Below are 113,563 nucleotides of genomic sequence, written 5' to 3' on the forward strand. Positions count from 1 at the left end.
ATCAGCGCATCGATCACCACGCGGCGGATGCCGGAGAAACCACGGCTCAGGCTGTTGACCTTGAGCACCATGATCAAACGCACCAGCTCATCGCTGATCGGCTGACCAACGCCAGCGGCATGGGACAGCACCAGCGAGCGCTGGAGGTTTTCCAGGTCTTCGCTGGCGATGCGGGTCGAGGCCAGCAGGCCAAAACCGGTGTTGATGCCGTAGGCAGTGCGGTTCTCGGCGAGGATCTGCTCGACGCAGGCGACGCTGGCTTCGATCTGCGCCGAGGCGCTGTTGTCGAGGGTCAGCTTGACCGGGTTCTGGTAGACGTCACGCAGTTGGGCCAGGCTCAGTTGGCCGGGGATCAGGTTCAGCGCAGTCATTTAAATGCTCCTTTTGAGAGTTTGTTATGAACTACCAGTCGCTCCGGAGCATTCCGTTATCCGTCGCCTCTCGTCTTTTGGACGATCCGCGCCTTGGCACGCTGGTATGGGCAGTTGTCAGTGCAAATTCGGCAGTACGTTGTGCAGCAAATCCGAGTCCTTCAACACGCTCGCGGCAGCGGCGATATCCGGCGCCAGCCAGCGGTCCTGATCGTAGGCCGGGACTTTCTCGCGCAGCAGTCGCCACGCCACATCGGTGCCGGCGCCGAAGCGTTGTTCCTTGAGGAATTCAAACGCCTGAGCCGCCAGCAGGTACTCGATGGCGAGGATCTGCGTGCAGTTTTCCAGTGCGCGGTGCAGCTTCAGCGCGGCGTTGGTACCCATGCTCAGGTGGTCTTCCTGCAGGCCCGAAGTGACGTAGTTGTCGAGCACCGCCGGTTGCGCCAACTGGCGGTTTTCCGCGCACAGCGATGCGGCGACGTATTGCACGATCATCATCCCGGAGTTCACCCCCGGATTGGCCACCAGGAAGGCCGGCAGACCGCTGACGTGCGGGTTGATCAGACGATCCAGACGCCGCTCGGCAATCGAGCCGATTTCGGCCATCGCGATGGCCAGCAAGTCCGCCGCCAGCGCGACCGATTGACCGTGCGGGTTGGCCTGGGACATTACCCGGAAGTTGTCCGGTGTGCCCAGCAGCAACGGGTTGTCGGTGCAGCCGTTGAGCTCGGTTTCGATCTGTTTGATCGCGTGTTCCAGTTGATCGCGCGCGGCGCCATGCACCTGCGGGATCGAACGGATGCTCAGCGCATCCTGGGTGCGAATGCCTTTGCTCGTCGCAATCACTTCGCTGCCATCGAGCAACGCACGCAGATTGACGCCGACCTGTTGCATGCCCGGGTGCGGCTTGAGCGCGATGATCTCGGCGTCGAACGCGGCGATCTGGCCGCGCTGCGCTTCGAAACTCATGGCACCGACCACGTCCGCCCATTGCACCAGACGCGTGGCATCGGCGATGGCCAGGCAGCCGAGACCGGTCATGCACGGCGTGCCGTTGACCAGGCACAAACCGTCCTTCGCGCCGAGTTGCACCGGTTGCAGGCCTTCTTCGGCCAGCGCTTGCTGCGCAGAGACAACCTGCCCGCGATAGCTGACATTGCCGACGCCCAGCAGCGCGATACCGATGTGCGCCATGTGGGTCAGGTAACCCACCGAACCCTGCGACGGCACTTGCGGGGTGATGCCTCGATTGAGCAGCGCCAGCAGCGCTTCGACCACTTGCCGATGAATCCCGGATTTGCCGTGGCTGTAATTGCGGATCGCAGCGCACATGATGGCGCGGGTCTGCTCGTCGGCCAGCACCGGGCCGACGCCGCAGGCATGGCTGAGCAAGGTGTTGCGCGACAACTGACTGAGCTGCTCGCCCTGCAGCGAGACGTTGGACAAACCGCCCAGCCCGGTATTGACGCCATAAGCACGTTCGCCGCTGGCAACGATGCGCTGGACGATGCCCTGAGCATTTTCGATGCGCGCCCAGGTCTGGGCCGACAGCTCGAGCTGCGCGCCGTGACGGGCTACCGCGACCACATCCTGCCAACGCATCGGGGCGTCGGCGATAACGATTTTTTCAGCCTGGGACATCTAAAACCTCTTTAACCTGATCGTCACGGAATGCATTCCCACGCAGACGGTTCGACGCCTCGACGCGGGAACGAACCTCAAACCACCGCCGCCCGCCGCTGCACGAAGCGGTCGACATACTCGTCCGCCGGCGAGTGCAGGATCTCTTTCGGCGTACCGACCTGGATCAGGCGGCCGTCCTTGAGGATCGCGATGCGGTTGCCGATGCGCACAGCCTCGTCGAGGTCGTGGGTGATGAAGACGATGGTCTTGTGCAGGGTCTTTTGCAGCTCCAGCAACTGATCCTGCATCTCGGCGCGGATCAGCGGATCGAGGGCACTGAACGCTTCGTCCATCAGGATGATGTCGGTGTCCGCCGCCAGGGCGCGGGCCAGGCCGACACGCTGGCGCATGCCACCGGAGAGCTGGTGCGGGTATTTGTTTTCGTAGCCTTTGAGGCCCACGGTGTTGATCCAGTGCAGTGCACGTTCGGCGCACAGCTGCTTGGTCTCGCCGCGCACTTTCAGGCCGTAGGCGACGTTGTCGAGCACGGTCTTGTGCGGCAGCAGGCCGAAGCTCTGGAACACCATGCTGATCTTGTGCCGGCGAAATTCGCGCAGGGCTTCCATGTCGTATTGCAGGATGTCCACGCCGTCCACCAGGATCGCGCCGCTGGTCGGGTCGATCAGGCGATTGAAGTGGCGCACCAGCGTGGATTTGCCGGAGCCGGACAGGCCCATGATCACGAAGATCTCGCCGGTGCCGATGCTCAGGGACAAGTCGTTGACCCCGACCACGCAACCGGTTTCGTTCAGCACCTGATCCTTGGTCTTGCCCTGGCCGACCATCGCCAGGGCGTCCTTGGCGCGGTTGCCGAAAATCTTGAAGACGTTTTTGACTTCGATCTTGCTCACGGTTGCGTTGTTCATTTGCTCACCTCATGCCGTGGCCGACCATACGCCTGGGTAATGCGGTCAATGACCACTGCGAGAATCACGATCGCCAGACCGGCTTCAAGACCACGTCCGACGTTGAGGGTCTGAATGCCCACCAGCACATCTTCACCCAGGCCACGGGCGCCGATCATCGAGGCAATCACCACCATCGACAGGGCCATCATGGTGGTCTGGTTGATCCCGGCCATGATGCTCGGCAGGGCCAGCGGCAGTTGCACGCCGAACAGCTGCTGCCAGCGGTTGGCGCCGAAGGCGTTGATGGCTTCCATCACTTCACCGTCGACCTGGCGGATGCCCAGATCGGTCAGGCGGATCAGCGGTGGTGCGGCGTAGATCACGGTGGCGAAAATCGCCGGCACCTTGCCCAGGCCGAACAGCATCAGCACCGGAATCAGGTACACGAAGCTGGGCATGGTCTGCATGATGTCGAGCAGCGGCATCAGGATCGAACGCAGGCGATTGCTGCGCGCCGAGAGAATCCCCAGCGGCACACCGATCAGCACCGAGATGACCGTGGCGACCATCATCAGCGCCAGCGTTTGCATCAGTTTGTCCCACAGGCCGACGGCGCCGACCAGGAACAGCAAACCGACGATCACGGCGGTGGTCACGACTTTGCGCGTGGCGTGCCAGGCAACGCCCGCGACGATGGCCAGCATCAACCACCACGGTGCTGCGCGCAGCAGGCCTTCAAGGTTGACGATGGCCCACAGCAGGGTGTCGGAGATATGGCGGAACACGTCGCCGTAGTTGGTGACCAGCGCATCGACCCAACCGTTGACCCAGTCGGCGATGGAAAACGTAAAGCGTTCGGGAAACATAAGAGACTCTCAATCAAGGGGTTGCGATCAAGCGTCCGACTGCCGTTGCCGGCAGCCGGTGAAGCTCGACCTACAAGGCCGCGTCGATTTTCTTGGCTGCGTCGTCGCTCACCCATGCGTGCCAGACTTCAGGATGTTCCTTCAGGAAGATCTTGGCCAGTTTTGGCGACTCGATCCGCTCCTTGGTCATGCGACCCAGGTTCTGGTTCAGCAGGTCGATCGGCAGGTTGACCTTTTCCAGCACGGCCACCAGCTCAGGCGCTTGCTCGTGGAAGGTCTTGGACAGGCCGACCTTGATGGTCACGGTCTTGTCGACGCCCGGTTTCTCTTCCAGTTTGACCGCGTCGATCTGGCCCATCAGCGGGGTTGGCGACCAGTAGTAGAACAGAATCGGCTCGCCACGCTTGTAGCTCGACAGCACCGCCGCATCCAGCGCCGGGCCGGTGCCCGGGCGGAAGTTGGTGTAGGTGCTTTCCAGGCCGTAGCTTTTCAGCATTTCGCTGTTGTCCAGCTCGCAGGTCCAGCCGGCCGGGCAGTTGTAGAAACGGCCCTTGGACGGCTCTTCGGCATCCTTGAAGATTGCCGAGTATTTGCCCAGGTCAGCGATGTTTTTCAGGTCCGGAGCCTTGGCTTCGATCTTGCGCTTGGCATCGCCTTCGATCACGTAGCGCGGCACGTACCAGCCTTCAATCGCACCGACGACCGGCGCGCCGACACCGACGACCTTGCCGGCCTTCTCGGCCTTGTTCCAGACCTCGCTGCGGCCGACCCACTCTTCGGCGAACACTTGAATATCGTTGCTGCTCAGGGCGTTTTCCATGGTGATGGAGTTGCCCGGCAGGCTGTCGGTCTTGCAGTCGTAACCTTTCTCCAACACGACTTGCAGCACGTCGGTCAGCAACATCGCGCTTTCCCAGTTCAGGCCGGCGAATTTCACCGGTTTGCCGGATTCGCACCAGCCGGCAGCCTGAGTGGCGCCGGCACTGGCCAGCAGGCCCATGGACAGCAGTGTGGTCAGCAGGGTCTTGTTCGATTTCATTGTTGTGACGCTCCTAATCATGAGTTGGCTTACGGCAGTCAAGAGGCATCCAGCCCTGTCCACGTCCAAATCAGGCCTGCGCCGCAGCGCGACCGGCCCCGCTTGCTTTAGGTTGTACAACGCTGTTCTGCTCGACCGGCAGAATCAGTTGATCGGGCACGCTGCCGTGCCATTTCTTTGCGCACACGTAGTACAGCGCGGCAGGCAACACCAGGCCGATGATCCACGAGATATCCACATCACCCAGCGCGGCCACCAGCGGACCGGTGTAGAACTTGGTGGAAATGAACGGCAGCTGCACCAGCACACCGAACACGTAGACGCTGATACCGAGGAGGTTCCAGCGGCCGTAGCGACCGTTCGGATCGGCCAGCGCCGGTACGTCATAGCGCTCGCGGGTGATGCAGTAGTAGTCCACCAGATTGATCGCGCTCCACGGCGTGAAGAACGCCAGCAGGAACAGGATGAAAGACTTGAACGCCCCGAGGAACGAGTGCTGGCCGAGCAGCGCCATCAGCGTCGCCGCACCCACGATGACCAGCACGAACACCAGACGCTGCATGCGCGTTACTTTCAGGTCACCACGGAAACCGCTGATGATGGTCGCAATGCACATGAAGCTGCCGTAGGAGTTCAGGGTGGAGATGGTCACCTTGCCGAACGCGATGCTGAAATACAGCAGCGCAGCGGTGGCACCGGTCCCGCCCAGGCCGACGATGTAAGCCACTTCATGACCGGCGAACTGGCCGTTGGCCGAAGCCGCCGCGAACACGCCGAGGATCATCGCCACCTGCGCGCCAATCACCGAACCGGCACCGGCAGCGAAAAAGGTTTTCACCGAGGAAACCTTGCTCGGCAGGTAGCGCGAGTAGTCCGCCACGTAAGGGCCGAAGGCGATCTGCCAGGACGCTGCCAGCGACACCGCCAGCAGGAAACTGCTCCAGCTGAAGTGGCGGATTTCCAGAAGTGCACCGACGTCCACCTGACTCAGCAGACGGCTGAACAGATAAACAAAAGCAATCACGCCAATGGCACTGGCAATACGGCCGATCCAGTGGATCACCCGATAGCCGAGCACCGTGACCACGACGATGACGCTGGCGAAAAGAAGGATGCCGACAGTGTCACTGACACCAAACAACTGGCCCAGCGCCTGACCCGACAGCACGGTGCCGGTCGCGGTGAAGCCCAGGTACATCAGGCACACCAGCACGATCGGAATCGCCGCGCCATAAACCCCGAACTGCACACGGCTGGAGATCATCTGCGGCAGGCCCAGCTTCGGACCTTGTGCCGCGTGCAGCGCCATGACACCGCCGCCCAGCAGTTGACCGATCAACAGACCGATCAGCGACCAGAACACATCACCGCCCAGCACCACGGCCAAGGCCCCGGTGACGATTGCGGTGATTTGCAGGTTGGCACCCATCCACAGGGTGAACTGACTGAATAGACGACCGTGTCTTTCCGCTTCCGGGATGTAGTCGATCGAACGCTTTTCGATCAACGGTTTGTTGCTTGCACGATCGGTGTTGCCAGCCATGATTCAACCTCTGTGGATTGTTCTGGATTTTGTTGTTGTATTGGCTTGAGCGGGAGCGAGCATGCTCGCTCCCGCCGGTTTTTTATTTACCGGTGATCATCGGCAGGTTCAGCCCTTGCTCCTTGGCGCAGTCGATGGCGATCTGGTAACCAGCGTCGGCATGGCGCATCACACCGGTGCCCGGGTCGTTGTGCAGCACACGAGCGATACGCTCGGCCGCTTCGTCTGTACCGTCGCAGACAATCACCATGCCCGAGTGCTGCGAGAAGCCCATGCCGACGCCGCCACCGTGGTGCAACGACACCCAGGTCGCGCCGCTCGCGGTGTTCAGCAGGGCGTTGAGCAGTGGCCAGTCGGAGACGGCATCGGAGCCATCCTGCATCGATTCGGTTTCACGGTTCGGGCTGGAGACCGAGCCGGAGTCGAGGTGGTCGCGACCGATCACGATCGGCGCCGACAGCTCGCCGCGACGGACCATTTCGTTGAACGCCAGGCCGAGCTTGGCGCGTTGGCCCAGGCCGACCCAGCAGATACGCGCCGGCAGACCCTGGAAGCTGATGCGCTCGCGGGCCATGTCCAGCCAGTTGTGCAGGTGCGCGTCGTCCGGGATCAGCTCTTTGACCTTGGCGTCGGTCTTGTAGATGTCCTGCGGATCACCCGACAGCGCCGCCCAGCGGAACGGGCCGATGCCACGGCAGAACAGCGGACGGATATAGGCCGGTACGAAACCCGGGAAGTCGAAGGCGTTTTCCACGCCCTCTTCCTGAGCCATCTGACGGATGTTGTTGCCGTAGTCGAAGGTCGGGATGCCTTGCTTCTGGAAGTCCAGCATGGCTTTGACGTGGACGGCCATCGATTGCTTGGCGGCTTTGATTACAGCGGCCGGTTCGGTCTTGGCGCGGGCGCGGTATTCGTCCCAGGTCCAGCCGGCCGGCAGGTAACCGTTCAATGGATCGTGGGCGCTGGTCTGGTCGGTGACCATGTCCGGGCGCACGCCGCGACGGACCAGTTCCGGGAGGATTTCCGCAGCGTTGCCCAGCAGCGCGATGGAGATCGCCTTGCCTTCTTTGGTGTATTTGGTGATGCGCGCCAGGGCGTCGTCGAGGTCTTTGGCTTGCTCGTCGACGTAGCGGCTTTTCAGGCGGAAATCGATGCTCACCTGCTGGCATTCAATGTTCAGCGAGCAGGCACCGGCCAGGGTCGCGGCCAGCGGCTGAGCGCCACCCATGCCGCCGAGGCCGGCGGTCAGGACCCAGCGGCCCTTGAGGTTGGAGTTGTAATGCTGGCGACCGGCTTCGACGAAGGTTTCGTAGGTGCCCTGGACGATGCCCTGGCTGCCGATGTAGATCCAGCTGCCGGCGGTCATCTGGCCGTACATGGCCAGGCCCTTGGCGTCCAGTTCGTTGAAGTGTTCCCAGGTCGCCCAGTGCGGCACCAGGTTGGAGTTGGCGATCAGTACGCGCGGCGCATTGCTGTGGGTCTTGAACACGCCGACCGGCTTGCCGGATTGCACCAGCAGGGTCTCGTCGTCGTTCAGGTTGGTCAGGCTTTCGACGATCTTGTCGTAGCACTCCCAGTTACGCGCGGCGCGGCCGATGCCACCGTAGACCACCAGCTCTTTCGGGTTCTCGGCCACTTCCGGGTCGAGGTTGTTCATCAGCATGCGCAGCGGCGCTTCGGTCAGCCAGCTCTTGGCGGTCAGCTTGTTGCCGCGCGATGCACGGATTTCGACGTCACGATATTTTGTAGGCTTATTGTCAGTCACGAAAAAGACTCCTCAGCGATCAATTCAAACCAACCCTGGCGATGGGCAAGCGGCTTGTGCGCTTCAATGCGCGACAAGCGAATCAGGGACGCTGCGGAGAACCTCTAACGACTCATACGCATACGTCTTTACTTGTACATACAAGCATATGCAATCGAGCGGCCAACTTGTTGGAGGACTGTTCAACAAAATGCCGGGCACGGCTGGAGGACGCCTGAATCAAGGGTTGTGGCGTGTATGAATTTTTTCGCCGGGTTGGTTTGAGCAAGCGGGAGGCGGGTTCATGAGCGTGGTTTTGCGCCACGCTGGGGCGTTCGGTAACAAGTTGGTGCGCGTTCGGGAACGTCGGGATGAAAAAAACCGCCGCTCTCAACAGCCCTTCCAGGCATTGTTCAAAGCGGCGGTTTTTAAGGGGCCGATCAGTGTGCAGTCAGTTCGATCACACAGCAGCCCGCGTTGACGGCGATTTCCACCAGACCGGTGTTACCGTCCAGTTGCAGGCAATCATGCCGGCCGAGTTGCGAAGCGCTGTCACCGACCGTCACTTCCAGCAACTCGCTGACGCTGAAGACGAGAACGGTGCCGGCGGAGCTGAAGAACCGTTGCTCGCCATCCAGCCACTGCAAACGCGCGCTGTAACGCTGCGGTGCGTAGATCAGGTTGAAATCGCGGATCGCGCCGCCGAGCAAGGTGCAGGACACCTGGCTTTCGCCGCTGAAGGCAAACGGGTCGAGGGGTAACAGCGGCCGAGTGTCGTCACCGTCGACACACAAGGTCATGCCGTCGCCCTGCAACACCGTGATCACCCGCTGATAACCGGTGAACGTCGAGAAGCCGCCGGATTCGGCGATGTCGGCAATCGACAGACGCCAGCCGAAACCGTCGAGACCGGCACCGGCGTCACGGGTGATTTCCTCGGTGCTGCCGCCGCCGTTTTTCCACGGCATGCGCGGGTAGCCTTCGGCGCGTAGAACCTTCAACTCGCTCATTTATGCTCTCTATTTATGCTTTTTATTTATGAAACCGACCTTCCAGACGATGACGGGAACCGGGGTGGATCAGACGCGCCGCCGTCACTGGCTGACGGCCCGACCACGTACGGCGACGAATCAGCAGGCACGGCTCGCCTTTTTCGATCTGCAGCAATTTGCATTCGGTCGGCTCGGCGAGGATCGCTTCGACCACATGCTCGCCTTCGGTCAGCGGCGCAACCTGGTTGAGGTAGGCGTAAGGCGTTTGCAGGGTGAAATCCTGCTTGAGGTATTCCGGAGCGACCAGCGCGTTGACGAAGCGGTCTTCGATCTGCACCGGAATATCGTTTTCGTAATGCACGATCAGCGAGTGGAACACCTTCTGCCCTTCGCGCATGTCCAGCGCCAGGGCGCGCTCGGAACCGGCGGCCTCTTCTTCCAGGGTGATCACCTGGCAGGTGTGGCGATGGCCACGGGAGGCGATTTCGTCGGCGATGTTGTGCACCTCGAACAGCGCGGACTGGCTCTTCGGTTCGGCGACGAACGTGCCGACGCCCTGCATGCGCACCAAGAGGCCGTCGGCGGTCATTTCCCGCAGCGCTCGGTTGATGGTCATGCGGCTGAAGCCCAACTGGCTGACCAGCTCGCTTTCCGACGGCACGCGGTAATGCGGCGGCCAGTTACCACTGTCGATCTGCTGGGTGATCATCTGTTTGACGCGGGCGTACAAGGGCGCCGGACTGTCGCCCATGTTCGCGGCCAACGGAGAGACTGGAGGCGGAGTCGGCACGGTGGATCCCTGTTCATTGGATAAGGTTGCTAGCTTGCCGGAGTTTACCGGGCAGGCAAACGTCTGTATATGTATATACAAATAACACACGATGGGGTGCTGAACCATGTCCGCCTTCTTTGCCGAACGCGCGCTGCTGCCTAACGGATGGGCCAACAATGTACGTCTCGAGGTCAGCGCCGAAGGCGTATTGACCCGAATCCAGGCCGATTCCACCGCAGAAGGCGCCGAACGGCTGAGCGGTCCGCTGCTGCCGGGGATGCCGAATCTGCACTCCCACGCGTTCCAGCGAGCGATGGCCGGGCTGGCAGAAGTGGCCGGCAATCCCAACGACAGTTTCTGGACCTGGCGCGATCTGATGTACCGGCTCGTCGGAAAAATCAGCCCGGACCAACTCGGCGTGATCGCCCGCCAGCTGTATATCGAAATGCTCAAGGCCGGTTACACCTCGGTCGCCGAATTCCATTACGTCCATCACGATCACAACGGTCAGCCGTATGCCGATCCGGCCGAGCTGGCGTTGCGTATCAGCCAGGCCGCCAGCTCCGCCGGCATCGGCCTGACGCTGTTGCCGGTGCTCTACAGCCACAGCGGTTTCGGTGGCCAGACGCCAAACGAAGGTCAGCGTCGCTTCATCAACAGCACCGAAAACTACCTGAAACTGCAATCGCGCCTGCAACCGCTGCTGGCTCAAGAAAAGGCTCAGTCGCTGGGATTGTGTTTCCACTCGTTGCGCGCGGTCACCCCACAGCAGATCAGCGAAGTGCTGGCGGCCAGCGACAAGCAATGCCCGGTGCACATCCACATCGCCGAACAGCAGAAGGAAGTCGACGACTGCCTGAGCTGGAGCGGTCGCCGCCCGCTGCAATGGCTGTACGAAAACACCGAAGTCGATCAGCGCTGGTGCCTGGTGCACGCGACCCACGCCAATCCGGAAGAAGTCACGCTGATGGCCAAGAGCCGCGCCATCGCCGGTCTGTGTCTGACCACCGAAGCCAACCTTGGCGACGGGATTTTCCCGGCGGTGGATTTCCTCGCTCAGGGCGGACGCATGGGTATCGGCTCCGACAGCCATGTGTCGTTGAGCGTGGTGGAAGAATTGCGCTGGCTGGAATACGGCCAGCGTCTGCGCGATCAGCGTCGCAACCGTTTGTACGGCGCGGATCAACCGATGGTCGGCCGCACCTTGTATGACGCGGCGCTGGACGGTGGTGCTCAGGCGCTGGGCCAGCCGATCGGTGCACTGGAAGTCGGCAAACGCGCCGACTGGATTGTGCTCGATGGCAGCGATCCGTATCTGACCACGGCCAGCGGTGACGGGATCCTCAACCGCTGGCTGTTTGCCGGTGGCGACCGTCAGGTGCGTGACGTGCTGGTCAACGGTCAGTGGGTCGTTCGTGACGGGCGACATGCCGGGGAGGAGGACAGCAATCGCGCCTTCACCCAGGTCCTGCGAGACCTTTTGGGCTGACACAAAAAAACCTGTGGAGGGCAACCTCCACAGGTTTTTTGTTGCGCGTCAGTTGGACGTCTTGGCCATCTGTTGATCCGATGCGCGCCAGATCAACCGCGTGGTGTCATAACCCTGCTGACGCGCCTTGCTCAGCAGTTCTTCGCGCACCACACCGTTGACGGTCGGCGTGCGGGACAACAGCCACAGGTAACGTCGGCTCGGGTCGCCAACAATGGCGGTCTTGTAGTCGTCACTGACGTACAGCACCCAGTATTGACCCTTCGCCGAACCCGGAATCAGCCGCGAGAACCAGGTATCAAACTCGACCCACAACTTGTCGGTCTTGCCCGGCACCTGTGGATAAGCCGTGCCCTTGACCTCTTCCCACTGCCAGTCCTTGGTCAGGCAACGGTTGAACACGCCGAGGTTGCCGTCAGGCTGGAGGCTGTAGCGGGCTTCGGATTGCGCACAGTTGCGCTGGAAATACATCGGCAGCCGCGCCAACTCGTACCAGGTGCCCTGGTAACGCTTGAGATTGACGCTGTGGACTGTCTTGGGCGCCAGCGGATCTTCACCGGTCGTGGCGCAGCCGGCCAATACCAGGCCGGCAAAAAGGACAAGCAATAACCGCTTCATTGTTTTTCTCCCGTGGGCGCGTAGCCCCGGTTTACTTCAGGCCTTGGCCGGAAAACATCAACACTTTGTCACCGGCGTACTGCACGCTGATAAAGCTGTTCTTGTCGCCCCAGGTGCAACTGGACATGCCGAGCGCGCCCGAGCAATCGGTGGGCTTGCCGAGCAGCGTCTCCACTTCGGCCTTGGCCATCCCGGCCGAGAGCTTCGAGTAGTTTTCCTGATTGACCTTGCTGCATGCGGCCAACAGCACGCAAAACGACAGAAGGGCGATAGATCGCAGCGACATGGTGTAACTCCTGGAACGGAAGGGGGATGGCATGGCGCCAACCAGAAGCTTAGAAGAGAAAACCCCTGTCTGGTTCCCTGGGCACATGGCTATTTGTTAGCCCGCTCGTCCGGCTTTCATCAGCAAATCAGACACTTTGTAGGGCTATTGAGCATTTCGTCGCCTTTCGCAAAAGTCGCCTAATCTTTGGCGCGCCGCGGTCGAAATAAGAGCAGCGCAAAGCCCCAGAGTGTGGCAAATTGCCGCCCCCTTCTTGACCAGCCCCTTCGCGGTAGCTCACTTAATGACCAGAAACATGAAATTCAGCCACAAGATCTTGTTGGCTGCCGCCCTCGTGGTGGCCGTTGCGTTCGCCTGTTTCATTTTGTTCAACGACTATCGACAACGCGAAGCCCTGCAAACCAGCACCGAAGCGTCAATGCAGGAACTGGGCAGCCTGACCACCAGCAACATCCAGACCTGGCTGGAAAGCCGCATTCAATTGCTGCAATCGATGTCGCAGCAGGTTGTCGCCGACGGCAATGCCCCCGCCAGCCTTAAGCGCATCATCGACCTGCCCGCCTACACCGGCAATTTCCAGCTCAGCTATTTCGGCGGTGCCGACGGCGTGATGTTCTCGGTCCCGGCCGGCAACCGCGCACCGGATTACGACCCGCGCGCCCGTGGCTGGTACAAGGCCGCGAACAGCGCACAGCAGACCATCGTCACCGAACCGTACATCGCCGCCTCGTCGGGCAAACTGGTGATTACCGTTGCCACCCCGGTGCAGCGCCAGGGCCAGATGATCGGTGTGGCCGGGGCCGACATCGACTTGACCAGCATCAGCGCAATCATCAACTCGCTGAACTTCGGCGGCCATGGCCACGCGTTCATCGTCAGTGCCGACGGCAAGATCCTGATCCACCCCGACAGCAAACTGGTGCTCAAGACCCTGGCCGAGGCCTATCCCAACGGCGCACCAAAAGTCAGCCCGGGCCTGAAAGAAGTCGAGTTCAACGGCAAGACCCAACTGATCTCCTTCACCCGCGTCAACGGCGTGCCGTCGGCCGACTGGTACGTGGCGCTGGTGCTGGACAAGGACACCGCATTCTCGATGCTCAGCGAGTTCCGCACCTCGGCGCTGATCGCCATGATCATCGCCGTGGTGATCATCATCGCCTTGCTCGGCATGCTGATCCGCGTCCTGATGCAACCGCTGCTGACCATGGGCCGCGCCATGCATGACATCGCCGAAGGCGAAGGCGACCTGACCAAACGCCTGACCATCCACGGCCACGACGAATTCGGCGCGCTGGGCTTGTCGTTCAACCGCTTCGTCGAACGTATCCATACCTCGATCCGCGAAGTGTCTTCTGCCACTGGCCAGGTCAACGAAGTTGCCCTGCGCGTGGTCGCGGCGTCCAACTCGTCGATGTACAACTCTGACCAGCAGGCCTCGCGTACCAACAGCGTGGCCGCCGCGATCAATCAACTCGGCGCCGCCGCCCAGGAAATCGCCCAGAACGCCGCCCTCGCCTCGCAACACTCCAGCGACGCGCGCAGCCTGGCCGAAGACGGCCAGCAAGTTGTGGATAAAACCATCCACGCGATGCAACAACTGTCGGCGAAGATCAGCGATTCCTGCGGCAACATCGAAACGCTGAACAGCAACACCGTGAACATCGGGCAGATTCTGGAAGTGATCACCAGCATCTCCCAACAGACCAACCTGCTGGCCCTCAACGCCGCCATCGAAGCAGCCCGTGCCGGTGAGGCCGGTCGTGGTTTCGCCGTGGTGGCCGACGAAGTGCGCAACCTGGCGCACCGCACCCAGGATTCGGCGCAGCAAGTGCAGAAAATGATCGAAGAGCTGCAGGTCGGCGCGCGTCAGGCGGTCGGCATCATGACCGAAAGCCAGCGTGAGAGCGAAAGCAGCGTCGGCATCGCCAACCAGGCCGGCGAACGCCTGGGCAGCGTGACCCAGCGCATCGGCGAGATCGACGGCATGAACCAGTCGGTGGCGACGGCAACGGAAGAGCAGACGGCCGTGGTCGAGTCGATCAACGTCGACATCAACGAGATCAACACGCTGAACCAGGAAGGTGTGGAGAACTTGCAGGCGACGTTGCGCGCTTGTGCGGATCTTGAGCAGCAGGCGGCGCGGTTGAAGCAGTTGGTAGGCAGCTTCAGGATATAAGGCGCTCTCACTGATCTCTTCGCGGGCCTTTCTGCGAAGAGGTCAGTCGTCTTGATGCTGATTCAGAAACTCGACCCCGGCTGCGAAAGAAACGCCAACTCCTCCGCCGTAGACACCCGCCCCAACACCGCATTGCGATGCGGAAACCGCCCAAACCGCGCAATCACCCGCTGATGCCGCTCGGCATAATCCAGGTTGTCGGCAAACACCCCGCGCTCCGCCTCCGGCTGTTCGGCCACCAGTTCGATGAATCGCGAGACCGCTTCATTCTGCACCGCGAGGTTTTCGCAGTGTTCGAAGACGAGGTAGATGAAGAGTCGCTGGATCGGCTTCAACTGCCGATCGAAATCCGCCGCGATGCCTTGGGCAACCAGCTTCTGTGCCCGTAGATCACCAGAGAAAGCTTTGGGAGTATCGCGAAAGATCATTCGCGGGAGTTGATCGAGCAGCAGCACCACCGCCAGCCAACCTTCGGGACGTTGCGTCCACTCGGTCAATTCGCCAGCGAGGGCCTGATCGACAAAGACCCCGAAACGCTCACGCGCTTCGAGGTCCTGGCTGTCTTTCTTGCCGAACCACAACTTGCCCTGTTGCGCCGTCACTTCAGTGGCCGATTCGGAATGACCGAACCACCAATCGAGCAACGGCTGCCAGGGCGCGATCATGGTTTATTCCTTGTGGTAAGCCGTGGCGCGAGCGACTTCTTCTTTCGAGCCGAGGAACACCGCTACGCGCTGGTGCAGGCCTTCAGGCTGAATGTCGAGGATGCGCTGGTGACCGTCGGTGGAAGCGCCGCCCGCCTGTTCCACCAGGAACGACATCGGGTTGGCTTCGTACATCAGGCGCAGTTTGCCCGGTTTGGACGGCTCGCGGCTATCGCGCGGGTACATGAACAGACCGCCACGGGTCAGGATGCGGTGCACGTCGGCAACCATCGCCGCGACCCAGCGCATGTTGTAGTTCTTTTTCAGCGGGCCTTCTTCACCGGCCAGCAGTTCCGAAACGTAGCGCTGTACCGGGGCTTCCCAGTGACGCTGGTTGGACATGTTGATGGCGAATTCCTGGGTGCTTTCAGGAATGGTGATGTCTTCGTGGGTCAGGACGAAGCTGCCCATTTCGCGGTCCAGGGTAAAGCCTTTCACGCCGTGGCCCAGGGTCAGCACCAGCATGGTTTGCGGACCGTAGATGGCATAACCGGCGGCCACTTGCTGAGTGCCTGGCTGCAGGAAGGCCTTTTCATTCAAAGGCTCGTTCTGGCTCAGGTATTCGTTCGGGCAACGCAGTACCGAGAAGATGGTGCCGACCGGCGCGTTGATGTCGATGTTCGACGAACCGTCCAGCGGGTCGAATACCAGCAGGTAGGCACCTTTCGGGTATTTGCCCGGGATCTGGTAGGCGTTGTCCATTTCCTCGGACGCCATGCCGGCCAGGTGACCGCCCCATTCGTTGGCTTCGAGCAGAATTTCGTTCGACAGCACGTCGAGCTTCTTCTGCACTTCACCTTGCACGTTTTCAGTGCCCATGCTGCCCAGAACGCCGCCCAGGGCGCCTTTGGACACGGCGTGGCTGATCTCCTTGCAGGCACGCGCCACCACTTCGATCAGGAAGCGCAGATCGGCAGGAGTGTTGTTGCTGCGGGTCTGCTCAATCAAATAGCGACTCAGGGTAACGCGGGACATGGACGGCTCCGGTGGAATGGGGGGCTAAAAACCCGCGCAGTTTACAGGGAGTCTGAAACCGTAGCGAGCAATGACGCCCGGTAACGTGCGTCGGGTGCAATTCCTGCTATCAGACGTGATCGAACCGAGAGAGTTCATGCACCGGATTCAGCGTAGTTGGAAACCCGACGGGTGTAGAGGCCACACCCGTCATATTCAGGACTTGGCCGGCGGCTTGCGCAGCAGACTGAAGGCCATCGCGGCCAGAAACAGCACACTGAGCAGCAACACCGCCCACAGGCCGAATTTCTTCCAGTTGGTGTCGGTTGTGGCTGCCGAGGTGGCCGTCGAAGTCTGGCTCGCCACCGCCTCACCCTGCACCGTCGCCTTGCCAAGTGTGGCCAGTTTCTCCGGTTTGAAGTCGGGGATCAGGGTCGAGAGCGGCAAGTTCGCCGTTCTCACCGTCGGATTGCCCAGCGCCAGGCTGTACGGCCCGTCGCCGCGGGCGAGGAAGATCACCTGGGTGGCGCGCACCGCGTACTTGACGCTCGGCGCCTGCTCGCCGAGACCGCCGCCGCGTTCGTCGACCGTCAGTTTCAACTGCTGGACGGTCTGCCCGTAGAGCTGCAATTCGTTCTGCACCACGTCCTGGCCATTCTGGGTCAGGCGATAGAGCAAGCCGCTGCTCAACGGCTGCCACGGCAGACTGGTTTCGCGGCGCCCCGAGAGCGTCACCGGCGCCAGGCTGTTGGGTTGCTTCAGCTCGACCTGGACCCGCTCGATATTCAGCCCCATCGGCAACTGCCAGGTGTACTCCCCGGCCTTGGTGCTGCTGCCGGCCAGCGCTGGCGACCAGACGAGCGGCAGCGGCAGGTTTTGCGGGTCGCTGCTTTTCAACTGCGCCGACGTCAGGGTCGGGGCCGCATTGGGCGAATCCCACAACAGACGCAGATAGCGCGCCGATTGCCCCGGCAACGCGACTTCGTGCTGCTCGATGCGCTCATCGGAAAAGGTCAGGCGCGCGACCTGGCCTTCGCCCCAGGCTTGCCAGTGCTGCAAGTCGTCGCTGGCCTCGATGCTGAAACGCTGGAAGCCGTCGCGCTCGCTGGTCCAGTCGAGGATCAGTTGCTGCAACGGCGCCTTGATCGCGCTGGCATCGAGCAGCCAGCCGCGCAGCACCTCTTCCCCCGCTTCCAGTTGGCTGGATGGCTGCACTTCCACCAGCGTGCCGGTAGTCGTGGACTGCACCCGCACACTCGGCGCGCGCTCAGTGGCATCCGCCGAGTTGTACAGCGGGAACCACTTCACCGTGTTCAACTGGCCGTCGTCGCGGGTCTGCGCTGATTCCCGGGCCAGCGCATACGCCTGGGGCTCTCCGGCGGCGTTGAACACCCGCAGGTCGCTGAGATCGGTCTGACGCGCCTGCAACTGCACGCTCAGCGGCAGTTCGAGGCGATACCACGGGCCTGCGCCACTGACCGACAACGGCACCTGTGCGGCGAAGTCCGCCGGTTTTTCCTGGGCGCCGGCCGTCATGGCCACGCCCAGCAACAGCCACCCCAGATTAAGCTTGCGACTCAAGACGACACTCCTTCGGTTTCCGGGGCCGGTTTGTCCGCCTCCGGTGCAGCTTCGACGCGTTTGGGCGGCAGCGGCGCGAAGTAGCCCACCACCAGCAGCAACACGCCGACGCCGATAAACGAGACGATCCGGGCCAGCCCGCCACGGTTGCTCAGTTCGACAAAAATCAATTTGGCCACCACCAGCGCAATCAGCGCCGCACCGATCAGCCACACTTCGCGGCGATGACGCAGATGCCCGCCGATCATCAGCCCAAGCGCCATCAGCGTCCAGACGATGGACAACCCGGCCTGCACCAGCATCGACTCAAGCAACAGGTCCAGCTCGAACGGAATCCCCGCCCAATGGTGCGCGGCGCGGGTCACCATCGCGGTGCAGAACGCGAACAGCGAAACACCGGCAATCAATTGCGAGGCGTGAGCGGCGTAATCCTTGCGGATCGACAGCTCGGTGACCGCGCTGCGTGACCAGACATAGACGCTGAACAACGCGATCAACAGGCCCAGCTCCAATGGGTTGATCAGCGGCACGTAAGGCAGTGGTTCGGCGTTGCCGTCACTCACTCCGTTCGCCAGCCAGAACCAGACAAGCATCAACACCGCCAGCGGCGCCGCCGCGTACAAGCGGTACTCGCGAGGGAACGCTGCCACCGGCCACGGCCAGTTGCGCGGCGCGGCCATCAGCAACAGATAGACACTCGGCAGAATCGCCCAGCCCAGCCAGCGCCAAGCGTTGTATTGCTCGGACAACAACAGCAGACCGTAGCGCAGCTCCAGCGCCAGCACGCCGATCAGCAGCCAGCAACCGAGCACATGCGCCGTGCTCAAGGCCCGCGCCGGCAACATCGGCGCCAGACGCCGCAGGCTGAAGAAATGCACCGCAAACACTGCTGCCCACGCCAGCCAGCCGAAGTTGGCCGCCGGGTGATAACGCGAGTGCCACGCAGCGAGCAACACCAGCCCGGCTGCCGGTATCAGCAAGGTGCAGAGCAAACCAAGCGAAGGCCATTTCAAACGCATTGCCAACAGCGCCCACAATGCGATGCTCAGCGCGGCGACCAGCAGCAACAGCGTTGCCTGCAGATTCAGCGGCGCAAAGCGCAGCACTTCGCTGACCCACGCCAACGCCCACCAACCGGCGCCCCACACCAGCAACACTTCGGACAGTCGCTGCAAACTCAGCACATCGAACGCGGAAGCGTGATTGCCCAGTTGCAGGCGCCACGCCCCGATCATCGCCGCCAGACCCAGCACCAGCGGCGTCCAGAACCCGCCATGGGCCAGCGGTCGCAGACCTTCGCTGGACAGCGGCCCGAGCAGCTCGGGACCGGCCAGCAAAAACGCCGCGCCGCCGATCAGTTGCAACAGCAGACCGAAGACAAAACTCACGCGCTGCTTGAGGTACAGACTGAGCCAGATGATCAGCAACCCACTGGCCGCCCACACGGCGCTCGCGGTTTGCCACGGCAGGACGAACAACACCGCCAGATTGATCAGCACCAACCCCGCCAGCAGCACCACCGACAAACCGCGCAACAGACGAACATCGTTGCGCACCATCTCGTCGCGCGCCGCCAGCAGCATGCCGGCGATCAACGCCAGACCGATCAGCGAGGCGCTGAGCAAACCGCTCCAGCCGGCGCTGAACACGGCCGCCGAATCCTCGCCCGCCCCTTGCAGGCGCAACAGGAACAACGCACCACCCAGCAACTGCACGGCAAACGCGGTGAACAGGAACGTGCGCGATTGCAGGCGCAAACCGACGAACAAGGTCACCAGCCCGGCCAGCGCCCAACTGATCGCCGTACCGTGGGTGAAGAAAAACAGCGGCGCCAGCAGATAGAGGAACGTCAGACCGAGACTCGCCAATACCGGCAAGCCCTGCCGCTCCCAAGCCGAGGTGTATTCCGCCGGGGCTTTGCGCAACTGATAGAAACTGAACAGCAGCGCGATGCCGAGCATCAGCGCGCCCAGCGGTGCACCGTCGAGCAGGCTGCTTTCGCCGACACGCAACTGGCTGAGAAACGCCAGCGCCGAACCGAGTTGCAGCAGCAATGCGAAGGCCCGGGCAAACGGCCGGTGCTGACGCAGGCCGAGCCAGAAAATCCCCGCGCCCTCCACTGCCCAGGCAGCAGATGTCCAGCGCGCATCCAGCCCCAGTGGAATCGCCAGGCTGGCGAAAATCACCCCCAGCGCCAGGCAAGTCTCGCCCAGCAACAACGCCCGGCCGCCCATCAGCACCCGAGCGAGCGTCATGTAAATCATGCCCAGTGCCAACGCGCTGAACGCGGCGGCGAACTCCAGATGCTGCACCAGCGCGAATTGCAGACCGAAACCCACCAGCGGCGGGCCGAACAGCATCGTGCCGTCGACGTAGTCACCCTTGCGCGCCGACCAATTCAGCAGCGCCTCGCGATCGTTCTCTGCCGGGGCGTCCGGCATGTCCAGCAACTTGCGTCGGGCGAACAGCAGGCCGATGGCCAGGTACATCAGGAAGAACAGAATCAGGAACGGCTCGGTACTCCACAGCAGTTCCGGCGCATACGAACGCAGCCCCCAGGCGAAACCGATGCCGAAGGTGCCGGCGAAACCGATCAGGTTGAGCAGGCGCCAGGCCTTGAACCAGGCGATGGCCAGGATGCCGGCGTTGAGCAGCGCGAAATAACTGAACAACGCGACATGATTACCGGCGCCGGTGGAGGTCAGGATCGGCGCGGCAAAACCGCCCAAGGCCGCAACGCAGGCCAGGGCGAGGGAGTCCTGGGTGATGGCCAGAATGGCCGAGAACACCGTCACCGCTACCAGCAATCCCAGTGCAGCGGACGGATCGAGCAGCGGGTGCAGACGCATCGCCGCAAACACCGTCAGGTACAACACCGCGATCCCGGTGCCTTGCAGCATCAAGGCGTAGCTGCTGTTGCGATGGCGCAACCACCAGCCCAGCGCCAGCAACCCCAGTGCTGCTGCCGCGACTCCGGCATAGCGCATTTCGATCGGCACCACCATGCCTTCAGTGGCGTAGCGCAGCAGGAAGGCCAGACCGAAAAACAACAGCACCACGCCGACCCGCAACACGGTGTTGCCACCGAACAGCCAGTTGCGCGCAGCGCTGATGCCGCGCTCGATAAGGTTCGGGCCACGGGGTTCAGCGGGTTGCTGCGGCTCGGGAAGGTCGGCAGTAACGGCGTCGAGACGCCAGACATCGGCCGGCAGCGGCTGACTGGTTTCGCTGGCGACGGCAGAGAGAGGTTCGAGTTCGGGCGGCAGCTCCCAGACCAGTTCGGGGGCCGGCGCTTCTTCGACGATATCGACGGGCCCGACCAAAGGCTCGGGGGCTGGCTCTACGCCTGGCGCCGGCACCGCGTGAGAAGGCGAACCCTCCAGCAGATACAGACGCTGCGCGACACCCTGCAAAGCCACCTTCGCCTGTTCAAGTTGCTGCTGTTGCTCCGCCACCTGCGAGCCGAGCCGCATGATGCGGATCGTCTGCCCGATCGCCAGGCCCAACAACGCGCCCAATAGCGCAGAACTGAACGATTCGTCGAGCAGCCAACCGAGCAGCAGCCCGATCAACATGAACATCCATTGCATGGTCGATATCCCTGAGCAGCCCCGAAGCGGGGCCGAACCAGGGCTCAGTATATCGGCCCGGCCCAACAAGCGTGGGGGCCGGGCGCACATTTGTCGCTAAAAGTTACTCCAGCGCCTTCCAGATATCCGTGGCGTACTCGCGAATCGTCCGGTCGGAGGAGAACCAGCCCATCCGCGACGTGTTCAACACCGCCGAGCGCCACCACTTGTTGGAATCGTGCCAGAGCGCATCGACGCGCATTTGCGCCTCCCAGTAAGAGTCGAAATCGGCGCAGACCAGGAAGCGGTCGTAATCCACCAGCGAATCGATCAGCCCGGTGTAGCGCGACGTGTCGTCCGGTGAAAACACACCGCCGCGAATCGCCTGCAATACATCGTTCAAACGATGGGAGGCGGCGATATCCGGCACCGCGCTGAACTCGTGGTTCTGCTTGCGCGCTTCGACCTGCTGGGCGCTCAGGCCGAAAATGAACATGTGCTCGGCGCCAATGCGCTCGCACATTTCCACGTTGGCGCCGTCGAGGGTGCCGATGGTCAGCGCGCCATTGAGGCCGAACTTCATGTTGCTGGTGCCCGAGGCTTCGAAACCGGCGGTGGAGATCTGCTCCGACAAGTCCGCCGCCGGAATGATGCTTTCCGCCAGACTGACGTTGTAGTTGGGCAGGAACACCACTTTCAGCAGGCCGCGCACGGTCGGGTCGTTGTTCACCACGCGGGCGATATCGTTGGTCAGTTTGATGATCAGCTTGGCCTGGTGATAACTCGCCGCCGCTTTGCCGGCGAAGATTTTCACTCGCGGCACCCAGTCGATTTCCGGCTCGGCGCGGATCGCCTGATACAGCGCGACGGTGTGCATCAGGTTGAGCAACTGACGTTTGTATTCGTGAATCCGCTTGACCTGCACGTCGAACATCGCCGCCGGGTTGACCGCGATCCCCAGTCGTTCGTGAATCAAATAGGCAAGGGCCTTTTTGCTGTGCAGCCGTTGTTCGGCGAAGGCTTTGCGGAAGGCGGGTTTCTCGGCGAAAGGCTCGAGATCGAGCAGACGCTGTTCGGGGTTATCCAAAACGTCCGGGCCGAGGGAATCGACCAGCATCGACGTCAGCTCCGGGTTGGCCTGGTACAGCCAGCGGCGGAAGGTGATGCCGTTGGTCTTGTTGTTGATCCGCTCCGGGTAGAGTTTGTGCAGTTCGGCGAACACGGTTTTGCGCATCAGTTGCGTGTGCAGCCCCGACACGCCGTTGACGCTGTGGGAGCCAAGGAACGCAAGGTTACCCATGCGCACCCGGCGGCCATTGTCTTCTTCAATCAGCGACACCGCGCGCAACACGTCGAAATCATGGATGCCCTTGGCCCGTAGTGAATCGATGTGCTGGGCGTTGATCAGGTAAATGATCTGCATGTGCCGGGGCAACATTCGTTCCATCAGGCCCACCGGCCAGGTTTCAAGGGCTTCGGGCAGCAGCGTGTGGTTGGTGTACGACAGCGTGTCGACGGTGACTTGCCACGCCGCGTCCCAGGCCACGTCGTAGACGTCCACCAGTTGGCGCATCAGTTCGGCGACGGCGATCGAGGGGTGAGTGTCGTTGAGCTGGATCGCCGCGTGATCACCCAGGGTCAGCACCGAGGTGTGCATGTTGCGATGACGGCGCAGCAGGTCCTGAAGCGAGGCGGCGACGAAGAAGTATTCCTGACGCAGGCGCAATTCCTGGCCGGCCTCAGTGCTGTCCGCCGGATAAAGGACGCGGGAGATGCTTTCGGCCCGGGCCACTTCGGCGACGGCGCCCAGGTGGTCACCCGCGTTGAAGCGTTCCAGGTGCAAATCTTCCATGGCCCGGGCCCGCCACAGGCGCAAGGTGTTGACGCTCGCCCCGCGCCAGCCGACCACCGGGGTGTCGTAGGCAATCGCCCGGACGGTTTCTGCCGGGTGCCAGACCTGTTTGCTCTTGCCGCTGACATCGGTGACAGTCTCGACGCTGCCGCCAAACCCGATGGAGTACACGACCTCCGGCCGTTCGAATTCCCACGGGTTGCCGAAATCCAGCCAGTGCTCGGTCTGTTCCTGCTGCCAGCCATCGACAATGGCCTGACGGAACAACCCGTGTTCGTATCGGATGCCGTAACCATGACCGGCGATGCCGAGGGTCGACATGCTTTCCATGAAGCACGCTGCCAGCCGTCCGAGGCCACCGTTGCCCAGTGCAGCGTCGGGTTCCAGCAGGCGGATGCGCTCCAGATCCACGCCCAGTTCGGTCAATGCTTCACGGGCGACGTCGAGCAGACCGAGATTGCTCAAACTGTCGTACAGCAAACGACCGATGAGGAATTCCAGCGAAAGGTAATACACCCGCTTCTGACCTTTTCGGTAGATCTGCCGGGTGTGGTCCATCCAGTGCTCGACCATGTGATCGCGCGCCGCCAGGGCGATGGCTTCGAACCAGTCATGGTCAAAGGCGTGATCCGGGTCTTTGCCCACCGCGTAGGTGAGTTTGGTCAGGACGGCGTCGCGGAATGCGGCCACCTCTGCTTCGCGAACTAGTGGTTCTTGAGTCATCGATAGGACCTCGAGCGAGCGGGGAATTGTCAGAGCCTAGACGGTCTGACCGACGGTGTTGGCTCTGGTTCGGCAGTTTTTCCTGAGAGTGAGCGTTCGTCCGGCACTACCCTGGCGAATGCCTGAATGAATGCAGGGGCCGTGCCGAATTGTCAGTCCTGGTGGCGGCAGGAAGAAAAAATCTGGCGAAAGGTTGTTCAAAAATCCACCAGTCCCGGTATGATCGCGCGCCCTGATGCACATGCCTGGTAAACCCCGATGATGAAGCCCAACCTGATCGCCGCAGCCGAGATCGACCGTCTCGATACCTGGGCCAAATATTCGGCCCCGATGTGCGGATCGTGCATGTCCAGCTGCTGCACGCTGCCGGTCGAGGTCAAGATCAAGGATCTGGTGCGTATCGGTGTGGTCGACGAGTTCGAACTGGGCGACCCGCCGAAGAACATCGCCAAGCGCCTGCAAAAGGAAGGCCTGGTGGAACGCTTCAACCAGAAGTCGGGGATCTTCACCCTGCAACGCATGAGCAACAACGATTGCTACTACCTGGATCGTAAGAGCCGGCTGTGCACCATTTATGACAAGCGCCCGGACACCTGCCGCAACCACCCGAAAATCGGCCCGCGTCCGGGGTATTGCGCGTACAAGCCGAAGGAAGTGGAGCGGGTGCAGAATTTCCGGGCGATTGAGAAGTTCTAAAAGCCGACCCTCACCCCAGCCCTCTCCCGGAGGGAGAGGGAGCCGACCGTGGTGTCTTGCGTCATACATCGACCTGAAAAATCGAGTCGATTATGGATTCGGTAACGCCAGATCAGGTCGGTGTAAATCTTAAGCATCCCCCAATCGGTTCCCTCTCCCCCCGGGAGAGGGCTAGGGTGAGGGGCTCTTGATCTTCAAGGCCCATTCACATTTCCCCGGACAAACAAAAACGCCCCCGGTCTCTCGACCGGGGGCGTTTTTTTAAGCCTGGGCTAAATTACGCCTTGGCTTTCTTGGCAGCGCGGGTACGCTCGCTTTCGTCCAGGATCTTCTTGCGAAGACGGATGGACTTAGGAGTGACTTCGCACAGCTCGTCTTCCTGGATGTATTCCAGAGCCTGTTCCAGGGTGAAGCGAACAGGTGGAACCAGAGCGATGGTTTCGTCTTTACCCGAAGCACGCATGTTGTCGAGCTTCTTGCCTTTGGTTGGGTTTACACCCAGGTCGTTGTCGCGGGAGTTCTGACCAACGATCTGACCGTTGTAGATCTCCTGGCCGTGTTCTACGAACAGCTTGCCACGAGCCTGCAGGGTTTCCAGGGAGTAGGTCAGCGCCTTGCCGGTTTCAACCGAAACCAGAACGCCGTTCTGACGGCCGGACATGTGGCCCGACTTCACTGGAGCGTAACGATCGAAGATCGAGGTCAGGATGCCAGCACCGTTGGTCAGGGTCAGGAACTGGTTACGGAAACCGATCAGACCGCGAGCAGGGATGTTGTATTCCAGACGAACACGGCCCTTGCCATCCGGCACCATGTTGCTCAGGTCGCCTTTACGCAGACCCATCTCTTCCATGACCTTGCCCTGCGATTCTTCAGGGATGTCGATGGTTACGTTTTCGAACGGTTCCTGCTTCACGCCGTCAACTTCACGGATGATCACTTCAGGACGGCCCAGGGCCAGCTCGAAGCCTTCGCGACGCATGGTTTCGATCAGTACCGAGAGGTGCAGCTCACCACGGCCGGAAACCTTGAACTTGTCAGCCGAGTCGCCTTCTTCAACGCGCAGTGCAACGTTGTACAGCAGCTCTTTGTCCAGACGATCCTTGATGTTACGGGAGGTCACGAACTTGCCTTCTTTACCGCAGAATGGCGAGTCGTTTACCTGGAAGGTCATGGAAACGGTTGGCTCGTCAACGGTCAGAGGCTTCATCGCCTCGACGGTGTTGATGTCGCACAGGGTGTCGGAGATGAACAGCTCGTCGAAACCGCTGATGCAGACGATGTCGCCGGCAGCTGCTTCTTCAACGTCGATGCGGTGCAGACCGTGGTGACCCATCAGCTTCAGGATACGGCCGTTGCGGCGCTTGCCGTTGGCGTCGATAGCGACAACCGGAGTGTTCGGCTTGACGCGACCACGAGCGATACGGCCAACACCGATAACACCCAGGAAGCTGTTGTAGTCCAGAGCGGAGATCTGCATCTGGAACGGGCCGTCACGGTCAACAGCAGGAGCTGGAACGTGGTCGACTACCGCTTGGTACAGCGGGGTCATGTCTTCCGCCATGGCGGTGTGGTCCAGACCGGCGATGCCGTTCAGGGCCGAAGCGTAAACAACCTGGAAGTCCAGTTGTTCTTCGGTAGCGCCCAGGTTGTCGAACAGATCGAAGATCTGGTCCAGAACCCAGTCAGGACGCGCGCCCGGACGGTCAACCTTGTTGATGACCACGATTGGACGCAGGCCGGCTTCGAAAGCCTTCTTGGTCACGAAACGGGTTTGCGGCATAGGGCCGTCTTGAGCGTCAACCAGCAGCAGCACGGAGTCAACCATGGACATTACGCGCTCAACTTCGCCGCCGAAGTCGGCGTGGCCCGGGGTGTCCACGATGTTGATGTGGTAGCCGTTCCAGTTGATGGCGGTGTTTTTCGCCAGAATGGTAATGCCGCGCTCTTTTTCCTGGTCGTTGGAGTCCATCACGCGCTCGTCGTTGAGCTCGTTGCGCTCCAGAGTGCCGGATTGACGCAGGAGTTTGTCTACCAGGGTGGTTTTACCATGGTCAACGTGGGCAATGATGGCGATGTTGCGTAGATTTTCGATCACTTGTGTATCTCGATCAGAGGATTCGGTTTGCTGACAAGTCTTGGCAGCGATTAGCAGTAGTGTCCGGCATGGCCGTTACAGCTTGACGGCGGTGTCGGGGGGCCGGTGACGCAGGCCACAGGCAAACAGCCCCGGGCACTTAGCTCGGTCGATAAACGCGCACATTGGCATGCCCCTCACTGAGCAAATGGTGAGCATGCAGGCGACTCATCACGCCTTTGTCGCAATACAGCAGGTACTGGCGAGTCGGATCCAGCTCCTTGAAACGAGCGTTCACTGCGTAGAACGGCATCGTCTGTACTTCTATGCCCTCGAGCTCCAGCGGCTCATCCTCGGCGGCATCCGGGTGACGGATGTCGATGACGATCTGGCCGGCCAGTGCTTCGCTGACTTCTTCGATTTGCAAATCCTGGCCCAATTCGTCGATCACCCGATCGATCGGCACCAGTCTGGCGTTTGCGAGCGCACGCTCAAGCACCGCCATGTCGAATTCCTGCTCTTCGTGCTCAACGCGACCAAGCTTGGCGGCGGTCTTCGGATTGACCGAAATGACCCCGCAGTACTCCGGCATGTGCCGGGCGAAATCGGCGGTGCCGATCTCGTTGGCCGTGTCGATGATGTCCTGCTTGTGGGCGACGATCAGCGGACGCAGGACCAGTTTGTCGGTCACGCAGTCGATCACCGACAGGTTCGGCAGCGTCTGGCTCGACACCTGGGAGATCGCCTCGCCGGTGACCAGCGCATCAATGTGCAGACGCTCGGCGATGGCCGAGGACGCGCGCAACATCATACGCTTCAATACGACGCCCATATGACTGTTATCGACTTTGCCGAGAATTTCGCCCAACACTTCTTCGAACGGAACACTGACAAATAGCACGCGTTGCGAGCTGCCGTACTTCTTCCAGATGAAATGCGCGACTTCCATCACGCCCAATTCGTGGGCACGACCGCCCAGATTGAAGAAGCAGAAGTGCGCCATCAGGCCGCGACGCATGATCTGGTAGGCGGCAACCGTCGAGTCAAAGCCGCCGGACATCAATACCAGCGTCTGCTCCAGCGCACCGAGCGGGTAGCCGCCGATGCCATTGTGCTGGCTGTGGATCACAAACAACCGTTTGTCGCGAACTTCGATGCGGACTTCGATTTCCGGCTGTTTCAAGTCGATTCCGGCAGCACCGCACTCACGGCGCAGCTTGCTGCCGACGTATTTTTCGACGTCCATCGAGCTGAACGCATGCTTGCCCGCACGTTTGCAGCGCACCGAGAAAATCTTCCCGGCCAGTGCATCGCCGTAGTGCTCTTTGCACTTCTCGGTGATGTCGTCGAAGTCGCCCAGCGGGTACTCGTCGATCTGCAGAAAGTGCGCGATGCCCGGCATGCAGGTCAGGCGCTCGCCCATCTCTTTCAGGGCCTTGGGGTCGGTAACGCGGGTTTCCAGCTCGAGATTGTCCCACACACCGTTCACCACCACGGCCGGGTCCAGGTCGCGGAGCACGGTGCGGATGTTCTTGGCCAGCTGGCGGATGAATTTCGTCCGGACAGGTCGGCTTTTGATGGTGATCTCGGGGAAGACTTTTACGATTAGTTTCATGAAAACAGCGCGCGCAGGGCCAGCCGAAAAAGGGGGGCGCGGATTATAGCGGAAATTGCTCAAGGTTTAACCAGTTAATGTGCAGAAGGTTTTGCATGCACCAAAACGGGTCATTTTCGACTTAAAGCGCTACATTAAAGGGCGAGATTTTCACCCTTTATGCACTTCGCACCTTTATTAGCGTGAATTTGGGGCAAAAAACCCATGCTGGGGCACTGGCATGCAATTTGCTCCCTTGTGAGGCAGGTTGCCTTGGCAGAGTATTCGCGCCGGCATCACCAACATTTAAGGGCATCCACTACCAGCCCTAAGCCACCCGGAGGACACTATGTCGAAGTCGGTTCAACTCATCAAAGATCATGACGTCAAGTGGATTGATCTGCGCTTCACGGACACCAAAGGCACTCAGCACCACGTGACCATGCCGGCTCGCGATGCGCTGGAAGACGACTTCTTCGAAGTTGGCAAGATGTTCGACGGTTCCTCCATCGCTGGCTGGAAAGGCATCGAAGCCTCCGACATGATCCTGCTGCCGGACGACGAAACCGCCGTTCTCGACCCGTTCACCGAAGAGCCGACCCTGATCCTGGTCTGCGACATCATCGAACCGTCGACCATGCAAGGCTACGATCGCGACCCGCGCGCCATCGCCCACCGTGCCGAGGAATATCTGAAGACCACCGGTATCGGTGACACCGTTTTCGCCGGCCCGGAGCCTGAGTTCTTCATCTTCGACGAAGTGAAGTTCAAGTCCGACATCTCCGGCTCGATGTTCAAGATCTACTCCGAGCAAGGCTCGTGGATGTCCGACCAGGACGTGGAAGGCGGCAACAAGGGCCACCGTCCAGGCGTGAAAGGCGGCTACTTCCCGGTTCCGCCGTTCGACCACGACCACGAAATCCGTACCGCCATGTGCAACGCACTGGAAGAGATGGGTCAGACCGTTGAAGTTCACCACCACGAAGTGGCAACTGCCGGTCAAAACGAAATTGGTGTCAAGTTCAACACCCTGGTGAAGAAAGCTGACGAAGTTCAGACTCTGAAATACGTTGTACACAACGTGGCCGATGCCTATGGCCGCACCGCGACCTTCATGCCGAAGCCTCTGTACGGCGATAACGGTTCGGGTATGCACGTTCACATGTCCATCGCCAAAGATGGCAAGAACACCTTCGCTGGCGAAGGCTATGCCGGCCTGTCCGAAACCGCCCTGTACTTCATCGGCGGTATCATCAAGCACGGTAAGGCCCTGAACGGCTTCACCAACCCGGCCACCAACTCCTACAAGCGTCTGGTGCCAGGTTTCGAAGCTCCGGTGATGCTGGCCTACTCGGCTCGCAACCGTTCCGCCTCGATCCGTATTCCTTACGTCAACAGCCCACGTGGCCGTCGTATCGAAGCACGTTTCCCGGATCCGGCTGCCAACCCGTACCTGGCTTTCGCAGCACTGCTGATGGCTGGTCTGGACGGTATCCAGAACAAGATCCACCCAGGCGATGCGGCTGACAAAAACCTGTACGACCTGCCGCCTGAAGAGGCGAAAGAGATCCCGCAAGTTTGCGGCAGCCTGAAAGAAGCCCTGGAAGAGCTGGACAAGGGCCGCGCGTTCCTGACCAAGGGCGGCGTGTTCTCCGACGACTTCATCGATGCCTACATCGCGCTGAAATCCGAAGAAGAAATCAAGGTTCGCACCTTCGTACACCCACTGGAATATGAGCTGTACTACAGCTGCTGATCCGGTAGCGCTGCACTACGCGGCGTGACAAAAGAGAGGCCTCCTTCGGGAGGCCTTTTTTGTGCCCGCTCATCCATGGATAATCCGCCGCTTTCGCGCCATGACCGGCGCCTTGACGAAGGGATTCGCATGAAGTGGTTACGGGCTATCGCCCTGATGGCCGGCCTCGCCTGCTCGACAGCCGGCGCTGCCGAGTTCTATGAAGACAAGCCGCTGGCTCACCCGCTGATCCAGGGCTTGCAAGAAAGCTCGACGACCCTTGCGTTCATCAAGGAAGCGAACGGCGTCAAAGGCTATTACTGCCGTTGCGAGACACCGGGCGAACGTCCGCAATTGCTTGATGACTTCGGCCAGGCGAGTATCGAGTCGGTTTTTCTCATGTCGCTCGACAGTGAGGACCCCACTCGTTTCGTGCTTTTTCGGCAAAGCGACGGCTACAGGATCTACGCCTACAAGTACAACGACAACGATCACCTCTATAGCCGTGTAACGCGACTGCAGCCAGCGCTGGACCGTATCACTCAAGGCCGCAAGCAGCTCGACGCCCTGACCATCAAGAAGGCGCTGAGCCAGATCACCCCGCTCAACTACAGCCTCCTCCTTGAAGAGTCCGGTGTGCCGGAATTCGACCAGCTCGATCTCAGCCAAGGGAAACTGGTGAGCTATTACAGCCAGTACTACGACCCACTGAGCAACCCGACGCCAGATGACGAGCCGTACTTTTTCAAGAAGACCTACCAGGAAAAAGACGGCCGGTTTCTCACCGTGACCTTCTGGCGCTGGCTCGACAAGACCCTCGTCGAGGGTAACCGCACGCTCTACAACTATCGGGTCAGGCGTATTGCCTGGGAAACCGAACCGACGAGATTCACTGGCGGCGAAGACGGCCAATCGGTGTCTTATGATTCCGTATCGATCTCGGCCCAAGGGGCCTACAAGCAAGGCGTGCGTATCGGTCCGTGGTCGTCTTCCAAAGACGAAAAATATTCGGAGTCCGGTAATTTCGTAGAGGGCAAACGAGAGGGGCAATGGACGCTGTACCAGGATGGGCAAACACTGGAGGGCGAATTCCACAATGATTTGCGCGAGGGTCGTTGGCAGCTTCTCAACCACGACGACATGGAATGGGTCGCCACCGGATTCCAGACCTATGCCCACGGTCAACTCAACGGCCTCAGCGAATTGACTGTCCGCGGCGCTACCGAGCGCGGTGAATACCGCGATGACAAACGCCAAGGCCTCTGGGTGACCAAGGCGGACAATGGCCACACCCGGAGTGTCCACTTCGCTGACGACAAAAAGGAAGGCGAGTTGCGTGAAGTCGACGCCAATGGTGTGCTGCTCTTCATCGAGCACTACAAGGCCGATGTCCTGTCCGGCGCCCGCGAAAGTGCGGTTACGCCTAGCATCTCACAATAATTCCGGGGCGCTTGTGTGAGCGGATGTTGTCCCGGTTGGGCTAACCGCCGCCCCTGGCCTATGCTGCAACCCATCGTTTTCGTTTCCGGTCGATTTCATGGGTCGCACCTTTCTCTACATCCTGCTGCTGATCGCACTGCCCGCCAGCGCGCAGATCTACAAATACACCGACGCCAGCGGCAACACGGTGTACAGCGATCATGCGCCGGACGGCGTGAAGGCGCAGCCGGTGGCGTTGCCGCCGCTCAACAGCGTCCAGCCTCAGGCACCGAGCGCGCCGTCGTCGGACACGACCAGCCGGGCGCCTGCGCGCAATGCCTATGACGTGCTGGAACTGACCGGCCTGCCCACCGAAGAGGCCCTGCGCGCCAACAACGGCACGTTCACCGTCAGCGTGCTGATCAAGCCGCGCCTGCAACCGCCACATCAATTGCGCCTGCTGCTGGACGACGCGCCTTATGGCCAGCCGAGCAACGTGCCGATCCTGCAGCTGGTGAACATTGACCGGGGCGAGCATCGGCTGGCGGTTCATGTGATCAATGGCGAGGCGATCATTCAACAGAGTCCGGCAGTGGTCTTCACTGTGCAGCGGGTGCACAAGCCATGACTCGCGGGTTGATTGCCGTATGTCTGGTTCTGTTCGCGCTTGGCGCATCCGCCGAGGTCTTCACGTATGTCGATTCGCAAGGCAATCGGGTCTACACCGATCAACCGCGCGGCAATGCCAAGCGTGTGCCGCTGGCCACCAGCAATCGCATGGCCTCCAACCCGACCGGGGCGGCGCCCATTACCAAAGCTAAAAAATCACCGGAGCAACCGCTGTTCCGCTACAACATGCTGCGGGTGCTGGTTCCCGAACCGGACGCGACCATTCGCAGCAGCGCCGGCGAATTGATCGTCAGCATCACCAGCGAGCCGGGGCTGCAAAAAGGTCATCGCTATCGCCTGCTGCTGGACGGCCAGGCCACCGGCGAGCCCGGCCTTAGCCCGGTGTTCCCGCTGAGCAATATCGATCGCGGCAGCCATAACCTGTCGGTGGAGATTCTCGACGCGCAGGATCGCATCGTCGAGCGCACCGCCAATCAGCCGTTCCACATGCAGCGCATTTCGCTGGCACAGAAACGCCAGGTCAAACCCTGCACCACCGAAGACTACGGCGTTCGCCCGGAATGCCCGCTGAAAGACAAACCCGTCGAACCGAAAAATCCCTTCCTGCGTTTCTTCTAACGCCGTTCAGCTTTGCGCACTATATTGGTGCAACAGTCTGCACCGTACCCACATTGCAACCCATTTTGGTTCGAAAGTACCCGCCAGGGCCGGCGGATCGCCACGCAAACGAGCGTCAAACGCCCGTTTCAGGGGTCGAACGCTTCTTTTCGGAGCCTTGGTTTGGTTTTTGCATTTTCCACACATCGGCGCCTAGTTCTCGCGCACGCCTTGCTCCAAAAGAGGTCCTGATGACCATAAGCGACGCACTCCACCGTTTGCTGCTCGACAACCTGACCACCGCCACCATCCTGCTCGATGCCGAATTGCGCCTCGAGTACATGAACCCGGCGGCGGAGATGCTGCTGGCCATCAGCGGTCAGCGCAGCCATGGCCAGTTCATCAGTGAGCTGTTCACCGAGTCCACCGAGGCGCTCAATTCGTTGCGCCAGGCGGTGGAACAGGCGCACCCGTTCACCAAGCGCGAAGCAATGCTCACCGCCCTCACCGGCCAGACCCTGACCGTGGACTACGCGGTGACACCGATCCTCAGCAACGGCGCGACCCTGCTGTTGCTGGAGGTTCACCCTCGCGACCGCCTGTTGCGGATCACCAAGGAAGAGGCGCAGCTGTCCAAGCAGGAAACCAGCAAGATGCTGGTGCGCGGCCTCGCCCACGAGATCAAGAACCCGCTGGGCGGCATCCGTGGCGCCGCGCAGTTGCTGGCCCGGGAGCTGCCGGAAGACAGCCTGCGTGACTACACCAACGTGATCATTGAAGAGGCCGACCGCCTGCGCAATCTGGTCGACCGCATGCTCGGCTCGAACAAATTGCCGTCGCTGGCCCTGTGCAACGTCCACGAAGTGCTGGAGCGCGTTTGCCAGTTGGTCGAGGCCGAAAGCCAGGGCTGCATCACGCTGGTGCGCGATTACGACCCGAGCATTCCCGACGTCCTGATCGACCGCGAGCAGATGATTCAGGCCGTGCTGAACATCGTGCGCAATGCGATGCAGGCGATCAGCAGCCAGAACGAGTTGCGCCTGGGCCGTATCAGCCTGCGCACCCGCGCCATGCGCCAGTTCACCATCGGCCACATCCGCCATCGCCTGGTGACCAAGATCGAGATCATCGACAACGGCCCGGGGATTCCGGCGGAACTCCAGGAAACCATTTTCTTTCCCATGGTCAGCGGCCGTCCGGACGGTACCGGGCTGGGCCTGGCCATCACCCAGAACATCATCAGCCAGCACCAGGGCCTGATCGAGTGTGACAGCCATCCAGGCCACACCACGTTCTCGATCTTTCTGCCACTGGAACAAGGAGCCACATCGACATGAGCCGTAGTGAAACCGTGTGGATCGTCGATGACGACCGTTCTATCCGTTGGGTCCTGGAAAAAGCCCTGCAACAGGAAGGCATGACCACCCAGAGCTTCGACAGTGCCGATGGCGTGATGAGTCGCCTGGCGCGCCAGCAGCCGGACGTGATCATCTCCGACATCCGCATGCCGGGTGCCAGCGGTCTGGACCTTCTGGCGCGGATTCGCGAGCAACACCCACGACTGCCGGTCATCATCATGACCGCTCACTCCGATCTGGACAGCGCTGTCGCCTCCTATCAGGGCGGTGCCTTCGAGTACCTGCCCAAACCGTTCGATGTCGACGAAGCGGTGTCGCTGGTCAAACGCGCCAATCAGCACGCCCAGGAACAACAGGGCCTGGAAGTCGCGCCGACCCTGACCCGCACCCCGGAAATCATCGGCGAAGCGCCGGCGATGCAGGAAGTGTTTCGCGCCATCGGGCGCTTGAGCCACTCCAACATCACCGTGCTGATCAACGGTGAGTCGGGCACCGGTAAAGAACTGGTGGCTCACGCCCTGCACCGCCACAGCCCGCGTGCGGCCTCGCCGTTCATCGCGCTGAACATGGCGGCGATCCCGAAGGATCTGATGGAATCCGAGCTGTTCGGCCACGAGAAAGGCGCCTTCACCGGCGCGGCCAACCTGCGTCGCGGGCGTTTCGAGCAGGCTGACGGCGGCACGCTGTTCCTCGATGAAATCGGCGACATGCCGGCGGATACCCAGACCCGACTGCTGCGGGTACTGGCCGACGGCGAGTTCTACCGCGTCGGCGGGCATGTGCCGGTCAAGGTCGATGTACGGATCATTGCCGCGACCCACCAGAATCTGGAAACCCTGGTCCACGCCGGGAAATTCCGTGAGGACTTGTTCCACCGCCTCAACGTGATCCGCATCCACATTCCGCGCCTGTCGGACCGTCGCGAAGACATCCCGACCCTGGCCAAGCACTTCCTCAGCCGCGCAGCACAAGAACTGGCGGTAGAGCCAAAACTGCTGAAAAGCGAGACCGAGGAATACCTGAAAAACCTGCCATGGCCGGGCAACGTGCGTCAGCTGGAAAACACCTGCCGCTGGATCACGGTGATGGCGTCCGGGCGCGAGGTGCACATCAGCGACCTGCCACCGGAACTGCTGAGCCTGCCGCAAGACTCGGCGCCCGTGACCAACTGGGAGCAAGCACTGCGTCAGTGGGCCGATCAGGCCCTGGCGCGCGGCCAGTCGAGCCTGCTCGACAGCGCGGTGCCGGCGTTCGAGCGGATCATGATCGAGACGGCGCTGAAGCACACCGCGGGGCGTCGTCGTGACGCTGCCGTGTTGCTGGGCTGGGGCCGGAACACCTTGACCCGCAAGATCAAGGAACTGGGAATGAAGGTCGATGGCGGGGATGACGACGAAGGCGAAGAAGGCTGACCCTCAGCGCCCGCCTGCACCGCCGCAAGGCACCGTGACCCGTAATCGGGCACGGTCGCTGGCTCATTCCTGCACCGCAACCCGCTGAAAAAACCATCCGATGAAAAGACGAAGGCCCCGTATTACGGGGCCTTCGTCGTTGTATCGGGCTTTTTTGTTTCAAAACGATAAAAACTGGCACGCCCCCTGCAATAACCCAGTCAGGTGATTCGATTCACCAACCCTTTCGGGGGCCTTGGTACAGGCAGGCCGGGGATTCCCCTCTTTACACCGGACTCGATGAGTCCACCCTTTTGGGGCCCTTGATACAGGCAGGTCAGGGGTTCCTTCTTTACACCGGCTCAGTACGCGATGCGATGAGCCCGCCCGTTTCGGGAACCTTGGTACAGGCAGGCCGGGGATTCCCTCTTTTATTGCTCCCGGAGATGGATCTCCAGCCGCCAGCGGTCATCGACCTTGCTGCCGGCCCACTCCCCTTGCAGCGGTCGCGCTGCTACCAACGTCAGCAACAGGCCCCCATCACTCAATCGCGTCCGCCAGTTCACGTCCTTGCCGTTGAGCTTGAGCTGGCCCTTCTGCGCCTTGCCTTCGGCCTCGAACAACAGCGCAACGCTGCCATCGACGATCTCGCCGTGCAGCTTCGGCTCGTTGTTGAACCAGACCGTCAGACCGCCATCAGCCACCTCGACCTGTTGCAAGACGCTCGGGTCAGGCGTGGTCAAACGGCCGATCATCATCCCGACCATCACACCGACGATCGCCAGCGACGCCATCACCCGCGGGAATAGTTTCGAACGCGGGTCGGCTTGCGGCGTAGAATGCGCGTCATCTTTACCTTCGGAGCCGTGCATGTTTCACGTCATCCTTTTTCAACCGGAAATTCCACCGAACACCGGTAACGTTATCAGGCTGTGCGCCAACAGCGGCTGCCACCTGCATTTGATCGAACCGCTGGGCTTCGAGATGGACGACAAGCGTCTGCGCCGCGCCGGTCTCGACTATCACGAGTATGCCACTCTGCAACGCCACGCCGACCTGGCCAGTTGCATGGAAAGCCTCGGTAACCCTCGGTTGTTCGCCTTCACCACCAAGGGTTCGCGACCGTTTCACGATGCGGCGTTCGTCCCCGGCGATGCGTTCATCTTCGGCCCGGAAAGCCGTGGCCTGCCGCCGGAAGTGCTGGATGCCCTGCCCGCCGAACAGCGCCTGCGCCTGCCAATGCGTGAAGGTTGCCGCAGCCTGAACCTGTCGAACACCGTGGCAGTGGCCGTGTACGAAGCGTGGCGGCAGAACGACTTCAAGTAACACCATACGATCGCCCAAGAAAAAAGCGCCTGTAACGGCGCTTTTTTCGTTGTTGCATCGACCGCTTACTGAACGGTCGGGGTCTCGCCGGCTTCCTGCATGCGCTGCAGCTCTTGCGCGTACAGGGCGTCGAAGTTCACCGGGGCCAACATCAGGGCCGGGAACGAACCGCGGGTCACCAGGCTGTCCAGGGTTTCGCGAGCGTACGGGAACAGGATGTTCGGGCAGAACGCACCCAGAGTGTGGCTCATCGAAGCCGCGTCCAGGTTCTTGATCAGGAAGATACCGGCCTGTTGCACTTCAGCGATGAAGGCGACTTCTTCACCGTTTTTCACGGTGACGGACAGGGTCAGCACGACTTCGTAGAAATCGCCTTCCAGCGCCTTCTGACGGGTGTTCAGATCCAGACCGACCGCCGGGTCCCACTGCTGGCGAAAGATCGCCGGGCTTTTCGGGGCTTCGAAGGACAGGTCGCGTACGTAGATGCGCTGCAAGGAGAATTGCGGTGCGGTTTCTTCTTCGCTGGCTGCAGTGTTCTGTTGGTCAGTCATCTCAGATCCTTTCTGATCTTGGGTCTTTTAGGGTTCTTGGTTTGCAGGTGCAGCAGTTCAGGCCTTGAGCAGCGCGTCGAGCTTGCCGGCGCGCTCCAGGGCAAACAAATCGTCACATCCGCCGACGTGGGTGTCGCCGATCCAGATCTGTGGCACGGACGTGCGTCCGGCCTTCTGGGCCATGGCGGCGCGCACTTGCGGCTTGCCATCGACCTTGATCTCTTCGAAGGCCACGCCTTTGTTCGCGAGCAGGTACTTGGCGCGCGAGCAGTAAGGGCAGTAATCGCTGGAATAGACGATGACTTCGCTCATGTCACTTCACCAGCGGCAGGTTGTCGCCTTTCCAGCTGGAAATCCCGCCGGACAGCTTGGCGGCGGTGAAGCCGGATTTCATCAGCTCGCGGGCGTGGGTGCCGGCGGTCTGGCCCAGGGCGTCGACCAGAATGATGGTCTTGGCCTTGTGTTTTTCCAGCTCGCCGATGCGGGCGGCCAGTTTGTCCTGGGGAATGTTCACCGCGCCAACGATGTGACCGGCGGCGTAATCCTTGCTCGGACGGATGTCCACCACCACGCCGGCTTCCTTGTTGACCAGTGCGGTCAGCTCGCCCGTGCTCAGGCTTTTACCGCCGCCCTGCACTGTGTGCGCCAGCAGCAATGCCAGCAGTACGACGAAGATACCGACAAGAATGTAGTGGTTAGTGGCAAATTCAATCAGGTGAGCAACCATCGAAGGAGGTTCCAGGGCGTTAAAATGTCGGCCAGTATACACAGCCACTATGGTCGGCCAAACCCCGTCCGGCGGTGACGCGGTCGGAACTTCGCTTTAAACTCCAACTCCCTTTTCCATCGCCCTCTTCTTTATTAGCCACGAGTGGATTCCATGACTACCACGCCTAAACCTTTGGTCCTGATGATTCTCGACGGCTTCGGTCACAGCGACAGCCCCGAATCCAACGCCGTCTTCGCGGCCAAAAAGCCTGTGCTGGATCGCCTGTGGGCCACCGTGCCGAACGGCCTGATCTCGGGCAGCGGCATGGACGTCGGCCTGCCGGACGGCCAGATGGGCAACTCTGAAGTCGGTCACATGAACCTCGGCGCCGGCCGCGTGGTGTATCAGGACTTCACGCGCGTGACCAAAGCGATCCGCGACGGCGAGTTCTTCGAGAACCCGACCATCTGCGCCGCCGTGGACAAAGCCGTGGCCGCCGGCAAGGCCGTGCATTTCATGGGGCTGCTGTCGGACGGCGGCGTTCACAGCCACCAGGATCATCTGATCGCCATGGCCGAACTGGCCTTCAAGCGTGGCGCCGAAAAAATCTACCTGCACGCCTTCCTCGATGGCCGTGACACGCCGCCGAAAAGCGCCGCGTCGTCGATCGAACTGCTCGACGCGACCTTCCAGGCGCTCGGTAAGGGCCGCATCGCCAGCATCATCGGCCGCTACTTCGCCATGGATCGCGACAACCGCTGGGATCGCGTTTCCCAGGCCTACAACCTGATCGTCGACGGCAAGGGTGAATTCAACGCCGCCACCGCCCAGGAAGGCCTGGAAGCCGCCTACGCCCGTGGCGAGAGCGACGAATTCGTCAAAGCCACCAGCATCGGTGAGCCGGTAAAAGTCGAAGACGGCGACGCCGTGGTGTTCATGAACTTCCGCGCCGACCGTGCCCGCGAGCTGAGCCGCGTGTTTGTCGAAGACGGTTTCAAGGAATTCGAGCGCGCACGCCAGCCAAAAGTGCAGTACGTGGGCCTCACCCAATACGCCGCCAGCATCCCGGCCCCCGCAGCCTTTGCGCCGGGCAGCCTGGAAAATGTTCTCGGCGACTATCTGGCGAAAAACGGCAAGACCCAACTGCGCATCGCCGAAACCGAAAAGTACGCCCACGTGACCTTCTTCTTCTCCGGCGGTCGCGAAGAACCGTTCCCGGGCGAAGAGCGCATCCTGATCCCGTCGCCGAAAGTCGCCACTTATGACCTTCAGCCGGAAATGAGCGCACCGGAAGTCACCGACCGCATCGTCGATGCCATCGAGAATCAGCGCTACGACGTGATCGTTGTCAACTACGCCAACGGCGACATGGTCGGCCACAGCGGTGTGTTCGAGGCGGCGGTAAAAGCCGTGGAATGCCTGGACACCTGCGTCGGCCGCATCGTCGAGGCGCTGGAAAAGGTCGGCGGCGAAGCGCTGATCACCGCCGACCACGGTAACGTCGAACAAATGGCCGACGAAGCCACCGGCCAGGCGCACACCGCTCACACCACCGAACCGGTGCCGTTCATCTATGTCGGCAAACGCGACCTCAAGGTCCGTGAAGGCGGCGTGCTGGCGGACGTGGCGCCGACCATGCTCAAACTGCTGGGGCTGGAAAAACCGGTGGAAATGACTGGCACTTCGATTCTGGTCTGATATCAAAAACGCCCTGTAATCAGCCTGAAACGGCTTTTTATGACGAACGCCTCAAAGCAGTTGGCTTTGAGGCGTTTTTTTTGCCGCGTGGGGCGGGCATACTAGGCCGTCCCTTACCCTGGTGCCGCCCGCCTCTATGCTTCGCGTCCTGATCGCCCTCGCTCTGACATGCCTGCTCCAACCGGCCTTCGCTGACGAGCGCGCGCAAACCCAACAACAGTTGGACGCCACGCGTCAGGATATCGCCGAGCTGAAAAAGCTGCTGGGCAAGCTCCAGGAAGAAAAATCCGGCGTTCAGAAAGAGCTCAAGGGCACTGAAACCGAGATGGGCAATCTCGAAAAACAGGTCGACGCCCTGCAAAAAGAGCTGAAAAAGAGCGAGTCCGAGCTGCAGCGGCTCGATGCGGAGAAAAAAAAACTCCAGAGCGCGCGCACTGAACAGCAACGACTGATCGCCATCCAGGCCCGCGCGGCCTATCAGAACGGCCGGCAGGAATATCTCAAGCTGCTGCTCAACCAGCAGAATCCCGAGAAATTCGCCCGCACCCTCACCTATTACGACTACCTGAGCCAGGCCCGCCTGGAGCAGCTGAAGAACTTCAACGAAACCCTGCGCCAGCTGGCCAATGTCGAAAAAGACATCTCGGCCCAACAAGCCCAGTTGCTGGTGCAGAAAAGCGACCTCGACACCCAGCGCGACGCACTCGACAAGGTCCGCAAGGAGCGCCAGCAGGTGCTGGCCAAGCTCAACGACGACGTGAAGGCGCGCGATCAGAAACTGGCCTCCCGCGAGCAGGATCAGGCAGACCTGTCTAAAGTCCTTAAAACCATTGAAGAAACCCTGGCCCGCCAGGCCCGTGAGGCAGAAGAAGCGCGGCAGAAAGCGCTCATCGCCCAGCAGGAAGCCGAAAAAAAGCGTTTGCGTGAGGCCCAGGCCCGCGCCGATGCGGACTCGGACACCAGCGACGCCCCACGCAAACAAGCCAGACCCACACCTGGCGCGCTGGTTTCCAGCAGCGGCGAGACGTTCGGCGGCCCTTTTGCCGCCACCCGGGGAAAACTTCCATGGCCGGTTGATGGTCGACTGCTGGCACGCTTCGGTGAAACCCGTGGCGACGATGCCCGCACCAAGTGGGATGGCGTGATGATCAGCGCCTCCGCCGGCAGCCAGGTGCACGCCGTACACGGCGGGCGCGTGGTGTTTGCCGACTGGTTGCGCGGTGCCGGGCTGCTGGTGATCCTTGATCACGGCAACGGTTTTCTGAGCCTTTACGGTCATAACCAGACGCTGCTGAAGTCGGCTGGTGACGTGGTAAAAGCCGGTGAGTCCATCTCCACTGTCGGTAGCAGTGGCGGGCAGGACACACCAGCGCTGTATTTCGCAATTCGTCAGCAGGGTCACCCGAGTGATCCGGCGCAATGGTGCCGCGCGCAAGGATAGGCGTTGAGTCACCAACTTTAGGAGTTCGTTCGACATGCTGCATTTGTCCCGTCTTACCTCGCTGGCCCTGACGATCGCCCTGGTGATCGGCGCGCCTCTGGCGTTCGCCGCTCAACCGGCTCCGGCTGTCGCTCCGGCAGGCACTGCCGCGACTTCCAAGGCCCCGTTGCCGCTGGAAGAGTTGCGCACCTTTGCCGAGGTCATGGACCGGATCAAGGCCGCCTATGTCGAACCGGTGGACGACAAGACCCTGCTGGAAAACGCCATCAAGGGCATGCTCAGCAACCTCGACCCGCACTCGGCCTACCTCGGCCCGGAAGATTTCACCGAGCTGCAGGAAAGCACCAGCGGTGAGTTCGGCGGCCTGGGCATCGAAGTCGGCTCGGAAGACGGTTTCATCAAGGTTGTGTCGCCAATCGACGATACGCCAGCGTCGAAGGCCGGCATCCAGGCCGGTGACTTTATCGTCAAGATCAACGGCGCGCCGACTCGTGGCCAGACCATGACCGAAGCCGTGGACAAGATGCGCGGCAAGATCGGCCAGAAAATCACCCTGACCCTGGTGCGCGACGGCGGTACGCCGTTCGACGTGACCCTGGCCCGTGCGGTGATCCAGGTGAAGAGCGTCAAGGCGCAACTGCTGGAATCGGGTTACGGCCTGATCCGCATCACCCAGTTCCAGGTCAAGACCGGCGAGGAAGTCTCCAAGGCCCTGGCCAAGCTGCGCAAGGACAACGGCAAGAAGCTCAACGGCATCATCCTCGACCTGCGCAACAACCCGGGCGGCGTGCTGCAGGCAGCGGTGGAAGTGGTCGACCACTTCATCACCAAAGGCCTGATCGTCTACACCAAGGGCCGGATCGCCAACTCCGAACTGCGCTTCTCCGCCACCGGCAAGGACGAAAGCGAAGCCGTGCCAATGGTCGTGCTGATCAACGGTGGCAGTGCCTCGGCCTCGGAAATCGTCGCCGGCGCCCTGCAAGACCAGAAACGCGCCGTGGTCATGGGCACCACCAGTTTCGGCAAAGGCTCGGTGCAAACCGTGCTGCCGCTGAACAACGACCGTGCGTTGAAGATCACCACCGCGCTGTACTTCACGCCGAACGGCCGCTCGATCCAGGCCCAGGGCATCGTCCCGGACATCGAAGTGCGCAAGGCCAAGATCACCAACGAAGCGGACGGCGAATACTTCAAGGAAGCCGACCTGCAGGGTCACCTGGGCAACGGCAACGGCGGCGCAGACAAACCGACCGGCTCCGGCGCGAAACCGAAAGCCATGCCGCAGGATGACGATTACCAGTTGGCCCAGGCCCTGAGCCTGCTCAAAGGCCTGAGCATCACGTCCGGCCGTTGAGGATGTCTTTGCGTTTTGTCTTTGTCCTGCTGTGCTGTCTGGCGGGTGCTGCTCACGCAGAGCCTGCCAGACCGACACCACAAAAAGCCTACCTGACACTGATCATCGACGACCTGGGGCAGAACCTGCCCCGGGATCGCCGCGTGCTGGCCCTCCCCGGGCCGGTCACCACGGCAATCATGCCCGACACCCCGCACGCCACCGAATTTGCCCGCGAAGCCCATCGCGCCGGCAAGATCGTGATCCTGCACATGCCGATGGACCCGGCCACCGGGCCGTTTGCCTGGCATCCCGAACTGCCCATCGAAGAGCTTGAGAAACGGCTGAACGCCGCGTTCAAAATGGTCCCCTACACCGCCGGCATCAACAACCACATGGGCAGCCGAATGACGGCTCAACCGGTGGCGATGGCCTGGTTGATGGGTGAGTTGCAGCGCCGTCACAAGTTCTTCGTCGACAGCCGCACCAGCGCCCAGACCGTCGCTGCTCAACAGGCACAGAAGATCGATCTGGCAAGTGTTTCGCGGGATGTATTTCTCGATGACGAGCGCACCGAAGCGGCGATCTACACCCAGTTGCAGACGGCAATCAACCTGGCGCGCAAACAGGGTTCAGCGGTGATGATCGGCCATCCTTATCCACAGACCCTGGCGGTGCTGGAACGGGAACTGCCGAAGTTGAAAGCTCAAGGCATCGAGTGGATCGACATCAAGCAGATGATCAGTGTGCGCAGCAATCGCGCCACGGCCGCTCATGGCAAAGACGGCGTCTACCGGTAACAAGCTGTCACGAAGCTATAGATAGATACCGCAGCCAGCCCCCTCCATACCCGGATATTGAGACCCGTCGCGGCGACACCAAGCCGCTTTCTTTATTCGGGATCAATCATGAACACCCAAACTTCTCTCAACTCATCTGTTCGGCAGATGGAGCCCATTGCAGTTGAAAACCTGCTGATCAATTTCACCACCGAGTTTCACCGGATCTGGGACAACACAGGCTCGAATTCAAAACCCGACAGCTTCTGGCGCCCGACACCGGCTCCCGACCTGCTGCCCGGCTATTTTCCGCTGGGCGATCTCGTTGTCTCCGGACGGGACAATATCAACGACAGGCAGGTGATGGCGGTTGTCCGCGAGGGCGATCCGCAGAATGCCGAAGCCGGCAAGGGACCGGCACTGAGCAGGCCTGATGATTACCAACGGGTATGGAGCGATTCAGGTTCGCGCGCCAACGGTGACTGCTCCGTATGGCGGCCGATTCCTCCCGAAGGCTATGTGGCACTCGGAATGGTATGTTCCAACGACCGCAACAAGCCGTCCTTCAACGCCGTTCGTTGTGTACGTGCAGATCTGGTGGTCGCCGCAAGCGCCAACGCACTGATCTGGAGCGACAAGGGTAGCGGAGCCGACCGCGATTTCAGCACCTGGAGCGTCAAGCCTCCGACCGCACCTGCCGGGGAGATATTCTTTGCACCCGGCACGTTTATCGGTGCCAACGGCTACAGCAAACCTGCTGCATCCATCACGGCCTATGCCTTACGGATGCCTATTGCGCTTCAGGTCGATACGCCTCCGGCGGCCCCTGTACTGACCGGACATGATGCCTCCGCCATCCTGACGCCACCCAAGATTACACAGGTCGTCCGATTGCCGTGGTTCACGGTCAGCGACCCGGCGATGACAAGCCTTGTACAGCTACGCACTTCACCGTTTTATCGTATGGAAAGAACTGATCGCTACTTGCTCGTCGGCCAAGACCAGAACAGCACAGACATGCATCGCCCTTTCAGGTGGAGAGCCGGCCGAGCCCAATCCTTCGAAATGGTGCGCACGTTCACGCGCAAAACCGGAATCGACATCGGCAGCCAATGGCCGTCGGCATTGTCTGCGCCTGAGTCGGCCATCACCTGCTCAGCCAGGTTGGGCGACAGTTTCTGCAACACCGAATCGGCACCCTATGAATGGGTGAACTCCGAACAGGCAGAAGTTATTGCGCTGGTTGCGAAAAACCGGTTCGCAGCGATTTATCTTATGCAGAGCGACTACCGATTGCTGCGCGAAGACGGTTCACAAGTGGAAGGCCATCTCAGCTATACCGATATGAATAGCCTGCATCTGACTGACTACCCGGCCGAGCCGGAACCGTCAAAGGATACGAAGAAAGAACTTGAGAAACCGACTGCCATCGAGCCAGAGAAGGAACCTGAAAAGCTGCCGGCTGCGGAGCCCGTGGCAGATCCGCAATCAACGAAAGAATCAGCGACAGTTACAGATACCGCCCCATGATCTCGTCGACCACGCCGTCCTTGCGCATCTGATCAAGCGCTGCCTGAAGCTTGGCAACGGCTTCGTCCGGCACGTCCTTGTTCAGCGCCAGATACAGTTCGGCGCTGTTGAAGCGAAGTACGGTTTTCAACCCGGTCACGCCATCCTGTCGCGCCAGATACCGCCCGGCAGGATCGCCGGTGGCCCACAGGTCGATCTGACCGCTGACGAGCTTTTTGGCGTTGTCCTGATCGCGCAACACCACCACCGGTTTCAGGCCCTGCTTGGCCAGGGTCTCGGCAATCGCATCGCCCTTGTAGGCGCCGATCTTGTACTTGCGCGCATCGTTCAGGGTTTCGAGGGTGATCTTGCTGTCGGCTTTGGCCAGCATGACCCAGTCATCCGGGCCGATGGGGCCGACCCACTTGAACAGCGTCTCGCGATCCGGCAGGCGTGCCATGACGAAAGCACCGTAACCGGGGTTCTCCAGCGCCAGCTTGTAGACCCGTTCCCAGGGGAAGCGCAGGGTCAGGCTGTAAGTGATGCCGGCACGCTTGAACATCTCGCGCACAATGTCTGTGGCGATGCCGTTGATGTTTTCGTCTTGAGCGAAATTCTTGCCGTTCTTCGCCATGTTGTACGGCGGGAAGTTTTCAGTGAGGAGCACCAGATCGGTGTCGGGACTTTCTTCGGCGTGGCCAGTGTTGATCAACAACACGGAGGCACTGGCGAGGGCGAGAAGCAGGCGTTTGATCATGTCGGGCTACCGAAATCCATGGCGTGCCCAAGAGTGCCTTGGGTACGCCATGCTGTCCACTGGCCTGTATGGATGTTTAACGCATTACGATGCCGCGGTGCGCCATATAAGCCTTGGCTTCCTGAACGGTGTATTCACCGAAGTGGAAAATACTTGCCGCCAGTACAGCGCTGGCGTGACCTTCGAGGATGCCATCGGCCAGATGCTGCAGGTTGCCGACGCCACCGGAAGCGATCACCGGGATCCCCAGCGCATCGCTGATGGCGCGGGTCACACCCAGGTCGAAACCGTTTTTCATGCCGTCCTGATCCATGCTGGTCAGGAGGATTTCACCGGCACCCAGGCCTTCCATTTTCTTCGCCCACTCGACCGCGTCGAGACCGGTCGGCTTGCGACCGCCGTGGGTGAAGATTTCCCAGCGCGGGGTTTCGCCCGGGCCCGAGACCTTCTTCGCGTCGATGGCGACGACGATGCATTGCGAGCCGAAATGCTGCGCCGCTTCGCCGACGAATTCCGGGTTGAACACGGCAGCGGTGTTGATCGACACCTTGTCCGCACCGGCATTGAGCAGATTGCGAATGTCCTGCACGGTCCGCACGCCGCCGCCGACGGTCAGCGGAATGAACACCTGGCTGGCCATGCGCTCGACGGTATGCAGCGTGGTGTCGCGACCATCGACACTGGCGGTGATGTCGAGAAAGGTAATCTCGTCGGCACCCTGCTCGTCGTAGCGACGGGCGATTTCCACCGGGTCGCCGGCGTCACGGATGTTCTCGAACTTCACACCTTTGACGACCCGGCCGTTGTCCACGTCCAGGCAAGGGATGATGCGTTTGGCCAGCGCCATGGTCAGTCCTCAGCCTTGGTACGAGTCGCAGAAAGCTTGCGCTTCGGCGACGTCGAGAGTGCCTTCGTAGATCGCCCGGCCGGTGATGGCGCCGATGATGCCTGGCGCCTTGGCGTCGAGCAGCGACTTGATGTCACCCAGGTTGTGAATGCCGCCGGACGCGATCACCGGGATCTTGGTGGCAGAAGCCAGCGCAGCGGTGAACGGTACGTTGCAGCCCTGCATCATGCCGTCTTTGGCGATGTCGGTATAAACGATCGAGGACACGCCGTCGGCTTCAAACTGTTTGGCCAGGTCGATGACCTGCACGGTGCTGATTTCAGCCCAGCCATCGGTGGCGACAAAACCGTCTTTGGCATCCAGACCGACGATGATCTTGCCCGGGAACGCACGGCAGGCTTCCGCGACGAACGCCGGATCCTTCACCGCTTTGGTGCCGATGATCACGTAGCTCACGCCGGCCTTGACGTAGTGTTCGATGGTTTCCAGCGAACGGATGCCGCCGCCGATCTGGATCGGCAGGGTCGGGTAGCGCTTGGCGATCGCGGTCACCACTTCGCCGTTGACCGGTTGGCCTTCGAAAGCGCCGTTCAGGTCGACCAGATGCAGACGACGGCAACCGCCCTCCACCCACTTGGCAGCCATGCTCACCGGGTCATCGGAGAACACTGTGGAATCTTCCATGCGGCCCTGGCGCAGACGTACGCAGGCACCGTCTTTGAGATCGATAGCGGGAATAATCAGCATCTGGCAAACCTTCAAATTTGAATGTTCAGCTTGGCTCGGAAATCAGTTTTTCTCGAGCGCCCACAGGTCGCTTTCGATGCTTTCAAACCGCTCCTTGAGGTGGGTCTGCACATCGAAAATCGCCCTGTTGTAATAGTGCGGAGCAATTTCGCGGGTAAACAGCTCAAGAATTTCCGCCGCCTCGAACGAACCCAGGTCCAGTTCGAAACGATCCTCCATGAACCGCTGGATCTTGCGATTGGCGTCGCTTTCCTGCTCGGGCGTGAGGGTCAGGATCGGCGGCTTGGATTTCTTGACGGCCATTTACCAGCGACCATCCCACGCAGCGAAGTTCTGCAGCAATTGCAGGCCATGGGTATGGCTCTTCTCCGGGTGGAACTGCACGGCGAAACGCGAACCTTCGGCCAGCGCCGCGGCGAAATCGACACCGTAATGACCGCTGCCGACCACCTGCCGCGGGTTACCGGCGGCGATGTAGTAGCTGTGCACGAAGTAGAAACGCGCCAGGTCCGGAATGTTGTGCCACAGCGGGTGATCCACCGACTGCTTCACTTCGTTCCAGCCCATGTGCGGGACTTTCAGGTGCTCGCCGTCTTCATGCAGGTCTTTGCCGAAGAACTTCACCGCGCCCGGGAACAAGCCGATGCAGTCGACGCCGTCGTTCTCTTCGCTGGTGTCGAGCAAGGCTTGCATGCCGACGCAGATGCCGAGGAACGGGCGATCCTGGCTGACTTCACGTACCAGCGAATCGAAACCGAGGCGACGGATCTCCGCCATGCAATCGCGAATCGCGCCGACGCCGGGGAACACCACGCGGTCGGCTTCGCGGATCACGTCCGCATCGCTGGTGATCAGCACCTTGCCGGCGCCAACGTGCTCGAGGGCCTTGGCCACCGAGTGCAGGTTGCCCATGCCGTAGTCGATTACCGCAACCGTCTGCATTACAGCACGCCCTTGGTTGAAGGCATCTGGCCGGCCATGCGGTCGTCCAGCTCGACGGCCATGCGCAGCGCGCGGCCGAAAGCCTTGAACACGGTTTCGATCTGGTGGTGAGTGTTGGTGCCACGCAGGTTGTCGATGTGCAGGCTGACCAGCGCGTGGTTGACGAAGCCCTGGAAGAATTCCTGGAACAGGTCGACGTCGAAGCCGCCGACGGTGGCGCGGGTGTACGGCACGTGCATCTGCAGGCCCGGACGGCCGGAGAAGTCGATCACTACGCGCGACAGCGCTTCATCGAGCGGCACGTAGGCATGGCCGTAGCGACGGATGCCTTTCTTGTCGCCGATGGCTTGTGCGAAGGCCTGGCCGAGAGTGATACCGACGTCTTCCACGGTATGGTGGTCGTCGATATGCAGATCGCCCTTGCATTGGATATCCAGGTCGATCAACCCGTGACGGGCGATCTGATCCAGCATGTGCTCAAGAAAAGGAACACCGATATCGAATCGGGCCTTTCCGGTGCCATCAAGGTTGATCGAGGCTTTGATCTGGGTTTCCAGAGTGTCGCGCTCGACAGACGCCTTACGTTCGGCCATCACCAGCTCCGCAAAATCATTGGGCGAAAAAGGCAGCCATTATAGGGGCGCGGGGCCGAAACAGAAACACGAGACGTGATATGGCAGACGGATAGAAGCCCGTACTGTCGGGGATAGACATGTCCATACAAGCCATTTCGGACAGCCCAAAACAACTGTGGGAGCGAGCTTGCTCGCGATGAGGGCCGCACATTCAACATCACTGTCGACTGTCAGACCGCTATCGCGAGCAGGCTCGCTCCCACAGGGTTACGACGTTTTACTTAGTGGAACAGCACCGCAGTCTTCTGCAGGGTCACCCACACACCCCACGCCAACGGAATCCCGACCGCCAGCCACGCAGCAACCGCCAACGGCTTGCTGCCCGGCGCGGCTTTCCACTCAAGCACGGTGCTGCTGTCAGCACCCTTGTCGTGGCCCAGCGCCTGCTCGGCAGCCAGTTCGGCGTCGGTCATGAAGTACTTGTCTGCCACCGGACGTACCAGCAGGTTGCACAGGAAACCCAGCACCAGCAGGCCGGCGAGGATGTACAGGGTGATGTCGTAAGCCGCCGCGCGTTCAACGCCGATGCTCAGTTGATACTCACGCAGGTAGTTCACCAGCACCGGACCCAGCACGCCAGCAGCAGCCCATGCTGTCAGCAGACGACCGTGGATCGCACCGACCATCTGCGTGCCGAACAGGTCGGCCAGATAGGCCGGAACGGTTGCGAAGCCACCGCCGTACATCGACAGGATGATGCAGAACGCCGCCACGAACAGCGCAACGTTGCCCAGATGGCCGAGGTTCGGAATCAGCGCGTACAGCGCAAAGCCCAGCGCGAAGAACACGAAGTAGGTGTTCTTGCGACCCAGGTAGTCCGAGAACGACGCCCAGAAGAACCGGCCGCCGATGTTGAACAGGCTCAGCAGACCAGTGAAACCGGCCGCAATCGCTGCGATCGACGCCAGTTGCCCGGCATCCAGCTGACCGAACGGCAGATCATTGCCCAGCAGCTTGCCGCCGAACACTTCCTGCAACAGTGGCGAAGCCATGCCGAGGATGCCGATACCGGCGGACACGTTCAGGCACAGCACCAGCCACACCAGACGGAATTGCGGGGTTTTCCACGCCACATTCACGTGTACGTGACGGTGGGTGATCATCGCATTCGACGCTTTCTTCGCTGGCGCGGTCCAGCCTTCAGGCTTCCAGCCGGTCGGCGGGACGCGGTACGACAGCGCACCACCGATCATGAACACGAAGTAGATCGCGGCCATGGCCACAAAGCTCTGCCACACGCCCACGCCAGCCGGCGAAGCGAAATGGCTCATCAGAGCGGTCGCCAGTGGCGCACCGACCATCGCGCCACCACCGAAGCCCATGATCGCCATGCCGGTGGCCATGCCGCGCTTGTCCGGGAACCATTTGATCAGGGTCGACACCGGCGAGATGTAGCCCAGGCCCAGACCGATACCGCCGATCACGCCGGAGCCGATCCACATCAGCCAGATCTGGTGGGTATAAATACCCAACGCCGAGATCAGCAGACCGCCACACCAGCACAGTGCCGAGACGACACCGGCCTTGCGCGGGCCGGCGTGTTCGAGCCAGCCACCCCAGATCGCTGCCGAGCAGCCGAGGAAGATGAAGAACAGGGTGTAGATCCAGCCGAGCATGGAGATCGGCCAGTCGCATTGCGACGAGAAAACTTGTGCGATGAAGCTCATGTCCGGCGCGCAAGCCACCGGAGCGGTGATGCCCAGCGCCTTGGACAACGGCAGCCAGAACACGGAAAAACCGTAGGCCATGCCGATGCACAGGTGAATGGCCAGAGCGGCCGGTGGTACCAGCCAGCGGTTGAAACCGGGCTTGGCGATGATGCGTTCCTTGGACAGGAACGCAGGCTGGGCGGCGCTGAGGCCGTCCGCCGTAATGCTCGTGCTCATTGTGTATCCCCCAATTATTAGTATGGTTCGCCAGCCACTGCTCACCCCCGGCCTTTATGCACGCAGGCATGACCGTGTTGGTGGGTGAAGCTCCTTGAGGCGCGACCAAAAGTCGCAGAAGGGCGGACGAACGGGCGAAGGTTACCATCTGCACGTGACAGAAAAACCAAACTGATATCACCTTTTTTGAGTCATCTGATCTCCTGTGACCGGGGAACCCTCCTGCCGACCGTTGTCGAAGCGCTGCACGTCGCGGATCAACAGGTTCCTCAGGACGCCGCACCAGCGCGGGGTTATGCAGCGCTATACTCCCCGGCTAAATTACGAATTCGACTAACTACAAGGACTCGCCCATGAAAGCGTTCGGCAAAATCCTGGGTCTGGTACTTCTCGGGCTGTTGCTGATCATTGTGGCGGCGGGCTTCGCCCTGACCCACCTCTTCGATCCCAACGACTACAAAGACGAGATCCGCCAGATAGCCCGCGACAAGGCCCACATCGAGCTGACGCTCAATGGCGATATCGGCTGGAGCCTGTTCCCGTGGCTCGGCCTGGAATTGCACGAGGCCAGCGTCGCCACCCTGATCAAGCCCGCCGAACCGTTTGCCGATCTGCAGATGCTCGGCCTGTCCGTGCGCGTGCTGCCACTGTTGCGCCGCGAAGTGCAGATGAGCGATGTGCGTGTCGAAGGCCTGAACCTGCGCCTGAACCGTGACAAGAACGGTCACGGCAACTGGGAAGACATCGGCAAGCTGCCTGCCGCAGCGCCTGCGCCGGGCAGCACCCCGCCGGTTGCCGCTGGCGAGCCGGTTGCCGAAACGCCTGCCCAGCCGGAAAAACCGCCGCAACCGATCCGCCTCGACATCGACAGCCTGACCGTCAACAACGCCCGCGTTGAATACAACGACGAGCAGACCGGCAAGCAGTTCAGTGCCGAAAGCATCCAGCTGAGCACCGGCGCTGTACACGATTCAACCAACATTCCGCTGAAAGCCACGGCGTTCCTCAGCACCAATCAGCCCGTGTTGCGAGTACGCACCGAGCTCAATGGCGAGTTGCGCATCGAGCGCGCCCTGCAACGCTACAAGTTCGAAGACTTGAAGCTGTCCGGCGAACTGACCGGCGATCCACTGCAAGGCAAGGCCATGACGTTCTCCGCCCAGGGGCAGATGCTGCTGGACAAGGCTGCGAACGTCGCCGAATGGACCGGGATCAAGATCTCCGCCAACCAGTTGCGCGCCTTGGGTGAGCTGAAGGCCAACGATCTCGACAAGACCCCGCAGATCACCGGCGGGATTTCCATCGCCCAGTTCGATCTGGCGAAATTTGTCGACAGCATCGGCCAGACCCTGCCGGCCATGGCCGAAGGTAGCCTGAGCAAGGTCGAGCTGGTCAGCCGCGTGTCTGCCACGCCCACCAGCGTGGCGCTGGACAACATCAATCTGAAACTCGACGACAGCAGCTTCAGCGGCCGCATCGCCGTCGAAGACTTCGCCAAGCAATCGCTGCGGGCGATCCTCAAGGCCGACACTTTCAACGTCGACCGCTACCTGCCGCCAAAATCGGAAAAAGCCACCAGCGCCACCCAGGCGCGTCAGACCGAAGTTGCCAGCACCGAAGCCGATGCCATGGCCGGCGCCGGCAGCACCCCGCTGCCGGACAAACCGAGCAAAAGTGCCTGGAGTACCGAGCGACTGTTTCCGGTGGAGCGCCTGAGCAAACTGGACGTGAACGCCGACCTGACCTTCGGCCAGTTGACCCTCGATAAGTTGCCGATCCAGAACGCTGCACTGAAAGCCACCGGCCAGGGCGGCCTGCTGACCCTGGAGAATCTGCGCGGCGAGCTGTACAACGGCGACTTCGAAGCCAAGGGCACGCTGGATGTACGCCAGACCGCGCCAGTGCTGAATCTGCAAACCCGGATCAACCGGGTGCCGGTGGAAAAAATCCTCGAAAGCCAGGGCAAGAATCCACCGGTCAAAGGTCTGGTGAACCTCACCAGCACTGTCACCGGTAGCGGCAACAGCCAACAGGCGCTGATCGACACCCTCAACGGCAACGCCAGTTTCGTGATCAACAACGGCGTGCTGCTCAATGCCAACCTTGAACAGCAACTGTGCAAAGGCATCGCCACGCTCAACCGCAAATCCCTGAGCGGCGAGCCACGCGGCAAGGACACGCCGTTTCAGGAGCTCAAGGGCAACCTGACCTTCCGCAACGGCGTCGCCAACAACCCGGACCTGAAAGTGCGGATCCCGGGCATGACCGTCAACGGTGACGGCGACATCGACCTGAAAGTGCTGGGCATGGACTATCGCGTCGGCATCATCGTCGAAGGCGACACCAGCGCCATGCCGGACCCGGCCTGTCAGGTCGGCGACAAATTCGTCGGCATCGAGTGGCCGCTGCGCTGCCGTGGCCCGCTGGAGCTCGGTGCCAAGGCTTGCCGTGTGGATAACGAGCGGCTCGGCCAGGTCGCGACCAAAATGGCCGGCGACAAACTCAGCGAAAAAATCGAAGAGAAACTGGGCGACAAAGTCAGCCCTGAACTGAAAAACGCATTGAAGGGGCTGTTCAAGCGATGAGAGCGGAGCAGTTTTCCACGGCGGTGCTGGAATGGTTCGACCGCCACGGCCGCCATGATTTGCCTTGGCAACAGAACATCAACCCATACCGGGTGTGGGTGTCCGAGATCATGTTGCAGCAAACCCAGGTCAGCACCGTGCTCAATTACTTCGACCGGTTCATGGCTGCGTTGCCGACGGTCGAAGCCCTGGCCGAAGCGCCGGAGGACGAAGTGCTGCACCTGTGGACGGGCCTGGGTTACTACACCCGCGCGCGCAATTTGCAGAAGACCGCGAAGATCGTCGTCAGCCAGTACGGCGGCGAGTTTCCCCGTGATGTCGAGAAGCTCACGGATTTGCCGGGCATCGGCCTGTCCACCGCTGGCGCGATTGCCAGTATCAGCATGGGCCTGCGCGCACCGATCCTCGACGGCAACGTCAAACGGGTGCTGGCGCGCTTTACTGCGCAGGAGGGCTACCCCGGCGAGCCAAAGGTCGCCAAACAGCTGTGGGCCAACGCAGAACGCTTCACGCCGCAGGATCGGGTCAACGCCTACACCCAGGCGATGATGGATCTGGGCGCCACGCTGTGCACCCGCAGTAAACCGAGCTGCCTGCTGTGTCCACTGGAGAAGGGCTGCGAAGCGCATATGCTCGGCCTGGAGACGCGCTACCCGATTCCCAAGCCGCGTAAAGCCATCCCGCAGAAACGCACGCTGATGCCGCTGCTGGCCAACGAGGAGGGCGCGATTCTGCTTTATCGCCGCCCCTCCAGCGGATTGTGGGGCGGTTTGTGGAGCCTGCCGGAACTCGACGACCTCGACGACCTGCAACACCTCGCCGCGCAGCACTCGCTGGAACTGGGCGAGCAGCAGGCGCTGCCGAGCCTTGTCCACACCTTCAGCCATTTCCAGCTGTCCATCGAACCCTGGCTGGTTCAGGTGCAGGAGGCGGGCGGTCACGTGGCCGAGGCCGACTGGCTCTGGTATAACCTCGCCACCCCGCCGCGCCTGGGCCTCGCCGCCCCGGTCAAAACCTTGCTCGAACGCGCGGCCGCCGTCTTGAATGCAGGAGAGTCGACATGACCCGCACCGTAATGTGCCGCAAGTACAAAGAACAACTCGAAGGTCTGGAGCGCCCACCGTACCCGGGCGCCAAGGGCCAGGACATCTTCGAACACGTCTCGGCCAAGGCCTGGGCCGACTGGCAGAAACACCAGACCCTGCTGATCAACGAAAAACGCCTGAACATGATGAACGCCGAAGATCGCAAATTTCTGCAGGGCGAAATGGACAAGTACTTCTCCGGCGAGGAATACGCCCAGGCGGAAGGCTACGTGCCGCCAGCGGAATAACCCCCGAAAATCGGGGGTCGGATCGTAAGCGACGGAATTAATTTAAGAAATTTTAAAAAAGTGTTTGACGTAAATCCGAAAAACCCTTTTAATGCGCCCCGTTGCCCAGATAGCTCAGTCGGTAGAGCAGGGGATTGAAAATCCCCGTGTCGGCGGTTCGATTCCGTCTCTGGGCACCAAATACCGAAACCCTGAATCGCAAGATTCAGGGTTTTTTTATGCCTGCGATTTGATGGTGGCTGGATCCCGCGCTTCTTGCAGGCCGGAATTCGCGATACTTTTCCCAACCCTTACGGAAGAGGGTCATCCAGTCGATGAACCAGAAAAGAACCCGCATCCCCCTGCCCCATCCACCACCCTATCGCCAGAGCCGGGCTTCGTTCTGGCTGACGCTTCTTGTCGGGCTGTTGATAACGTTCGCCATTGGCGCGTCGATTTACATGATCATCGACAGCCTGATCAGTGGCTCGATCACCACAACCAATCGCGGCCCGCGCACAACCTACCTCCGGGATCTGCAACCGCGCAGGTACTGGTTCGAAGTCGTGTGGCAAAGCCTCGTCCCCCTAATGCTGGTGAGCGTTGCGCTGTTCGGGTTACGGATCTACCTGAAGGTACGCAAGTGATCGTAACGGACGGGATTCAGCCCGAACCCCGTCCCGGTCGACGCTATTGATGCCAATCCCAATGGAACACCAGGTTACTTGCCCCGCCGCTGCCAACATTGGCAACGTCCCGCCGCACCTCACCATTGCGCGTGGCAACCACGGTGTATTTGCCTGGCGGCAGTTGCGCATAGACCAGCGGCCCGATCTGACTCAGGTTCAGCACCGGTTGTCCTGTCGCTTTCTGGACAACCAGGTCGACGTCCGAGGTGTACAGATTTTGTGCGCCGACGGAGAAGGTCATGTGCAGGTTGTAGCCGGCGGCTTGCTGAATGGCTCGCGACTCGTCCAGGCCAATCCCTCCGGACAGGTAATTGATACCGTTTTGCTGTTGTTGCTGGACTTGCACACCGGCACTGTCGATCGGCTCGGCGCTGCTCGCCTGCGCCATGAGCGGGAACATCAGAACAGCCACTGCAGCGACCGGCAGCATGAATGAAATGACGCGTTTCATGATGAGTACTCCCGGGTTCTCGCAGAACCCAATCGTTACTCCTGTTTAGATTTTGCTGAGCGGGACGGGTTTTAGATTGATTGGAACTTGGAGCGGGTACGAAAAGGACTACGCGTTGTATTCCTCAATCGCTATCTTCGTCGGTCGTATCTTGCAAACCCCGTCCCCCCTTCCTTCGTTTGAGCCAGACACGGCCGGCATCGCCAGTCCGTGAGTTATTGGCATGCTCTTGCTTCTGTTTCTCCTGAGCCGGAAGACCTGATGAGCCAACTTGAACCTGCTGATACGCAAGATCCAAAATTCGATTCGCTGTTGGGCGATCTGGGTGACCTGATACGCCAGGCGCGGCAGAAAGTGCTGCGAACGGTCGACACGATTCAGGTCCAGACCTGCTGGCAGATCGGGCGACATATTGTCGAGTTCGAACAACAGGGGGCCCGGCGGGCGGGGTATGGAAAACAACTTCTGGCTACGTTGGCAAAAGAACTGACTGCGGACTTTGGGAAAGGCTTCGATTCTTCAAACCTTCGCTACATGCGTTTGTTTTATCAGGCATTTCCAATTCGTGACGCACTGCGTCACGAATTGAGCTGGACCCACTATCGCAAGCTATTGGGGATAGAAAGCGAATCAGCCCGCCAGTGGTACATGAACGAAGCCGCCACGCAAAACTGGTCAAGCCGCGCCCTGGATCGCCAGATCAACACGCTCTACTACGAACGTCTGTTGATGAGCCGAGACAGAACCGACGTCTATGCAGAGGCAGCGACCAACATTGCCGCGATGAAAAGCAATCCCCGGGAATTCATCCGCGACCCCGTCCTTCTGGAATTTCTCGGCCTGCCATCACCGGGCAAGCTTCAGGAGTCAGAACTGGAACAGGCCTTGATCGATCAGCTCCAGGGTTTTCTCCTCGAACTGGGCAAGGGCTTCGCTTTTGTCGGCCGTCAGCAACGCATCAGTGCTGGAGACGATGATTTTTACATCGACCTGGTGTTCTACAACTATCTGCTCAAATGCTTCGTCATCCTGGATCTGAAGCGCGGCAAACTCAGCGCTCGGGACGTGGGACAGATGGACATGTACATACGCATGTACGACGACCTGAAACGCAGTGAGGGCGACGGGCCTACGGTGGGGATCATTCTCTGTGCACAACAAAATGAATCGGTTGCGCGCTACACAATCCTCAAGGGCAATGAACAACTGTTCGCCAGCAGCTACAAACTGGTGCTGCCGAGCGAAGAGGAATTACGAGCGGAGCTCAACCGGGAACACACGCTGCTGGAAGAACGCTTGATTGATCAGCCGGATGATTAACCGACGACGGATTGTTCACGGAGCCGCCTGAGACTATCGTTGGCAGCTACTCCGCGAAGATCGAGAGCCATGGGTTTTCAAGAGACGCACGCACTGGAAGATGCCCGGAACAGAACCGCGCTCGCAAGCGATGTTCAGGACGCACCCTTTCAGGAGCCCGCCGCCGACGGCTATCGTCTTGGCGGCTTCACTTGGCGCCACGCTTCGCCCGACCCACTGCGCCCCGTGGTGATCATCAACGCCGCCACTTCCGTGCGCTGCCGTCACTATTCGCGCTTCGCGGCATACCTGTTTGCCAACGGTTTCGACGTGATCATTTATGACTACCGGGGCATTGGTGAATCGCGCCCGAAGTCGATGAGGCATTTGCAGGCTTCGTGGACGGATTGGGGCGTGCTGGATTTCGAGACGATGCTCAAACGCGCTCAGAGGGAGTTTCCCGGCCAGCCGATCGATGTGGTCGGGCACAGCTTCGGTGGTTGTGCGGCGGGGCTGGGGGCCTCCGGGCAGGTAATCCGACGATTGGTTACGGTCGGCGCGCAATTCGCTTACTGGCGCGATTACGCGCCCGAGCATCGCTGGCGGATGTTCGGCAAATGGCATCTGCTGATGCCACTGGTCACGCTGCTCTGTGGCTACTTTCCGGGCAAACGCCTCGGCTGGCTGGAAGACACGCCCGCGGGCGTAGTGCGCGACTGGAGCACGCCTGGCGCACGTTATGAGCAGCGTCCGAGCGGTCGGGCGATGCTGGCGAAAAACGGCCGCCTGCCCTTCTCCAATGTCCACGCAAACACCCTGGCAATCAGTATCGGCGACGATCCTTACGGGACCATTCCGGCAACCGAACGCCTGCTCGATTACTTCGACAGTGCGCAAAAGACCCACCTGCGAATCGAACCCCAGGACATCGGCGAACAAGAAGTCGGACATTTCGCCTTTTTTCGCAGCGCATACCAAGCCACACTATGGCCCATCGCTCTGACCTGGCTGCAAACCGGCGCACTGGCCCCCGACACACCGGGGCGGCAAGTACCGAGCAGCTGAACCCCTCCAACGCACCACGGAACACACACCATGGCTTCCGCCAACAAGCAGCAAAAACGCGCCGCCCGGGCCAAGACCAAGGCCAAGCAGAACCGCACCAAACGTGCGGAAGCGCCAGTCGAGCTAGACCCGAACGACGACCGCATCGATTTCGAATCGGTGGACCTGACCGAGCTGTTCAAGAAAATGATCGACGCCGAGAAGATCAGCCAGCAGGCCATGTGCGCTGCGTTCCTCGAAGACCCGTTGCTGGAACTGGTGTACGAACAGGAAGGCGAAGAAGGTGCGATGGACTTCATCCTCGCCGCACTGATCGAGTACCGCCAGTGGTCCACCGAGACCGACGAGGCCGGCGCCTTGGCGTGGATTGAATCGCCTGCCTTCCAGAAAGACTATGTGGCCGCGTCCGACGCAATCGCCGCACAAACCCAACAGAAAAACTGAGTTCCCATGGCATCCCTTAACAAGCAGCAGAAACGCGCCAAACGCGCCAAGGCCAAAGCCAAGCAGATCCGCATGGTCGGCCGCAAACCTCTAGCCCAGGACGATGACCTCGGTCACCTGGCCGAGCCGATCCCGGAATACACCCTGGCGATGTTCAGCAAGATGCGCGACGCCGAAGCCGTCAGCCGCAACGACATGCTGCTGACGCTGCTGCGGGAGCTGGCGTTCATCATCGTTGATCATCCTGAACTGCTGGACATGGAAAACGCCGACAACGAAGGCATGGCCGCCACCCACCTGGCCGCCGACATGCTGATCGACTACCGCATGTGGGCCGACGGCATGGATCGCGAGACCGCCCAGGCCTGGCTGAGCGAACCACAGTTCATCACCGACTTCGGGATTGCGCTGGACACCTACGGCCAGTCGCTGGATGCGCCGGAAGAGAAGAGCGAATAAACCCCGCTCAGTAACAAAAACGGCCGCTTGTCATCACTGACAGCGGCCGTTTTGCATTACGCGATACGGATCAGTTCAGAACCGCCGCACCACGGTTTTCCGCCTTGCGACGGCGAGCTACCAACAGACCGGTCGCCACAACGACCAGACTCAGCAGGCCGGTCGCGAGGATTTCCACACGGTGGGCGTCCTGGAACAGCATGATGGTCAGGGCTGCCACGATGAAGGCGATCACCGCGTAGGTCAGGCCCGGGAACAGCCACATGCTGAAGACGATTTTTTCGCCGCGAGCCATGCGTTGTTTACGCATGCGCAGTTGCGAAATCGCGATCACCAGGTACACCAGCAGCGCGATGGCGCCGGAGCTGGCCAGCAGGAACTCGAACACCGCAGCCGGGGCCACGTAGTTGGCGAAGGTGCACAGGAACGCCGCGCCAGTGGACAGCATCACTGCCCAGTAAGGGGTGCCGCTTTTGTTGGTGCGGGTTGCCATGGCAGGAGCATCACCACGCTTGCCGAGGGAGAACAGCATGCGCGAAGAGGTGTACAGCGCCGAGTTCAGGCAGCTGGTCACCGCGACCAGTACCACGATGTCGACGATCATCTTGGCGTTCGGGATGCCCATGCGCTCAAGCACAGTCTGGTAGGAGCCGAGGCTCGCCAGAACCGGGTCGTTCCATGGCACCAGGGCCACAACGATGAAGATCGATACGAGGTAGAACAGGCCGATCCGCCAGATCACCGAGTTGGTGGCCTTGGAGATCTGCTTGCCAGGGTTCTTCGATTCCGCGGCCGCGATGGTCACGATCTCGGTACCCATGAAGGAGAACATGGTGGTCAGGATCGCACCCAATACTGCGCCCATGCCGTTTGGCAGGAAGCCCTGGGTGTCGAAGATGTGCGAAACACCGCTGACCTGGCTGTTCGGCAGGAAGCCGAAAATGGCCGCGATACCGAGGATGATGAAACCGATGATCGCCACGACTTTGAGCAGGGCGAACCAGAATTCGAACTCACCGTAGTTTTTCACGCTGAACAGGTTGGTCACCGTCAGCAGCATGGTGATGATCAGCGCGAAGGCCCAGATTTCCACGCTCGGGAACCAGGCGTGCAGGATGGTCGCGGCGGCGTTGGCCTCCAGCGGGATCACCAGTACCCAGAACCACCAGTACAGCCAGCCGATGGTGAAACCGGCCCAATGGCCGATGGCGCGGTCGGCATAAGTCGAGAAGGAGCCGGTGTCAGGCGAAGCAACAGCCATTTCGCCGAGCATGCGCATCACCAGCACAACCAGCGCGCCAGCAGCGGCGTACGCCAGCAGAACAGCGGGACCAGCGGCGGCGATGGCGTGGCCGGAGCCTACGAACAGACCTGCACCGATCACCCCGGCGATCGACAGCATGGTCACATGACGCGGTTTGAGCCCCTGTTCGAGGCCATTGGAGCTTTGGGTACTGCTCATTGAAACTACCTTTGCGAGGAAAGCGATTCAGTCCGTCCCGTCTGGCGTTCCTTCTCGTAAAAAGAATCCAACGGGGCGTTCCGGATTCTGCACGCAATAATTGCGCCAAAATGTTTCAAACTCTTCTGCCTCGCGGTTTTCAGCGCGACCGGACAGTCATCGCAAGTCCTTGAGAATGCTGGCCTTTCGCCAAAGCGTTACCCTGCGACTCACTTTTTAAACGATCGAGCGCACCAGAAACACACTGAAAAAGTGTGGGATGCACAATAAAAGGGCGAATGAGGAACGTTCGGCCGGTTAGCGCTTCCAACACCCCGCCAAAGGTGGCAACATCGCGCCTTTTTTTACGCGGCACCCACGGGAATCAACGTTCAAACACCCGTTCGGTTGTTGATGGGGCGACAGTCTGCTGCGCCGATGCGACAACCTGCCACACGCCATCCGTTTACCGCCCGTAGCGCTGTTGGCTGCCATTGAAACGCTATGCTAGCTTGGCCGCCTCGCCAGGAAGGCCAACCAACAGCAGGAGCGCAACATATATGAGGAACGCACATGGCTGAGGCCACGCCCGCGCTTGAAATCCGCAACTTGCACAAACGCTACGGACAGCTTGAGGTGCTCAAAGGCATCTCGCTGACCGCCCGCGACGGCGATGTGATCTCGATCCTGGGTTCCTCCGGTTCCGGCAAGTCCACGTTCCTGCGTTGCATCAACCTGTTGGAAAACCCGCATCAGGGCCAGATCCTGGTGGCCGGGGAAGAACTCAAGCTCAAGGCCGCCAAGAATGGCGAGCTGGTTGCCGCCGACGGCAAGCAGATCAATCGCCTGCGCTCCGAGATTGGTTTTGTGTTTCAAAACTTTAATCTGTGGCCGCACATGAGCGTGCTCGACAACATCATCGAAGCCCCGCGCCGCGTGCTCGGCCAGAGCAAGGCCGAAGCCATCGAAGTCGCCGAAGCCCTGCTGGCCAAGGTCGGCATCGCCGACAAGCGCCACGCCTACCCGGCGCAACTGTCCGGCGGCCAGCAACAACGCGCGGCAATTGCCCGCACGCTGGCGATGCAGCCCAAGGTGATCCTGTTCGACGAGCCCACCTCCGCCCTTGACCCGGAAATGGTCCAGGAAGTACTTAATGTCATCCGCGCATTGGCCGAAGAAGGCCGCACCATGCTGCTCGTGACCCACGAAATGGGGTTCGCCCGTCAGGTTTCCAGTGAAGTGGTGTTCCTCCACCAGGGCCTGGTCGAAGAGCAAGGATCGCCACAGCAGGTGTTTGAAAACCCGCTTTCGGCGCGCTGCAAACAATTCATGTCCAGCAACCGCTAACGGAGCTACCCGCATGCAGAACTACAAAAAGGTCTTCCTGGCCGCCGCCGTCTCCCTGGCGTTCAGCGCCGGCGCCATGGCCGAGACCCTGAAGATGGGCATCGAAGCGGCTTACCCGCCGTTCAACAACAAAGATGCCAGCGGTAACGTCGTCGGCTTCGACAAAGACATCGGCGACGCCCTGTGCGCCAAGATGAAAGTCGAGTGCTCCGTGGTCACCTCCGACTGGGACGGCATCATCCCGGCCCTGAACGCCAAGAAGTTCGACTTCCTGATCTCTTCGATGTCGATCACCGACGAGCGCAAGCAAGCGGTGGACTTCACCGACCCGTACTACTCCAACAAGCTGCAATTCATCGCGCCGAAAAACGTCGACTTCAAAACCGACAAGGCTGCACTGAAGGGCAAAGTGATCGGCGCCCAGCGCGCGACCCTGGCCGGCACCTTCCTGGAAGATCACTTCGGTGACGACATCACCGTCAAGCTCTACGACACCCAGGAAAACGCCTACCTCGACCTGACTTCCGGTCGCCTGGACGGCATCCTCGCCGACAAATACGTCAACTACGAGTGGCTGAAAAGCGACGCCGGCAAAGCCTACGAATTCAAGGGCGACCCGGTGGAAGAAAGCGACAAGATCGGTATCGCTGTACGTAAAGGCGACGCCATCCGCGAGAAGCTGAACGTCGCGCTGAAGGAAATCGTTGCCGACGGCACCTACAAGAAGATCAACGACAAGTACTTCCCGTTCAGCATCTACTGATCCTGACCTGCCGGATCGACGCCGCTACAGAGTGGCGCCGATCCCCGGCCTTGCCTGCCGCGATTTGAAAAGAAATCCATGATTATCGACCTCTACGGATTCGGCCCGGCGCTCGCCGCCGGCGCGCTGATGACCGTCAAACTGGCACTCTCGGCCCTGTGCCTCGGGCTGGTGCTCGGTCTGCTCGGTGCCTTGGCCAAGACTTCCCCGTACAAGCCGCTGCAATGGCTTGGCGGCACTTATTCGACCCTGGTGCGCGGCGTCCCGGAATTGCTCTGGGTGCTGTTGATCTACTTCGGTACGGTCAACGCCATGCGCGCCCTCGGTGAGTTCTTCGGCAATCCCGATCTGGAACTCAGCGCCTTCGCCGCCGGCGTCATTGCGCTGGGCCTGTGCTTCGGCGCCTACGCCACGGAAGTGTTCCGTGGCGCGATCCTCGCCATTCCCAAAGGCCACCGTGAGGCCGGCGTGGCCCTGGGCCTGTCGAAATGGCGGATCTTCACCCGGCTGATCATGCCGCAGATGTGGCGCATCGCCCTGCCCGGTCTGGGCAACCTGTTCATGATCCTGATGAAGGACACCGCACTGGTGTCGGTGATCGGTCTGGAAGAAATCATGCGACACGCGCAGATCGGCGTGACCGTATCCAAACAGCCGTTCACCTTTTATATGGTCGCCGCCTTCATGTACCTGGGCCTGACCGTACTGGCCATGACCGGCATGCACTTCCTGGAAAAACGCGCCGCACGCGGCTTCGCGAGGAGCGCTCAATGAACTGGGAAGTCATCATCAAGTGGCTGCCGAAACTGGCTCAGGGCGCGACCCTGACCCTGGAACTGGTCGCCATCGCCGTGATCGCCGGGCTGCTGCTGGCAATCCCGCTGGGCATCGCCCGTTCTTCGAAGCTGTGGTACGTGCGCGCATTACCCTACGCCTACATCTTCTTTTTCCGTGGCACGCCGTTGCTGGTTCAGTTGTTCCTGGTCTATTACGGCCTGGCACAGTTCGACGCGGTCCGTAACAGCTCGATGTGGCCGTACCTGCGCGATCCGTTCTGGTGCGCCACCGCGACCATGACACTGCACACCGCGGCGTACATCGCCGAGATCCTGCGCGGCGCGATTCAGGCGATTCCGCCGGGTGAGATAGAAGCGGCGCGGGCGCTGGGCATGTCCCGGCCGAAAGCGCTGTTCTACATCATCCTGCCGCGTGCTGCGCGCATCGGCTTGCCGGCCTACAGCAACGAAGTGATCCTGATGCTCAAGGCCAGTGCCCTGGCCAGTACGGTGACTTTGCTGGAACTGACCGGCATGGCCCGTACGATCATTGCCCGCACTTACTTGCCGGTGGAGATCTTCTTCGCGGCCGGTGTGTTCTATCTGGTAATGGCCTACGTGCTGGTTCGCGGCTTCAAGTTGCTGGAACGCTGGCTGCGCGTCGATGCCTGCCAGGGGCGCTGAAGCTTCTTACGTGCTGACGGGCGAGGATCTGCTCGCCCGTTTCACGGCACTGGATACATTTCTTACAGCGCATCAGGCGCTGTGGAAACCCCGCCCGTTCACTCATCTGCAACTGCCCTGGGAAGCGTCCTACCCGGAGCTGGCCTTGTGGCTACGTGGTCGGTCGCTGGAGGATGCGGAAAACGCCCACAACCATCCTGCCGAACTTTTGGGTGCGCCCGAACCCTTTGCTTCATTGGCAGCGTTATCGCTTGAGCTGAGCTCGGTGGGTGAATTACCTGCACACGAGTTGGAAGCTTCCAGCCATCGACTGAATGTCGATGTGCCGGGGCGCAAATGGCAGCAGATCGAGGCCTTCGCCAGCCGTTTGTCGTTTGCCTCGCAACCGAAGCACTGGCTGGATTGGTGTTCGGGAAAAGGTCATTTGGGCCGTCGCCTGCTCGGCGCTGACCAGCAACTCACCTGTCTGGAATATGACCCGGCGCTGGTCGCCAGCGGTCAGGCGCTGAGTCAACGTCATCACCTGAATACGCTGCATGTCGAGCAGGATGTGCTCGCGGCGAACACCGCTTTATTGCTGAACGCCGAGCACACACCCGTCGCCCTGCACGCTTGCGGCGACCTGCATGTGCGGCTGATGCAACTGGCTTCCGACGCTGGCTGCCGACAATTGGCGATCGCACCGTGCTGCTACAACCGGATCAGTCTTACTGAATATCAGGCATTGTCCTCCGCTGGTTCGCGATCAGACCTCCAGCTCTCGCTGGAAGATCTGTCCCTACCGATGAGCGAAACCGTCACTGCCGGGGCCCGCGTCCGACGTCAACGTGATACCTCCATGGCCCGTCGGTTGGCCTTCGATCTGCTGCAACGGCAAGTGCGGGGCATCGACGAGTACCTCCCGACGCCATCCCTTCCCAGCGCCTGGCTGGACAAGCCGTTCGACGACTTCTGTCGCGACCTGGCGGCGTTGAAAGAGTTATCCACAATCGGCGAGCACGATTGGCCGGCACTGGAAGCAGCGGGTTGGCAGCGGTTGGCCGAAGTTCGCAACCTGGAATTAATGCGCGGACTCTTCCGACGACCGTTGGAGCTTTGGCTGAATCTTGATCGGGCACTTTTCCTCACCGAACAGGGATACGTCGTACGTCTCGGTACCTTCTGCGAGGCGCCGCTCACACCCCGCAATTTCCTGCTGCTGGCCGAACGCGCTTAATTCCTTGCAGCCTGTGGATAACTCTGTTGATGGATTTATCGTGGATCCAATATCCACGGCTGTTTCAAGCCATTAACAGCCCTGGTCATTTTTTGTTCATATGAATAAAAAACCGGTAAAACAGGGATTTGCGATTCAAATGAGAACCCGTCCACAAAATCCCGCCTGACCCTGTCGAATTAAACGCCTGTTGTGCATAAGCCCCCAAGCAAAAGGACATAACCGCCGAATCACGGACGCCGGCAACCGAAAATTGCGCCTGCCCACCACCCTTGCTATACAGGCTCACACCGTGCCGGCAGCGCACGCACGAACAAGAAGAACCTGACCAACAGGGAGCGATCGTGACGTTCATCTCTTACGCACAGAATTTCGAAGACATCCGCCTGTGGCGCGCCCTCAAGCTCTTTGAAAACGGCTTCTACATCGATGTCGGCGCCAACGATCCGACCCACGACTCGGTCACCAAGGCGTTCTACGATCGCGGCTGGAGCGGCATCAACGTCGAGCCGATGCAGAACTTCCACGACGCCCTGTGCCAACAACGCCCGCGCGACACGACGCTGCAATGTATCGCCAGCGATGAGCCCGGCGAAGTGACCTTCTATGGCATTCCCGGGACCGGCCTGTCCACCGCCGACCCAGTCACCGCCCAGGAGCGCCGCGATCTCGGCCTCGATGTGCGCAGCCTCACTGTCCAGGCCCGGACCCTGACCTCGATTTGCGAAGAACACGCCAGCGGCCGCGAAATCCATTTCCTGAAAATCGACGTCGAGGGCCACGAAGAAACCGTGCTGCGCGGCATGGACTTCAGCCGCTTCCGTCCATGGATCATCCTCATCGAAACCCCGTTCGAGCGCGACCACACCTGGGAACACCTGGTCACCGACGCCGGCTACACCAACGTTTGCTTCGACGGCCTCAACAGCTATTTCCTGGCCGACGAACACTTGAATCTGAAACCGGCCTTCGACATGGCGCCCTGCCAACTCGACAACTTCCAGCTATGCCTCGGCCACCCCTTCGCCCACCCCGTCAGCCCCGGCGAAGCCGACGCCTTGGCGCAAATCAGCGCCGCTCTGCAACGCGCCGAACACGCCGAAGCCCAACTGCGCGCCCTCCAGAACAACCGCGCCTGGCGAGCGATCCAGAAACTGCGCAACGTCCTGCGCCGGGCTTGATCGAAGCCCGCGCAAAAATAGTCTGAATTCAGGGGTTTACAGAAGCAACCGAGTCGCTATAATCGTCGCCCACACGCCGGTATAGCTCAGATGGTAGAGCAACTGACTTGTAATCAGTAGGTCCCGGGTTCGATTCCTGGTGCCGGCACCATACAAAACAAGCCCCTGCAGAAATGCAGGGGCTTTGTTGTTTCTGGGGTTTGGTTTTCCGCCCCAAATGAAAAGCCCCCGACAGCTATCGCTGTCGGGGGCTTTTCTCCATCATTCGGTTGTGGAACCTACGCAGCCTCAACCGAAAGCAAAATCCGCCGCCCAAGCTGCTGCAACGCACGCTCGACATTCTCGATCTTGGAGTGATGAAGGAAATCGACTAACCGATCTACCTGAGGCCGTTGCACACCCAAACGGCGTGCCAACTCCGCGTTGCTCATTCCAGACTCCAGAAGCGTATTCCACAGCGCAACCTTCGCGGCAGTCAACGCAGGCAGACGCAAAACAGCGTCACTGTCCTGCTCCTTCGCATCACCTGTCGGAATCAACCGGCGATCATCAACGTAGATAGAGAAGGCTGTTTCCATAGCATCAATGGCACCATCGAGCGCTTCCTTGAGGGTGTCGCCAGCGGCGTGCATCTCTGGAATTTCTGCGCAGGACAACCAGACACTGCCCCGCTCTTCGTGGACTTCCAACGCATATTCGAACATCACGCTTCCTCTGATGGGGTACATGAAAAATGGGGACTGAAAAATGGGGACGACTGAAAAATGGGGACAGATTTATTTCCAGTGCGGCCTTGGGAAGGATCATTTTCAGAGCCTACCCATACCCGGCACTCAATACGTGATCAAGGTGCAAGATTTTCTGGTTACAACACGCACTTGCAGCTTCCCTCCCACGCTCAACATTACCCCTCCGTATCAGATGAGCGTGCTAAAAATAGATCTGTCACCATTCCCAAAATAACTGCTTCCGTTTGAATACGATGATCCGTTTCGGGGAGAATGTTGGTCGCTCAAATGCCACCAGGCCAAGGATCTCAAATGGAAGTCACACAAATCGCTGCGCTTATCGTCAATCGGCTTGACGAAATGGGCACTGACATTCAGAGACAGTGGAACAATCCCGAGGGCACCCACACTCGCCACTTCTTCGTTGACGACCTGCTCACGGACGAAATGGCCGAGGCGATTTATGAGGCGTTCCCGCGTAATGCTGATGGGTTCTTTGACCGCCAGTCGTTCCGGGAGAAGAAAAAGACGCTGACCAATCTCTCCGACTATCCGCAGATCCTGAGCGCCGTGACCTACGCAATGCAGCACGAATCTGTTGTGGCCAAGGTTGCACAACTGGTCGGGATGGACGATGTCGTGCCGGACCCAAGCCTGTACGCCGGCGGCCTGTCGATGATGTTCCAAGGCGACTTTCTGAACCCTCACATCGACAACAGCCACGACGGCACGCGCAACCTGTACCGCCGCCTGAATCTGCTCTATTACGTGTCGCCCGACTGGGTGCTTGAAAATGGCGGCAACTTTGAGCTGTGGGATCCGAAGGTCAAGCAGCAGAAAACGATCGTGTCCAAGTGCAATCGCCTGGTGGTGATGGAAACCAACAAATACTCCTGGCACTCCGTGAGCGGTGTTCGCGCCGAAATGCCTCGGTGCTGTGTTTCCAACTATTACTTCTCGGCAACTTCGCCGGATGATCACGAATACTTTCACGTAACGTCGTTCAGTGGCCGCCCGGAGGAAACAGGTCGTCGCCTGCTGGGTATTGTGGACAACAGCCTTCGTAATGTGGTCTCGAAAGTGCTGCGAGTGGGACGAGGAACCAAGCTGATCAATAAAAAGGATCAAAAAGATTGAGCCGAATTTCAGCGATCCGTTCGGTATCAAATTGATTCTGCAATCCTGGTTTCATTGACAGGCTAAAAGCAAAACAAGCCCCTTTGCGGCTTGAACCTATCGATGCAGCTGACCGAAGCCTCGGCCAGCCGCATCAGGTCAATCAGTTGCACCCGATCGACACGCCGACGGTCAGTGCCCGGCGCTCTGCCCGCCATCCACATGCAGAATCTCACCCGTCACAAACGCCGCGTTATCCAGATACACCACGGCCTGCGCGATATCGTCGACCTCGCCCATGTGCCCAACCGGGTGCAGAGCCCCCAGTGCCGCGTGGGTTTCCTCGCCATGCATCGGCGTCTTGATGATGCCAGGCGAAACCGCGTTCACCCGGATCCCGCGTTTGGCGTATTCGATGGCCAGGGATTTGGTGGCGGCGTTGAGACCGCCCTTGGTCAGTGAGGCGAGGACCGAGGGCACGCCGTCGACCGCGTGGTCGGTCAGGCTGGTGGTGATGTTGACCACGTGGCCCTTGCCCTGTTTTTCCATTTCGGCGATGGCCAGTTGGGTGATGTAGAAGAAGCCGTTGAGGTTGACCGACAGCACCGCAGCGTAGTCTTCCGGGGTGTAAGCGGTGAACGGTTTGGCGACGAAGATGCCGGCGTTGTTGACCAGGGTGTCGATGCGGCCAAAGCGCGCCACACCTTCGCTGATCACACGCTGAGCGGTGGCAGGATCGCCTATGTCGCCGGCGATGGTCAGGATCTGCGGGTCGTTCGACGGTTTGATCGAGCGCGAGGTGGCGACGATGTTGTAGCCCAGTTCACGGAAGGCCTTGACCATGCCTTCGCCCAGACCTTGGGAGGCGCCAGTGATGACGACGGTTTTTTTCGAATGGCTCATGATGAAATCCTCAACAGGTTGATGGTGACCGAAAAGACAGTGAGTGCGGTCATGACTGATTCCGTTCCGCCAGTTGTCGGCGGTATTCGGTGGTGGTGATGCCGGCGTAACCCCAGTTATCGGTGTCGACTTCTTCGATCACGATGTGGGTCAGGTCCGGGCGTTTGTTGAGGACGCGTTCCAGGGTTTCGGTGATTTCGGCGATCACCTGAGCTTTCTGCTCGCGGGTAACACCGTCGCGGGTGATGCGTACGCTGACAAATGGCATGACGATTACTCCAGTGACCTGGCCTCGGGATGATGGTCAGGTGTTGGAGCTCAATTTAGGCGTGTGCCGGTAGGGGAAAAAGTAGGGGTGGAGTACTTCATTTGTGAGGTGGTGTAATGAATAACTTGTCACAACCAGGCCTGAATTTGAGCAAAAGACCGCGTCCGATATCAGCTCATTCGCAGTGATCTCTGAGACCTATCCGTAAAAATTGCGGGCGAAAGCCCCCATTCGTGTCAGTCGTTTCCCTTTGAAAATCCCCGCAAACGCACCCAAACCGTGCACTTTTTTTGACCCCAATCATCCCCACGTCACCAAAAACCCCGATCCTGTGTCAGCCTCCAGCCATCGGCAGGGACATCAATTCGCTACTAATTGCGCGACAACTATGCTCAGGTGCAGGAATATAGCCGGCAAATGGAGCCGTTCAGGCCGTCACGTACACAACAATACCCAGCCCACTTCAGAGGGCATTACCCATGGATAGCAGAACCTTACGCAACCTCATGCGCATCGTGCAGACCGGCTCGTTGTCGGCCGCAGCCGAGCATTCGTGCCTGACTGTGCAGGCCCTGGCCGCGCAGTTGAACAAGGTCGAAGAACAGTTCGGTTTCCGCTTGTTTCGCCGTTCCAACAAGGGCCTGACGCTGACGCCGCAAGGCACGGAGCTGACGCCTTATATGGACAGAGTGCTGATTGCCACGCGGCAGATGGAAGAGAAAGTCGAGGCGCTGAAGGTGCCGGGACAGCGCACGTTGAAAGTGGCGTTGAACACCACGCTGGACCCGGATTTCAACCGACGATTGATCGGACGCCTGATCGACGTGTTTCCCGACTACCAGATGGAATTCAGCTACGCCGAGTCGATGGAAAACCTCAGCAAGCTGAAGAACGAGGACTTCGACCTCGCGGTGTTGATCGGCCCGCAGCGTCCGGGTTTGCCGAGCATTGTCCTGCCTGAAGTGCAGGTGCAAGTGGTCGGCGCGCATTGCGGCCAGGAAAACGATCCGCTGACGTTGCTCGGCAACAAGTTTCAGGTGCGTCCGGCAGAAGATTGTCCGTATTCCCACAGCTTTTTGCGTTTTCTCGACGCCGGGCTGGGCAATCACGAGAACAGCCAGCGGACGATTTATTCCTGTAGCGAAACGCTGACCCTGTCGCTCATCACGCAGATGGACGCGGTCGGCATGGTCTCCCGCGAGGCCGCACAGAAGAACGGCCTGACGATTTTTCCCGGGTTCGAGGATTTCCTCGAAGTGCGCCTGGCGGTGAACAACCCGGATCTGTCCGGCCAGGCGTTGAACGATGTGGTCGATCTGCCGCTACATGAACGAGCCGAGCGCAATGTACGCAGCCGTCCCAACCGCCACACTGAGAAAGAGGTTTTTGCTGAAATACGCACATAACAGCGTCGGAATCGCTGCATAGAATTCCGGGCGATCGAGCTGTATGTGCTGATCCTTGATCAACAAGGGAGTCAGGCTGATCGCAGCGACGATCGCCACCGGCAGGTATTCCAGCGCCCGGGCGATGAAGGGCGGCCAGTGCTCGGTGTTGACCTGCAACGGCAAGGCACGCGGCAGGAAGGTCACGGCCATCATCAGCGCGACCACCAGAATCAGGAACGTTTGGTCAGGCATACACCCACTCCGCAGCCCACAAACGTGGCGATGAAAACGTTGAATGGCGAGCTGCCGACCAGACTCAGTGCGCCCATGCAGACCACAGCGGCCAGTGCGGCGATGAGTTTGTTGCGGGTGTTGCACAGCGAGACCAGCACGTAGAGCATCATCGCGGTCAGCGCATAGTCGAGCTGGTATTTGATCAGGTGTGACGCGTACTGCGCGCACAGGGCGCCGAGCAATCCGCCGATCACCCAGGAGGTGTGGCAGAACAGGTTGAAGCCGATCAGATAACGGATGTTTACCGGCGCACCGGTGCCCAGTTTGACGCTGTGGAAGGCGAACGATTCATCGGTCAGGCCGCCGGCGTAGCACCAGCGCTCCATGCGGCTCAGGCCCAGCGCCCGCAGGGCCTTCGCCATGTACACCGACATCAGCATGTGCCGCGCATTGATCAGAAACGTGGTCAGCACGATGGTGGTCAGTGACGCCCCGCTGCTGATCAGCGCCAGCGCCGCGAATTGCGAAGCCCCGGCATACACGAACAGACACATGGCCACCGGCAGCCACAGCGGCAGCCCGGCGTTGACCGCCATCAGCCCGAACACGAACGACACGGTGAAATAACCGGCCACCACCGGGCTGGCTTCGGCAAAAGTGCGCGACGGCTGACGGTCGACCATCAGCGGCGCACTGCCGGATGTTTCATTCATAGATCCCTCTCAAATGTCCGCTCGCCGTGAGGTTCGCAAAAACCCTGGGCAGTCCAGAAACGCTTGCCCGCGAGGTTAGCATCATCGACGAACAGGAACATCCGCAGCACACCGACCCGTTTCATGTCGGCCGACGCCGCTTCCACCAGCCGCTGGCCGACGCCCTGGCTGCGATAGCGCGCGCTGACCGCCAGATGGTTGATCGTGCCGCGACTGCCCAGCATGCCGCCCAGCACCGCGCCGACGATCTCGCCTTCGACATCGAAGGCCAGATACGCCGTGGTGGTCTTCTGGATCAGCACACCGCGCAGGCATTTGGCGTCCTGCCATTCGCAGAACGACACTTCGTCGAACTGGCGGAAGAAGCGCTCCATGCGCTGCGCATCCTTGGCCGTCGCGCGCCGCAGCACCACCGGCGTCGAGCATTCGACGCCGTCAATTTGAGTGATCTGATTAGCGAACAATGTCGAAAGCGGTCCCGGGCCGCGAGAAGGAAATCGCCAGAATCTGCCGGTACGCCATGGCATGGGAGTGGGTATTGCGTGCCGGTGTCACGTAGTGGCGCATGTCGCGGTCGAGGAAGTAAGTGGTGTCGAGGATTTCCAGGTAAGTGGTCGACGCCAGTTGCTGCTCGTGAATGTCGTACAGACGACTTTCGGCGCCCTCGACATTGTTGCGGCCCCAGAAGTGCACACCGCTGAACGGATAACCGTCGCAGTGAATGCCTTCCGGTGTGATTTCCAGTTGTTTGCCGGGTTTGATCTCGATGCGGATCTGATGGATCTGGCATTGCCAGATTTCATCGTGCAGCTCTTCCGGCAACACGCTTTTGTACACTTCGAAATCGGTGTCGATCAGGCTGCGCATCACCGGCGAACTGATGACTTCATCAGAGAAGTCCTGGAAGTGCCGTACAACGCCGCCCACGTAAGCATTGTTTTCCTTGGACTGCACGTACGCGCGGTGTTCCAGTTGCTTCAGTTCGCGTGTCTTGGGGTTGTACTCAAAGTCGCTGTAACGACGGTAACGCATGCCGGCTTCAGCCTGACCGTAGTAACTGTCAGGCTCCATGTTTTCCCAACTTTTGGTCAGTCTGACGAAGTCGGCGAAATGACCGTAGAGATTGAAGTCAGCACCCTGCACATTGGCGTACTTGTCACGCCGTAGCGATTCGCCCACTTCTCTGGTTAAAACGATCATTACCAAATTCTCCGCTGCATTGAGCGGCCTAATCTATTAGGTGGAGAATTTGCGTCCATGAGAAAGAATTTCAGGCATTTAAAGCCCTGTTTGAAACGCGATTTGAAACGCCTTCAAAGTGCGTTTCAAATGACAAAAACACGGGTTTTTATGCTTTTTTTTCAAAAAACGTCAAAAAAAAACCCCGAACCAGTCGGGGTTTTTTATGGCGTTTCGCAGCCTTAACCGATCATCAGAAGATGTTGATCGGGTAATCCACGAACACACGCAGCTCGTTGCCGCTGACGTTGTATTCGCTGGACTTCTGCGAAACACGCAGGATCGAGCTGCGCAGTTTCACGCTCAGGTCTTTGGCCGGGCCACTTTGCACGACGTACTTGAACTGGTTGAAGATTTCGCGCTCGGTGCCGCCTTCGCTGGTGGACGTGGTGATGTTGTCGCCACGCACATAAGCGAAGTTGTAGCTCAGACCCGGTACGCCGAATGCGCCGAAGTCCAGGCCGTAGCCCAACTGCCAGCTGCGCTCGTCTTCAGCGTTGAAGTCCGACCAGTAGGAGTTGGCCAGGTAGATGGTGTTGCCACCGTCACCCACGCGACCCTGACCTTTCTGGTAGCCGCCATAGGCGTAACCCAGGTTGCTGTCGCCGGTGGAACGCTGGTGCGCCACGGTGAACGAGTGCGGGCCGGTAGCGAAGGTCGCTGCCAGGCTCCAGATCTTGTTGTCGTCGCCGGTCACACCGTTTTCGCGGACATAGGAGTTGTCCAGCTTGGTGCGGTAACCGTTGAAGTCCAGGGTCAGGGACTGATCCTTGTCGATCGGGAACACGTAGTTGGCGTTCACGTATTGCTTCTTCAGCACGTCTTCGACGTCGGAAGCGTACAGCGCTGCCTTGAACTGTTCAGTGAACTGGTAGCTACCGCCCAACACGTTGATCGACTTCAGACCACCGCTGTCACGGCCTTCAGCGCTTTTGCGCGATTCGGCAGTGAAACGACCGGCATCCAGTTGCAGACCTTTGATCTCTTTGGAAGTGATCAAGGTACCGGTGTAGCTTTCCGGCAGCAGACGCGAGTTGTCGTAGTTCAGCACCGGCAGGGCCGGCATCTGGTCACCGTAAGTCAGGGTGGTGTTGGACAGACGGAATTTCACCGCTGCGCCGCCCTTGGACAGGTCATTGGCCGGGTGGCCGCTGTCGCCCTTCTTGAAGAAGTCGATACCCTGGGCGCCGCTGCGATCTTCGCTGCGCTCCAGGTTCAGGGCGTACAGACCGAATGCGTCCACACCGACACCGACGGTGCCCTGGGTGAAACCGGACGAGAACGTACCGATGGCCGCCTGGCCCCACTCGGATTTGTCCTTGTTGCCGTCTTTATAGTCACGATTGATATAGGCATTGCGCAGCAGCACTTTGAGGCTGCTGTCTTCAACAAAACCCTTGGACTCGGCCTGGTCGTTAGCCATGGCCTGAGTGGCGCTCAACATCCCCAATGCGATCAGACTGATCCGCTTGTTCAACATTTTGTTTTCCTTATTACGGGTTGAAACGCGCTGTGTCGAACGGCTGAAACGGCGCTAATGCACTCTTTTTTCACCCCGAAACAAAAAGGCCCGCCCACGACAAAGTCGTGGCGGGCCTTCTTATTATTTTTGAGTCATGGCGGTTGGCCACAGGCGTTGGGCCGAATCGTAGCCGCGCCCTGAACAATGTGTCAATTTCAAGAATCGTCTTTAAATAGGCAAAAATCGTCTAAAAAAAGTAAATTTTTCGATGGCTGCGTGCAGGGAAACGCCTGTAATCAGGAATTTTGATGCCGTCTCACGCGCAACCGTCGAGGCCGCAAACCGGCAAGGTTTGCGCCGATGGTGCCGACGGAATCGACTCGCTCAACCACTGTGCAAAGGCCTGCGGTTTGCCGAGCCACGGGCCAATATCGATCAGGGTGAACTGCCCGTCCTGTTCCAACGCAAAGGTCGGAAAGCCTTGGCCACCGAGTTTCGCCAACAATGCGCGGCTGTTCTTTATGTGTTGATCGGTGTCAGTCGCTTTGAGGGTTTTGAGGAACGTATCCGCCTCGTAGCCCATCTCTGCCGCGCACTCCACGAGCACGGCTTCATCGGCAATTCGCCGGCCTTCTACATAGTGTGCGGTTTGCAAACGGCCAAGCAGTTCCAGGCCACGCTCATCGATGCTTTCTGCTGCCATGACAGCAGCAATCGGTGGCGCGGAATCAAAAACCGCCGTGTGATCGCGCAACAGACCTTCGAAATAGGCTTCGCCGAACGGCTGTCCGGTGTATTCGGCGATGCGTCGGTCGTGAGGCATCACGTAATTGCGCAGTTGCGGTGAAACACTCTGGCGGTTGGCACCGGTCATCATGCCGCCCGCGTGGGCGATCACCGGCAGCACTTGTTGTGCGGCTTGTACCAGCGGTTTGGCGCCATAGCACCAGCCGCACAGAGGGTCGTAGATGTAATGAAGCGTCATCGGAAAGCTCCGGCAAGAAGGTGGGAAAAACGATGTCGTCACCTTAATCCTCTGGTCGTTGCGGAAAAACGCCGGAATGGCTTTCAGTCTGTTTCGGCAATCGGTCGAATGGGGTCGTTGTCAGTCTTGTAACAGTCTTGAAAAAGACCTGAAACAAAATGAAACAATCAAACAACGGAACCTTTCAGGAATAATTAACGGAAGTAAATGCAAAGCATTACCATTCGCGCACTCGAATTCTTCCACCCTTCCGGATGCGCTTTTCAATGCCTGCCCCGTTCCGTCTCACGCCCGTCACGCTTGGGCTTTCTGCCTTTTTGTCCTCCGGTTTCGCTTACTCCGCGACCGAACTTCCCGCCACTTCGATCAGTGCTGAAGCGCAGGCCGACGACCCGCGCGTAAAGGTCAGCAACACCGCAACCCGCACGTCCACCCCCGTGCGCTACGTGCCGCAGGCGATCGATTCGATCAAGACCGCCAACGTCGCGGATTACGGCGTCAATGACATCGAAGATGCCCTGAGCGGGATTCCCAACGTCAGCGGCGGAGGCGACACGCGCTTCGACAGCCTGCGCATCCGTGGTTTCGACGCCAGCAACGACTTCTATCTGGACGGCATCCGCGACGACAGCCAGTACAAGCGCGATCTGCACAACATCGAACGCGTCGAAGTACTCAAGGGCCCCGCCGCCGTGCTGTACGGCCGTGGCAGCCAGGGCGGGATCGTCAACCGGGTGAGCAAGGCGCCCGAGTTCGGCCGCCGCTCGACCATTGAGGCCCAGGGCGGCAGCGAGGATCTGCGCAGCCTGTACGCCGACCTCAGCGCCGACCCGAGCGAGAACATCAGCCTGCGCCTGAACATGGGCAACATGGACGAGAACAGCTTCCGCGACGGTGTCAGCGGCAACCGCAAACTGTTTGCGCCGTCGATGAGCTGGCAGCTTACGCCTGACCTGAACTGGCTGGTGCAATACGAATACAGCCGCTACAACCGCACGCCGGATCGCGGCATTCCCGGGGTCGGTGGACGTCCGGCGGATGTCGGCCGGGACACCACCTACGGCAACGATCACGACTTCATCGACGACAAGACGCAGTCCCTGCGCTCGAAACTGAGTTATGAAATCAACGACAACTGGCAACTGCGCCACACGCTCGGTGTGTTCAAGCTCGACAGCGATTTCGACAACACCTACCTCACCGGCTTCGATGCGAAGACCAACAAGGTCACCCGCCAGCACTGGCAACAGGATCTGACCACCCGCAACGTGTTCAACAACGTCGAACTGGAAGGCGGCTTCGATACCTTCGGCCTCGAACATCGACTGCTGACCGGAATCGAAACCGGCAGCCAGCGCCGCGACCCGACGCTGTACAACGCGGCCACCGGCCGTGGCACCCAACCGGTGCCGTCGCTGGATCTGTACAACCCGGATCGCAGCCAGCGCCACACCGGGCGCATGCAGGTGTCGAGCAGCAGCCACACCGAAGTCGAAAGCCGCGCGATCTATGTTCAGGATCAACTGCGCCTGAACGATGAATGGCAACTGCTGGCCGGTCTGCGCTACGACACTTTCGATATCGAGTCGACCAACAAACTGCGTAACATCTCCGAGGACCGCGACAGCCACAGCACCAGCCCGCGTTTCGGCGTGGTCTGGACGCCGCTGCAGAATCACTCGTTCTACGCTTCATGGACCAAGACGTTTTCGCCGGTTGGCGGCGGTCTGATCGGTATCACCCCCGGCGCGGCCGGCAACACCAACGACCTGAGCCCGGAGCTGACCAAGCAAAAGGAAATCGGCGTCAAGAGCGACTGGCTCGACGATCGCCTGAGCACCACCCTCGCCGTCTACGAGCTGGAACTCTACAACCGCCGCACCACCGACCCGGTCGATCCGACGCTGACCGTGATGAGCGGTTTGCAGCGCTCGCGCGGGATCGAACTGACCGGTACTGGCAAGATCGTCGGCAACTGGTACGTGCGCGGTGGCGTTGGTGTGCAGGACGCGACCATCGAGAAGGACAACAACGGCCTGGAAGGCAAACGCGTCAACAACGTCGCCAAGCACAACGGCAGCCTGTTCCTGACCTGGAAACCGGAGATGGGCTGGTACGGCGAAACCGGTCTGACCATGGTCGGTCAGCGTTACGCCGACAACGCCAACACCACCGTGTTGCCGGGCTACGGTCGCTGGGACGCCCTGGTCGGCTACCGCCACAAGGACTGGGATTTGCGCGCAGCGCTGAACAACATCACCGACCGCGAGTATTACTCGTCGGCCACCAGCGCCTTCCAGATCCAGCCAGGCGCACCACGCAGCCTGGTCATGACCGGCACCTACAGCTTCTGATTCACGCCCATAAAAAAAGCGCTGCCATCCCGGCAGCGCTTTTTACAATCCTTGTTTGTTCTTCTTATCCTTCCATCACATCCCACAATGCGTCCAGTTCGGCCTCGCTGAACAGGCCAGCGGGGTAACGCTCGATCATCATCCGGCGCGGATCAGGTTCCCTGATCTGACGCGTTCCATTGGATTTCAACCAGTGCGCGACAATCTGGAGCGACTCACTATTTACAGCCATGGGATGCAACGTCCGCTCGCTGATTACGTTCACTTCGGCGTTCATTTCAGCGCTCTCTCCCCGTTCGTGAGCGGCTACGTTATCCAAGGTTTATGACAGAACTGTTGAAGTTCTCCCCCCTCCCTAGTGCGTCATGAGCGATACAAGAGCTATGCCAACGTAGTGAAATTGTCGACCAGCGGACATAAAGAAACCCGCAGTCCTGACGGGCTGCGGGTTTCTCTTCAAGCGTGGGCAACAAATGACTGCCCGGTCGATTTTTCAATCAACTCAAGCTGTTACATCCGCACTCACTCTTTGTGCGGCGCGGGTTGCTGTTGGGTAAGGCAGTGAATGTTGCCGCCACCCAGTAACAGTTCACGACCCGGCACCATCACCACTTCGTGTTGCGGGAACAGGTTCTGCAGGATTTCGCGGGCCGGGGCGTCCATTGGATCGTCGAAACTCGGTGCGATGATGCCGCCGTTGACGATCAGGAAGTTCACGTAGGACCCGGCCAGACGCACGCTCGGGTTGCGCTCCTGAGTGCCGTCCACCGGGTCCACGCCCGCGCACTCTTCTTCGGTGGCAAACAGCGGCCCCGGAATCGGCATCTTGTGCACCGTGAACGGGCGGCCCTTGGCGTCGGTGCTGCTTTCCAGCACTTTCATCGCAGCCTGGCAGCGCGGGTAGTTCGGATCCTGCGGATCGTCGGTCCACGCCAGCAGCACTTCGCCCGGACGCACGTAGCAGCAGAAGTTATCCACATGGCCGTCGGTTTCGTCGTTGAACAGGCCATCCGGCAGCCAGATGATCTTGTCCACCGACAGGTTTTCGCTGAGCACCGCTTCGATTTCCTCGCGGCCCAGGTGCGGGTTGCGATTGCGGTTGAGCAGGCACTCTTCGGTGGTGATCAGGGTGCCTTCGCCGTCGACGTGAATCGAGCCGCCTTCAAGCACGAAACCTTCAGTGCGGTAGCGTGGGCTGCGTTCGATCTCGAGGATCTTGCCGCCAACCTGAGAATCACGGTTCCACGGCGAATACAGGCCGCCGTCAAAGCCGCCCCAGGCGTTGAAGTCCCAGTTCACACCGCGCACTTCGCCGCTGTTGTTGATCACGAAGGTCGGGCCGCTGTCGCGGACCCAGGCGTCATCGCTGGACATCTCGACCACGCGGATATTCGGCACGTCGAGGCGAGCGCGAGCGTTTTCGTACTGGCCGGCGGACACCGCCACGGTCACCGGTTCGAAACGCGCAATGGCCTTGGCCACGGCGGCGTGAGCGGCCTGCGCGGGCTTGCCGCCCAGACGCCAGTTGTCCGGACGCTCGGGCCAGATCATCCAGGTCTGGGTTTGCGGCGCCCATTCGGCCGGCATGTGGAAGCCATCGGCGCGTGGGGTACTTTTCAAGGTGGTCATGTCGATCAGGACTCCAGGGAACGGTCGAGGGTGTTCAACGCGCCGAACAGGTTTGGACGACGGACTATGGCGACTTTATAAACGATAAATATCGACTTTAAAAGCTAAAAACAAATGATCTCTTTTGAATCTACCGATTAATGCCGATACAAATCGGCATTAATCGACCTATCACAGGCTCAGAGGCCTTCTTCCAGCACCTTCGACAGCATGTCGACAAAGAAATCCACGCTCTGACGCGAAGTGACCATCGGCGGTTTGATCTTGAGGATATTCAGGTCATCGCCGGTCGGCTGCATGAAGATCCCCAGCTCTCGCAGGCGATCACACAGCAGCGTGGTTTCTTCGGTTGCCGGCTCCAGGGTCTGCCGATTGCGGATCAGTTCGACCCCCAGATAGAACCCCGAGCCATGCACCGCACCGACCAGCGGATGTTTATCGATCAATGCCTCCAGCCGCTGCTTGAAGTGCCCGCCGACCACCTGGGCGTTTTCCCAGAGTTTTTCCTCTTCCATCACATCGAGCACGGCCATGCCGATCTGGCAACTCACCGGACTGCCGCCCGCGGACGAGAAGAAGTAACCCTCGGCTTCCAGCGCTTCGGCGATTTCCCGGCGGGTGATCACGGCGCCCAGTGGCTGGCCGTTGCCCATGCCCTTGGCCATAGTGATGATGTCCGGCACCACGCCTTGCTCTTCGAAGCCCCAGAAGAAGTGGCCCATGCGCCCGTAACCGACCTGCACCTCGTCGGCGATGCACACGCCGCCCCGGGCGCGCACCAATTCATAGACTTTTTTCAGATAGCCCGGCGGCAGCGAGATCCCGCCCGCATTGCCGTAGACCGGCTCGCAGATGAACCCGGCCAGTTGCCGCTTCTGCTCGTCGATTTTGGCCAGGTTGTGTTCGACGCTGCGCACGTAGTCCGGCGCCGAATCAAGCCCACGGAATTCACCGCGATAGATATTCGGCGCAGTCACCGGGTGTACCCAGTCCGGACGGCTGCTCAGGGCCTGCGGATTGTCGGCAATCGAGGTCGACACTGCATCCGCGCCGACCGTCCAGCCGTGATAGGCCTCCAGCACACTGAGCATGTCGCGCCCGCCGCTGTAGGCCCAGGCCAGACGGATCGCCAGATCATTGGCCTCGCTGCCGCTGTTGACCAGGAACACCCGGTCCATGCCTTCCGGCGCCAGTTTCAGCAAGCGTTCGGAAAACTCGGCGACCGCCGCATAGTTGAACCGCGAGTTCGTGTTGAGCAACGACCACTGCCGGCTCGCAACCGCGGCCATACGCGGATGACCGTGCCCGAGCACCGCGACGTTGTTGAGCATGTCGAGGTAGGAGCGGCCCTGCATGTCGATCAAGTGATTGCGCCAGCCGCGCTCGATGCGCGGCGGGTCGACGTAATAATGTTTCTGGGTGCGGGCGAAACTGGCATCACGGCGCGCCAGCAGGGATTGCGCATCCAGTTCCGGCTCAGCGTCGCAGGCCAGGCCCAGCAGCGCCGCTGGCGATGGGGACAGCGCCTGCCACGCCGGCGCGCGGGTCGGCGTGCAGAACAGCGGTGCCTCAAGGTGCGCATCGCGAACCAGTTGCACGATCAACGGGCCCTCCACCGAACCCAACACCTGGCCTTTGACCAGCGCCGCACCGCTGTGCAACGACGGCGTCACGCCCCACAGGCGCACGCTCAGTTGCGGGCCGTCGAGTCGCAGCGCGCCGTCAGCCGACAGATGCAGAACGCCCGCAAACGGCGCTTCCACCGTCGTACCCTGAGGTACGCGCAACTCAACGTGCAGCGGGAATGTTTCTGGCTCCTCGGCACTGTCAGGCCGGGTACGAGACAGACGGTATTGCCCGTATCGACTGGCGGCCAGACCGTGGATGGCGGCGGCCTCGTTCAACAGACGTTGATCAATGCCCGATTGCTCCCAATTGCCCGCCTCGAAGTGCGCGCTCAACACACCCAGATCAATCAGCGCGAACTCGCGCCCGACCAGACCGGGTAACAACGGCGCGAAGCCTTCACTGTCGATGGCCGGCAACGTCTGCTCGACTGCAGAGAGAATCGCCGCCTCCATCAGCGCCAGCGGCACCGAAGTGGCGACCCGGAAGATTTCCCATTCATGGGTGAGGTTGTCGCGGCTGTAGGTATTGCCCGGATCAATGCTGACCTGTTGCTCGCCACTGAGCACCAGCACCGCCGCGCGCGCCACGATCAGCGGCCACAGCGCCTGCAATTCTTCGTGTTGCAACGGATTGACCGCGTGGTAGGCCTGCACTGCCGGCAGGATCACGAACGGATCGCCCCCGGCGTGATGCAGCAACGCCGCACAGGTGACCGACAGATCGGTGATACGCCAGGTGCGCACCAGATCACCGAAATCGATGACGCCCTGCAACTGCCAGTGTCGCCGGGCATCACGCTGCCAGACCACGTTGTCGTCGGTGATGTCCATGTGGATCGCCTGCACCGGCAGCTTTTCCAGCAACGGTTGCAGACGGCGACCAGCCTGTTCGGCGGCCTCGGCGATCAGTGCGCGCTGGCGCTGATCCTCGATCACCGGCAGCAGGTGCTCGATCAGGGCACTGGCGTGGCGCGCATCCCATTGCAACGTGCGCGCGAGCCCCGGATGGTCGAACCCGGCCAGGGCCAGGTCCATTTCACCGCAGAGCCGGCCGAATCCGGCGACGACTTCGTGGCCAAGATGATCGAGCGCCGTCAGCGGCTGGCCTTCGATGTAATCGAGCAACCGCACATGCACCGCTTCACCGCCGATCTCCAGCGACAACAGGTCCTGGCCGTCATTGGCCGGGATGACCCGGGGAACATGGACATCGCAGTGTTCGGCCAAATATTTCAGGCCAGCATGCTGGGCCTGCAACTCCACCAGCGAATAGTCGCCCCGGCAGATTTTCAGCACGAATCGCCCGCGCTCGCTGTCCACGCGATAGTTGAGATCCTGCTGGCTACCCAGTGCCTGCAACGTGCCGTTCAGCCCGTAATGCTGCGCCAGAACCTGCAACGCCTGCTCCGCAGTGACCTGTGGGCCCGGCAGACTGGCGCGATGAATCAACGTGGCGAACGACATGGAACGACCCCTGAAATTTTATTAGGCGCCTATATCGCCATTGCTTTGGACGATTCGCAACCCCTGCTCCGTCGGACGGGATCGCAAGTTCGGGCGAAATGTTTCAGACCACTCGCGCCCACCGGCACTTTGCGCAAGAATGTCGACCATTCACACCTCTCACTGGAAAAAACTCATGAATGTAATCGCTACCGATCTGCCCGGCGTTCTGATCATCGAACCCAAGGTGTTTGGTGACGAGCGTGGTTTCTTTTACGAAAGCTTTAATGCCAAGGCTTTTCAGGAAGCGACCGGTCTGGATACGCAATTCGTCCAGGACAACCATTCGCGCTCGCAGAAAGGCGTGCTGCGCGGCCTGCATTACCAACTGGAAAACACTCAGGGCAAACTGGTCCGTGTCACCGTTGGTGAAGTGCTCGACGTGGCGGTAGATATCCGCCGCAGCTCGCCGAACTTCGGCAAATGGGTTGCTGTACGGCTGTCGGCCGAAAACCACCGCCAACTCTGGGTACCGGAAGGCTTCGCCCATGGCTTCGTGGTGTTGAGCGAATTCGCCGAATTCCTCTACAAGACCACCAACTACTACACCCCGTCCGCGGAGCGCAGCATTCGCTGGAACGACCCGGATCTGGGCATCGACTGGCAGTTGGACGAAGAACCGAAACTGTCGGCCAAGGATCAGGCGGGTGCACTCCTCAAGGACGCCGACGTCTTTTCCTGAATGCCTGTGTGAAACTTCAGCGCTGCTGTGCACCCGACAACGGGTGCGCAGACTGCGACTGCAAGCCTAGGCATAATGCGCCTGTATCCACAGGCGCTCGATGCTCATGACTCCGACCCTTCCCCGCCGCCCCCGCTGGCGCAGCCTCGCCCTGCTGGCCCTGTGCCTGGCCCCGCTGCTGTGGCCGCTGGAGCATCTCGCCGAACGTTACTACCGCAGTGAGCTGGCTGGCCAGAACCGCCAGACTCTCGACCTCTACGTCGCCAACCTGCTGGGCACTCTGCATCGTTACGAAGTGCTGCCACAGATCCTCGGCGATCTGCCGGCCCTGCGCGCGGTCGTCGGCGCGCCGGACGACGGTGTCACCCAGGGCAATGCCAACCGCCTGCTGAAGAACATCGCTTCCCAGACCGGCGCCGAAGTCATGTACCTGATGGACACCACTGGCCGAACGCTGGCGGCGTCGAACTGGGACAAGCACGACAGTTTCGTCGGGCGCAATTTCTCGTTTCGGCCTTACTTCAGCGAAGCCATGGCCGGACGCCTGGGCCGCTTCTTCGGCCTTGGCACCACCTCCGCCAAACGCGGCTATTTCTTCGCAGCGGCCGTGCGCAATGGCGAGAAAATCATCGGTGTGCTGGTGATCAAGGTCGACCTCGACCACACCGAAAGCCTGTGGGGCAAAACCCCGGAACAACTGCTGGTGACCGATCACAACGGCGTGGTCATTCTCACCTCGCGCCCGGAATGGCGCTTCCGCTCCACCCGTCCATTGAGTAACGACGAACGCTCAGCAATCACCGCGATCCAGCCGTACCCGACTCGCGAGCCGCGGCCATTGAACCTCAGCCCGACCGCCTGGCTGACCCAGACCCGGGACATCGAAGAAACCGGCTGGAGCGTCAGCATTCTTGCGCCGCGCACCCTGATCGATCGTCCGGTGCGCACCGTGGTGGCCGTCGGCGGCGCCACGTTGCTGGTGGTCATGCTGTTGCTCGGGCTGATGATGCAGCGCCGCCGCCATTACCTGGAACGGATCGCTTTCGAAGCCAAGGCAAGACGGGAACTCGAAGGCCGGGTCGCCGAGCGCACCAGCGATCTGGAAGGACTCAACCGGCGCCTGAAACAGGAAGTGCTGGAGCGTGAACAGGCCCAGCAGGAACTGGTCCGGGCCCAGGACGACCTGGTGCAGGCCGGCAAACTGTCAGCGCTCGGGACGATGTCGGCGAGCATCAGCCACGAACTCAACCAGCCGCTGGCGGCGATCCGCAGTTACGCGGAAAACGCCGAGGTGCTGCTTGACCATCAGCGTACCGACGACGCTCGCGGCAACCTCAAGTTGATCAGCGAACTGACCGGGCGCATGGCGTCGATCATCGCTCACCTGCGCGCCTTCGCCCGCCGCGATCGCCACGCCCCGGAAAGCGTGGCCCTGCAACCGGCACTGGACGATGCATTGGCGCTGCTGGCCAAACGTCGCCGGAGCATGGACGTCGAGCTGATCCGAGACCTGCCCGCCGCAACCTTGTGGGTTGAAGCCGGGGAAACCCGTCTGCGCCAGGTCCTCGGCAACCTGCTGGCCAACGCCCTCGATGCCCTGACCGAGAAAGGCCCGCCGCGCAAATTGTGGCTGAGTGCCGAATCCACCGGCGAGGGCGTCAATCTGTACATTCGCGACAATGGCCCGGGTTTTTGCATGGAAGCGCTGGGCCGCGCCAGCGAACCGTTTTACACCACCAAGACCCGCACACAGGGGCTTGGTCTGGGGTTGGCCATCTGCGAAACCCTGATGCGCGCCTTCGGCGGTGAACTGTCGTTCGCCAACCACAAGCAAGGTGGCGCCTTGATCACCCTGCGGCTGCGCGCCGGCGCGCCCGGGGTCAGCCTGCAACCGTCCGAGGATCGAAGTGCATGACCATCGACAACCGCATTCAGGTGGTGCTGATCGACGACGATCCGCACCTGCGTCAGGCCCTGGGCCAGACGCTGGATCTGGCCGGCCTGAAAATCCTTCCGCTGTCCGAAGCCAAGGGCCTGGCCGCCCAACTGGAGCGTGACTGGCCCGGCGTGGTGGTCAGCGACATCCGCATGCCCGGCATGGACGGTCTTGAGTTATTGAGCGAACTGCACGCTCAGGACCCTGAGCTGCCCGTACTGCTGATCACCGGCCATGGTGACGTGCCGCTGGCCGTGCAGGCCATGCGCGCCGGCGCCTACGACTTCCTCGAAAAACCGTTCGCCAGTGACGCCCTGCTCGACAGTGTGCGCCGCGCATTGGCCCTGCGGCGTCTGGTGCTGGACAACCGCAGCCTGCGCATGGCCCTGAGCGACCGCAACGAACTGAGCGCGCGACTGGTCGGCCAGTCGGCGCCGATGGCGCGCCTGCGCGAGCAGATCGGCGCACTGGCCGCGACCAAGGCCGACGTCTTGATCCTCGGCGAAACCGGTGCCGGCAAAGAAGTTGTCGCCCGCGCATTGCACGACCTGTCGAGCCGGCGCAACGGCCCGTTCGTGGCGATCAACGCCGGGGCGCTGGCTGAGTCAGTAGTGGAAAGCGAACTGTTCGGCCATGAGCCCGGCGCGTTCACCGGTGCGCAAAAGCGCCGAATCGGCAAGTTCGAATTCGCCAATGGCGGCACGCTGTTCCTCGATGAAATCGAGAGCATGAGCATGGACGTGCAGGTCAAACTGCTGCGCATGCTGCAGGAGCGAGTCGTCGAACGGCTGGGCGGCAATCAGTTGATCCCGCTGGACATCCGCGTCATCGCCGCCACCAAGGAAGACCTGCGCCAGGCCGCCGATCAAGGGCGGTTCCGGGCCGACTTGTATTACCGCCTCAATGTAGCGCCACTACGTATCCCGCCATTGCGCGAACGGGGCGAAGACGCGCTGGTGCTGTTCCAGCACTATGCCGACGAAGCCAGCGCCCGCCACGGTTTGCCACCGCATGAACTGCAACCGGCGCAACGGGCATTGCTGCTGCGTCACTCATGGCCGGGCAATGTGCGGGAATTGCAGAACGCGGCAGAGCGTTTCGCCCTTGGCCTGGAGCTGGCGCTGGACAACACTCAGCCTGACGGCAGCAGCACTGCCATCGAGGTCACCAGCGGTGGCCTCAGTGAACAGGTGGAGAATTTCGAGAAGTCATTGATCGCCGCCGAACTGGCCCGTTCGCACAGCTCGGTACGCAGCCTTGCCGAAGCCCTGGGCATTCCGCGCAAGACTCTGCACGACAAACTGCGCAAGCACGGTCTGAATTTCGCCGACAGCAGCAGCCATGGAGACGAATCCGAATGAATCGCGACAGCCGCTATCTGGAATCCGTCCTCCATCACGACATTCCGCTGACCCGGGACATGGGCCTTAAGGTGCTCGACTGGCAGGAACAGCAACTACGCCTGCATTTGCCGCTGGAAGCCAACGTCAACCACAAGAGCACCATGTTCGGCGGCAGTCTGTATTGCGGCGCGGTACTGGCCGGCTGGGGCTGGCTGCACTTGCGTTTGAAAGAAGAAGGCATCACCGACGGACACATCGTGATCCAGGAAGGACAGATCAGTTATCCGCTGCCGGTAACCGGCGATGCCAACGCCATCTGCGCGGCGCCGAACGCAGCCGTATGGAAGAAATTTCTGACGATGTATCAGCGCTACGGGCGGGCGCGATTGACGCTGCATACGCGAGTCGTCAATGCGGGGAGCGATGAGGATGCGGTGACCTTCAGCGGGCAGTACGTTCTGCACCGCTGAAGGCTGAGCGTTCCCGAGTCCGGGAACGCACTTACGAACGGGCCAGTTCCAGCAACTTCGAACGCCACGCCGCTTTCGCCGGCAGCGCCAGAAAGAATGCGTTGCGCAACGATTCCCGTGGTGGATAACAGAACGCATCACCGTTCAAATCCAGGACCTCACCGCCGGCACCTTCCAGCACGCCTTGCGCCGCCGCCGTGTCCCACTGGGACGTCGGCGCCAGTCGCGGATAACAATCCGCCGCACCTTCGGCCACCAGACAGAACTTCAGCGAACTGCCGATGTTGGCCAGTTGCAACTCGCCAAGGCTCGCGCTCAAACCGGCCAGCAAGCGTTCCTGTTCCGGGCTCGAATGACGGCGGCTGGCAACCACAGTGAACGCTTCGCCAGGCCCCGGCACGTCACGAACCTGAATCGCCACCGGCGTGCCGCCCGTGTCGCCACGCCAGGCACCGAGCCCGGCACCGCCAACGTAGTAACGCCCATTGGTCGGCATCGATACTACGCCAAAGACCACCCGGCCATTTTCGATCAGGGCAATGTTGACGGTGAACTCTTCGCTGCCGCTGATGAATTCCTTGGTGCCATCCAGCGGATCCACCAGCCACCAGCGCTGCCAGCCGGCACGCACGCTTTGCGGGATGTTGGCGTCCTCTTCGGACAACACCGGGATGCTCGGATCCAGGGCGGTCAGGCCGGCGACGATCACATGGTGCGCAGCGATATCCGCAGCGGTCACCGGCGAATCATCGGACTTGGCGGTCACCGCCACATCGGCGCGCCAGAACGGCAGAATCGCCTCGCCGGCCCGCAGCGCCAGTTCAACCACCGGCGCCATCAACGGATGGGAAAAACTCATAGACATCTCACTCATGACTGGAAAAAACCGCGCTGGGTCAGCAGATCGCGGGCCAGGTACAACGCCGCCAAGGCACGACCTTCGGAAAACTGCGGATTTTGCGCCAATGAAGAGAGATCCCGCAGGTTGATCTTGTCCACCCGCATCGGCTCCGGCTCGTCGCCTTCCAGTCGCTCCTCGTACAGATCGCTGGCAAGCACCACCTGGATTTTCTGGCTCATGTAGCCGGGGGACAACGACAACTCGGTCAGGTGTTCCAATTGCCGGGCACCAAAGCCCGCCTCTTCCTTGAGCTCACGCTCGGCCGCCGCCAGCACATCCTCGCCCGGTTCGATCAAGCCCTTGGGCAGGGACAATTCGTACTCGTCGGTACCGCCGCAGTATTCCTCGACCAGCACTGCGTGCTCGGCATCGAGCATGGCCACAATCATCACCGCGCCGTAACCGGCGCCCTTGCCCACCAGCCGCTCGTAGGTGCGCTCCACGCCGTTGGAAAAGCGCAGTTTCAGCTCTTCCACGCAGAACAGACGACTGGTGGCGACGATTTCGCGGGCAAGTACGGTTGGTTTCTGGCGCATGCAAAGCTCCTTGGCGTGAACGCGCTACTATAACGCGGCTTTTCCGATTGTTTGCGTCGGATATCTTTCTACCGTTCGAGACGTTGCCATGCCTTCATTACCGTGGTCCGACATCGATACCGTTCTGCTCGACATGGACGGCACGTTGCTGGATCTGCACTTCGACAACCACTTCTGGCTGGAACACTTGCCGCAGCGCTACGCCGAACTGCATGGCGTGAGCCGGGCCATGGCGGAAATGGAATTGCAGCCGTTGTTCGAACGTCATGCCGGTCAATTGCAGTGGTATTGCCTGGACTTCTGGAGCACGGAATTGAAGCTGTCGGTGCGCGAGCTGAAGCTGGAAACCGCCCACCTGATTGCCCTGCGCCCGGACGCCGACACTTTTCTGGCCGCGATCAAACGGGCCGGTAAACGCGTGGTGATGATCACCAACGCGCACCGCGATTCGCTGTCGCTGAAACTGGAACGGGTTGAACTGGCGCCGTACTTCGAGCGGCTGATCAGCTCCCACGATTACGGTTTTCCCAAGGAGAACCCGCAGTTCTGGGATGCCTTGCAGGCCGATATCGGTTTTGACCCGGCGCGCAGCCTGTTCATCGACGACACCCTGCCGATCCTGCGCAGTGCACGGGACTTTGGTGTGGCGCATCTGTTGGCCGTAAAGGAACCGGACAGTCGCAAGGGACCGAAGGACACGGCGGAGTTTGTGGCCGTCGAAGATTATCGGGACTTGATAGCAGGACTCTGAACGTTGCAGGAGCTGCCAGAGGCAGCTCCTGCAAGTCTGTTGTTACTCAGGAATACGCAGCGTCTGCCCCGGATAGATCTTGTTCACGTCCTTGAGCAGCGGCTTGTTGGCCTCGAAAATCTTGTTGTACTGGTTGGCATTGCCATACACCGCCAGGGAAATCGCGCTGAGGGTGTCGCCCTTTTTCACCACCACGAAACGTGCGGCAGCCACCACCGGCCCGGTGACCGTGATCTGGTCATCGACACTGCCGACGCCTTCAATATTGCCCACCGCCAGCAGAATCTTCTCTTTCTCTTCCTGGCTCGCCACCTCGCCGGTGACTGTCACCTTGTCGCCATCCACCGTCGCCTGAACATTCGGGTTACCCAACCCGACCTTGCTGATGTGTTCCTTCAATTGCTCGCTGGCATTGGCGTTGCCAGGGGTCAGCAGGTCGATCAGCTTCTCACCGGCCTCTTTTACAAAGCTCAAAAGACTCATAGCGCACACTCCTTGATTTAAGTTCCAGACGCCCAAGCCTAGACCACCACAAACCAACCCGGTTCCAGACCGACCAATGACCCTGTCGCCGCGCAAACGGTAGAATCGCCCACCCTTGCCAGCGCCCCGGAGCGAAGATGGACATCAAGCAGCTGAAATTCCTCATCGCCCTCGACGAAACCCGCCATTTCGGCCAGGCCGCCGCCCGGTGCCACATCACCCAGCCGACTCTATCAATGCGCCTGCGCAGCCTCGAAGAAGAACTCGATCTGCCGCTGGTCAATCGCGGCCAGCGCTTCGAAGGCTTCACCGCGCCTGGCGAGCGAGTGCTGGCCTGGGCCCGTACGGTGCTGGCGGCTTATGACGGCTTGCAGGCGGAAGCGGCGGCCTGTCGCGGCAACCTGATCGGTACCTTGCGCCTGGGAGTGGTGCCGCTGTCGAGTTTTGATCCGCTGCCGTTGATGCAACGCCTGCACGCTGCACACCCGGAACTGCGCTTCGAATTGTCGGCACTGAGTTCGGAGCAGATCCTCGAACAACTGGCGGACAACCGGATCGACATCGGCGTGTCCTACCTGGATCGTCTCGACAACGAGCGTTTCGAATCCCTGGCGTTCGACGAAACCCGCATGGGCCTGCTTTACGATCAGCGCTCCTTCAGCTTCGGCGAGGCACCGCTGAGCTGGCAGGCGCTGATCGAACTGCCGCTGGGCATGCTCACCAGCGGCATGCACTTTCGCCAGTCCATCGACCACAACTTCCACAGCCGGGGCCTGACACCGCAACCACTGTTGCAGACCGACGCCGTGCATCAATTGTTACAAGCTGTGCACGGCGGATTCTGCTGCGCGATCATGCCGCTGGACGGCGGCCTCGAACGCCTCACCGATCACCTGCGCCTGCAACCGATCGAAAACGCCCAGACCCTCGCCCGGCTGGGCCTTATCATGCGCCGCGGCGCCCCGCGTTCGGCACTGGCCGAGGCCTGTTTCGCGCTGTATCAGAAATCGCCAGCGGCCGCTTGATCGACGGCATCTATCGATAGATCGACACTAGCGATTAGACGCGACAAGTTGCCGCGCCTAGTCTTAACGTTGATCAATCCGTCGGTGATGCCATGAACGCCAAGCGCCCGGCCTGCGCGGCGCCTGCACTCGAAACACCCGCGCCCGCCGCCAGTCAGACCTACAGCTACAGCGACCTGCCCCTGGCGGAGTCGGCCAGCACCGCGCTGGCCGAGGAAGTCGCACTGGCGATTGCCTACAACGGCATCAGCCAGGCCGTGATGCTGGTGACGCCAACCGACCTCGAAGACTTCATCGTCGGCTTCAGCCTGGGCAGCGGCATCATCGAAGACGCCTCGGACATCTATGACCTGCAACTGACCGGTTCAGGCTCGGCGCAATACGCCCAGGTGACCATCGCCAACCGCGCCTTCTGGAATCTCAAGCAGCAGCGTCGGCAACTGGCCGGCACCAGCGGTTGCGGGCTGTGCGGCGTAGAAGCGGTGGAACAGGCGCTGCCCGATCTCAAGGTCTTGCCCGGCGCCCCTTTGCCGCCGATTGAATGGCTCGACGGTTTGCGCCAGCGCATCGGTGCGTTCCAGCCGCTGGGCCAGCATTGCGGCGCGGTACACGCGGCGGTGTTCATGAACGCCAGCGGTGAATTGCTGCTGGGCCGCGAAGACATCGGCCGACACAACGCCCTCGACAAACTGATCGGTGGCCTGATCCGGCAAAAGATATCCACAACCGGCGGCCTGGCGATTGTCACCAGCCGTTGCAGCCTCGAATTGATCCAGAAAGTCCTGCGCGCCGGGATCCAGACCCTCGTCAGTCTGTCCGCGCCCACCGGCCTCGCCGTGCAATGGGCCCGCCGCCACAACCTCAATCTCATCCACCTGCCGCAGAAAAACGCGCCGCGGGTGTATAGCCCAGAAATGGAGAAACACTCGTGAGCCAACACCATCAAGCCGACCAGAAACCCGTCCCGCGCTACAAGCCCTACAAGGGCGCAGCCGGCGGCTGGGGCGCACTGATCAGCGTGGCCCAGGCCTGGTTGACCAGCGACAACGCGCTGAAGAACCTGCGCATGATGCTCAAGACCAACCAGAACGGCGGCTTCGACTGCCCGGGTTGCGCCTGGGGCGACTCGCCGGAAAGCGGCATGGTCAAGTTCTGCGAGAACGGCGCCAAAGCGGTGAACTGGGAAGCGACCAAACGTCGGGTGGACGGCAAGTTCTTCGCCAAACACAGCGTCACCTCGTTACTGGAGCAGAGCGACTACTGGCTCGAATATCAGGGTCGCCTGACCGAGCCGGTGGTGTATGACGCCGAAACCGATCGCTACAAGCCGATCAGTTGGGACGATGCCTACGCGCTGATCGGCAAGCACCTGCAAGCCCTGCCGAGCCCGGACCTGGCCGAGTTCTACACCTCGGGTCGTGCCAGTAACGAAGCCGCCTATTTGTATCAACTGTTCGTGCGCGCCTACGGCACCAACAATTTCCCCGACTGCTCGAACATGTGCCACGAAGCCAGCGGTGTGGCGCTCGCGCAAAGCGTCGGTGTCGGCAAAGGCACCGTAACCTTCGACGATTTCGAACACGCCGATGCGATTTTCGTCTGGGGCCAGAACCCCGGCACCAACCACCCGCGCATGCTCGAACCCCTGCGTGAAGCGGTGAAACGCGGCGCTCAGGTGGTCTGCATCAACCCGCTGAAAGAACGCGGTCTGGAACGCTTCCAGCATCCGCAGCACCCGATCGAAATGCTCACCAACGGCGACAAGCCGACCAACACCGCGTATTTCCGCCCGGCACTGGGCGGTGACATGGCGGTGCTGCGCGGCATGGCCAAGTTCCTGCTGCAATGGGAACGCGATGCGCAGAAGGCCGGTGCGCCGGCGGTGTTCGATCACGACTTCCTCAATGAACACAGCGTCAACGTGCTGGAATATCTCGGTGTCGTCGATGACACGCCGTGGGAGCAGATCGTTGCGCAGTCCGGCCTGACGCTGGTTGAAATCGAGCAAGCGGCGCGCATGTACGCCAAAGGCAAGAACGTGATCATGTGCTGGGCGATGGGCATCACCCAGCACCGCCATTCGGTGCCGACCATCCAGGAAATCGCCAACCTGATGCTGCTGCGCGGCAACATCGGCAAACCCGGCGCCGGTCTGTGCCCGGTGCGCGGTCACAGTAACGTGCAGGGCGACCGCACCATGGGCATCAACGAGCGTCCGCCGGTGGCGTTTCTCGATTCCCTGGAGCGTCGCTTCCAGTTCAAGGTGCCGCGCCACAACGGGCACAACGTGGTTGAAGCGATTCACGCGATGGCCGAAGGCCGCGCCAAAGTGTTCATCGGTCTGGGCGGCAACTTCGCCCAGGCCACGCCGGACAGCCCACGCACCTTCCAGGCCCTGCGCAACTGCGACCTGACCGTGCAGATCAGCACCAAGCTCAATCGCAGCCACCTGGCCCACGGCAAAGACGCATTGATCCTGCCGTGCCTGGGTCGTACCGACATCGACATCCAGACCGAAGGCCCGCAGGCCGTCACCGTGGAAGACTCGTTCAGCATGGTGCACGCCTCCAACGGCCAGTTGCAGCCGCTGTCGAACCAGATGCGCTCGGAGCCGTCGATCATCGCCGGCATTGCCGCCGCGACCTTGGGCAGCAAACCGGTGGACTGGAACTGGCTGGTGGCCGACTACCGGCGCATCCGCGAACTGATCGCCGACACCATCCCGGGCTTCAAGGACTTCAACGAGAAGGTCAAGAACCCGGGCGGTTTCTACCTCGGCAACAGTGCCGGCGCGCGCAAGTGGAACACCACCTCGGGCCGGGCCAACTTCAAGCCGAACATGCTGCCCAAAGACCTGATCCACGAACGCACTCGCGCCACCGGTCAACTGCCGGATCTGATCTTGCAATCAATGCGCTCTCACGATCAGTACAACACCACGATTTATGGTCTCGACGATCGTTATCGCGGGGTGAAGGGACAGCGTGACGTGCTGTTCGCCAACGAGGCGGACATCATCCGTCTGGGCTTCAAGCCTGGGCAGAAGGCTGACATCGTGTCGCTGTGGGACGATGGCCGTGAGCGTCGCGTGAAAGGCTTCACACTGCTGGCGTTCGATATTCCGGCGGGGCAAGCGGCGGCTTATTACCCTGAGGTGAACCCGCTGGTGCCGCTCGAAAGCACCGGGGACGGCAGCCATACGCCGACGTCGAAGTTCATCGCGATCCGGTTGGAAGCGGCGAGCGAGACAGGGCTGATCATGGCCAGGTCGGCCTGACACCAAACTTTTCAGCGCCCACAAAAAAGGCCGCTTTTGTATAAAAGCGGCCTGTCCGAAGCAGTTAAAGACCGGTGAAAATCGGTTAAGTTCCACCCAAAAATCAGTAACTTGCATAATTGTATACAAGTCGTGTTATTCGTCGGATTTCGATTGTCAGCCTTGTTACACAGCCTCAGGATCGCGCCGTCATCCCTTTGAGGCTCCTCTATGAAGTTCTCCCAGATTCTCTTGTTGTCCCTTGGCCTGGTCAGTGGCTTCGCTTCTGCCGGAGGCACCACCGAAGCAGGTGTGGGCGGCGCATTGGGCGGGGTTCTTGGCTCGGTCGTCGGTCAGTCTTTAGGCGGCAGCACAGGTTCAACCATTGGCGCGGCCCTGGGCGGCGCGGGTGGTAGCGCGGTAGGCGCCAACAAACACAGCCGTGGCGAAGCGGCCATTGGCGGTGCGTTGGGCGCAGCCGGCGGTAACGTGGTTGGCCGCAGCATGGGCGGCACCACCGGCAGCCTGATCGGTGCCGCAGCAGGTGGCGGCGCCGGTGGCGCGCTGGGTAACTACATGGGCAACGAGAGTAATCGCGAAGACCGCAGTTACGATCGCGGCCGTGACCGTGGTCGCTACTACCGCGACGACCACCGTGGTCGTGGCCACGCCTATGGCCATCGCAAGCATCACCGCTACTACCGCGACTGAGGCTTGACCTCATTGCCGGTACAGCCAGATCGCAGCTCCCCCGAGCTGCGATTTTTTTTGCCTGTCAAACCGCCAGCCGTTCCAGCGCTCCGCGTAACCCCGCAGGGATCGCCACCGGCTGATTCGATGCACGATCAACGAACACATGCACAAAACGCCCCGCCGCACAGGCTTCATGCTCGCCAGCCTTGAACACGGCCAGCTCGTATTGCACTGAACTGTTGCCCAGTTTGCCGACCCGCAAACCAACTTCGATCAAGTCCGGGAACGCAATCGAGGCGAAGTAATCGCAAGACGAACTCACCACAAACCCCACCACCTCGCCATCGTGGATATCCAGGCCACCGACCTGAATCAGGTAGGTGTTTACCGCCGTATCGAAAAAGCTGTAGTAGGTGACGTTGTTGACGTGGCCATAGGCATCGTTGTCGTGCCAGCGCGTGGTGATCGGCTGGAAATGCGGGTAATCGGCGCGTTGCGGCATCGGGTTGGACATCAGTGTCGATTCCTTGAGTGATCGGCCCAGTCTAAAGGTAAAAACCTTTGCCTCGTGCCGCCAGCTCGCCAATCAGTTGCGCCGGCCGCCATTGATCACCCTGCCGCGTTTCCAGCGCCAGCAGCCGCTTGTGAATGTCTGCCAGCCCCTGATCGTCCGTCCAGGCCATCGGCCCGCCTCTCTCAGCCGGGAAGCCATAGCCGTTCAGGTAAACCTGATCGATGTCATGCGCCGACTCGGCAATCCCTTCCTGCAGAATCTTTGCGCCCTCATTGACCAACGCCAGAAGACAGCGCTCAAGGATCTCCTCAGATCCGATCTCACGGCGATGAAACCCCAGACCTTCACTGACACTCAACACCAGTGCATCCACCTCAGGATCATGTTCGGCCTGACGACTGCCCGGTTCGTAATGGTAGTAACCATTGCCAGACTTCTGCCCGAACCGACCCAACTCGCACAAGCGGTTATCCACCTGAACCTCTGGCGCATCCTGGCCCTTGCCGGCCAGCTCACGAGCACGCCACTCAAGATCGATGCCGACCACGTCGTACATGCGAAACGGCCCCATGGCAAAACCGAAGCCCTGCAATATTGCGTCGATCTGCTGCGGCCAGGCCCCCTCAAGCAGCATCTTGCGCGCCTCGAGCACGTAAGGATGGAGCATGCGATTGCCGATGAATCCGTGGCAGTTGCCCGACACCACACTGACCTTACCCATACGCTTGCCCAGCTCAAGTGCAGCCTCAAGCACGGCTGGCGAGGTCTGTGCACCACGGACTATTTCCAGCAGTTTCATGATGTGCGCCGGGCTGAAGAAATGCAGACCCAGCACTTGCGTCGGTCGTCGTGTCGCGGCGGCAATCGCATCGATGTCCAGTGCCGAGGTGTTGCTCGCCAGCAGGGCTTCGGGTTTCAGCAAGCCATCGAGCTCACGGAAGATCTTCTGCTTGAGTTCGAGATTCTCGTACACCGCTTCGATCACCAGGTCGACATTGCGGATCGCAACATAATCCGCCGCCGCACTGATCCGGGCGATTCGCGCATCGGCCTCGGCCTGATCGATCCGACCCTGACGCACGTTGTGCGCATAGGTATCGGCCACCGTCTTCAGCGCCTGCTCAAGCATCTGTGGATTGTTATCGACCCATTGCACTGACACGCCGGCGTTGGCCAGGCACATGACAATGCCACGGCCCATGGTGCCGGCGCCGATCACGGCGGCCTGCCGAATTTCGAAGGATGTCTGGCTCATTGTTGTTCTCTTGTTGGAGATCCAAAGACAGCCTTCACCATAGTCAGCCAACGGGTATTTTTGAAGTTTATTGCTGTGATGATCGACATTCAGCAAATGGATTCGTTGCTTCAGAGATGCGCCTGAGCCCAAGCCCGCACGTCCGCGTAGGGATACGCCTCCAGCGCCGCATACCCGGAAATGGTCCGTGCCTTGAGCTTGGTGAACAGCGGCACACTGATCCCGCACAGAAAGCGCGTCAGCCGCTCCGCTGAAGGCGCACTGCCTGTCTGCTGCTCATGCCTGTGGATAAAATCGCCGCACAACGCCGAGAAACTTTTATCCACAAGCGCCAGCAATTCCGGAGGCGCCGGGAGCCGGGCAACCTGCCCGTGGCACACCGAGCAATGCCCGCACTGCTCGGGGGCGTTGTGATCACCGAAGTACTCCGCCAGTCGATAGCCCAGGCACCGCTCGGTGGCGAACAATTCGAGCATGGCGTGAATCCGCGCCACTTCGGTCTGTTCGTGGCGAGAGAAATAATCATGTAGCTCGCCACTCAAGACCTGGCTGTCGAAGGCGCTGTGCAGCACGTTGTAGACTTCGGTCATCTGCTTGCTTTCCAGCTCGACCCAGCCTTTCTCCTGGAAGTAATCCAGCGCCTTCACCACACGATTGCGCTCAGCCGAATACTGCGTGTACATCGCCTCGAAATTCACCGTGGCCCAGGTCCGCGCGCGATTCGAGGTCTGGATGATCGCCGCAACGAAATCCCTGCGCTCGCCCTCGAAACGCTCTAGCAGCGCCTCGGGTTCCAGCAGGTATTTGAAACGGTATTCGGCGTAGTACGCGTAGCGCGGGGCAATCAGCCCTCGCAGCTCCAGTTGCACCAGCAACGTCTTCAACGGCAGCGCACGAATGTTGCTCTGATCCGCCAGCGGCCCGAGCAAAAACTCCCACTGACCTTCAGGCGCAGCGGCCTGCAACTCGTCCAGCACATGGCGAATGCCATCGCGCTCCGGCGTGTCGCCGTAGACAAAGTTTTCCAGCACATTGAGGCTGTCGCGGTTGGCCAGCACCAGACAGTCGGACGGTTGCCCGTCACGCCCGGCGCGGCCGATTTCCTGGCTGTAGTTTTCGATGGATTTGGGCAGGTCGAAATGCACCACGTTGCGGATGTCGCTCTTGTCGATGCCCATGCCGAACGCGATGGTCGCGACGATGCAATTGGACTGCCCACCCATGAAGCGCTTCTGAATCGCTTCCCGTTGTTCGTGAGGCAGCCCGGCATGGTAAGCCTCAGCCTGAATGCCATTGCGCCCCAGATGTTCGGCGATGTGTTCGGCGGTTTTCTGCAGAGTGACGTAGACGATGGTCGGCTGGCCCGCCCGCTCGGCCATCCACTGCACCAGCCGTCGCCGCTTATCCTCACCGCGCACCGGCTCCACCAGCAGATTGAGATTGGGCCGATAGAAACCCGTGGTCACAACGTCTTCGGCAGCGATGGCGAATTTCGCCTGCATGTCGGCGATGACTTTCGGTGTTGCCGTGGCGGTCAGCAGCAAGGTTTGCGGGATGTTGAACTGACGCTGGTAGTCCGGCAGCTTGAGGTAATCAGGCCGGAAGTTGTGGCCCCATTCGGAGATGCAGTGGGCCTCATCCACCACCAGCAGCGAGATCGGCACCTGCTGCAAAAAATTGCGAAAACGCTCGTTCTTCAGGCGCTCCACGGAAATCATCAGGATCTTCAGTTCGCCGGAACGGGCACGGGCCATCACATCGTTGGCGTCTTCGCGACTCTGCGCAGAATCAATGCTCCCCGCCGAGATGCCGTGACGTTGCAGAAACGCCAGCTGATCCTGCATCAGCGCGAGCAACGGCGAGACCACCAGCGTCAGGTGCGGCAGCAGGAGAGCCGGCACCTGGTAGCAAAGGGATTTGCCGGAGCCCGTGGGAAAGATCGCCGCCGCCGAGCGCCCGGCCAGCACAGCGCTGATTGCCGCTTCCTGACCGGGTCGAAACTGTGGATAACCGAAAACCTGTTCCAGGGTGTTGTGCATTCGCTGTCACTCCGTTGACCGCTGTGATGCCAACAGCCTAGCGGGCGATCGCAGCGAATCGAGAAAAGGTCGGGGGGCAAATCGATACGGGATGATACAGCGTCGGCAGCTTCGCCACGGGATCAAACAAATGAAACACATTGTTCATCGCCGCGTGAATCGAACCGAGGGTAATGTCCGTCACGCCTCGAGCCAGGACGGCCGATGCGCATGGATTTCTATCAAGGAGTGAACATGTCGAACAACCTGAAACTGCCTGTCGCCCTGGTCTTTGCATCCCTGTTGCTGGGCGCATGCACGCCAGTTCCCGACGGCTTCCCACCACCCTTGGCGATCGCCGTGACAGCGGATGAAGCCTCGTCGGCTTAGCAGCCGCAAGCGCTCTGCTATGGCCGCAATACGGCTACCCGCAATTGCTCATCCAGTACCCGCTCATGCACATCCAGGCTCTTGCTCGCCCACAGTGCATGGGCCGGGCTGATGCCGCCAGTGAATGCCGCCGCCAACTGACGCAAGTCGGCGACGCTGCGCACCCGTGGGCAAAACGCTTGATCGTCACAGTTCTGGCTGGCGTTACGGTAGGTGCTGAGCAAGCGATCCCACAGACCGTCGCGCACTTGTCTGATCGACTTGAGCTGCACTTGCTGCACGCCCAGTCGTTGCTTGAGTCCCGGTTCGTCCAGCGCTTCGCTCGCCAACAGAGCCTTGCCGAAGATCAGCACCTCAGCGCGGGAGGCTGTGTCGATGCTGGCCTGAGTGGTGAGTGCATCGGGCCAACCGCTGCGCTCCAGGTTGGCAAGTGCCAACCCATTGCCCGTGTCGGAGGCCACCGTCAAACGACAACCACTGGCCCACAGCAAAATGATCGAGGCCATTCGTAGCCACTGCATACCTAATTCCCTTTAAGCGTGTGTCGGACGTCTGGAAACGCCCTACGGATTCTGGCGCGCACCATACAGAGGTTTACCGGGAATCACCCGACAAACACGTGGGAAATTTCTCTCCTCAGGGTTTGGCTGTGAAAACGCCGTAAAAACGCGTAGGGCAAATGCCCGAACCCCGGAAAAACCCCTACGAATCCTGTCCATTGTGACTGTCTTGTCCCACTCGATGGCGCCCTTCTATAGTGGCCGGCGCGGCTGAAAACACTGTGTCGGCCGACCGACGCGACTTCGTAAAGGACACGCCTCAATCATGAACATGTTCAAACCGCTGAGTACTCGTTTTCGCCCTCTCAAAACCTGCGACGGCGACATCCCGGTCATGGTCATCGACACCGAAGCCAAACCTGGGGATCTGCTCAATGCTGCCGATCAACGCCTCCGTGCCGCCAGCGATCTGCTGGAAACTCTTTACTGCCTGTGTTTCAAACAGGCCGACGTGAAAGACATCCCCAACATCGTCAATGCGCTGTATTTGTTGACGCAGGACGGCTGTGACTTGCTGGAAGTTGCCAGACAACGAATAAATAACTGACGCTACCCGCTAAATCTACAAAGTTCGCAACAACCCATCGCTTCCATTACTGCAAAGTTCAGAACTAGCCTGTTTGCTCTTACATCAACCAAGAGCAAAAACATGACTACGCTGACTATTTTCTTTTGCGGTACAGGTTCGACAAAGTTTGATAATGCCCATGAAAACTATTGGGATGGCGAGCTGGTCTCCACACTGGCCTCCCATCATACCGGTCGCGAGTTCGCCGAATGGATCGTGGTCGACGGCCCCGGCACCAGCAACCTGCAAGCCGATGAACTGTTCACCCGATCCAAGGACTACGGCCTCAGCGGAACCCTGTTCGGCAAGGGCTGGGAGGAAAACGTCCAGCACGCGATGAACATCATCAAAGGCCAATGCGACTGGCAGCGCGAGCAACTGACCGAAGCGGAATATAACCGCCTCAAGGCTGCTGGCATTCCTATTGAGGACGTAAAAGTCGAGGGCTCCTGGCTGTGGCGCAAATACAACTATGGTGATCGCAGCATCACGCAACAGAAGTTACAAGAGCAAATCATTAAAACGTTCCGCAAGGACGGCGTTATTCCAACAAAGGTCAATCTGGTAGGCTGGAGCCGTGGCGGCATTAGTTGCCATATGCTGGCCAATGCCATGTTCAACGACAGTGCGCTGAAAAACATTCCGGTCAATATCTTTGCCATTGATCCTGTGCCGGGCATCGGTAACTTTCAGGAACACCGGGTGAAGCTCAATTACAACGTAAAAGAGTACGTGGGTTTCTATGCACGGGACGAACGCTCCAAGGGTTTCAGCTGCGTCATCCCGCAAACCGCGACCGGCACCAAAACCAGCATCTTCCCCATGCCTGGCCGTCACGCCACCCTGGTCGGCAACGCCTCCGCCGATGGCAACAGTGGTCCCAAAGTGCTGGCCGAACCCGGCCTCATCGTCCGCCACTTTGCCGAGGTCTGCCTGAAACGCTGGGGCACCGTACTCGACAAAAACCTCAACCTCACCGACGCCACCCTGCGAAACCACACCGCCGCCATCGTCAACGCGGCAGCGAAATACAAGGCCATGGAGAAGTGCTCCTACACCTGGTTCACCGAACTGGATCAGGGTGAACGCTACGTTTCACTGGGCAGCAAAGGCGTCCCGTTCTCGACGGTGAAAGGCACGATCTACACACCGGCGAGCGGGCTGACGACGAGTGTGCTGGATGTTGAGGCGTATCGGGCGATTCGTTGAAAACCGTGATTGATCTGTAGGAACAGCCTGCCCGAATCTGCATCCAGTTCCTACACAAAGCGGCGCCTTGTCTTCTATCGGCGCCGGTGGGCCGAAACCTATAGTTGTGACTGTCGCTGCCAATTCAGCGGCTCGGGCTTGGTCACCCGAATGGATCATGCATTCGCGTCCGCTGTATGCTGCCGGCACTTAATTGCCAGCAGCGTTATGGTGGCTGTGTTTGGGACGCTTTCGAGCGTGCCGGGTATGTGCATGATCCTCACCGGTTGACCAACCCGAACACAGTCGCCTCCAGTCGCTTGGTCACGATGTGGTGGCTTCATTAGAAGCAATTGAGGATCTAAAAAATGAAATCATGGAACGAGCTCCACTCCGATCGCTACCGTCCACTCGACTCCAACCTCACCGACACCAAGCCCCTGGTCATCGACACCGATGCCAATCCGCAAGACATCCTCGAATGCGCCGTCCAGCGCCTGCGTGCATCCAGCGACTTGCTGCAAACCCTCTACTGCCTCTGCTTCAAACACGCCGACGTCGAAGACATCCCGCACATCACCCACGCACTCTACCTGCTGACCAAAGACGGCTATGACCTGCTCCAGGTCGCCCAGCAGCGAATGCTTAACTGGAAAGCGCCGGCCTGAGGCTGAGTGATCGAATCGCTCTCACGCATTACCTGAGAGCGATCTAAAAAACAGCAATCGAACAATGGAGATTCCGGTGAGCAAATTTTTTGATGAGCTGATGGAAAGCGTTAAACAGGCAGACGAAATCTTTCGTCGTGAGCACCGAGCCGACTGCCAATCGAGTTTCGATGGGTTTCCCAAAGAACCCCATCAGCCCAATGATAGGCAACGCATATGTAAGCATCGAAAATCCCGACCGATCCGGGAACACGATTGCGCTACACTGGAATCCAGCACAAAGAGGCATATGACATGAGCGAGTTGACGTTCCAGCAAAAGCAGGCTTATTACGACAAGGTCCGCCGGTCCAACTATCTGGCAAGTCTGCGACTTGAAGGCTTTGATACCACCCGTGCCGACGCTGAAAAACCGCTCCCTTCGCGGGAATCGGTTATCGAAAAATATCGTCAAAACGGCCGTTAATGGTGGACAAGTACGGGGTTGGGCAAGACCCTTATTGTTACCCTGGCACCGATGTTTTGCGTAATTTGCTCAACATCCATTGTGAAGAACAGCTTCAAAAAGCAGAGCGAGAGCTCTCTGAAATCGCAATCAGCCGATTTCATCTTCTCCCCCCTCCCTATGACCTCAGCCGCTTGCAGCACGTCCATGAAGTTCTATTTTGCGACGTCTATGATTGGGCTGGACTGCTGCGTACCGTTAACATCCAAAAAGGCGAAACATCTTTTTGCACTGCGGAGAGGATCCTCCCGGAAGCTGACAAAATTTTTCTCTCTATGGAACGCTCCGCATGGTTCGAGGGGCTGGAAAGGTCAGATCTTGTAGTAAAAGTTGCTGAAGCCTACGGCGATCTGAACGTCATTCATCCTTTTCGCGAAGGCAATGGTCGTGCCCAACGCATTCTTTTTGAGCACATCATCATCAATGCTGGTTTTGCAGTAGATTGGTGGTTGATCAAGGATGAGGCTTGGATTCCGGCAAACATCGATGCTGTGGCATGCGATTACCGGGGCCTTGAGGCAATTTTTGATCGCTGCATTGGCGAAAAGCTTGCATCTTAAGTAGCAGAATTCTGGCAGCTCACACCGTATCGTGCGGGAATAATGGCACTTACTCGATAACTGAACGCCTACAAAAAAGCCGCCCTCAAGAGGCGGCTTTTTCATTCACCAGAACTAAGTCTTACAACTTAGGCCCGGCAGCCTTGATCGCGTCGCTCACGTCAAACTTCTTGAAGTTCTCGATGAACAGACCGGCCAGTGCTTTGGCAGCTTCGTCGTACGCAGCCTTGTCAGCCCAGGTGTTGCGTGGGTTGAGCAGGTTGGTTTCGACGCCCGGTACGGCCAGTGGCACGTCCAGGTTAATGGTATCCAGGTGTTCGGTTTCGGCACCGATCAGTGCACCGCTCTGGATCGCTGCGATCACGGCGCGGGTGGTCGGGATGTTGAAGCGTTTGCCGACGCCGTAACCACCGCCGGTCCAGCCGGTGTTGACCAGGTAGACCTTGGAGCCGAAGCCCTTGATGCGCTTGATCAGCAGCTCAGCGTATTCGCCAGCCGGACGCGGGAAGAACGGTGCGCCGAAGCAGGTGGAGAAGGTCGACTTGATGCCGCTGCCCGAACCCATTTCAGTCGAGCCCACCAGTGCGGTGTAGCCGGACAGGAAGTGGTAAGCCGCTTGCTCGTTGTTCAGGATCGACACTGGCGGCAGTACGCCGGTCAGGTCGCAAGTCAGGAAGATCACAGCGTTAGGCTCGCCGCCCAGGTTCTTCTCGGAACGCTTGGCAACGTGCTCCAGCGGGTAGGCTGCGCGGCTGTTCTGGGTCAGGCTGACATCGGCGTAGTCGGCGTGCTTGGCATCGTCGATCACGACGTTTTCCAGCACAGCGCCGTGCTTGATGGCTTTCCAGATGACCGGCTCGTTCTTCTCGGACAAGTCGATGCACTTGGCGTAGCAGCCGCCTTCGATGTTGAAGACAACGCCTTCGCCCCAGCCGTGTTCGTCGTCACCGATCAGGTAACGGCTTTCGTCGGCGGACAGGGTGGTCTTGCCAGTGCCGGACAGACCGAAGAACAGGGTCACGTCGCCCTCTTCGCCGATGTTGGCAGCGCAGTGCATTGGCAGCACGTCAGCGGCCGGCAGCAGGAAGTTCTGCACGGAGAACATGGCTTTCTTCATTTCACCGGCGTAACGCATGCCGGCGATCAACACTTTTTTCTGTGCGAAGTTGAGGATCACGCAACCGTCGGAGTTGGTGCCGTCACGCTCAGGCACGCACTCGAAGTTGGCCACGTTCAACACTTGCCACTCGTCACGACCGGCCGGGTTGTACTGAGCCGGGTTGATGAACAGGCAACGACCGAACAGGTTCTGCCAGGCAGTCTGGGTGGTCATCTTCACGGCCAGGTAGTGATCTTCGGCCGCGCCTACATGCACGTGGGAAACGAAATGCTCTTGCGCGTTGTTGAATGCTTCAACACGAGCCCACAGCGCGTCGAACTTGTCGGCCGGGAACTTGCGGTTGATCGGGCCCCAGGCGATTGCGTCCTGGGTGGAAGGCTCTTCAACGATGAAACGGTCGACTGGCGAACGGCCGGTGCGGTGACCGGTGCGAACTACCAGAGCGCCGGTATCGGCAAGCTCGCCTTCACCGCGTTTCAGGGCTTCTTTTACCAGATCATCAACACTCAGATCGGTGTACACGGCGTTATTGGCTTGCGTCATGAGGTTCCCCGTCGGCCAGTGGCCGAGTGTGCTCCAAACGTTTTGTAGTAGAAAGTCGTGCACTACTACCGCGAAAAAAGTGGGCCGGATTATGCCAGAAAAGCCCAAAAAGAGTAGGGCCCTCCCGTCGTAACGGCGTTATTCCGTCGTTGAGCAGTGAATTTACCTGCGCTGAACCGTTTTAGTGCCGGGTATCTGACGGCGTCTCGACACCCGCACCAGCGAACAATTGAGCGATATCCGCCGCGTCGAACAGGTAGCGCTGGTTGCAGAACTGGCAATCGATCTCGACGCTGCCACCCTGCTCGGCCACCAATTGCTGCGCATCTTCCAGACCCAGGCTGACCAGTGCGTTGCCCGAGCGTTCGCGGGAGCAGCTGCAATGGAAGCGCAGTTTCTGCACATCGAACAGACGGACCTGTTCTTCATGGTAGAGGCGATGCAGAACCGTTTCGTTGTCCAGGCTCAACAGTTCATCAGCGGTCAGGGTGTTGCCCAGCGCGGTGATGTGCTGCCAGCTGGCGGCGCGTTCTTCTTCGTCTTTCAGGCGATCGGCAGGCAGTTGCTGCAGCAGCAGGCCACGGGCGCGACGGCCATCGGCGCACAGCTTGAAGCGGGTGCCAACCTGCTGGGACATGACGAAGTAGTTGGTGAAGCAGTCGGACAGGGTTTCGCCGTCGAGGTCGACGATGCCCTGGTAGCGCTGGCCCACCGTCGGATCGACAGTCAACGCCAACACGCCGTTGGGCATCAGGTCGGAGAGGGTCGCATCAGCGGCGATCAAGTCGGCTTCATAACGGGCCAGGCCACGAATTTCGCGGTCACTGGAGCACTCGATCATCAGCAGCGGGATCGGGCCTTCGGAGCGCGCCTGAAGAATCAGCAAGCCATCGAATTTCAGGGTGCCTACCAGCAACGACGCAGCAGCCATCAGTTCGCCCAGCAGTTGCGCAACCGGCTCCGGATACGGGTGCTTGGCGAGCACTTCGGCGTAGCTGCGTTCCAGCGACACCAGTTCGCCGCGCGTGTCGCTGTCATCGAAGATGAAGCGTTGGGTGTAATCGGTATCGAGGAAATCGGTCATAGGTCTAGGTATCTGATTTTAATGACAAAAAGGTTACAAAGAATGAAAATCCCGCGCTTCTGGCATCCATTTTGATGCCTATGTTCAGCCACGGGAGGCATTTTATGAACAATCCGGGTTTGTTCCAATCAAGGTGGAACCTCGGCCGGCTGGTTCTGTGCAATGCAGTGCCTTTGGCACTACTGGCTTTCTGGTTATGGCCTACGGGTCAGATGCTGTGTGTGATTTTCGACGAGTGGCTGTTCCGCTCACTCAATGCACCGCTGGCCAGCAACCCCATATGGCTCCACATCTGGGCAATTGCAAGTCTGCGCCCGTTCGACGTTGTCGTCGGACTGATCCTGCTGACCCTGCTGATCAAGGGCGACTGGGTGTTCAAGGCGATTGACGTGCGTCGCGCCTTCTTCGGATTTTTCTCGATCCTGCTGCTGATGGTGGTGATCCGCGCGCTGTTTTCCAAATTCGCCGACCACATGGGCTGGCAGCACAATAGCCCATCCATGGTGCTCCAGGGCGCCGTTCATATGAGCGACTACTTCCCGCATCTCGAGAAGACCTTTGAGCTGAAGGATCGCTCGAGCCAGAGTTTCCCCGGTGACCATGCTTCGGTGCTGTTGATCTGGGCGCTGTTCATGGGCGTTTTCAGTCGCTCCGCCGGCCAGTTCCTGACGATCTGGGGTCTGGCGCTGCTATTCATGCTGCCGCGTCTGGTGGCCGGCGCGCACTGGGGCCAGGACGATTACATCGGTGGCCTGCTGTTGGCGGTATGGGCGTTGGGCTGGGGTTACTACACACCGTTTGCCTATCACGCGGCGAACTTCTGGCTGAAGATCACAGCGCCGATTTTCACGCTGGTGGGCAAGTTGCCGGTGGTTTCGCGGATGAGTGTGGTGGCGCTCCGCTAATTCGATACGCCTGAAAAGATCGCAGCCTCCGGCAGCTCCTCAGGGAGCGCATGCAGGCTGCGATTTTTTATTCGCCGCTACTGTTCCCACGAAATTTAAACAAGTCCCGACGCTGTTTCTTGCTCGGTTTGCCGTCGGTGGTCACACCCAACGCGCCCGCCTTGCGCATCGCTGCAGCCGCCTCGCGCTTGGCGATACTGGCTTCGGTTTCCGCATACAGCGTCTGCGCTTCCGGCGCGCCACGGCGCACGATCGACAGGGCCTGGACCACGACAGTCTTTTCATCGAAGCCGGTACGAATCTCGAATTCATCGCCGATGCGTGGCTCTTTGCCAGGCTTGCAGCGCTCTCCCCGACAATGCACCTTGCCACTTTCGATGGCGGCTTTGGCCAAGGCACGGGTTTTAAAAAAACGTGCAGCCCACAGCCATTTGTCGAGACGGACCTTGTCGTCCTCTTCGCTTTTTTGTGCCATGGAATTTCCTCATTCTGAAATATTGATGAACTGTACTACCGTTTCTGTCGTGCCATGAATTGCGCTGTCCCGGATTACAATGCACACATTCCGGGGCGTGCTTGAGAGCGCGCAAATCCGGGCCATAGATATCTGTCGCCTTTTAACCACTATTCTGCGTGAATACCGCAAATCCGGCCCCCTGCGGGCTGATCGGTTTTCACCGGTTGAGCATTTTTTTGAAGACATTTGACCATTTGACCGTTGTCGGTCTGCGCGAGTGGGTGGCGCTCCCGGGTTTGGGAGTCGCAGGCCTTCGGGCGAAAATCGACACCGGTGCCAGTACCTCCAGCCTGCACGCCACCGACATCGAGCCGTTCGAGCGGGACGGTGAGAAGTGGGTGCGTTTCACCGCGCACCTGGGCACGGTGGTGCAATTGCGCCACCGGCGTTGCGAAGCGCCGCTGGTCACCCGCAAGACTATCAAGAGTTCCAACGGCCAGGCCCAGGTGCGCTATGTAATCAGCACCACCCTGGCCCTCGGTGATCGGGTCTGGCCGGTCGAGTTCACCCTCGCCTGCCGCAAGTCCATGCGCTATCGCCTGTTGCTCGGTTCCAAAGCCCTGATCGACGGCCAGTTGGTGGTCAATCCGGGTATCAAGTATGTACAAGACAAGCCGGTGTTCCCGGTATCTACCTCCTCCACAGGTGTTGCATGAAGATCGCTGTGCTGTCGCGGAATCCGCGTCTGTATTCCACCCGTCGTCTGGTCGAAGCCGGCACCGAACGCGGGCATGAAATGGTGGTGATCGACACCTTGCGCGCCTACATGAACATCGCCAGCCACAAGCCGCAGATCCACTATCGCGGCAAGCCGCTGGAAGGTTTCGATGCGGTGATCCCGCGGATCGGCGCGTCGGTGACGTTTTATGGCTGCGCAGTGTTGCGTCAGTTTGAAATGATGGGGGTGTTTCCGCTCAACGAATCGGTGGCCATCGCCCGTTCCCGGGACAAGCTGCGTTCGCTGCAATTGCTGTCGCGCCGGGGCATCGGTTTGCCGGTGACCGGCTTCGCCCACTCACCGGACGACATTCCCGACCTGATCGACATGGTCAACGGCGCGCCGCTGGTGATCAAGGTGCTGGAAGGTACTCAGGGCATCGGCGTGGTGCTGTGCGAAACCGCGACGGCCGCGGAGTCGGTGATCGAGGCGTTCATGGGCCTCAAGCAGAACATCATGGTGCAGGAATACATCAAGGAGGCCGGCGGCGCGGACATCCGCTGCTTCGTGGTCGGCGACAAGGTGATCGCGGCGATGAAGCGTCAGGCCAAGCCCGGGGAGTTCCGCTCCAACCTGCACCGTGGCGGCAGCGCCAGCCTGATCAAGATCACCCCGGAAGAGCGCATGACCGCGTTGCGCGCCGCCAAGGTCATGGGCCTGGCGGTGGCGGGTGTGGATATCCTGCGTTCGAATCACGGGCCGCTGGTGATGGAAGTGAACTCGTCGCCGGGCCTGGAAGGGATCGAGACCACCACCGGCAAGAACGTGGCGGGGATCATCATCGAGCACCTTGAGAAGAATGGCGGGCCGAACATGACCCGCACCAAAGGCAAGGGTTGAACCTTGAATCAGGCGGCCGCAAGGCCGCCTGAAACTTAAACCGCGTCTCGCGGCAGCATCAACCCCAGCGGCAAGCGCACCCGCGCCTCCAGCCCGCCACCGGAGCGGTTGCGCAACTCGACATTGCCACCGTGCATCGAAGCAATCCGCTTCACGATCGCCAGCCCCAGCCCGGTACCCTTTCCGCCCCGCGCGCGGTCGCCACGGGTGAACGGGTTGAAAATCGCCTCAAGCTCCGACGGATCAATCCCCGCCCCACGGTCCATCACGCTCAGCACCACGTACGGCGCACTGGTGTCGCCGGACACGTAAGCCGCGACTTCGACGCCGCTGCCGGCATGATTCAACGCATTGCCGATCAGGTTGTTCAGCAAACGTTTCATCGACACCCGACGCAGCGGAAACGGCTGGATCGGCTCCAGACGCAAGCGCACCTTCTCTTCACTCTGGTTGTACGGCGCCGCGACTTCGCGCACCAGATCGCTCAGATCCACTTCTTCCACCGACTCGTCCCGACCATCGCGAATGAACGCGAGGAACTGGTCGAGAATCGCGTCCATGTCTTCAATGTCGCGCACCATGTCGTCGGTCAGGTCGGTGCGGTCACCCATCAGTTCCAGCGACAGTCGTAGACGGGTCAGCGGCGTGCGCAGGTCGTGGGAAACCCCGGCGAGCATCAGTTCACGTTCACGGCCGGCCTGTTCTACATCTTCAGCCATCTGGTTGAAGGCGCGATAAACCTCGGTCATTTCGCTTGGCGTGTCACTGATCGGCAGGCGCACGCTGCGGCCCTGGCCGAGTTGCCGTGCGGCATACACGAGACGCTTCAAAGGCTGATTGAGCTGGCTGACGAAAATCCATGCCGACGCGGTCGAGAGCAACCCGATGGCGAGGAACCAGCCGAGTACGTTCCAGATTTTCTGGCCGCGCAACGGATGCGGGTACAACGGCACTTTCAACCAGCCATCACCCAGGCTCGGCGCACGCACCCACAACGCCGGCGGCGAATGCATGCGCAAGCGAACCTCGGTGTCGGCACCCAATTCCGCCTGCATCTGCCGCTGGTAGATTTCGCTGTACGGCCAGTGCTGCTCGCCTTCCGGCACACCGGCACCGACCACCCGGATCAGGGTCGCGGCATCAGCGATCTTCGCGCGGTTTTCTTCATCGGCAGCCCAATAGGCACGCAGCGTCAGGGCGACGCCGTGGCTGTATTGACGGTCCACCAGCACGTCCTCGTTCATCAGCAGATAAACCAGGGTCAGTGCCTTGGAAAACAATACGACGATGAGCACCAGCCAGAGGGTGCGGGAGAAGAAACTTTGGGGGAACCAGACAGGGGTTTTCATGGATAACCGCTACGCACTTGCAGGAGCGAGCAATGCTCGCATATTGCGGATAACGAGTCTGCGGAGGCGGCATTTTTGACCGCTCCCCACAGACCCGCTCCTACAAATCACCCGTCACTTGGTGGAGTTGCCATCCGGCACGAACACATAACCCACGCCCCAGACAGTCTGGATGTAGCGCGGTTTGGACGGATCGGGTTCGATCATCCGGCGCAGACGGGAAATCTGCACATCGATGGAACGCTCCAGGGCATCCCATTCCCGGCCACGGGCCAGGTTCATCAGTTTGTCGCGGGTCAGCGGCTGACGGGCGTTCATCACCAGGGCCTTGAGTACCGCGAACTCACCGGTGGTGAGCATGTGCACTTCGTCGCCGCGCTTGAGTTCGCGGGTGGCCAGGGACAGCACGTAGTCACCGAACGTGACGTTCTCTTCTTCGCTGCCCGGCGCGCCCGGCACCGGTGCGGCCTGACGGCGCAGCACGGCTTTGACGCGGGCCATCAACTCGTCCGGGTTGAACGGCTTGGCCAGGTAGTCGTCGGCGCCCAGTTCCAGGCCCTTGATACGGCTCAGCTCGTCGCCCTTGGCGGTGAGCATGATGATCGGGATCTGATTGTTCGCGCCACGCAGGCGACGGCAAGCGGTCAGGCCGTCTTCGCCCGGCAGCATCAGGTCGAGGACGACCAGATTGAACACTTCACGCGACAGCAGACGATCCATCTGCTCGGTATTCGGTACGGCTCGGGCGCGGTAGCCCTTGCTGACGAAGAAGCGTTCCAGCAGGCTGCTCAGCCCCGGATCATCGTCAACAATAAGAATTTTTTCGCCTTCAGCAGTTTGTGCAGTGCTGCTCATTGGATGCTCCTTTTAGCTCGGCGCGCATTATGGCGTAGCTGCCGTTATACGCACCGTGTGCATTGTTAGCAGATTTTTCCTTCACTGCCAGAAAACCGGGGCTTGAGCCTACAGACTGTGTCGCCCCCGAATGACAGAACGCTGGTTATAATGCGCGGCCTTTTGTGTCAGGCAACGTCTGAATCGTTACCGCAGGTGGCCGTCTCTTATTTTCCGGGCCGTCGCAGTAATTGTTCGATTTCACGGGTCAATGGGATGCCTTTTGACCCAGGCAGCGGCAAGCGTCAGGCCGCCCAACCAGACTCCGGGCCTTTATTTACGTGCCTGCGAGCCTGCTTTCACAATTTGTCAGGTGGTTTTATGGACAGCATCAACAGCCGCATCGCCGAGGAACTCGGCGTACGCCCACAACAGGTCGAAGCGGCCGTCGCGCTACTCGATGAAGGCTCTACCGTTCCCTTCATCGCCCGTTACCGGAAAGAAGTGACCGGCAGCCTCGATGACACTCAACTGCGTCATCTGGAAGAGCGTCTGCGCTACCTGCGAGAACTCGACGAACGGCGCATCAGCATTCTTTCCAGCATCCAGGAGCAGGGCAAACTCACCCCTGAACTGGAGCGCGAAATCAAACTCGCCGACACCAAGACCCGCCTCGAAGACTTGTATCTGCCGTACAAGCAGAAGCGCCGCACCAAGGGCCAGATCGCCCTGGAAGCCGGCCTCGGCGAGCTGGCCGACGGTCTGTTCAACGACCCGAGCCTGGCCCCGGAAGCCGAAGCCGCACGCTTCATCGACGCCGAAAAAGGCGTGGCCGACGTCAAGGCTGCGCTGGAAGGCGCCAAGTACATCCTCATGGAGCGCTTCGCCGAAGACGCCAACCTGCTGGAAAAACTGCGTACTTACCTGAAACAGGAAGCCACCCTCAGTGCCCGCGTGATCGCTGGCAAGGAAGAGGAAGGCGCCAAGTTCCGCGATTACTTCGAACACGACGAACCGCTGAAAAGCATGCCGTCGCACCGCGCGCTGGCGATTTTCCGTGGCCGCAATGAAGGCATTCTCAGCTCCGCACTGAAGGTCGGCGATGAACTGCCGGGCACCATGCATCCGTGCGAAGGCATGATCGGCCAGCAAGTCGGCATCCAGAACCAGAACCGTCCGGCCGACAAATGGCTGGGTGAAGTGGTGCGCTGGACCTGGAAGGTCAAGCTCTACACCCACCTGGAAACCGACCTGCTCGGCGAGCTGCGCGACGGCGCCGAAACCGAAGCGATCAACGTGTTCGCCCACAACCTGCACGACCTGCTGCTGGCCGCTCCGGCCGGCCCGCGCGCCACCCTGGGTCTCGACCCGGGCCTGCGCACCGGCTGCAAGGTCGCGGTGGTCGACTCCACCGGCAAGCTGCTGGATCACGCCACGGTTTACCCGCACGTGCCGCACAACAAATGGGATCAGACCATCGCGATCCTGGCCGCCCTGTGCGCCAAGCACTCGGTCGACCTGATCGCCATCGGCAACGGCACCGCCAGTCGTGAAACCGACAAACTGGCCATCGAGCTGATCAAAAAATATCCAGCGATGAAAATGACCAAGGTCATGGTCTCCGAAGCCGGCGCATCGGTGTACTCGGCATCGGAACTGGCAGCCAAGGAATTCCCGGATCTGGACGTATCGATCCGTGGCGCGGTATCGATCGCCCGTCGCTTGCAGGATCCACTGGCCGAACTGGTGAAAATCGATCCGAAATCCATCGGTGTCGGTCAGTACCAGCACGACGTGTCGCAGCTGAAACTGGCACGCGGCCTGGACGCCGTGGTCGAGGACTGCGTGAACGCCGTGGGCGTGGACGTGAACACCGCGTCCGTGGCGCTGCTGGCGCGGATCTCCGGCCTCAACGCGACCCTGGCGCAGAACATCGTGACTCACCGTGACGAACACGGCGCGTTCAAGACTCGCGCTGCACTGAAGAAAGTCGCGCGTCTCGGCGAAAAAACCTTCGAACAGGCCGCCGGCTTCCTGCGCGTGATGAACGGCGACAACCCGCTGGATTCCTCGGCGGTTCACCCGGAAGCCTATCCGCTGGTGCAACGCATCGCCGCTGAAACCGACCGCGACATCCGCTCGCTGATCGGCGATGCCGGGTTCCTCAAGCGTCTGGATCCGAAGAAATTCACCGACGAGACCTTCGGTCTGCCAACCGTCACCGACATCCTGCAGGAACTGGAAAAACCGGGCCGCGACCCGCGTCCGGAGTTCAAGACCGCCGAGTTCCAGGAAGGCGTCGAGGACCTGAAAGACCTGCAACTGGGGATGATCCTCGAAGGTGTGGTGACCAACGTGACCGCATTCGGCGCGTTCGTCGACATCGGCGTGCATCAGGATGGTCTGGTGCACATCTCGGCGCTGTCGGAGAAGTTCATCAAGGATCCACGCGAAGCGGTGAAGGCCGGTGACGTGGTGAAAGTGAAGGTCATGGAAGTCGACATCCCGCGCAAACGCGTCGGCCTGTCGATGCGCATGAGCGACACCCCGGGCGAGAAAATCGACGGTGCCCGTGGCGCGCGTCCAGGCTCGGCGCCACGCCAGTCGCAGGGTTCAGCGCCGCGCAAGGAAACTACCCCGGCGGCTCCGGCGAACAACGCCATGGCGTCGCTGTTCGCCAACGCCAAGCAGTTGAAGAAACGCTGATGGAAATTCCGGCCGGGCTCGTCGAGAGCGCGTTTTTCAAGCTGTTGGGCTGCCGCCTGCACAGCCTGGAAACCGGGGTGGCGCAAGTCGCCCTGGTGCTGGAACCCGAACTGCGCAACCGCGGCGGCAAGCTGCACGGCGGCGCGCTGTTCAGTCTGGTCGATATCGCGATGGGGCTGGCCTGTTCCAGCACCCACGGCTTTGACCAGCAAAGCGCGACCATCGAGTGCAAGATCAACTACATCCGCGCCGTCTCCGAGGGCGAGGTGATGTGCACGGCGCGGGTGATCCACCCGGGCCGGCGCACGCTGGTGGTC

The 113,563-nt window shown here is 60.4% G+C and carries 107 protein-coding genes and 2 tRNA genes (2 of these 109 only partly in view); 54 read left to right on the top strand and 55 right to left on the bottom strand.

Annotated elements, in window-relative coordinates; all coding sequences use genetic code 11:
- The 9 genes from hutH (AC3WRD_RS01485) to hutC form a co-directional block, all read right to left on the bottom strand.
- Positions 1–371, bottom strand: partial view of a histidine ammonia-lyase gene (hutH, locus tag AC3WRD_RS01485; RefSeq protein WP_492574060.1) — the beginning only. The gene continues 1,162 nt to the left of window position 1, outside the view; 371 of the gene's 1,533 nt are visible here — the first part of the coding sequence; the start codon lies at positions 369–371; the stop codon falls past the left edge of the window.
- Positions 372–488: 117 nt separating this feature from the next.
- Positions 489–2,012, bottom strand: a complete 1,524-nt coding sequence (gene hutH / locus AC3WRD_RS01490) for a histidine ammonia-lyase (RefSeq protein WP_102622794.1) — start codon at positions 2,010–2,012, stop codon at positions 489–491.
- Between the two features lie 77 nt (positions 2,013–2,089).
- A complete protein-coding gene (locus AC3WRD_RS01495) occupies positions 2,090–2,920 on the bottom strand; it encodes a quaternary amine ABC transporter ATP-binding protein (protein WP_102622793.1) in 831 nt (276 codons plus the stop codon).
- Entirely contained in the window at positions 2,917–3,768 is an 852-nt protein-coding gene (locus tag AC3WRD_RS01500; RefSeq protein ID WP_096819948.1) for an ABC transporter permease, read from the bottom strand. The genes AC3WRD_RS01495 and AC3WRD_RS01500 overlap by 4 nt, the downstream gene beginning before the upstream one ends.
- 70 nt (positions 3,769–3,838) lie before the next feature.
- The gene (locus tag AC3WRD_RS01505; protein WP_096819949.1) at positions 3,839–4,807 is read right to left on the bottom strand and encodes an ABC transporter substrate-binding protein; all 969 of its coding nucleotides are present in this window, start codon (positions 4,805–4,807) and stop codon (positions 3,839–3,841) included.
- A gap of 70 nt (positions 4,808–4,877) precedes the next feature.
- Positions 4,878–6,350 (bottom strand): purine-cytosine permease family protein, encoded by a 1,473-nt coding sequence (locus AC3WRD_RS01510; RefSeq protein WP_102622792.1) that lies wholly within the window; start codon positions 6,348–6,350, stop codon positions 4,878–4,880.
- An 82-nt stretch (positions 6,351–6,432) separates the two neighbouring features.
- Positions 6,433–8,115, bottom strand: a complete 1,683-nt coding sequence (hutU, locus tag AC3WRD_RS01515) for a urocanate hydratase (RefSeq protein WP_492574059.1) — start codon at positions 8,113–8,115, stop codon at positions 6,433–6,435.
- A gap of 419 nt (positions 8,116–8,534) precedes the next feature.
- Positions 8,535–9,104 (bottom strand): HutD/Ves family protein, encoded by a 570-nt coding sequence (locus tag AC3WRD_RS01520; RefSeq protein ID WP_096821981.1) that lies wholly within the window; start codon positions 9,102–9,104, stop codon positions 8,535–8,537.
- 22 nt (positions 9,105–9,126) lie between these two features.
- On the bottom strand, positions 9,127–9,837 hold the full coding sequence (gene hutC, locus AC3WRD_RS01525; RefSeq protein ID WP_173861404.1) for a histidine utilization transcriptional repressor HutC: 711 nt from the start codon (positions 9,835–9,837) through the stop codon (positions 9,127–9,129).
- Positions 9,838–9,982: 145 nt separating this feature from the next.
- Here hutC and AC3WRD_RS01530 point away from each other — a divergent pair, with 145 nt between their 5' ends.
- Entirely contained in the window at positions 9,983–11,347 is a 1,365-nt protein-coding gene (locus tag AC3WRD_RS01530; protein ID WP_102622653.1) for a formimidoylglutamate deiminase, read from the top strand.
- 48 nt (positions 11,348–11,395) lie between these two features.
- Here AC3WRD_RS01530 and AC3WRD_RS01535 read toward each other — a convergent pair whose 3' ends face one another.
- Together AC3WRD_RS01535 and AC3WRD_RS01540 are read right to left on the bottom strand one after the other, a co-directional pair.
- On the bottom strand, positions 11,396–11,965 hold the full coding sequence (locus tag AC3WRD_RS01535; RefSeq protein WP_102622652.1) for a lipocalin family protein: 570 nt from the start codon (positions 11,963–11,965) through the stop codon (positions 11,396–11,398).
- 31 nt (positions 11,966–11,996) lie between these two features.
- Positions 11,997–12,251 carry a hypothetical protein gene (locus AC3WRD_RS01540; protein ID WP_007952486.1) on the bottom strand — a complete coding sequence of 85 codons (255 nt, stop codon included), beginning with the start codon at positions 12,249–12,251 and terminating at the stop codon, positions 11,997–11,999.
- Between the two features lie 283 nt (positions 12,252–12,534).
- Here AC3WRD_RS01540 and AC3WRD_RS01545 point away from each other — a divergent pair, with 283 nt between their 5' ends.
- Positions 12,535–14,427: a methyl-accepting chemotaxis protein gene (locus tag AC3WRD_RS01545; RefSeq protein WP_207267947.1), complete on the top strand. Its 1,893-nt coding sequence runs from the start codon at positions 12,535–12,537 to the stop codon at positions 14,425–14,427.
- A gap of 62 nt (positions 14,428–14,489) precedes the next feature.
- Here the strand turns inward: AC3WRD_RS01545 and AC3WRD_RS01550 are convergent, their stop codons facing one another.
- The 5 genes from AC3WRD_RS01550 to AC3WRD_RS01570 form a co-directional block, all read right to left on the bottom strand.
- Positions 14,490–15,092 carry a DUF924 family protein gene (locus AC3WRD_RS01550; RefSeq protein ID WP_102622650.1) on the bottom strand — a complete coding sequence of 201 codons (603 nt, stop codon included), beginning with the start codon at positions 15,090–15,092 and terminating at the stop codon, positions 14,490–14,492.
- 3 nt (positions 15,093–15,095) lie between these two features.
- On the bottom strand, positions 15,096–16,106 hold the full coding sequence (locus tag AC3WRD_RS01555; RefSeq protein WP_096821975.1) for a class 1 fructose-bisphosphatase: 1,011 nt from the start codon (positions 16,104–16,106) through the stop codon (positions 15,096–15,098).
- Positions 16,107–16,301: 195 nt separating this feature from the next.
- Positions 16,302–17,666, bottom strand: coding sequence for a DUF3999 domain-containing protein (locus tag AC3WRD_RS01560; protein WP_102622649.1), 1,365 nt, complete (start codon positions 17,664–17,666; stop codon positions 16,302–16,304).
- Complete coding sequence (locus AC3WRD_RS01565; RefSeq protein ID WP_102622648.1) at positions 17,663–21,256, bottom strand: DUF2339 domain-containing protein; 3,594 nt, start codon at positions 21,254–21,256, stop codon at positions 17,663–17,665. Before AC3WRD_RS01565 ends, AC3WRD_RS01560 begins: the two co-directional genes overlap by 4 nt.
- A 103-nt stretch (positions 21,257–21,359) precedes the next feature.
- The gene (locus AC3WRD_RS01570) at positions 21,360–23,810 is read right to left on the bottom strand and encodes a glycogen/starch/alpha-glucan phosphorylase (protein WP_096821972.1); all 2,451 of its coding nucleotides are present in this window, start codon (positions 23,808–23,810) and stop codon (positions 21,360–21,362) included.
- 258 nt (positions 23,811–24,068) lie between these two features.
- Between AC3WRD_RS01570 and AC3WRD_RS01575 the strand changes: the two genes are divergently transcribed.
- Positions 24,069–24,506 (top strand): YkgJ family cysteine cluster protein, encoded by a 438-nt coding sequence (locus tag AC3WRD_RS01575; protein WP_025110918.1) that lies wholly within the window; start codon positions 24,069–24,071, stop codon positions 24,504–24,506.
- Between the two features lie 277 nt (positions 24,507–24,783).
- Here AC3WRD_RS01575 and typA read toward each other — a convergent pair whose 3' ends face one another.
- The gene (gene typA / locus AC3WRD_RS01580) at positions 24,784–26,604 is read right to left on the bottom strand and encodes a translational GTPase TypA (protein WP_096821971.1); all 1,821 of its coding nucleotides are present in this window, start codon (positions 26,602–26,604) and stop codon (positions 24,784–24,786) included.
- A gap of 139 nt (positions 26,605–26,743) precedes the next feature.
- Positions 26,744–28,198, bottom strand: coding sequence for a tRNA uracil 4-sulfurtransferase ThiI (thiI, locus tag AC3WRD_RS01585; RefSeq protein WP_102622647.1), 1,455 nt, complete (start codon positions 28,196–28,198; stop codon positions 26,744–26,746).
- A gap of 328 nt (positions 28,199–28,526) precedes the next feature.
- Here thiI and glnA point away from each other — a divergent pair, with 328 nt between their 5' ends.
- From glnA to ntrC, 6 genes are all read left to right on the top strand, one after another.
- Positions 28,527–29,933, top strand: coding sequence for a glutamate--ammonia ligase (glnA, locus tag AC3WRD_RS01590; protein ID WP_085712782.1), 1,407 nt, complete (start codon positions 28,527–28,529; stop codon positions 29,931–29,933).
- A 75-nt stretch (positions 29,934–30,008) separates the two neighbouring features.
- Positions 30,009–31,352, top strand: coding sequence for a toxin-antitoxin system YwqK family antitoxin (locus tag AC3WRD_RS01595; protein ID WP_256580669.1), 1,344 nt, complete (start codon positions 30,009–30,011; stop codon positions 31,350–31,352).
- 97 nt (positions 31,353–31,449) lie between these two features.
- A complete protein-coding gene (locus AC3WRD_RS01600; RefSeq protein WP_102622645.1) occupies positions 31,450–31,959 on the top strand; it encodes a DUF4124 domain-containing protein in 510 nt (169 codons plus the stop codon).
- On the top strand, positions 31,956–32,579 hold the full coding sequence (locus tag AC3WRD_RS01605) for a DUF4124 domain-containing protein (RefSeq protein WP_102622644.1): 624 nt from the start codon (positions 31,956–31,958) through the stop codon (positions 32,577–32,579). The genes AC3WRD_RS01600 and AC3WRD_RS01605 overlap by 4 nt, the downstream gene beginning before the upstream one ends.
- Positions 32,580–32,809: 230 nt before the next feature.
- Positions 32,810–33,895: a nitrogen regulation protein NR(II) gene (gene glnL, locus AC3WRD_RS01610; RefSeq protein WP_096821967.1), complete on the top strand. Its 1,086-nt coding sequence runs from the start codon at positions 32,810–32,812 to the stop codon at positions 33,893–33,895.
- A complete protein-coding gene (ntrC, locus tag AC3WRD_RS01615; protein ID WP_096821966.1) occupies positions 33,892–35,328 on the top strand; it encodes a nitrogen regulation protein NR(I) in 1,437 nt (478 codons plus the stop codon). The genes glnL and ntrC overlap by 4 nt, the downstream gene beginning before the upstream one ends.
- A 410-nt stretch (positions 35,329–35,738) precedes the next feature.
- On the opposite strand, the gene AC3WRD_RS01620 is transcribed toward ntrC, so the two are convergent.
- Entirely contained in the window at positions 35,739–36,179 is a 441-nt protein-coding gene (locus tag AC3WRD_RS01620; RefSeq protein WP_096821965.1) for a hypothetical protein, read from the bottom strand.
- Between AC3WRD_RS01620 and AC3WRD_RS01625 the strand changes: the two genes are divergently transcribed.
- The gene (locus tag AC3WRD_RS01625; protein ID WP_102622643.1) at positions 36,178–36,633 is read left to right on the top strand and encodes a tRNA (cytidine(34)-2'-O)-methyltransferase; all 456 of its coding nucleotides are present in this window, start codon (positions 36,178–36,180) and stop codon (positions 36,631–36,633) included. The genes AC3WRD_RS01620 and AC3WRD_RS01625 overlap by 2 nt on opposite strands.
- A 65-nt stretch (positions 36,634–36,698) precedes the next feature.
- On the opposite strand, the gene secB is transcribed toward AC3WRD_RS01625, so the two are convergent.
- Genes secB through AC3WRD_RS01640 form a run of 3 tightly spaced genes read right to left on the bottom strand, consistent with a single transcriptional unit; the run spans position 36,699 to position 37,911 of the window.
- Entirely contained in the window at positions 36,699–37,184 is a 486-nt protein-coding gene (gene secB, locus AC3WRD_RS01630) for a protein-export chaperone SecB (protein WP_085733279.1), read from the bottom strand.
- 57 nt (positions 37,185–37,241) lie between these two features.
- Positions 37,242–37,496 carry a glutaredoxin 3 gene (gene grxC, locus AC3WRD_RS01635; protein WP_096821963.1) on the bottom strand — a complete coding sequence of 85 codons (255 nt, stop codon included), beginning with the start codon at positions 37,494–37,496 and terminating at the stop codon, positions 37,242–37,244.
- A 1-nt stretch (position 37,497) separates the two neighbouring features.
- Positions 37,498–37,911 (bottom strand): rhodanese-like domain-containing protein, encoded by a 414-nt coding sequence (locus AC3WRD_RS01640; protein WP_096821962.1) that lies wholly within the window; start codon positions 37,909–37,911, stop codon positions 37,498–37,500.
- 153 nt (positions 37,912–38,064) lie between these two features.
- Here AC3WRD_RS01640 and gpmI point away from each other — a divergent pair, with 153 nt between their 5' ends.
- The 5 genes from gpmI to AC3WRD_RS01665 all read left to right on the top strand — a co-directional run bounded on the left by gpmI (position 38,065) and on the right by AC3WRD_RS01665 (position 44,674).
- On the top strand, positions 38,065–39,591 hold the full coding sequence (gpmI, locus tag AC3WRD_RS01645; protein WP_102622642.1) for a 2,3-bisphosphoglycerate-independent phosphoglycerate mutase: 1,527 nt from the start codon (positions 38,065–38,067) through the stop codon (positions 39,589–39,591).
- Between the two features lie 136 nt (positions 39,592–39,727).
- The gene (locus tag AC3WRD_RS01650; RefSeq protein WP_102622641.1) at positions 39,728–41,032 is read left to right on the top strand and encodes a murein hydrolase activator EnvC family protein; all 1,305 of its coding nucleotides are present in this window, start codon (positions 39,728–39,730) and stop codon (positions 41,030–41,032) included.
- Between the two features lie 34 nt (positions 41,033–41,066).
- Entirely contained in the window at positions 41,067–42,386 is a 1,320-nt protein-coding gene (locus AC3WRD_RS01655; RefSeq protein ID WP_096821959.1) for a S41 family peptidase, read from the top strand.
- A 2-nt stretch (positions 42,387–42,388) separates the two neighbouring features.
- Positions 42,389–43,165 carry a divergent polysaccharide deacetylase family protein gene (locus AC3WRD_RS01660; protein ID WP_102622640.1) on the top strand — a complete coding sequence of 259 codons (777 nt, stop codon included), beginning with the start codon at positions 42,389–42,391 and terminating at the stop codon, positions 43,163–43,165.
- Between the two features lie 108 nt (positions 43,166–43,273).
- Positions 43,274–44,674 carry a Vps62-related protein gene (locus AC3WRD_RS01665; protein ID WP_102650854.1) on the top strand — a complete coding sequence of 467 codons (1,401 nt, stop codon included), beginning with the start codon at positions 43,274–43,276 and terminating at the stop codon, positions 44,672–44,674.
- Here the strand turns inward: AC3WRD_RS01665 and AC3WRD_RS01670 are convergent.
- The 7 genes from AC3WRD_RS01670 to AC3WRD_RS01700 all read right to left on the bottom strand — a co-directional run bounded on the left by AC3WRD_RS01670 (position 44,655) and on the right by AC3WRD_RS01700 (position 50,467).
- Entirely contained in the window at positions 44,655–45,410 is a 756-nt protein-coding gene (locus AC3WRD_RS01670) for a substrate-binding periplasmic protein (protein WP_096821956.1), read from the bottom strand. The genes AC3WRD_RS01665 and AC3WRD_RS01670 overlap by 20 nt on opposite strands.
- A gap of 76 nt (positions 45,411–45,486) precedes the next feature.
- On the bottom strand, positions 45,487–46,257 hold the full coding sequence (hisF, locus tag AC3WRD_RS01675; protein ID WP_007897430.1) for an imidazole glycerol phosphate synthase subunit HisF: 771 nt from the start codon (positions 46,255–46,257) through the stop codon (positions 45,487–45,489).
- A 9-nt stretch (positions 46,258–46,266) separates the two neighbouring features.
- Positions 46,267–47,004 carry a 1-(5-phosphoribosyl)-5-[(5-phosphoribosylamino)methylideneamino]imidazole-4-carboxamide isomerase gene (gene hisA / locus AC3WRD_RS01680; protein WP_102620626.1) on the bottom strand — a complete coding sequence of 246 codons (738 nt, stop codon included), beginning with the start codon at positions 47,002–47,004 and terminating at the stop codon, positions 46,267–46,269.
- 42 nt (positions 47,005–47,046) lie between these two features.
- Positions 47,047–47,307 carry a DUF2164 domain-containing protein gene (locus AC3WRD_RS01685; protein WP_096821955.1) on the bottom strand — a complete coding sequence of 87 codons (261 nt, stop codon included), beginning with the start codon at positions 47,305–47,307 and terminating at the stop codon, positions 47,047–47,049.
- Positions 47,308–47,946 carry an imidazole glycerol phosphate synthase subunit HisH gene (gene hisH, locus AC3WRD_RS01690; RefSeq protein ID WP_085712765.1) on the bottom strand — a complete coding sequence of 213 codons (639 nt, stop codon included), beginning with the start codon at positions 47,944–47,946 and terminating at the stop codon, positions 47,308–47,310. It abuts the gene before it with no gap.
- Positions 47,946–48,539 (bottom strand): imidazoleglycerol-phosphate dehydratase HisB, encoded by a 594-nt coding sequence (gene hisB / locus AC3WRD_RS01695; protein ID WP_085712764.1) that lies wholly within the window; start codon positions 48,537–48,539, stop codon positions 47,946–47,948. The genes hisH and hisB overlap by 1 nt, the downstream gene beginning before the upstream one ends.
- Before the next feature lie 263 nt (positions 48,540–48,802).
- A complete protein-coding gene (locus AC3WRD_RS01700; RefSeq protein WP_096821954.1) occupies positions 48,803–50,467 on the bottom strand; it encodes an OFA family MFS transporter in 1,665 nt (554 codons plus the stop codon).
- A 353-nt stretch (positions 50,468–50,820) separates the two neighbouring features.
- Between AC3WRD_RS01700 and AC3WRD_RS01705 the strand changes: the two genes are divergently transcribed.
- The 5 genes from AC3WRD_RS01705 to AC3WRD_RS01725 all read left to right on the top strand — a co-directional run bounded on the left by AC3WRD_RS01705 (position 50,821) and on the right by AC3WRD_RS01725 (position 55,011).
- The gene (locus AC3WRD_RS01705; RefSeq protein WP_102620625.1) at positions 50,821–53,052 is read left to right on the top strand and encodes an AsmA family protein; all 2,232 of its coding nucleotides are present in this window, start codon (positions 50,821–50,823) and stop codon (positions 53,050–53,052) included.
- A complete protein-coding gene (gene mutY, locus AC3WRD_RS01710) occupies positions 53,049–54,116 on the top strand; it encodes an A/G-specific adenine glycosylase (RefSeq protein WP_102620624.1) in 1,068 nt (355 codons plus the stop codon). The genes AC3WRD_RS01705 and mutY overlap by 4 nt, the downstream gene beginning before the upstream one ends.
- Positions 54,113–54,385, top strand: coding sequence for an oxidative damage protection protein (locus AC3WRD_RS01715; RefSeq protein WP_007952551.1), 273 nt, complete (start codon positions 54,113–54,115; stop codon positions 54,383–54,385). The genes mutY and AC3WRD_RS01715 overlap by 4 nt, the downstream gene beginning before the upstream one ends.
- Before the next feature lie 103 nt (positions 54,386–54,488).
- Positions 54,489–54,564, top strand: a tRNA-Phe gene (locus AC3WRD_RS01720).
- A 135-nt stretch (positions 54,565–54,699) separates the two neighbouring features.
- The gene (locus AC3WRD_RS01725) at positions 54,700–55,011 is read left to right on the top strand and encodes a hypothetical protein (RefSeq protein WP_102620623.1); all 312 of its coding nucleotides are present in this window, start codon (positions 54,700–54,702) and stop codon (positions 55,009–55,011) included.
- Positions 55,012–55,054: 43 nt separating this feature from the next.
- On the opposite strand, the gene AC3WRD_RS01730 is transcribed toward AC3WRD_RS01725, so the two are convergent.
- Entirely contained in the window at positions 55,055–55,504 is a 450-nt protein-coding gene (locus AC3WRD_RS01730) for a hypothetical protein (protein ID WP_096821945.1), read from the bottom strand.
- Between the two features lie 261 nt (positions 55,505–55,765).
- On the opposite strand from AC3WRD_RS01730, the gene AC3WRD_RS01735 reads away from it, so the two are divergent.
- The 4 genes from AC3WRD_RS01735 (at position 55,766) to AC3WRD_RS01750 (ending at position 58,771) form a co-directional block, all read left to right on the top strand.
- Positions 55,766–56,824 carry a PDDEXK nuclease domain-containing protein gene (locus tag AC3WRD_RS01735; RefSeq protein WP_102620622.1) on the top strand — a complete coding sequence of 353 codons (1,059 nt, stop codon included), beginning with the start codon at positions 55,766–55,768 and terminating at the stop codon, positions 56,822–56,824.
- Positions 56,825–56,893: 69 nt separating this feature from the next.
- Positions 56,894–57,868: an alpha/beta hydrolase family protein gene (locus AC3WRD_RS01740; protein ID WP_102620621.1), complete on the top strand. Its 975-nt coding sequence runs from the start codon at positions 56,894–56,896 to the stop codon at positions 57,866–57,868.
- Positions 57,869–57,898: 30 nt separating this feature from the next.
- A complete protein-coding gene (locus AC3WRD_RS01745) occupies positions 57,899–58,312 on the top strand; it encodes a hypothetical protein (RefSeq protein WP_096821942.1) in 414 nt (137 codons plus the stop codon).
- 6 nt (positions 58,313–58,318) lie between these two features.
- Complete coding sequence (locus AC3WRD_RS01750) at positions 58,319–58,771, top strand: hypothetical protein (RefSeq protein WP_102620620.1); 453 nt, start codon at positions 58,319–58,321, stop codon at positions 58,769–58,771.
- Between the two features lie 70 nt (positions 58,772–58,841).
- On the opposite strand, the gene gabP is transcribed toward AC3WRD_RS01750, so the two are convergent.
- Complete coding sequence (gene gabP, locus AC3WRD_RS01755) at positions 58,842–60,233, bottom strand: GABA permease (protein ID WP_096821940.1); 1,392 nt, start codon at positions 60,231–60,233, stop codon at positions 58,842–58,844.
- Between the two features lie 552 nt (positions 60,234–60,785).
- Here gabP and AC3WRD_RS01760 point away from each other — a divergent pair.
- The 7 genes from AC3WRD_RS01760 (at position 60,786) to AC3WRD_RS01790 (ending at position 66,330) form a co-directional block, all read left to right on the top strand.
- Positions 60,786–61,559 (top strand): ABC transporter ATP-binding protein, encoded by a 774-nt coding sequence (locus tag AC3WRD_RS01760; RefSeq protein WP_007897462.1) that lies wholly within the window; start codon positions 60,786–60,788, stop codon positions 61,557–61,559.
- 13 nt (positions 61,560–61,572) lie between these two features.
- On the top strand, positions 61,573–62,322 hold the full coding sequence (locus AC3WRD_RS01765) for an ABC transporter substrate-binding protein (RefSeq protein ID WP_096821939.1): 750 nt from the start codon (positions 61,573–61,575) through the stop codon (positions 62,320–62,322).
- A gap of 78 nt (positions 62,323–62,400) precedes the next feature.
- Complete coding sequence (locus AC3WRD_RS01770) at positions 62,401–63,096, top strand: ABC transporter permease (RefSeq protein ID WP_096821938.1); 696 nt, start codon at positions 62,401–62,403, stop codon at positions 63,094–63,096.
- Positions 63,093–63,782 carry an ABC transporter permease gene (locus AC3WRD_RS01775; protein ID WP_007952568.1) on the top strand — a complete coding sequence of 230 codons (690 nt, stop codon included), beginning with the start codon at positions 63,093–63,095 and terminating at the stop codon, positions 63,780–63,782. Before AC3WRD_RS01770 ends, AC3WRD_RS01775 begins: the two co-directional genes overlap by 4 nt.
- Positions 63,763–64,998 (top strand): methyltransferase, encoded by a 1,236-nt coding sequence (locus AC3WRD_RS01780; RefSeq protein WP_102620619.1) that lies wholly within the window; start codon positions 63,763–63,765, stop codon positions 64,996–64,998. The genes AC3WRD_RS01775 and AC3WRD_RS01780 overlap by 20 nt, the downstream gene beginning before the upstream one ends.
- A 344-nt stretch (positions 64,999–65,342) precedes the next feature.
- A complete protein-coding gene (locus AC3WRD_RS01785; RefSeq protein ID WP_102620618.1) occupies positions 65,343–66,179 on the top strand; it encodes an FkbM family methyltransferase in 837 nt (278 codons plus the stop codon).
- A gap of 75 nt (positions 66,180–66,254) precedes the next feature.
- Positions 66,255–66,330: transfer RNA gene (locus tag AC3WRD_RS01790), tRNA-Thr, on the top strand.
- A gap of 127 nt (positions 66,331–66,457) precedes the next feature.
- On the opposite strand, the gene AC3WRD_RS01795 is transcribed toward AC3WRD_RS01790, so the two are convergent.
- Entirely contained in the window at positions 66,458–66,883 is a 426-nt protein-coding gene (locus AC3WRD_RS01795; protein WP_102620617.1) for a type II toxin-antitoxin system HicB family antitoxin, read from the bottom strand.
- A 336-nt stretch (positions 66,884–67,219) separates the two neighbouring features.
- Between AC3WRD_RS01795 and AC3WRD_RS01800 the strand changes: the two genes are divergently transcribed.
- Positions 67,220–68,044 carry a 2OG-Fe(II) oxygenase gene (locus AC3WRD_RS01800; protein WP_102620616.1) on the top strand — a complete coding sequence of 275 codons (825 nt, stop codon included), beginning with the start codon at positions 67,220–67,222 and terminating at the stop codon, positions 68,042–68,044.
- A gap of 171 nt (positions 68,045–68,215) precedes the next feature.
- Here AC3WRD_RS01800 and AC3WRD_RS01805 read toward each other — a convergent pair whose 3' ends face one another.
- Positions 68,216–68,926 (bottom strand): SDR family NAD(P)-dependent oxidoreductase, encoded by a 711-nt coding sequence (locus AC3WRD_RS01805; RefSeq protein WP_096821934.1) that lies wholly within the window; start codon positions 68,924–68,926, stop codon positions 68,216–68,218.
- 49 nt (positions 68,927–68,975) lie between these two features.
- The gene (locus AC3WRD_RS01810; protein WP_065257763.1) at positions 68,976–69,194 is read right to left on the bottom strand and encodes a tautomerase family protein; all 219 of its coding nucleotides are present in this window, start codon (positions 69,192–69,194) and stop codon (positions 68,976–68,978) included.
- A 479-nt stretch (positions 69,195–69,673) separates the two neighbouring features.
- Between AC3WRD_RS01810 and AC3WRD_RS01815 the strand changes: the two genes are divergently transcribed.
- Positions 69,674–70,600 carry a LysR family transcriptional regulator gene (locus AC3WRD_RS01815; RefSeq protein WP_085712740.1) on the top strand — a complete coding sequence of 309 codons (927 nt, stop codon included), beginning with the start codon at positions 69,674–69,676 and terminating at the stop codon, positions 70,598–70,600.
- Here the strand turns inward: AC3WRD_RS01815 and AC3WRD_RS01820 are convergent.
- The 6 genes from AC3WRD_RS01820 to AC3WRD_RS01845 form a co-directional block, all read right to left on the bottom strand.
- A complete protein-coding gene (locus AC3WRD_RS01820) occupies positions 70,517–70,834 on the bottom strand; it encodes an AzlD domain-containing protein (protein WP_007909127.1) in 318 nt (105 codons plus the stop codon). The two genes, AC3WRD_RS01815 and AC3WRD_RS01820, sit on opposite strands and share 84 nt — an antisense overlap.
- A complete protein-coding gene (locus tag AC3WRD_RS01825; protein ID WP_085608636.1) occupies positions 70,813–71,529 on the bottom strand; it encodes an AzlC family ABC transporter permease in 717 nt (238 codons plus the stop codon). The genes AC3WRD_RS01820 and AC3WRD_RS01825 overlap by 22 nt, the downstream gene beginning before the upstream one ends.
- On the bottom strand, positions 71,526–71,903 hold the full coding sequence (locus AC3WRD_RS01830; protein WP_096821986.1) for a GNAT family N-acetyltransferase: 378 nt from the start codon (positions 71,901–71,903) through the stop codon (positions 71,526–71,528). Before AC3WRD_RS01830 ends, AC3WRD_RS01825 begins: the two co-directional genes overlap by 4 nt.
- Positions 71,904–71,982: 79 nt before the next feature.
- Positions 71,983–72,729, bottom strand: coding sequence for a 2OG-Fe dioxygenase family protein (locus AC3WRD_RS01835; RefSeq protein ID WP_096821932.1), 747 nt, complete (start codon positions 72,727–72,729; stop codon positions 71,983–71,985).
- A gap of 232 nt (positions 72,730–72,961) precedes the next feature.
- Positions 72,962–74,248: an OprD family porin gene (locus AC3WRD_RS01840; RefSeq protein ID WP_096821931.1), complete on the bottom strand. Its 1,287-nt coding sequence runs from the start codon at positions 74,246–74,248 to the stop codon at positions 72,962–72,964.
- Positions 74,249–74,546: 298 nt separating this feature from the next.
- Positions 74,547–75,215: a DsbA family protein gene (locus tag AC3WRD_RS01845; RefSeq protein ID WP_096821930.1), complete on the bottom strand. Its 669-nt coding sequence runs from the start codon at positions 75,213–75,215 to the stop codon at positions 74,547–74,549.
- Between the two features lie 266 nt (positions 75,216–75,481).
- Between AC3WRD_RS01845 and AC3WRD_RS01850 the strand changes: the two genes are divergently transcribed.
- Entirely contained in the window at positions 75,482–77,569 is a 2,088-nt protein-coding gene (locus tag AC3WRD_RS01850; RefSeq protein WP_102620615.1) for a TonB-dependent receptor, read from the top strand.
- Between the two features lie 64 nt (positions 77,570–77,633).
- On the opposite strand, the gene AC3WRD_RS01855 is transcribed toward AC3WRD_RS01850, so the two are convergent.
- The 3 genes from AC3WRD_RS01855 to AC3WRD_RS01865 all read right to left on the bottom strand — a co-directional run bounded on the left by AC3WRD_RS01855 (position 77,634) and on the right by AC3WRD_RS01865 (position 82,290).
- Positions 77,634–77,846, bottom strand: coding sequence for a hypothetical protein (locus tag AC3WRD_RS01855; RefSeq protein WP_065257771.1), 213 nt, complete (start codon positions 77,844–77,846; stop codon positions 77,634–77,636).
- Positions 77,847–78,091: 245 nt separating this feature from the next.
- On the bottom strand, positions 78,092–79,198 hold the full coding sequence (gene aguA, locus AC3WRD_RS01860; protein ID WP_096821928.1) for an agmatine deiminase: 1,107 nt from the start codon (positions 79,196–79,198) through the stop codon (positions 78,092–78,094).
- Positions 79,199–79,377: 179 nt separating this feature from the next.
- A complete protein-coding gene (locus AC3WRD_RS01865; RefSeq protein WP_102620614.1) occupies positions 79,378–82,290 on the bottom strand; it encodes an aminotransferase in 2,913 nt (970 codons plus the stop codon).
- Between the two features lie 175 nt (positions 82,291–82,465).
- Here AC3WRD_RS01865 and rfbC point away from each other — a divergent pair, with 175 nt between their 5' ends.
- From rfbC to AC3WRD_RS01885, 4 genes are all read left to right on the top strand, one after another.
- Positions 82,466–83,011: a dTDP-4-dehydrorhamnose 3,5-epimerase gene (rfbC, locus tag AC3WRD_RS01870; RefSeq protein ID WP_096821926.1), complete on the top strand. Its 546-nt coding sequence runs from the start codon at positions 82,466–82,468 to the stop codon at positions 83,009–83,011.
- Between the two features lie 106 nt (positions 83,012–83,117).
- The gene (locus tag AC3WRD_RS01875; protein ID WP_096821985.1) at positions 83,118–84,926 is read left to right on the top strand and encodes a sensor histidine kinase; all 1,809 of its coding nucleotides are present in this window, start codon (positions 83,118–83,120) and stop codon (positions 84,924–84,926) included.
- Positions 84,923–86,308, top strand: a complete 1,386-nt coding sequence (locus tag AC3WRD_RS01880; RefSeq protein ID WP_102620613.1) for a sigma-54-dependent transcriptional regulator — start codon at positions 84,923–84,925, stop codon at positions 86,306–86,308. Before AC3WRD_RS01875 ends, AC3WRD_RS01880 begins: the two co-directional genes overlap by 4 nt.
- Positions 86,305–86,760, top strand: coding sequence for a YiiD C-terminal domain-containing protein (locus AC3WRD_RS01885; protein WP_102620612.1), 456 nt, complete (start codon positions 86,305–86,307; stop codon positions 86,758–86,760). The genes AC3WRD_RS01880 and AC3WRD_RS01885 overlap by 4 nt, the downstream gene beginning before the upstream one ends.
- A 31-nt stretch (positions 86,761–86,791) precedes the next feature.
- Here the strand turns inward: AC3WRD_RS01885 and cysQ are convergent, their stop codons facing one another.
- Together cysQ and nudE are read right to left on the bottom strand one after the other, a co-directional pair.
- Complete coding sequence (gene cysQ, locus AC3WRD_RS01890) at positions 86,792–87,625, bottom strand: 3'(2'),5'-bisphosphate nucleotidase CysQ (protein ID WP_096821923.1); 834 nt, start codon at positions 87,623–87,625, stop codon at positions 86,792–86,794.
- A 5-nt stretch (positions 87,626–87,630) separates the two neighbouring features.
- Positions 87,631–88,197 (bottom strand): ADP compounds hydrolase NudE, encoded by a 567-nt coding sequence (gene nudE / locus AC3WRD_RS01895; RefSeq protein ID WP_102620611.1) that lies wholly within the window; start codon positions 88,195–88,197, stop codon positions 87,631–87,633.
- An 88-nt stretch (positions 88,198–88,285) separates the two neighbouring features.
- Between nudE and yrfG the strand changes: the two genes are divergently transcribed.
- Complete coding sequence (gene yrfG, locus AC3WRD_RS01900) at positions 88,286–88,948, top strand: GMP/IMP nucleotidase (protein ID WP_102620610.1); 663 nt, start codon at positions 88,286–88,288, stop codon at positions 88,946–88,948.
- A gap of 42 nt (positions 88,949–88,990) precedes the next feature.
- Here the strand turns inward: yrfG and lysM are convergent, their stop codons facing one another.
- Positions 88,991–89,431, bottom strand: coding sequence for a peptidoglycan-binding protein LysM (lysM, locus tag AC3WRD_RS01905; protein ID WP_008080501.1), 441 nt, complete (start codon positions 89,429–89,431; stop codon positions 88,991–88,993).
- 137 nt (positions 89,432–89,568) lie between these two features.
- Here lysM and AC3WRD_RS01910 point away from each other — a divergent pair, with 137 nt between their 5' ends.
- The 4 genes from AC3WRD_RS01910 (at position 89,569) to AC3WRD_RS01925 (ending at position 94,423) form a co-directional block, all read left to right on the top strand.
- Positions 89,569–90,456, top strand: coding sequence for a LysR family transcriptional regulator (locus AC3WRD_RS01910; RefSeq protein ID WP_102620609.1), 888 nt, complete (start codon positions 89,569–89,571; stop codon positions 90,454–90,456).
- Between the two features lie 92 nt (positions 90,457–90,548).
- Complete coding sequence (fdhD, locus tag AC3WRD_RS01915) at positions 90,549–91,388, top strand: formate dehydrogenase accessory sulfurtransferase FdhD (protein ID WP_096821921.1); 840 nt, start codon at positions 90,549–90,551, stop codon at positions 91,386–91,388.
- On the top strand, positions 91,385–93,733 hold the full coding sequence (locus AC3WRD_RS01920) for an FdhF/YdeP family oxidoreductase (RefSeq protein ID WP_096821920.1): 2,349 nt from the start codon (positions 91,385–91,387) through the stop codon (positions 93,731–93,733). The genes fdhD and AC3WRD_RS01920 overlap by 4 nt, the downstream gene beginning before the upstream one ends.
- Before the next feature lie 210 nt (positions 93,734–93,943).
- Entirely contained in the window at positions 93,944–94,423 is a 480-nt protein-coding gene (locus AC3WRD_RS01925) for a glycine zipper domain-containing protein (protein ID WP_096821919.1), read from the top strand.
- 64 nt (positions 94,424–94,487) lie between these two features.
- Here the strand turns inward: AC3WRD_RS01925 and AC3WRD_RS01930 are convergent, their stop codons facing one another.
- The 3 genes from AC3WRD_RS01930 to AC3WRD_RS01940 form a co-directional block, all read right to left on the bottom strand.
- The gene (locus tag AC3WRD_RS01930) at positions 94,488–94,919 is read right to left on the bottom strand and encodes an acyl-CoA thioesterase (protein WP_096821918.1); all 432 of its coding nucleotides are present in this window, start codon (positions 94,917–94,919) and stop codon (positions 94,488–94,490) included.
- A gap of 31 nt (positions 94,920–94,950) precedes the next feature.
- Positions 94,951–96,174: a 3-hydroxyacyl-CoA dehydrogenase gene (locus AC3WRD_RS01935; RefSeq protein WP_102620608.1), complete on the bottom strand. Its 1,224-nt coding sequence runs from the start codon at positions 96,172–96,174 to the stop codon at positions 94,951–94,953.
- Between the two features lie 110 nt (positions 96,175–96,284).
- Entirely contained in the window at positions 96,285–98,213 is a 1,929-nt protein-coding gene (locus AC3WRD_RS01940; protein WP_102620607.1) for a RecQ family ATP-dependent DNA helicase, read from the bottom strand.
- A gap of 234 nt (positions 98,214–98,447) precedes the next feature.
- On the opposite strand from AC3WRD_RS01940, the gene AC3WRD_RS01945 reads away from it, so the two are divergent.
- Positions 98,448–98,582 carry a hypothetical protein gene (locus AC3WRD_RS01945; protein ID WP_256580603.1) on the top strand — a complete coding sequence of 45 codons (135 nt, stop codon included), beginning with the start codon at positions 98,448–98,450 and terminating at the stop codon, positions 98,580–98,582.
- 17 nt (positions 98,583–98,599) lie between these two features.
- Here the strand turns inward: AC3WRD_RS01945 and AC3WRD_RS01950 are convergent, their stop codons facing one another.
- On the bottom strand, positions 98,600–99,103 hold the full coding sequence (locus AC3WRD_RS01950) for a polysaccharide deacetylase (protein WP_102620606.1): 504 nt from the start codon (positions 99,101–99,103) through the stop codon (positions 98,600–98,602).
- Positions 99,104–99,407: 304 nt separating this feature from the next.
- On the opposite strand from AC3WRD_RS01950, the gene AC3WRD_RS01955 reads away from it, so the two are divergent.
- The 5 genes from AC3WRD_RS01955 (at position 99,408) to AC3WRD_RS01975 (ending at position 102,630) form a co-directional block, all read left to right on the top strand.
- Positions 99,408–99,689 (top strand): hypothetical protein, encoded by a 282-nt coding sequence (locus AC3WRD_RS01955; protein WP_173861333.1) that lies wholly within the window; start codon positions 99,408–99,410, stop codon positions 99,687–99,689.
- A gap of 102 nt (positions 99,690–99,791) precedes the next feature.
- A complete protein-coding gene (locus AC3WRD_RS01960) occupies positions 99,792–100,919 on the top strand; it encodes a hypothetical protein (protein ID WP_102620605.1) in 1,128 nt (375 codons plus the stop codon).
- A 347-nt stretch (positions 100,920–101,266) separates the two neighbouring features.
- Positions 101,267–101,566: a hypothetical protein gene (locus tag AC3WRD_RS01965; protein ID WP_102620604.1), complete on the top strand. Its 300-nt coding sequence runs from the start codon at positions 101,267–101,269 to the stop codon at positions 101,564–101,566.
- Positions 101,567–101,860: 294 nt separating this feature from the next.
- Positions 101,861–102,031, top strand: a complete 171-nt coding sequence (locus AC3WRD_RS01970; protein ID WP_096821911.1) for a YhfG family protein — start codon at positions 101,861–101,863, stop codon at positions 102,029–102,031.
- On the top strand, positions 102,031–102,630 hold the full coding sequence (locus tag AC3WRD_RS01975) for a putative adenosine monophosphate-protein transferase Fic (RefSeq protein ID WP_102620602.1): 600 nt from the start codon (positions 102,031–102,033) through the stop codon (positions 102,628–102,630). The genes AC3WRD_RS01970 and AC3WRD_RS01975 overlap by 1 nt, the downstream gene beginning before the upstream one ends.
- A 121-nt stretch (positions 102,631–102,751) precedes the next feature.
- Here AC3WRD_RS01975 and AC3WRD_RS01980 read toward each other — a convergent pair whose 3' ends face one another.
- Both AC3WRD_RS01980 and hslO read right to left on the bottom strand, forming a co-directional pair.
- Positions 102,752–104,293: a phosphoenolpyruvate carboxykinase gene (locus AC3WRD_RS01980; RefSeq protein WP_102620601.1), complete on the bottom strand. Its 1,542-nt coding sequence runs from the start codon at positions 104,291–104,293 to the stop codon at positions 102,752–102,754.
- Positions 104,294–104,474: 181 nt separating this feature from the next.
- The gene (gene hslO / locus AC3WRD_RS01985) at positions 104,475–105,377 is read right to left on the bottom strand and encodes an Hsp33 family molecular chaperone HslO (RefSeq protein WP_096821908.1); all 903 of its coding nucleotides are present in this window, start codon (positions 105,375–105,377) and stop codon (positions 104,475–104,477) included.
- Positions 105,378–105,481: 104 nt separating this feature from the next.
- Between hslO and AC3WRD_RS01990 the strand changes: the two genes are divergently transcribed.
- Entirely contained in the window at positions 105,482–106,282 is an 801-nt protein-coding gene (locus AC3WRD_RS01990; RefSeq protein ID WP_102620600.1) for a phosphatase PAP2 family protein, read from the top strand.
- Between the two features lie 67 nt (positions 106,283–106,349).
- Here the strand turns inward: AC3WRD_RS01990 and AC3WRD_RS01995 are convergent, their stop codons facing one another.
- Positions 106,350–106,757, bottom strand: coding sequence for an RNA-binding S4 domain-containing protein (locus AC3WRD_RS01995; protein ID WP_096821906.1), 408 nt, complete (start codon positions 106,755–106,757; stop codon positions 106,350–106,352).
- A 218-nt stretch (positions 106,758–106,975) separates the two neighbouring features.
- Here AC3WRD_RS01995 and rimB point away from each other — a divergent pair, with 218 nt between their 5' ends.
- On the top strand, positions 106,976–107,455 hold the full coding sequence (gene rimB / locus AC3WRD_RS02000; RefSeq protein ID WP_102620599.1) for a retropepsin-like aspartic endopeptidase RimB: 480 nt from the start codon (positions 106,976–106,978) through the stop codon (positions 107,453–107,455).
- Positions 107,452–108,357 (top strand): 30S ribosomal protein S6--L-glutamate ligase, encoded by a 906-nt coding sequence (gene rimK / locus AC3WRD_RS02005; RefSeq protein ID WP_007949201.1) that lies wholly within the window; start codon positions 107,452–107,454, stop codon positions 108,355–108,357. The genes rimB and rimK overlap by 4 nt, the downstream gene beginning before the upstream one ends.
- A gap of 35 nt (positions 108,358–108,392) precedes the next feature.
- On the opposite strand, the gene AC3WRD_RS02010 is transcribed toward rimK, so the two are convergent.
- Positions 108,393–109,706, bottom strand: a complete 1,314-nt coding sequence (locus tag AC3WRD_RS02010) for an ATP-binding protein (RefSeq protein ID WP_096821905.1) — start codon at positions 109,704–109,706, stop codon at positions 108,393–108,395.
- A gap of 114 nt (positions 109,707–109,820) precedes the next feature.
- Entirely contained in the window at positions 109,821–110,561 is a 741-nt protein-coding gene (gene ompR / locus AC3WRD_RS02015) for an osmolarity response regulator transcription factor OmpR (RefSeq protein WP_007952694.1), read from the bottom strand.
- A gap of 360 nt (positions 110,562–110,921) precedes the next feature.
- Between ompR and AC3WRD_RS02020 the strand changes: the two genes are divergently transcribed.
- Both AC3WRD_RS02020 and AC3WRD_RS02025 read left to right on the top strand, forming a co-directional pair.
- The gene (locus AC3WRD_RS02020; protein WP_102620598.1) at positions 110,922–113,246 is read left to right on the top strand and encodes a Tex family protein; all 2,325 of its coding nucleotides are present in this window, start codon (positions 110,922–110,924) and stop codon (positions 113,244–113,246) included.
- Positions 113,246–113,563 carry the 5' portion of a PaaI family thioesterase gene (locus tag AC3WRD_RS02025; RefSeq protein WP_085712709.1) on the top strand. The gene runs 66 nt beyond the window's last position, so 318 of the gene's 384 nt are visible here — the first part of the coding sequence; the start codon lies at positions 113,246–113,248; the stop codon falls past the right edge of the window. Before AC3WRD_RS02020 ends, AC3WRD_RS02025 begins: the two co-directional genes overlap by 1 nt.

This window comes from Pseudomonas sp. FW215-R2, assembly GCF_058789255.1.

Coding starts and splice junctions, on each gene's coding strand:
- hutH (WP_102622794.1), bottom strand. CDS start 2,012: ATGTCCCAGGCTGAAAAAATCGTTATCGCCGACGCCCCGATGCGTTGG.
- AC3WRD_RS01495 (WP_102622793.1), bottom strand. CDS start 2,920: ATGAACAACGCAACCGTGAGCAAGATCGAAGTCAAAAACGTCTTCAAG.
- AC3WRD_RS01500 (WP_096819948.1), bottom strand. CDS start 3,768: ATGTTTCCCGAACGCTTTACGTTTTCCATCGCCGACTGGGTCAACGGT.
- AC3WRD_RS01505 (WP_096819949.1), bottom strand. CDS start 4,807: ATGAAATCGAACAAGACCCTGCTGACCACACTGCTGTCCATGGGCCTG.
- AC3WRD_RS01510 (WP_102622792.1), bottom strand. CDS start 6,350: ATGGCTGGCAACACCGATCGTGCAAGCAACAAACCGTTGATCGAAAAG.
- AC3WRD_RS01520 (WP_096821981.1), bottom strand. CDS start 9,104: ATGAGCGAGTTGAAGGTTCTACGCGCCGAAGGCTACCCGCGCATGCCG.
- hutC (WP_173861404.1), bottom strand. CDS start 9,837: ATGGGCGACAGTCCGGCGCCCTTGTACGCCCGCGTCAAACAGATGATC.
- AC3WRD_RS01530 (WP_102622653.1), top strand. CDS start 9,983: ATGTCCGCCTTCTTTGCCGAACGCGCGCTGCTGCCTAACGGATGGGCC.
- AC3WRD_RS01535 (WP_102622652.1), bottom strand. CDS start 11,965: ATGAAGCGGTTATTGCTTGTCCTTTTTGCCGGCCTGGTATTGGCCGGC.
- AC3WRD_RS01540 (WP_007952486.1), bottom strand. CDS start 12,251: ATGTCGCTGCGATCTATCGCCCTTCTGTCGTTTTGCGTGCTGTTGGCC.
- AC3WRD_RS01545 (WP_207267947.1), top strand. CDS start 12,535: ATGACCAGAAACATGAAATTCAGCCACAAGATCTTGTTGGCTGCCGCC.
- AC3WRD_RS01550 (WP_102622650.1), bottom strand. CDS start 15,092: ATGATCGCGCCCTGGCAGCCGTTGCTCGATTGGTGGTTCGGTCATTCC.
- AC3WRD_RS01555 (WP_096821975.1), bottom strand. CDS start 16,106: ATGTCCCGCGTTACCCTGAGTCGCTATTTGATTGAGCAGACCCGCAGC.
- AC3WRD_RS01565 (WP_102622648.1), bottom strand. CDS start 21,256: ATGCAATGGATGTTCATGTTGATCGGGCTGCTGCTCGGTTGGCTGCTC.
- AC3WRD_RS01570 (WP_096821972.1), bottom strand. CDS start 23,810: ATGACTCAAGAACCACTAGTTCGCGAAGCAGAGGTGGCCGCATTCCGC.
- AC3WRD_RS01575 (WP_025110918.1), top strand. CDS start 24,069: ATGATGAAGCCCAACCTGATCGCCGCAGCCGAGATCGACCGTCTCGAT.
- thiI (WP_102622647.1), bottom strand. CDS start 28,198: ATGAAACTAATCGTAAAAGTCTTCCCCGAGATCACCATCAAAAGCCGA.
- glnA (WP_085712782.1), top strand. CDS start 28,527: ATGTCGAAGTCGGTTCAACTCATCAAAGATCATGACGTCAAGTGGATT.
- AC3WRD_RS01595 (WP_256580669.1), top strand. CDS start 30,009: ATGGATAATCCGCCGCTTTCGCGCCATGACCGGCGCCTTGACGAAGGG.
- AC3WRD_RS01600 (WP_102622645.1), top strand. CDS start 31,450: ATGGGTCGCACCTTTCTCTACATCCTGCTGCTGATCGCACTGCCCGCC.
- AC3WRD_RS01605 (WP_102622644.1), top strand. CDS start 31,956: ATGACTCGCGGGTTGATTGCCGTATGTCTGGTTCTGTTCGCGCTTGGC.
- glnL (WP_096821967.1), top strand. CDS start 32,810: ATGACCATAAGCGACGCACTCCACCGTTTGCTGCTCGACAACCTGACC.
- ntrC (WP_096821966.1), top strand. CDS start 33,892: ATGAGCCGTAGTGAAACCGTGTGGATCGTCGATGACGACCGTTCTATC.
- AC3WRD_RS01625 (WP_102622643.1), top strand. CDS start 36,178: ATGTTTCACGTCATCCTTTTTCAACCGGAAATTCCACCGAACACCGGT.
- AC3WRD_RS01620 (WP_096821965.1), bottom strand. CDS start 36,179: ATGCACGGCTCCGAAGGTAAAGATGACGCGCATTCTACGCCGCAAGCC.
- secB (WP_085733279.1), bottom strand. CDS start 37,184: ATGACTGACCAACAGAACACTGCAGCCAGCGAAGAAGAAACCGCACCG.
- grxC (WP_096821963.1), bottom strand. CDS start 37,496: ATGAGCGAAGTCATCGTCTATTCCAGCGATTACTGCCCTTACTGCTCG.
- AC3WRD_RS01640 (WP_096821962.1), bottom strand. CDS start 37,911: ATGGTTGCTCACCTGATTGAATTTGCCACTAACCACTACATTCTTGTC.
- gpmI (WP_102622642.1), top strand. CDS start 38,065: ATGACTACCACGCCTAAACCTTTGGTCCTGATGATTCTCGACGGCTTC.
- AC3WRD_RS01650 (WP_102622641.1), top strand. CDS start 39,728: ATGCTTCGCGTCCTGATCGCCCTCGCTCTGACATGCCTGCTCCAACCG.
- AC3WRD_RS01655 (WP_096821959.1), top strand. CDS start 41,067: ATGCTGCATTTGTCCCGTCTTACCTCGCTGGCCCTGACGATCGCCCTG.
- AC3WRD_RS01660 (WP_102622640.1), top strand. CDS start 42,389: ATGTCTTTGCGTTTTGTCTTTGTCCTGCTGTGCTGTCTGGCGGGTGCT.
- AC3WRD_RS01665 (WP_102650854.1), top strand. CDS start 43,274: ATGAACACCCAAACTTCTCTCAACTCATCTGTTCGGCAGATGGAGCCC.
- AC3WRD_RS01670 (WP_096821956.1), bottom strand. CDS start 45,410: ATGATCAAACGCCTGCTTCTCGCCCTCGCCAGTGCCTCCGTGTTGTTG.
- hisF (WP_007897430.1), bottom strand. CDS start 46,257: ATGGCGCTGGCCAAACGCATCATCCCTTGCCTGGACGTGGACAACGGC.
- hisA (WP_102620626.1), bottom strand. CDS start 47,004: ATGCTGATTATTCCCGCTATCGATCTCAAAGACGGTGCCTGCGTACGT.
- AC3WRD_RS01685 (WP_096821955.1), bottom strand. CDS start 47,307: ATGGCCGTCAAGAAATCCAAGCCGCCGATCCTGACCCTCACGCCCGAG.
- hisH (WP_085712765.1), bottom strand. CDS start 47,946: ATGCAGACGGTTGCGGTAATCGACTACGGCATGGGCAACCTGCACTCG.
- hisB (WP_085712764.1), bottom strand. CDS start 48,539: ATGGCCGAACGTAAGGCGTCTGTCGAGCGCGACACTCTGGAAACCCAG.
- AC3WRD_RS01700 (WP_096821954.1), bottom strand. CDS start 50,467: ATGAGCACGAGCATTACGGCGGACGGCCTCAGCGCCGCCCAGCCTGCG.
- AC3WRD_RS01705 (WP_102620625.1), top strand. CDS start 50,821: ATGAAAGCGTTCGGCAAAATCCTGGGTCTGGTACTTCTCGGGCTGTTG.
- mutY (WP_102620624.1), top strand. CDS start 53,049: ATGAGAGCGGAGCAGTTTTCCACGGCGGTGCTGGAATGGTTCGACCGC.
- AC3WRD_RS01715 (WP_007952551.1), top strand. CDS start 54,113: ATGACCCGCACCGTAATGTGCCGCAAGTACAAAGAACAACTCGAAGGT.
- AC3WRD_RS01725 (WP_102620623.1), top strand. CDS start 54,700: ATGAACCAGAAAAGAACCCGCATCCCCCTGCCCCATCCACCACCCTAT.
- AC3WRD_RS01730 (WP_096821945.1), bottom strand. CDS start 55,504: ATGAAACGCGTCATTTCATTCATGCTGCCGGTCGCTGCAGTGGCTGTT.
- AC3WRD_RS01735 (WP_102620622.1), top strand. CDS start 55,766: ATGAGCCAACTTGAACCTGCTGATACGCAAGATCCAAAATTCGATTCG.
- AC3WRD_RS01740 (WP_102620621.1), top strand. CDS start 56,894: ATGGGTTTTCAAGAGACGCACGCACTGGAAGATGCCCGGAACAGAACC.
- AC3WRD_RS01745 (WP_096821942.1), top strand. CDS start 57,899: ATGGCTTCCGCCAACAAGCAGCAAAAACGCGCCGCCCGGGCCAAGACC.
- AC3WRD_RS01750 (WP_102620620.1), top strand. CDS start 58,319: ATGGCATCCCTTAACAAGCAGCAGAAACGCGCCAAACGCGCCAAGGCC.
- gabP (WP_096821940.1), bottom strand. CDS start 60,233: ATGAGCAGTACCCAAAGCTCCAATGGCCTCGAACAGGGGCTCAAACCG.
- AC3WRD_RS01760 (WP_007897462.1), top strand. CDS start 60,786: ATGGCTGAGGCCACGCCCGCGCTTGAAATCCGCAACTTGCACAAACGC.
- AC3WRD_RS01765 (WP_096821939.1), top strand. CDS start 61,573: ATGCAGAACTACAAAAAGGTCTTCCTGGCCGCCGCCGTCTCCCTGGCG.
- AC3WRD_RS01770 (WP_096821938.1), top strand. CDS start 62,401: ATGATTATCGACCTCTACGGATTCGGCCCGGCGCTCGCCGCCGGCGCG.
- AC3WRD_RS01775 (WP_007952568.1), top strand. CDS start 63,093: ATGAACTGGGAAGTCATCATCAAGTGGCTGCCGAAACTGGCTCAGGGC.
- AC3WRD_RS01780 (WP_102620619.1), top strand. CDS start 63,763: ATGCCTGCCAGGGGCGCTGAAGCTTCTTACGTGCTGACGGGCGAGGAT.
- AC3WRD_RS01795 (WP_102620617.1), bottom strand. CDS start 66,883: ATGTTCGAATATGCGTTGGAAGTCCACGAAGAGCGGGGCAGTGTCTGG.
- AC3WRD_RS01800 (WP_102620616.1), top strand. CDS start 67,220: ATGGAAGTCACACAAATCGCTGCGCTTATCGTCAATCGGCTTGACGAA.
- AC3WRD_RS01805 (WP_096821934.1), bottom strand. CDS start 68,926: ATGAGCCATTCGAAAAAAACCGTCGTCATCACTGGCGCCTCCCAAGGT.
- AC3WRD_RS01810 (WP_065257763.1), bottom strand. CDS start 69,194: ATGCCATTTGTCAGCGTACGCATCACCCGCGACGGTGTTACCCGCGAG.
- AC3WRD_RS01815 (WP_085712740.1), top strand. CDS start 69,674: ATGGATAGCAGAACCTTACGCAACCTCATGCGCATCGTGCAGACCGGC.
- AC3WRD_RS01820 (WP_007909127.1), bottom strand. CDS start 70,834: ATGCCTGACCAAACGTTCCTGATTCTGGTGGTCGCGCTGATGATGGCC.
- AC3WRD_RS01825 (WP_085608636.1), bottom strand. CDS start 71,529: ATGAATGAAACATCCGGCAGTGCGCCGCTGATGGTCGACCGTCAGCCG.
- AC3WRD_RS01830 (WP_096821986.1), bottom strand. CDS start 71,903: ATGGAGCGCTTCTTCCGCCAGTTCGACGAAGTGTCGTTCTGCGAATGG.
- AC3WRD_RS01835 (WP_096821932.1), bottom strand. CDS start 72,729: ATGATCGTTTTAACCAGAGAAGTGGGCGAATCGCTACGGCGTGACAAG.
- AC3WRD_RS01840 (WP_096821931.1), bottom strand. CDS start 74,248: ATGTTGAACAAGCGGATCAGTCTGATCGCATTGGGGATGTTGAGCGCC.
- AC3WRD_RS01845 (WP_096821930.1), bottom strand. CDS start 75,215: ATGACGCTTCATTACATCTACGACCCTCTGTGCGGCTGGTGCTATGGC.
- AC3WRD_RS01850 (WP_102620615.1), top strand. CDS start 75,482: ATGCCTGCCCCGTTCCGTCTCACGCCCGTCACGCTTGGGCTTTCTGCC.
- AC3WRD_RS01855 (WP_065257771.1), bottom strand. CDS start 77,846: ATGAACGCCGAAGTGAACGTAATCAGCGAGCGGACGTTGCATCCCATG.
- aguA (WP_096821928.1), bottom strand. CDS start 79,198: ATGACCACCTTGAAAAGTACCCCACGCGCCGATGGCTTCCACATGCCG.
- AC3WRD_RS01865 (WP_102620614.1), bottom strand. CDS start 82,290: ATGTCGTTCGCCACGTTGATTCATCGCGCCAGTCTGCCGGGCCCACAG.
- rfbC (WP_096821926.1), top strand. CDS start 82,466: ATGAATGTAATCGCTACCGATCTGCCCGGCGTTCTGATCATCGAACCC.
- AC3WRD_RS01875 (WP_096821985.1), top strand. CDS start 83,118: ATGACTCCGACCCTTCCCCGCCGCCCCCGCTGGCGCAGCCTCGCCCTG.
- AC3WRD_RS01880 (WP_102620613.1), top strand. CDS start 84,923: ATGACCATCGACAACCGCATTCAGGTGGTGCTGATCGACGACGATCCG.
- AC3WRD_RS01885 (WP_102620612.1), top strand. CDS start 86,305: ATGAATCGCGACAGCCGCTATCTGGAATCCGTCCTCCATCACGACATT.
- cysQ (WP_096821923.1), bottom strand. CDS start 87,625: ATGTCTATGAGTTTTTCCCATCCGTTGATGGCGCCGGTGGTTGAACTG.
- nudE (WP_102620611.1), bottom strand. CDS start 88,197: ATGCGCCAGAAACCAACCGTACTTGCCCGCGAAATCGTCGCCACCAGT.
- yrfG (WP_102620610.1), top strand. CDS start 88,286: ATGCCTTCATTACCGTGGTCCGACATCGATACCGTTCTGCTCGACATG.
- lysM (WP_008080501.1), bottom strand. CDS start 89,431: ATGAGTCTTTTGAGCTTTGTAAAAGAGGCCGGTGAGAAGCTGATCGAC.
- AC3WRD_RS01910 (WP_102620609.1), top strand. CDS start 89,569: ATGGACATCAAGCAGCTGAAATTCCTCATCGCCCTCGACGAAACCCGC.
- fdhD (WP_096821921.1), top strand. CDS start 90,549: ATGAACGCCAAGCGCCCGGCCTGCGCGGCGCCTGCACTCGAAACACCC.
- AC3WRD_RS01925 (WP_096821919.1), top strand. CDS start 93,944: ATGAAGTTCTCCCAGATTCTCTTGTTGTCCCTTGGCCTGGTCAGTGGC.
- AC3WRD_RS01930 (WP_096821918.1), bottom strand. CDS start 94,919: ATGTCCAACCCGATGCCGCAACGCGCCGATTACCCGCATTTCCAGCCG.
- AC3WRD_RS01935 (WP_102620608.1), bottom strand. CDS start 96,174: ATGAGCCAGACATCCTTCGAAATTCGGCAGGCCGCCGTGATCGGCGCC.
- AC3WRD_RS01940 (WP_102620607.1), bottom strand. CDS start 98,213: ATGCACAACACCCTGGAACAGGTTTTCGGTTATCCACAGTTTCGACCC.
- AC3WRD_RS01945 (WP_256580603.1), top strand. CDS start 98,448: ATGTCGAACAACCTGAAACTGCCTGTCGCCCTGGTCTTTGCATCCCTG.
- AC3WRD_RS01950 (WP_102620606.1), bottom strand. CDS start 99,103: ATGCAGTGGCTACGAATGGCCTCGATCATTTTGCTGTGGGCCAGTGGT.
- AC3WRD_RS01955 (WP_173861333.1), top strand. CDS start 99,408: ATGAACATGTTCAAACCGCTGAGTACTCGTTTTCGCCCTCTCAAAACC.
- AC3WRD_RS01960 (WP_102620605.1), top strand. CDS start 99,792: ATGACTACGCTGACTATTTTCTTTTGCGGTACAGGTTCGACAAAGTTT.
- AC3WRD_RS01965 (WP_102620604.1), top strand. CDS start 101,267: ATGAAATCATGGAACGAGCTCCACTCCGATCGCTACCGTCCACTCGAC.
- AC3WRD_RS01970 (WP_096821911.1), top strand. CDS start 101,861: ATGAGCGAGTTGACGTTCCAGCAAAAGCAGGCTTATTACGACAAGGTC.
- AC3WRD_RS01975 (WP_102620602.1), top strand. CDS start 102,031: ATGGTGGACAAGTACGGGGTTGGGCAAGACCCTTATTGTTACCCTGGC.
- AC3WRD_RS01980 (WP_102620601.1), bottom strand. CDS start 104,293: ATGACGCAAGCCAATAACGCCGTGTACACCGATCTGAGTGTTGATGAT.
- hslO (WP_096821908.1), bottom strand. CDS start 105,377: ATGACCGATTTCCTCGATACCGATTACACCCAACGCTTCATCTTCGAT.
- AC3WRD_RS01990 (WP_102620600.1), top strand. CDS start 105,482: ATGAACAATCCGGGTTTGTTCCAATCAAGGTGGAACCTCGGCCGGCTG.
- AC3WRD_RS01995 (WP_096821906.1), bottom strand. CDS start 106,757: ATGGCACAAAAAAGCGAAGAGGACGACAAGGTCCGTCTCGACAAATGG.
- rimK (WP_007949201.1), top strand. CDS start 107,452: ATGAAGATCGCTGTGCTGTCGCGGAATCCGCGTCTGTATTCCACCCGT.
- AC3WRD_RS02010 (WP_096821905.1), bottom strand. CDS start 109,706: ATGAAAACCCCTGTCTGGTTCCCCCAAAGTTTCTTCTCCCGCACCCTC.
- ompR (WP_007952694.1), bottom strand. CDS start 110,561: ATGAGCAGCACTGCACAAACTGCTGAAGGCGAAAAAATTCTTATTGTT.
- AC3WRD_RS02020 (WP_102620598.1), top strand. CDS start 110,922: ATGGACAGCATCAACAGCCGCATCGCCGAGGAACTCGGCGTACGCCCA.